Raw genomic sequence first — 110,536 nt, 5'->3', positions numbered from 1 at the left:
TCCGGCGGACAGCACCCCGATGTTGGTCCTGGCCCCGTCCGAGGCGCGCCGCACCTGGTAGAGCGGGCCGTTGTACGACCCGTACAGCGCCCGGACCAGGCTGTGCGCGGCGACGCAGGGGGTGCCCGCGGCGGCGTAGATGTCACAGGGCAGTGAACCGGCCGCGGCGGCCTGGGGTGCGCCGGTGCCGAGGAGCAGGGCGGCGAGGGTCGCGCAGACCGCGAGGACGGACAGGGCGGCGCTTCTCAGCCGCCGGGGGCCGGTGTGGGGGGATGTCATGAGTCGGTGCACCTCGGTTTCGTCGTAGGGCGGTGCGGGGCCGTGCGGAACAGGGCGTTCGATATTCCGGACAGCGTTCGACCGAAATACCGAACCATTCCGACTGTGGAATTAGCGTGGATTTCTGGAAATGCACGGGCGATTGTTTGGGTGCCGTCCGACGCCGTCAACCCCCGCTGCACCGGACCATGCCGATTCTTTAATCACCGGCGGCTGTCCGCGCCTTGGGCAACGACTGGAGGAACCCCGCCTCTTCAGACATCGAGGGCGGATCCGGCGGGCGGCCCGTCCCACGCCGACTCGATCGCCGTAATCTGGCGCCATGAACGAGATGCCCCGGGGCCATCGGTCCGCCAAGTCCATTCGGGTGCTGCTCGCCGAGGACCAGGGCATGATGCGGGGTGCGCTCGCTCTGCTGCTCGGCATGGAGGAGGACATCGAGGTGGTGTCCCAGCTGGGCTCGGGCGGCGGCATCGTCGACGCCGTGCTCACCCACCGGCCGGACGTGGCCCTGCTGGACATCGAACTGCCGGGCATCAGCGGGCTGGACGCGGCGGCCGAGCTGCGGAAGCAGGCACCCGACTGCCGGGTGCTGATCCTCACCACCTTCGGCCGGCCCGGCTATCTGCGCCGGGCCATGGAGGCCGGGGCGGCCGGGTTCCTCGTCAAGGACGGGCCGGTGGAGGAACTGGCCGCGGCGATCCGTCGCGTGCTCACCGGGGAGACCGTCGTCGATCCGGCGCTGGCCGCCGCCGCCCTCAGCGCCGGACCGAGTCCGCTGACGGCCCGCGAGTGCGATGTGCTGAAGGCGTCGGCGGACGGGGCGACGGTCGCCGACATCGCCGGCACGCTGCACCTGTCCGAGTCCACCGTCCGCAACTACCTGTCCTCGGCGATCGGCAAGACCGGCACCCGCAACCGGGCGGAGGCGGTACGGGAGGCCCGGCAGCAGGGGTGGCTGTGACCGGGCCGCCCGGTCCTCTCACCGGCTCCGGCCGTCATCGCGTCACCGCGGCCTCCTTGTACGCGGTGCCCTCCGGCGCGACGCACACGAACCACTTCACCTCCGGCGGCCGACCATGAAGCTCTGGAACTCCTCGTTCCGAGCGTTCTTCCCGTCCCCCATGGGCACCTCCCTTGATGTCAAAAGGAGTCCATGAGCCGCCCGGACCGTTGCCTCACCGGGAGGAAGGCGCGGAAATTTTTCGCGGCAGCCACAGCAGCATCAGCACCGCCCCGCCCAGCAGCACCGCCGTACTGGCCCGGAAGGCCAGCGCGTAGCCGTCCGTCAGCGCCTCGGGGCCCTGGCCGCTGCCCGTGCCCGCCGCGGCGACGGTCGACATCACGGCCAGCCCGAGCGAGCCGCCCATCGTGCGCGAGGTGTTGACCAGCCCCGACACCACCCCGGCCTCGCCCGGCGCCGCCCCCGACGTGGCGAGGGAGGCGAGCGGGGTCGCCGCCAGACCCGCGCCGAGCATCATCAGGATCCCCGGGATCATGATCGCGGTGACGTACGCCCCGTGCGCGGTCATCGTCGACTGCCAGCCGAAGCCCGTCGCGGCCACGAGCGTGCCCAGCGCCGCCACGGTCCGCGCGCCCGCCGCCCGCATCAGGCGCGGCGCCAGCTTGGAGCCGACGACCACGGCCAGCGAGCTGGGCACGAGGGCGACCCCGGCCGCGAGCGGCGAGTAGCCGAGGACGTTCTGGGCGTAGAGCGTCATGAAGTACCACATGCAGAACATGGCCGAGCCGGAGAAGAACATCGCCGCGTTCGCCGAGGCGACCGAGCGCAGCCGCAGCAGCCCGAGCGGCATCAGCGGGGCCGCCGTACGCGCCTCGACCAGCAGGAACAGGACGATCAGCAGCAGTCCGGCGAGCAGCGGCAGCAGCGTGGCGGCGGCCGTCCAGCCCTGCGCCTCGGTCTGCGAGATGCCGTAGGCCAGGGTCGCGAGGCCCGCCGTCACCAGAACTGCGCCCGGCAGGTCCAGGCGCCGCCCGTCGCCGGCCCGGCTCTCGGTGAGCCAGCGCACCGAGCCGGCCAGCACGAGCGCGCCCACCGGCACGTTGATCAGCAGCACCCAGCGCCAGGACAGCAGGTCCACGAGCACCCCGCCGACGACCCCGCCCGCGGCCCCGCCCCCGGCGCCGACCGCGGTCCAGGTGGCGATCGCGCGGGCCCGCGCCGCCCCCTCCGGCACCGCGGAGGTCAGCAGCGTCAGGGTCGAGGGGGCCAGCACCGCCGCGCCCAGCCCCTGCACGGCCCGCGCCAGCAGCAGCTGCCAGCCCTCCTGCGCGAGGCCGCCGCCCAGCGAGGCCAGCGTGAACAGGCCGAGGCCGACGAGGAACATGCGCTTGCGCCCGTACAGGTCACCGGCCCGGCCGCCGAGCAGCATGAACCCGGCGAAGGCGATGGCGTACGCGTTCACCACCCACTGCAGGCCCGACGGGGTCAGGCCGAGGTCGCTGCGCATGGACGGCAGGGCGACGTTCACCACCGACACGTCGAGGACGACCAGGAACTGTCCGGCACAGGCGAGCGCCACCACCAGCCAGGTGGGCGCGGTCGTACGGCGGGATATGAGGACTGTGGTGTCGGGGGCTTCCAGCATGGGTGTCATGCTCTCAACCCGGTTACGGTCCTTGCATCGGCATTTCGGACCACCACCACGCCCCCCGGTAGTAGGTCGTATGGACTAGACCGCGCGCAGGACCGTCACCACCGCCGCCCCGCCCAGTCCGATGTTGTGCGCGAGCGCCACCCGCGCGTCCGGCACCTGCCGCCCTCCCGCCTCGCCGCGCAGCTGCCACACCAGCTCGGCCGTCTGGGCCAGCCCGGTCGCGCCCAGCGGATGCCCCTTGGAGATCAGCCCGCCCGACGGGTTCACCACCCAGCGCCCGCCGTACGTCGTCGCGCCCGATTCGACCAGCTTCCCGGACTCCCCGGGGGCGCACATGCCGAGCGCCTCGTACGTCAGCAGTTCGTTGACCGAGAAGCAGTCGTGCAGTTCGATCACATCCACGTCCTCGATGCCGAGTCCGGCGCGCTCGTACGCCTGCCGGGCCGCGTCGCGGGACATGGGCTGCCCGACGACGTCGATGCAGGAGCCGGACGCGAAGGACTCCGCGGTGTCCGTGGTCATGGCCTGCCCGGCGATCTCCACGAGGCCGGTGAGCCCGCGCCGCGAGGCGAACCGCCCGGACACCACGACGGCCGCCGCCGCGCCGTCGGAGGTCGGCGAGCACTGGAGTCTGGTCAGCGGCCGGTGGACGGTGCGGGAGGCGAGGACGCCGGCGACGTCGTACACGTCCCGGAACTGGGCGTAGGGGTTGTGCGCGGAGTGCCGGTGGTTCTTGGCGGCGACCGCGGCGAGCTGTGCCTCGGTCGTGCCGTACCGCTCCATGTGCTCGCGGGCCGCGTCGCCGAAGATCTGCGCGGTGGGCGGGGTGGCCTCGAAGCCGTGCCGGGCGGCCATGACGCCGTAGTGCCGGGCGACGGGGGACGCGCTGAAGTCTCCGCCGCCGGCTCCCCCGCCCAGCGCGCCCTTCTTCATCTTCTCGAAGCCCAGCGCCAGTACGCAGTCGGCGGCGCCCCCTTCGACGAGCTGCCGGGCGAGCATCAGCGCGGTCGCGCCGGTCGCGCAGTTGTTGCTGACGTTGTAGACGGGGATGCCGGTCAGGCCGAGTTCGTAGGCGGCGCGCTGGCCGGCGGTGGAGGGCTGGAAGCAGTAGCCGACGGGAACCTGTTCCACGTCCTCGTACATGACTCCCGCATCCGCCAGTGCCGCGCCCCCGGCCTCGCGCACCATGTCCCAGTACTGCCACTGACGGGTCTCGGGCTTCTCGAACCTGGTCATCCCGACCCCGGCTACATAGGCCTTCATGGCGCGCAGAGTAGAACCTGTTCCACCAAGGCACCATGGGTGACGGCAGGTCAGATACCCATGAGCTGGTCAAGGATTCATTAGAGGCCCGAAGCAACGGAATAGTTGCCTCTGCATACGAGGTTTACCCGGCACTCATGTACACGGGAGGCCTCACTCAATGACCCACACGACGACCGACCAGCCGCCTCGGAGGGCCAGCGGCGCCGTGGTCCCGGTGCTCGCCTTCGCGGGCATCGTCGTCGCGGTGATGCAGACCCTGCTCGTGCCGGTCATCAAGGACCTGCCGCAGCTGCTGGACACCGCCCCCTCCAACGCCACCTGGGTGCTGACCTCGACCCTGCTGTCCGGCGCCGTCGCCACCCCGATCATGGGCCGGCTCGGCGACCTGTACGGCAAGCGGCGGATGCTGATACTCAGCCTCGCCGTGATGGTGGCCGGCGCCCTGGTCAGCGCGCTCACCAGCCAGCTGCTCACCATGATCGTCGGCCGTACCCTGCAGGGCTTCGCGATGGGCGCGATCCCGCTCGGCATCGGCCTGATGCGCGACATGCTGCCCCGCGAGAAGCTCGGCTCGGCCATGGCCCTGATGAGTTCCTCGATCGGTGTCGGCGGCGGCCTCGCGCTGCCCGCCGCCGCCCTGGTCGCGCAGCACGCGAACTGGCACGCCCTGTTCTACGGCGCCGCGGGCCTCGGCGCGCTGTCCATCGTCCTGACCCTCCTGGTCGTACCCGAGTCCCCGATGCGGGCGCAGGGCTCCTTCGACCTGCTCGGCGCGCTGGGCCTGTCGACCGGCCTGGTGCTGCTCCTGCTGCCCATCACCAAGGGCAGTGACTGGGGCTGGTCCTCGGGGACGACCCTCGGCCTGTTCGCCGCGTCGGTCGTGGTCCTCGTCCTGTGGGGCCTGTACGAGCTGCGCGTGACGGCGCCCCTGGTCGACCTGCGCACCACCGCGCGCCCGGCCGTCCTCTTCACCAACCTCGCGTCGATCATGGTCGGGGTGGCGTTCTACGTCGTCTCGCTGGTCCTGCCCCAGCTGCTCCAGCTGCCGAAGGCCACCGGCTACGGCCTCGGCCAGTCCATGGTCGTCGCCGGTCTGTGCGTCGCCCCGCTGGGCCTGACCATGATGTTCACGGCGCCGGTCTACGCCCGCCTGTCCGCCAGGTACGGCCCGAAGACCACCCTCATCATCGGCCTGCTGGTCATCGCGCTCGGCTACGGCGGCGGCCTCGGTCTGATGGACGCGGCCTGGCAGACGATCGTCACGTCCGTGGTCCTCGGCGCCGGCATCGGCCTCGCCTACTCCTCGCTGCCCGCGCTGATCGTCGGCGCGGTGCCGGCCTCGGAGACCGGCGCGGCGAACGGTCTCAACACGTTGATGCGGTCCATCGGTACGTCGGTGTCCAGTGCCGTCATCGGCATGGTGCTGGCCAACACGGCGGACACCGTGGGCGGTATCGCGATCCCGACCATGCACGGGTTCCGGGTCTCCTTCCTGATCGCCACCGCCGCGGTGGCGGTGGGGCTGCTGCTGGCGCTGTTCCTGCCGAAGGCCCCCCGGCCCGGTCAGCAGCACACCCAGCTGCGGGCCAGCAGTGAGGAGGACGCTTCGCTGGAGCGGGCCGAAGAGGCCCTGCGTGGGTTCCGGGGACGGGTTCTCGGTGCCGACGGTGTTCCGGTCGCCCGGGCCAAGGTCACGCTGATCGACCGCCGGGGGCGGCAGGCCGGGGCGACCGTCTCCGACGAGGACGGCGGCTATGTGCTCGCCGTGCCGGCGCAGGGGGCGTATGTGCTGGCCGCGAAGGCCTCCGGCCATGGGCCGCTTGCTTCCTCCGCGACGCATTCCGGGGAGGAGCGGGCTGTCGAGCTGGATCTTTCGTTGCCTGGTGAGGTGGTGAGCGCCTAAGAGCTCGGGGGTACTGCCGTCTGGCGGCCGACTCGCCGTCGTGGCCATTCGCGCCCACGCGGCGGAGCCGCATACACATACAGCCCCGCACCCCTGTGAAACGCACCCCCTGTCGAACAAGTGGCCGGGGGTGCGGCAGCATGGGCGGCCTGAACAGTCGTACGACCGAGAGGCGCCCCATGTCCGCCACCGTCCCCAAGCCCGAGATCCTGGCCGCGTTCGAAGGGGCCAAGGGGTTCATGCCCGTGGACGAGGGGCTGGCGTTGTACGCGGCCGCGGTGGAGGCCGGGGCGCTGGGGCTGCCGTTGCTGGAGGTGGGGACGTACTGCGGGCGGTCCACCGTGCTGCTCGCCGACGCGGCCCGCGCGGCCGGGGTCACGGCGCTGACCGTCGACCACCACCGGGGCAGCGAGGAGCAGCAGCCGGGCTGGGACTACCACGACCCGGAGACGGTCGACCCGGAGGTCGGGCTGATGGACACGCTGCCGGCCTTCCGCCGGACGCTGTTCAGGGCGGGGCTGGAGGACCACGTGGTCGCCGTCGTCGGGCGTTCCCCGCAGATCGCGGCGATCTGGAACTCCCCGCTCGGTCTCGTGTTCGTCGACGGCGGCCACACGGACGAGCACGCCACCGCCGACTACGAGGGCTGGGCACCCCATGTGGCCGAAGGGGGCTTCCTCGTCATCCACGACGTGTTCCCGCACCCCGAGGACGAGTTCACCGGGCAGGCGCCCTACCGGGTGTATCTGCGGGCCCTTGCGTCGGGGGCGTTCACGGAGGTCACGGTGGCCGGCTCCCTGCGCGTCCTGCGGCGAACGCGCGCGGGGATCTGAGGGCGCGGTTAGAGTCGCAGACGTGTCGTACCTAGGCCCGGAGTTCGATTCCCCGCAGCCCCGCCGGTCCCGGCGCGGGCCGTTGACCGTGGCGCTCGCCGTGCTGGTGCCCGGCGCGCTGCTCGGATGGGTGGTGTACCAGGCGGTGGGCGGCGGGGGCGGGGCCTCCGCCGCCCCGGGCTCCCGCGGCGGCTCCGCCGTGCCGTCCCCGGCCTCCTCCTCGCCGTCGGCCCGGTCCGCCTCTCCCTCGGACGGCGGCGGGCGTGCCTCGGGGGCGGCGCCCGCGGACGGTCCGTTGACGGGCAAGGTCGTCGTCGTCGACCCGGGGCACAACCAGGGCAACTTCCAGCACACCGACGAGATCAACCGCCAGGTGGACATCGGGACCAACTGGAAGGAGTGCGACACCACCGGGACGTCCACCAACGACGGTTACACCGAGGCCCGGTTCACCCTCGACGTCGCCCACCGGCTGCGCGCGCTGCTGGAGGAGCAGGGGGCCACGGTGAAACTGACCCGTGACGGCGACAGCCCGGCCTGGGGGCCCTGTGTGGACGAGCGGGCCCGGATCGGCAACAACGCGCACGCGGACGCGGCCGTCTCCATCCACGCCGACGGCTCCGCCGAAGGCGACCGCGGCTTCCACGTCATCCTGCCGGGGTCGGTGCACGCCGGTGCCGCCGACACCCGGCCGATCGTCGACTCCTCGCACGACCTCGGCACCCGCATCGCCGGCACGTTCCTGCGCGACACCGGTGAGCCGCCGTCCAACTACGTCGGCGAAGGTACCGGTCTCGTCACACGTACGGACCTGGGCGGTCTCAATCTGTCAACGGTTCCCAAGGTGTTCATCGAGTGCGGCAACATGCGCGATAGCAAGGACGCGGCACTGCTGACCAGCGGGGCCTGGCGGCAGAAGGCCGCGCAAGGGATCTCTGAGGGAATCGTGAGTTTCCTGCGCGCGTCCTGACCGGCAGGCGGAACCGGCCGGACAGGCGGATCTTGCGGACGGTAGTGTCTACCGACGACGAGACGACTTACGAAGGACCTTTGAAGTGAATATCCGCTCCCTCACTAGAGGCGACGGCGCGGTGATCGGAGCAGCGGTGGTGCTGTTCATCGCGTCGTTCCTCACCTTCCAGAGCTACTCCTTTCTCGGCGCCTCAGCCAGCGGGAACGCGTGGGACAACCTGGGCGTGGGCCTGGGCATCTACATGGGCGCGGTGATCGGTGCCGTCCTCATCGTCGTCAACCGCTGTCTGCCGCAGCAGCGCAAGGTGCTCGGCCTCGACCTCAACCAGGTCGGCGCCGCGTTCTCGGTCCTGGCGGCCTGGTCGCTGCTGTGGACGCTGATCGACACCCCGGACGGTTACGACGCCGGGGCGGGCCTCATCCTCGGTTTCATCGCCGCTCTGGTTCTCGCGGGCGCCGCCATCGCCACCCCCCTGGTCCCCGCCCTCCAGGCCGCCCTGCTCCCGGCCCCCCAGCCGGTCGCCCCGCAGCCCTACGGTGCGCAGCCGCCCGGTGGTTACGGCTACCCGGGTGCTCCGGCCCAGCCGTACGGCGGCCAGCCGCAGGCCGGGCAGCCGTTCGGGCAGCAGCCGCAGGGCGGTCCGGCGCCGGCGGCGCCGGCACAGTCGGCCCCCGCGGACTTCTCGCCGTTCTGGTTCGCCGTTCCGGTCGCCCGTCCGCTGTTCCCGGAGGACGGCTCGCCGACCCCGATCGCCGAACTGGCGCCGGGCACCTGGTACCTGGCCGTCGAGCAGCGCGGTGCCGCGCTGGTCGCGCAGACCCAGGACGGCCGCCGTGGTGTGCTCCAGGACACCTCCGGCATCCAGCGCGGCTGACCGCCCGCACCCCGCCGCAGCGACGGCCCCTCGCCCTTCCGGGTGAGGGGTCGTCGTCGTACAGTCGGCTCGCCATCGGTGAACTGACTGACCGTCAGGAGGCGGGCGTATGCGGCTGGGTCTCGCACTCGGGTACTGGGGACGCGGTCCGGACGCCGGTCATGTGCCGCTCGCCCGGGCGGCGGAACGGCTCGGCTACGACTCCGTGTGGACGGCGGAGTCCTGGGGGTCGGACGTCTTCACGCCGCTCACCTGGATCGCCGCGCGGACGTCGACGATCAGGCTGGGTACGGCGGTTGCCCAGATGGCCGCACGGTCGCCGGCCACCACCGCGATGCACGCGCTCACCCTGGACCACCTCTCCGGCGGGCGGATGATGCTCGGGCTCGGCCTGTCCGGACCGCAGGTGGTGGAGGGGTGGTACGGCCGCCCGTTCCCGAAGTCGCCGCTGACCGCGACCCGGGAGTACGTGGACGTCGTACGGCAGGTGCTGCGGCGCGAGGCGCCGGTGGAGGTGGACGGGCGGTTCCATCCGCTGCCCTACCGGGGTCCGGACGGCACGGGGCTCGGCAGGCCGCTGAAGCCGATCACGCATCCGCTGCGGCCCGACCTCCCCGTCCTCCTCGGCGCCGAGGGGCCGAGGAACGTGGCGCAGACGGTCCGGATCGCCGACGGCTGGCTGCCGCTGTACTGGTCGCCGAGCCGGCCCGAGGTGTACGGGGACGTGGTGCGGACGGTACCGGAGGGGTTCGCGGTGGCTCCGCTGGCCCGGGTGAAGGTGTGCGACGACGTGGCCGAGGGACTGCTGCCCGTCAAGGCCATGCTCGGGTTCTACATCGGCGGGATGGGGCACGCCTCCCGCAACTTCCACGCCGACCTCATGGCGCGCATGGGGTACGAGGAGGAGGCGCGGCGGATCCAGGAACTGTTCCTCGCGGGGCGGCGGGAGGAGGCGGTACTGGCCGTACCGGACGCCTTCGCCGACGAGGTCTCGCTGGTCGGCCCGCGGGAACGCATCGCCGAACGGCTGGAGTTGTGGCGCAGGGGTCCGGTGACGGACCTGCTGGCGCTGTCACCGGACCCGCACACCCTCAGGGTGCTCGCGGAGCTGAACTCCTAACTGCCCTGGGCGAGCTGATGGGCCGACGGCACCTGGTCCTTGACCGGGGCGCCGGCGCCCGCACCCGCGTGTTTGACGTCGCCGATGATGTCGTTGAAGGCGGCGGCCGCGTCGGTGTCCCCGTTGCGCAGCTTGGCCGGCAGTTCCTTCAAGGCGGCGATGCCGGCGACGAGCGGCGCGAGTGCCTTGGCGAGCGTCGGGTCGCCCTGCGCGTTCTTCTGGGCCGCCTTGAGCCGGTTGTAGGCGAAGGCACCGGCGAGACCGGCCTTCACCAAGGCGGTCTTGCGGCCCTTGGCGCCCTTCTTGAACGTGCCGGCCTTCCAGGGCTTCACGATCCACTGGTAGGTGGCGCCGGCCGCGAGACCGGCGTCGATCGCGAAGCGCGTCTTGGCGAACTTGCGCCGTTCCGCCGAGGTGGTCGGGGTGGGGGTGCCGGCGGCCGGGACGGCCTGGCCCGCCGTGGCGTCCTTCGTACTGGCCTTCTCGACGGTCCTTTCGCTGCTGCCACAGGCGGTGGAGCCGGCCAGCAGGGCACAGCACAGCGTGAGCGCGACGCAGAGGCGCCGTATCGGTACGGGCACGAAGTCCTCCGGACGTGTCCTCCCCGAGCGGTCTGCTTCCTCCGGCAGCCTCGCCCCTGAAGGCCCGTTCCGCCACTCGGCGGCGGCCGTCCGGGTTTCACCGGCCGTCGCCCGGCAATCCGGAAGGTATGTCCCCTCGATATCGCAACGGTGCGAATCAGGCCGGGACGGTCATCGCGGTCGTCGCCGACATCATGGCCCTGATCCTCGGCCTGTGGATCCTGATGTACCTGCTGGACGCGAACCGGGCCAACAGCCTGGTCCAGTTCGTCCACGACGCCGCCGCCTGGCTGGCGGGCTGGTCGCACGACCTGTTCACGTTCGACGAGGCCTGGGCCCGGGTGGTCGCCGGTTACGGCCTGGCGGCGGTCGTGTACCTGTTCGTGGGCCACGCCGTCGCCAACCGCATGCACCGGCACTGACACCGGGCCCCGGCCCGGCGCCGTCTAACGACAGCAGTCGGGGTCCAGGCCTGTCGGCAGGTGCTCGCCGCCGAAGACCGCGCACGTGGCCTCGTGGCCGCCCAGGGCGGCGACCGCCAGCAGCAGCGAACCGGCCGTCCAGGAGGTGAGCTCCTGGGGCCAGATCGCGTCGTCCTCGAAGACGTAGCCCGTCCAGTACAGGCCGCTCCCGGGGTCGCGCAGATGCTGGATGGACTGCAGGATCGCCAGGGCGCGGTCGGACTCCCCCACCGCCCACAGGGCCAGGGCGAGTTCGCTGGACTCGCCGCCGGTGACCCAGGGGTTGGGCACGACGCAGCGCACGCCGACGCCGGGCACGACGAACCGGTCCCAGGACTCCTCGATACGGGCCTTGGCCTCCTCGCCGGTCAGCGCGCCGCCGAGGACCGGGTAGTACCAGTCCATCGAGTAGCGGTCCTTGTCCAGGAAGCGCTCCGGGTGGCGGCGGATCGCGTGGCGCAGTCCTCCCACCGCCAGTTCCCAGTCCGGCTGCGGCTCCTCACGCTGCTCGGCGATGGCGAGCGCGCAGCGCAGCGCGTGGTGGATCGAGGAGCTGCCGGTGAGCAGGGCGTCCGCGGTGGGCGTGCCGTCGTCCTCGCGGCGCCAGCCGATCTGGCCGCCGGGCTGCTGCAGTGCGAGCACCCACTCCACGGCCGCGTAGACGGTCGGCCACATGCGGTCCAGGAAGATGTCGTCGCCGGTGGACAGGTAGTGGTGCCACACGCCTACGGCTATGTACGCGACGAAGTTGGACTCGCGGGCGCGGTCGGTGACGTCGTCGTGGGCGCCGTCGGCGTAGGCGGCGTACCAGGAGCCGTCCTCGTTCTGGTGCCGGGCCAGCCAGCCGTACGCCCGCTCGGCGGCCTCGTGTTCGCCGGCCGCGTCCAGGGCCATCGCGGCCTCGGTGTGGTCCCACGGGTCCAGGTGGTGCCCGCGGAACCACGGGATCGCGCCGTCCTCCCGCTGTACGGCGAGGATGCCGGCGACGGTCGCGGCGGCCTGCCCGGCGGTGAGGACCCCGGGCAGGACGAGGTGTTCTGTCCGGGGGGTGGTCACTTGGCGGCCACCTCGTCGGACAGCCGCGGCAGGTGCGGCTTGGTCGCGTAGACCACGAAGCTCTTGCCGATCAGCGGGTTCAGGGCCTGCTCGGCGACCCGGGTGGCGAGCGGTTTCTTCATGATGTCCCAGACCAGCAGCTTGTGGTACGCCCGCACCGGCAGCGCCTTGTCGTTGTCGACGCCGAAGGCGCACTTCAGCCACCAGTACGGCGAGTGCAGGGCGTGCGCGTGATGGCTGCCGTACGGCTTCAGGCCGGCCTCGCGGATCTTCGCGACCAGTTCGTCGGCCTTGTAGATGCGGATGTGACCGCCCTCGACCTCGTGGTAGGCGTCGGACAGCGCCCAGCAGACCTTCTCGGGGCCGTAGCGCGGCACGGTGACGGCGATACGGCCGCCCGGCCTGAGCACGCGGACCATCTCGGCGAGCACGCCCTTGTCGTCGGGGATGTGCTCCATCACCTCGGAGATGATGACGACGTCGAAGGACTCGTCCGGGAAGGGCAGGGCGAGGGCGTCGCCCTCCATGGCCGTGGCGGTGGCGCCCTCCGGTGCCTCCCCGGCCTCCTTCATCGCCGCGAACCACTTGGCGACCTCGCGGATCTCCTCGCCGTTCTGGTCGAGGGCCACGACCTGGGCGCCGCGCCGGTAGCACTCGAAGGCGTGCCGGCCGGCCCCGCAGCCGAGGTCCAGGACTCGGTCGCCGGGGGCGAGCGGGAACCGGGAGAAGTCGACGGTCAGCACGTGGCCCTGCTTTCGGGGTAGACACGGGTGTCACTCGTGGAGGCCGCGGACGCGACCTTCGTCGAGGGCGCGTAAGCAACACTCGGTGAGGCCGCGGAGCGGCCGGGTATCGGTGCCGCGGAACGGCCGGACATCGGTGCCGCGGAACGGCCGGGGCCGGCTGCGCGGGCGACGGCCTCGCGGTAGTGGGCCACGGTTCCCTCCGCGGCGCGGGCCCAGGTGAAGTGCCGCAACACCCGCGCCCGGCCCGCCGCACCGAGCCGCGCCCGCAGCTCACGGTCCCCCAGCAGCCGGCCGAGCCCGGCGGCCAGCGCGCCCGCGTCGCCGGGCGGTACGGCCAGGCAGGTCTCGCCGTCGCGGCCGGCGACCTCGGGGATCGCGCCGCCGGTCGTGGCGAGAAGCGGGGTGCCGGTGGCCATGGCCTCGGCGGCGGGCAGCGAGAAACCCTCGTACAGCGAGGGCACGCAGGCGACTTCGGCCGAGCGGATCAGGTCGACCAGTTCGGCGTCGGAGATGCCCTTGACGAACTCGACGGCGTCTTCGAGGCCGTAGCGCTCGACGGCCGCCGCGACCGGGCCCTCGGCCGGGCGCTTGCCGACGACGACGAGATGGGCCGCGGGGTGTTCGGTGCGCACCTTGGCCAGTGCCTCCACCAGGAACACCAGCCCCTTGAGGGGGACATCGGCGCTGGAGGTGGTGACGATCCGGCCCGGCACCTCGGGTACGGCCGGATTCGGCGCGAACAGATCGGTGTCGGCGCCGATGTGGACGACGTGGACGCGGTCGTCGCGGACGCCGAGGTGGTCCACGATCTCCTGCCGGGAGCTGCCGGAGACGGTGAGGACCGAGGGCAGCCGGCGCGAGACGCGCTTCTGCATCCGGGTGAAGGCGTACCAGCGCCGGACCGAGTACCGCCGCTGCCAGCCCTCCGCCGCGTCCAGCTCCAGCTGCCGGTCGACGGTGATGGGGTGGTGGATCGTGGTGACCAGGGGTGCGCCGATGTCGCCGAGCAGGCCGTAGCCGAGGGTCTGGTTGTCGTGGACGACGTCGAACGCGCCGCGCCGGGCGCGCAGATGGCGGCGGGCGCGCAGCGAGAAGGTCAGCGGCTCGGGGAAGCCGCCGGTCCACATCGTCGCGACTTCCAGGGCGTCGATCCAGTCCCGGTACTCGTCGCGCCCGGGGGTGCGGAAGGGGTCGGGCTGGCGGTAGAGGTCGAGGCTGGGCAGTTCGGTGAGGGTGAGCCGTCCGGCGTGGTCCCCGTCCTCGTCGAGGACGGGGTACGGCTGGGAGCCGATGACCTCGACGCGGTGGCCGAGCCGGGCCAGCTCGCGCGAGAGGTGGCGGACGTAGACGCCCTGGCCGCCGCAGAACGGGTTCCCTTTATAGGTGAGGAGCGCGATGTCGAGCGGTCGCTCGCCGTCGGCTGCGGGCTCCTCCTGGGCACCCGCATCCCGGGCCTCAGCGGTCACTCCGTGCCCCCTTCTGCCTGCACTGTCCCGCGAGACTACGACGGGACGCTAATCTAGAACAAGTTTCAGACTTGATCGTTCAAGAGGCTCTGAATCTACCGGCAGGTAGGGGTGCTGTGAGCAGTGGATCAGGTGATTCACGCCACGGCGCGTCGCCCTGCCATGCTGTCTGATCACGTGCCCCACAGACGCCTTCACCGACTGTCACGGAACGGGACCCATGCCTGCGGACATGCCTGCGGAATCCAAGGCGGGAGCCAGTACGGTCCGGCCCTCGCCGTCCCCGTCGTCTCCGCTCACCGAGCGCCAGGAGGCCCGCCGGCGCCGGATCCTGCACGCGAGCGCCCAGCTGGCCAGCCGGGGCGGTTTCGACGCCGTGCAGATGCGTGAGGTCGCCGAGTCCTCCCAGGTCGCCCTGGGCACCCTCTACCGCTACTTCCCCTCGAAGGTGCACCTTCTGGTCGCCACCATGCAGGACCAGCTGGAGCACATGCACGGCACGCTGCGCAAGAAGCCGCCGACGGGTGACACGGCCGCCGAGCGGGTGGCGGAGACCCTGATGCGCGCCTTCCGCGCGCTCCAGCGCGAGCCGCACCTGGCCGACGCGATGGTCCGCGCGCTGACCTTCGCCGACCGCAGCGTCTCGCCGGAGGTCGACCAGGTCTCCCGCCAGACCACCCTGATCATCCTGGACGCGATGGGCCTGGAGAACCCGACCCCGGAGCAGCTCTCGGCGGTCCGGGTCATCGAGCACACCTGGCACTCGGCCCTGATCACCTGGCTCTCCGGCCGCGCGTCCATCGCCCAGGTGAAGATCGACATCGAGACGGTGTGCCGCCTGATCGACCTGACGGAGCCGGAGGCCTCCCGCTGAGGTCCGCCGGCGGAACCGGGCAGCGGCCCGTGGCTCCGGCGCCCCCGAGGGGATGGCTTGATCCTTCCGGGAGCTGGAACCCGGACGGCCGGCACATCGTGTACCACCCGGTGAGAACCCTTGACCCGCGGGTTCGGAAACGGGGAACGAGCATTGCTGAACGAGATGGTGTTCCGGAGTGACGATGTGCCGGCGCCGGACCGGTTCGACTACTGGGTCGAGCTGTTGGGCCGTACCCACGCCCCCATGGAGCTGCTCAGCGACCACGCCGACGACTTCCGGGCCTCCCAGCGCGTGCTGGACCTCGGGGCCCTCACGGTGTGGTCCGCCGCGTTCCAGCCGCTGGTCTTCCGGCGCACGCCGAAGCTGATCCGCCAGTCCGACCCCGAGGCGTACCACCTGTCACTCGTCGTACGCGGTACCGGGGCGGGCGTCTGGAGGCACCGGGAAACCCGTTACGAGCCGCACGACCTGTTCATCAACTCCTCCTCCCTGCCGAACGACGTCCACAGCAGCGGAGATCCGGTCACGACGGTGGCGCTGGAGGTTCCCAAGGCCCTGCTGCCACTGCCGCGCGACATGGCCGGCCGGATCGTCGGGGCGCCGGCGTCGAGCCGGGAGGGGATGGGTGCCCTGCTGGCGGGGTTCCTCACCCAGCTGACCGCGGACACGGCCGCCTACCGGCCCGCCGACCGGCCCCGGCTGGGCAGGATCCTGGTCGACCTGGTCGCCGCGCTCTTCGCCCACCTGCTCGAGGCCGACGACAGCCTCCCCCCGGAGACCCACCGGCGCACCCTCACCCTGCGCATCCAGGCGTTCGTCCGGGAGCATCTGCACGACCCGCACCTCACCCCGGCCGCCGTCGCCGCGGCGCACCACATCTCCACCAGCTATCTGCACCGCCTCTTCCGGGACGAAGAGGCCACCGTCGCCGCGTGGATCCGCCGCCTGCGCCTGGAGGCGGCCCGCCGCGACCTCACCGACCCGGCGCTCCACGCCACCCCCATCCACGCCATCGCCGCCCGCTGGGGATTCCCCCGCGCGGCCGACTTCAGCCGCGCCTACCGCGCCGCCTACGGCACCACCCCCCGGGACCACCGGCACCAGGCCCGCCAAGGGCACGAGTGAACTCATCGCCAAGTCGGTCGTGCACCCGGCGCTCACGACGCGGCGACCGCGTCCCGGCATTCTGAAAGGGCGTCCACCGTTCGGCCCGAAGGCCGTCCCGGCCCCGCCGTTCGGCGTCTGTTCGCGCTCCCGCGACCACCTGATACGGGGGACGACCAGCCGTGATCTCCATCCTCACGCGTACCGCCGCCGCGGCGGGCGCCGCACTCGTGACCGCCGCGGTCCTCGCCGCACCCGCAGCCGCCGACTCCGACAGGCCGCTTGCCGCGAGGGCCGCGGCCGGGATTCCCGACGTCACCTTCGGATCCCGCTACGGCGGGTCCGGTGACGGCACCATCCGGGCCAAGGACCTTCCAGACGAAACCCGCTAGGCCCTGATCCAAACGAGAGGGCCTAGTCCTCGGGAGGGAACACCGGCTCCCCGCTCCCGGCGGCCAGCGTGATGACGATCGCCTCCACCGGGCAGCCCTCCGCCGCCTCCAGGATCGGCTCGGCGGCGTCGGTGTCCGCCTCCACCGGGTGGGACTGGCGGGCGGAGTCGAGACGGAAGGCGTGCGGGGCGTGGTGGAGGCACTGGGCCGAGCCGATGCACAGCGACCGGTCGACCTCGACGTGCCAGCGGTCGCCCATGCTCACGCCCCCGCCGGCAGGTGGATCATCTTGTGTTCGTGGTACGCGCCGAAGCCCTCGGGGCCGAACTCCCGGCCCAGCCCGGAGTTCTTGTAGCCGCCGAACGGGCCGAGCATGTCCAGGCTGAAGGTGTTGACCGAGTAGGTGCCGGTGCGGACCTGCCGGGCGATCTCGACGCCGTGCTCGACGTCGGCCGTCCACACGCTGCCGGACAGACCGTACTCGGAGTCGTTCGCGATCTTCACGGCCTCGTGTTCGTCGTCGTACGGCAGCAGGCAGACGACCGGGCCGAAGATCTCCTCGCGGGCGACGCGCATGGCGTTGTCGACGTCGCCGAAGAGGGTCGGTTCGACGTACCAGCCCCGCTCCAGACCCGCCGGCCGGCCGCCGCCGGTGAGGATCTTGGCGCCCTCCTCCTGGCCGATGCGGATGTAGTCGAGGTTCCGGCGCTGCTGCCGCTCGGCGACCAGGGGGCCGACCTGGGTCGCCGGGTCCAGCGGGTCGCCGACCTTCAGGGCGCTCGCGGCCTGGACGAAGGCGTCGGCGAACTCGTCGTAGCGGGCGCGCGGGAGGAGGACGCGGGTCTGGGCCACACAGGCCTGACCGTTGTTCATCCAGGCCGCCGGGACGATCCCCGACACCGCCGCCGCGACGTCCGCGTCCGGCAGGACGACCGCCGCCGACTTTCCGCCCAGTTCCAGCGTGACCCGGGTGAGGTTGCGGGCGGCGACCCCCATCACCCGCCTGCCGGCCGCGACCGAGCCGGTGAAGGAGACCTTGTCGATGCCGGGGTGCCCGACCAGGTACTCGCTGACCTCGCGGTCGGCGGGGAGGATGGAGAGCACCCCCTCGGGCAGACCGGCCTCGTGGGCGATCCCACCGAGCAGATAGGCGTCCAGCGGGGACTCCGGGGACGGCTTGAGCACGACCGTGCAGCCGGCCAGGAGCGCGGGGGCGAGCTTGGCGGCGGCGACGAACTGCGGGACGTTCCACGGGACCACGGCCGCGACCACCCCGACCGGCTCCCGCCGGACGAGGATCGGGCCGAGGGCACCGTCCCTGCGCTCCTCGTACGTGTAGTCCCGCGCGACCCTGATCGCCGCGTCCCACACCATCATCGCGCCGAGCGCCTGGGCGAGGACGCTCCAGGAGTACGGCGAGCCGTTCTGCGCGGAGATCACCCGGGCGATCTCCTCGTGCCGGGCGGCGACGGCGTCCTTGATCCGGGTGACGACCTCGATCCGCTCCTCGAGCGTCAGCCGCGGCCACGGCCCCTCGTCGAAGGCGCGGCGCGCGACGGCCACGGCCCGGTCCACGTCCTGCCGTGAGGCGTGCGGCACCCGGCCGATGACCTCCTCGGTGTGCGGCGAGACCACCTCGATGACGTCCTTGCCCAGCGGGTCGGTCAACTTCCCGCCGATGAACAGCTGTCCGTGTTCCACGAGCTCGGTCATGGCCTGCCGCCTCCCGCCGCACCGCACGTTTCTGACGCTGTTTCAGAACTGATATCAGTTCTAGTTACCATGGGCAATGGCCGTGGGCCGGAGGGGCGGAGGGCTGATGGTGCAGACGTTCGAGCACGGCGGGGGCGTACGGTCCGTGGCGGTTCCCATCCCGGACAACCCCCTCGGGCACACGCTGGTGTACGTCGTGGACACCGACGGCGGCCCGGTGCTGGTCGACACCGGGTGGGACGACCCGGGGTCCTGGGACACGCTGGCGGAGGGGCTGCGCGCCTGCGGCACCTCGGCCGGCGAGATCCACGGTGTGGTGATCACCCACCACCACCCCGACCACCACGGCCTGTCCGGCCGGGTGCGCGAGGCCTCGGGCGCGTGGGTGGCGATGCACGCCGCCGACACCGCGGTCGTACGGCGCACCCGGGAGGCCCGGCCCGAGCGCTGGTTCGCGTACATGAGCGACAAACTCGCGGCGGCCGGCGCCCCGGAGGACCACCTCGCGCCGCTGCGCGCCCCCAGGGTCCCCCGGACCCCGCCCGGCCTCTCCCCCGCCCTGCCGGACCGGGAGATCGTCCCCGGCGAACTCCTCGACCTGCCCGGCCGCAGGATGCGCGCGATCTGGACGCCGGGCCACACCCCCGGCCACGTCTGTCTGCACCTGGAGGAGCAGCACCCCTCCCGGCTACCGGGCAGCGGACGGCTGTTCAGCGGCGACCATCTGCTGCCCGGGATCACCCCGCACATCGGCCTGTACGAGGACCCCGACGACGCGACCGAGACCGATCCCCTCGGCGACTACCTGGACTCCCTGGAGCGGATCGGCCGGCTCGCCCCCGCCGAGGTCCTGCCCGCGCACCAGCACACCTTCACCGACGCGCCCGGCCGGGTACGGGAGTTGCTCGGCCACCACGAGGAGCGCCTGTCCGGCCTGCTCGCCCTGCTCGCCGAGCCGCTCACCCCGTGGCAGGTCGCCGAGCGCATGGAGTGGAACCGCCCCTGGGCCGAGATCCCCTACGGCTCCCGGAACATCGCCGTCTCCGAGGCCGAGTCCCATCTGCGCCGCCTGGTGAAGCAGGGTCGCGCGGAGCCGGTGGCGGGGAGCGAGCCGGTGGCCTACGTCGCGGTGCCGTCCGGTGACTGGCCTCGCGGGGTGACCCACCTCGCGGGGTGATCCGGTCGCGCCCCGTGGGGCGTCCCTGTTACACAGGCCTCCATGGACCCCTTGCGCACTCTCGTCGCACAGCACGCCTGCGAGCGCCTGGTCATCGACTTCGTGCACCGGCTCGACCTCGGCGAACCGTCCTCCGTGGCCGAGCTGTTCACCGAGGACGGCAGCTGGGAGTGGCCCCCGCCGGGGGACGGGCGCCGGATCGAGGGCCGGGAGGCGCTGCGGGCGTACTTCGGCTCCCGGCCCGCCGGCCGGCTCTCGCGCCGGCTGATGTCCAACGTCCTGGTCACGGTGACCGGCCGGACCACGGCCACCGCCGTGTCGTACTTCTCGACGTACCGCGTCGACGGATACGCGGGCGGCATGGTCCCCGCCGGACCGCCCGTCCAGGTGGGGCACTACGAGGACACCTTCCGCCGGGCCGACGGCAGGTGGCTGATCGCCTCCCGCACACTGCGCCTGCCCTTCGCCGGCGACACCCCGAAGGCCGGCTGAGGGCCCGGCCGAAGGGCGGCGGGGCTCAGCCGGTCCCGCGCTCCCCGGCGATGATCATCTCGGCGAGGTCGGCGAGCGTGGCGAGCTGCCGGGGGTTCATCTGCGGGGCGCGGGCGGCGAGCCGGACGAGACCGCTCTCGCGCAGCCGCACCAGCGGGTCCGCCTCGGCCTCCAGACCCTGCAGCACCGGCCGCAACGCCTCCTGCAGCGCCTCCGGTTCGTCGGCGGTGAAGAAGCCGGCGGGCAGGCCGAAGAAGCGGCGCAGCCGGTCGGTGTGCTGCAGGCCCGGCATCCCGCTCTTGCGCCATTCGCTCAGCCACTGCCGGCTGGTTCCGGCGATCCGCGCCAGCTCGTCCAGCGAGTACCGCTTGCCGTCGGGTCTGCGCCGGGTCTCGCGGATGAAGTCCAGCCGCTGGCGCACCCGCCCGGCCAGACAGGTCTCCGGTGCCCGTCCGCCGGCGAGCAGTTCGACGACGACCCCCACGGGGATGCCCGTGCGATGGGACAGGTCGGCCACGTCGAGGACCTCCGGCAGCCGGCCGGGCCGGCCGGTCAACTCGCCGAGCCGGTCCAGGACAGCGGCCAGCGAGGCGTAGGCGTCACTCACCGAGGTCCCCCCTGGGCGTGTCGTCCGTTCGGCGGCTGGGCTGACGGCGAGGCTACCCGGTCACTCGTTCGCCGACCAGACGCGACAAGGCTTCCTGCCGAAGATGGCAGGAATCGTTGACAGTTGAGGGCGCGACGGGTGAGGATCACGACACAGAGAGCAAGATGCGACCCGCCCGGGTGCCGTCCAGACCCGCCCCGGGTGCCGTCTATGGGGGAGCGGCATCCGGGGTGTTTCTCTGTCCCGCTCCTCCTGTGAAGGTGGTGCGCCGATGCTGCAGCCCGTCCTTCTGCTGGGGGCCGGCCGGGCCGCACACGGCGGGTACCCGCTGGCACGGATCGCCGCCGTACGCCCGGTGGTACTGGTCGACACCTCGGTGCCCGGCTGGGCGCGGCCGTACCTGTCCGGCCATCTCGCGGCCGACCCGGCACGGGAGGCGGAGACCGCCGAGACGGTGGCGCGGTACGCCGCCCGGCACCCGGTCGCCGGCCTGGTGACCTGGGACAGGGCGCACCTGACCGTGGCCGCGCGGACCACCGCTCGGCTCGGCCTGCCGGGCCTGCCGTACGAGACGGCCGCCGTCTGCGCCGATCCACCGGCGTTACGGGCTCTGCTCCTGCGCAACCGGGTGGTGCCGGCGGGTCCGGAGGACGCGGACGGGCCGCTGGTGTCCGCCGAGACCGTCGTCCTGGACGACGAGGTCCGCATCACCGCGCTGACCCGTACGACCTCACTGGGGCACTCCGTCCACGCCCATGACCCCCTGCTGCACAACCGGTTCGTACGGCGGACCGTGGAACGCACGGTGCGGGCACTCGGCCTCGGGCACGCCGTCGCGCACGTCGGCCTGCGGCTGCCCGAGCGCGGACCGAGGGTCACCGGTGTCTCGCCGCATCTTCCCGGCGACCTGATTCCCTGGCTCGTGGAACGGGCGACGGGGGTGGACCTGGTGGGGGCGGCACTGGCGCTCGCGTGCGGGGCGGTGCCCGATGTGACGCCCACGCGGCAGCGGGCGGCGGCGATCCGCTTCGCCGACGGCGCCTGCCGGCGGGCCTCGCGGGAGTACTGGGTCGTCGAGGGCGCGGACGCCCTGGAGTGCGAGCGGGCGCTGGACGCGGCGTAGCGGGGGTTCGGGGAGCTGCCGCACAGCCGCTCCTCAGGGCTCTCGGGGCTCCCGGTAAGGTGGCGGGGTCGTCATCACACCCGTACGGGGGGAAGCCGGTGCATTTCCGGCACTGACCGCAACCATCGGCTTTCCCAGGGATGGTGAGCCGGACTGCCCCGCACGGCACGTTGACCGGCTAGCGTGCGTCGGCCGTCCGCCGCGCACGGCACCGTCGAGGTTGACGGAGCCGAGCCGCCCGGGACCCACCCGCGCATGCCCGGCTCCCCGCAGGGAGAGGCAGTCGCCGACCATGAACGTCCGCCGCAGTGCCGCGGCTCTCGCCGCCGTAGGTGTGCTGGCCGCCGCCGCGCCCGCCACGGCCGCCGGCCCGTCCCCGTCCCCGAAGGTCGCGATCCCGTCCGGGCTCTACGGCACGTCCGACCCGACCTACGACGGCGTGTGGCGCCAGTCGCTGACGCTGATCGCCCAGCGGACCCTCGGCTACCGGCCGGCCGTGCGGGCCGTGGACTGGCTCGCGGGCCAGCAGTGCGCGAGCGGCGCCTTCGCCGCCTTCCGCGCCGCCCCCGCCAAGGCCTGCGACAGCAAGGTCACGGTGGACACCAACAGCACGGCCGCCGCCGTCCAGGCCCTGAAGGCGGCCGGCGGGCACGACGACGCCGTCGGCAAGGCGGTGACCTGGCTGAAGTCCGTGCAGAACAAGGACGGCGGCTGGAGCTACTACCCGGGCGCGGCCAGTGACACCAACTCCACCTCCGTCGTCGTCGGCGCGCTGACCGCGGTCGGCACGGACCCGACGGACGTGAAGAAGTCCGGCAAGTCCCCCTACGACCTGCTGGCCGCCATGTCCCTCCCCTGCGACCAGGACGGCGGCGGCGCCCTCGCCTTCCAACCGGACAAGAAGGGCGGGCTGGCCGCCAACGCCGACGCGACGGCGGCCGGGGTGCTCGGCGCGCTCGGCAAGGGGTTCGTCACGCGGGCCGGCAGGGCGCCCGCGCACGCAGCCTGTGCCCAGGCCGACCACCCCACGCCCGCGCAGGTGGCGGACAACGCCGGCGCCTATCTGGCGGCGGCCGTCGCCAAGACCGGCCACCTGCAGTCCGTGCTCCCCGGCGCCAAGGGCCAGCCGGACTTCGGCAACACGGCGGACACGGTCGTCGCACTCGCCGCGGACGGGCGCGCCGAGCAGGCGAAGGCGTCGTACGCCTGGCTGGAGAAGAACGCCTCCCAGTGGGCGGCGCAGAGCGGTCCGGCGGCCTACGCCCAGCTGATCCTCGCCGCGCACGCGGTCGGCGCACAGCCGGGTGACTTCGGCGGCACGAGCCTGGTCCGGTCCCTCAACGCCCTCGGTCCCGCCCCGCAGATGGCGACCGGGCAGGAGCAGAAGTCGAAGTCCGACGGCGGCTCGGGCCTCGGTGTCTGGTGGTTCGTCGGCGTCTGCCTCGTCGCGGGCATCGGCGTCGGCTTCCTGCTCAGCGGCCGGAAGAAGCAGCAGCTGTGACCGCGGTCCGCCGCGCCGCGAGCCTGCTGGGCGCCGCGCTCGTCCTGCTGGCCGGGACCGGGCAGGCGCACGCCGCCGGCTACCGCTACTGGTCCTTCTGGGAGCGGACGGGCGGACACTGGACGTACGCCACGCAGGGCCCGTCGACCGTCCGCCCCGACGACGGTGCCGTGGAGGGCTTCCGGTTCGCGGTGAGCGCGGACTCGGCGGACGCGAGCCGGCCCCGGGGCGCGGCGGACTTCGGCACGATCTGCGCGGGGACGCCCGCCGCGTCCGGTACGAAGCGGGTGGCCCTGGTCCTCGACTTCGGCACCGCCGCGGACGCGCCGTCCGGGGAGGCACCGCCGGCGCGTCGCACGGCGTGCGCGCGGGTGTCCACCGACGCGACGGCGGCGGACGCGCTGGCGGCCGTCGCGCCACCGCTGCGCTACGACACCAACGCCCTGCTGTGCGCGATCGCCGGGTATCCGGAGAAGGGGTGCGGGGAGCAGGTGGCCTCCGGCCAGAAGGCGGGGGTGAAGAGCGGCGGTTCGGAAAGCGGCCCCTCGCTGGGGCTGCCGATCGGCGCGGGTGTCGTCGCCCTGCTCGCAGGCGCGGCGGTGTGGCAGTCCCGACGGCGGCGGAATGCCTCCGGTTGACGGGGGGCCGTCCGTGGCCGGTCGGGCAGTTCCCCGCGCCCCCGGGGAGCCGCGGCACCGTCGGCGGCACGGCACTGTTCACCCCGGCGCCTGGTGGCTCTGGTCGTTGAGCCTCGGCACGGCCGCCACCCGCACCACCAACCCCCTCCTCCTCGCCCTCCTCATATCCGCCTCCGCCTACGTCGTGGCCACGCACCGCACCCCCACCCCCGTCTCCCACGCCTACACCGCCTTCGCCCGGCTCGGCCTCGCCGTCCTCCTCGTCCGCCTTCTGTTCGCGGTGGCGCTCGGCTCCCCGATCCCCGGCACCCACACCCTCCTCACCCTCCCCGAGGTCCCGCTCCCGCACTGGGCACAGGGGATCCGGCTGGGCGGAGAGGTCACCGCCGAGGCGCTCGTCTTCGCCGCCTACGACGGGCTGAAGCTGGCCACCCTCCTGATCTGCGTCGGCGCGGCGAACGCGCTCGCCAGTCCCACCCGGCTGCTGAAGTCCCTGCCCGGCGCGCTGTACGAGACCGGCGTCGCCGTGGTCGTCGCCCTCACCTTCGCCCCGCACCTCATCGCCGACGTCCGGCGCCTGCGGGCCGCCCGCCGCCTGCGCGGCCGCCCGGACCGGGGCCCGCGGGGTCTGCTGCAGGTCGGACTGCCGGTGCTGGAGGGTGCGTTGGAACGCTCGGTCGCGCTCGCCGCCGCGATGGAGGCCCGCGGCTACGGCCGCGCTGTCGAGGTCCCCGCCCGGGTCCGCCGTACGACGGCCGCGCTCACCCTCGGCGGCCTGCTCGGCGTGTGCGCCGGCACGTACGGGCTGCTCACCGCGGAGGGCGGCACGTACGGCGTCCCGCTGCTCCTCGCCGGTGTCGCCGCCGCGCTCGCGGGTCTGCGGCTCGGCGGCCGGCGTTCCCTGCGTACCCGGTACCGCCCGGACCCGTGGGACGCGCGGGCCTGGCTGGTCGCCGGCTCCGGCGTCGCCGTGGCCGCGCTGCTCACGCTCGCCTCGGCCCGCGACCCGGAGGCCCTGCACCCCGGTGTCGTCCCGCTGACCGCCCCCACCCTGCCCCTGTGGCCCGCCGCGGCGGTCCTCCTCGCCCTGCTCCCCGCCCTCGTACCCCAGACCCCCAAGGAGCCGTCGTGATCCGCTTCGAGGATGTCAGCGTGACGTACGACGGTGCGGCCGAACCCACCGTCCGGCGCGTCGGCTTCGAGGTGCCGGAAGGCGAACTGGTGCTGCTCGTGGGCCCGTCCGGGGTGGGCAAGTCGACCGTGCTCGGCGCGGTGAGCGGTCTGGTGCCGCACTTCACCGGCGGCACTCTGAGCGGCCGTGTCACGGTGGCCGGCCGGGACACCCGCACCCACAAACCGCGCGAACTCGCCGACGTGGTGGGCACGGTGGGGCAGGATCCGCTCGCCCACTTCGTGACCGACACCGTGGAGGACGAACTCGCCTACGGCATGGAGTCGTTGGGGCTCGCCCCGGAGGTGATGCGGCGCCGGGTGGAGGAGACCCTCGACCTGCTGGGCCTCGCCGGACTGCGCGACCGCCCCATCGCCACCCTCTCCGGCGGGCAGCGGCAGCGGGTCGCGATCGGCTCGGTCCTCACCCCGCACCCCCAGGTGCTGGTCCTGGACGAGCCGACCTCGGCACTGGACCCCGCCGCGGCGGAAGAGGTCCTGGCGGTGCTGCAGCGCCTGGTGCACGACCTGGGCACAACGGTCCTGATGGCCGAGCACCGTCTGGAACGCGTGATCCAGTACGCCGACCGCGTCGTCCTGCTGCCCGGCCCCGGCGAAGCGCCGGTCGTCGGCACCCCGGCCGAGGTGATGACCGTGTCCCCCGTGTTCCCGCCGGTGGTGGACCTCGGCCGCCTGGCCGGCTGGTCCCCCCTCCCCCTGACGGTACGGGACGCCCGCCGCAGGGCGGGCGGCCTGAGGGAACGCCTGGCCGCCTCCGCAGCGGGGAATTCCGGTGCGCCGGCGACCGCGGGAGCGTCGGGGCCGGCCGCGCCCCGCCAAGGCGCCGCCCCCACGGGACGCCGCCCCCTGTTCCGCCGCCGTCCCGCCCCCACCGCACCGTCCCCGCGGACACCCATCGCCGAAGTCCACTCCCTGTCCGTCCGCCGCGACCGCACGGACGCCCTCCGGCGCGTCGGCCTCACCGTGGCCCCCGGCGAGACCATCGCCCTGATGGGCCGCAACGGCGCCGGGAAGTCCACCCTGCTCGGTTCCCTCGTCGGACTCGTGACCCCCACCACGGGAACCGTCACCGTCGGCGGGGTCACCCCCCACCGCACCGGCCCCCGCGACCTCCTCCGCCGCGTCGGCCTCGTCCCCCAGGAACCGCGGGACCTCCTCTACGCGGACGCGGTCGCCGACGAGTGCGCGGCGGCCGACCGGGACGCCGGGGCCGAGCCCGGCACCTGTCGAAGCCTGGTCTCCGAGCTGCTGCCGGGGATCACGGACGGCACACACCCCCGCGACCTGTCCGAGGGCCAGTGCCTCACCCTCGCCCTCGCCGTCGTACTGACCGCCCGGCCGCCCCTGCTGCTGCTCGACGAGCCGACGCGCGGCCTGGACTACGCGGCCAAGGCCCGCCTGGTGGGCGTGCTGCGCGCCCTCGCCGCCGAGGGGCACGCGATCGTGCTGGCCACGCATGACGTGGAGCTGGCGGCCGAGATCGCGCACCGGGTGGTGCTGCTGGCCGAGGGCGAGGTGATCGCCGACGGGCCGACGGCGCAGATCGTCGTCTCCTCGCCGTCCTTCGCGCCGCAGGTGACGAAGATCCTGGCACCGCAGCAGTGGCTCACCGTGGCCCAGGTACGGCAGGCCCTCGGATGAGCGCCGCACGGCAGGGTGCCGCACGGCTGCACGCCGTCCGGCTCGGCCCCCGCTCGCTCGTCGCGCTGGCGCTGGTCAGCGCGGTCGGCGTGGTCGCCTTCTGCTGGCCCTTCCTCGCTCCGCCCACCTCGCGGCTGAGCGCCCACGCCCAGGACGCGCCCTGGCTCTTCGCGGGCCTGCTGGTGCTCCTGGTCGCGGTCGTGGCGGCGACGATCTCCGAGTCGGACCTCGGGCCGAAGGCCGTGGCCATGCTGGGCGTGCTGGCCGCGACCGGGGCCGCGCTGCGCCCGATCGGCGCGGGGACGGCCGGGATCGAGCCGATGTTCTTCCTGATGGTGCTCAGCGGGCGGGTCCTGGGCCCCGGCTTCGGCTTCACGCTGGGCTCGGTGACGATGTTCGCGTCCGCCCTGCTCACGGGCGGGGTCGGGCCGTGGCTGCCGTTCCAGATGCTGTCGATGGGCTGGTTCACGATGGGCGCCGGGCTGCTGCCGGGTCCGGTCCGGCTGCGCGGCCGTACGGAACTCGCGCTCCTGTCCTGCTACGGCTTCCTCGCCGCCTTCGCCTACGGCACGGTCATGGATCTGATGGGCTGGCCGTTCATGGGCGCCTCCGCCTCGAACATCTCCTTCGACGCGCACGCCTCCGTCGCCGCCAACCTGGCCCGTTTCGTCGCCTACTGCCTGGCCACCTCGCTCGGCTGGGATCTGGGCCGGGCCGTCTGCACGGTGGCGCTGACCCTCGCCGCCGGGCCGGCCGTGCTGCGCGCGCTGCGCCGGGCCACCCGTCGGGCCGCCTTCGAGACCGCGGTCACATTCGACGAGCACGCTGGGTGAGCCGTCGCATCCGCGTGGTGAGCGGGACGGTGAAGCACCCCACATGACGCAGGTCACCTACGAGGCACGGCCGTAGTCCCGAATGTCCGATACGTCCCTTCGTGCACCCCTTCTGACCTGCGTATTGAGAGCCACGCCACAGAGCGGACGATTCCTGTCGATCCGGCCACAACTAGTAAAAGGGGTCATTGCGGACCGGCTTCGGGCCTGCTTGTCTGGACGACGTCGCCAGGCGCCACGAGCCCTCAGGGCCGCGGCGCCGACGCATGCGGCCACAGTGCGTGGTCCATCCCATGCGGGCGATCCCCTGTCCCCGACGCAAGAGGTTCTCCGTGTCCGTCTCCTTCATCCGCCGCATCGCTTCCCCGAAGAAGGCCCTCACCGTCGCCGCCGTGGCCGCCGCCACCGCCGGTATGGCGCTGTCCGCGGCACCCGCCCAGGCCGCGCCCGCCTCGGCCTCCTCCGCTCAGGCGATCGCGCACAAGATGATCCCGGACGCCGCGCAGTTCAACGCGTTCAGCAAGATCGTCGAGCGGGAGAGCGGTTGGAACCCGACCGCCACCAACAGCTCCTCCGGCGCGTACGGCCTGGTCCAGGCCCTGCCGGCTTCGAAGATGTCCTCGGCCGGCGCCGACTGGAAGACCAACCCGGCCACCCAGATCAAGTGGGGCCTGGACTACATGAACTCGCGCTACGGCAGCCCGGCCAAGGCCTGGAGCTTCTGGCAGGCCAACGGCTGGTACTGAGCCGACACCCAAAGCCCCTGAAGGCGGCGGCCCGATCCCGGGCCGCCGCCTTCGGCGTTCCCCCACCTCCACATGGTCAACTGGAGCGGTGAGCGCAGCGGAGGAGGCGTCGGCGGCCCAGAGGTGCGATCCCGAGGCGCGCGGGGTGCGGCTGGTGATCGTGCTGCTGGTCCTGACCGTGGTCAGCGGCCTGATCGACGCCGTCAGCTATCTGGGCCTGGGCCGGGTCTTCACGGCCAACATGACCGGCAACGTGGTCGTCCTGGGCTTCGCGGCGGCCGGCGCTCCCGGCTTCTCCGTCCCGCACACGGCCACCTCCCTGGCCTGCTTCCTGCTCGGCGCGGTGGCGGGCGGCCGGTTGGCGGCGCACGCCGCAGCCGGCTCCCGGCGCCGGTGGACCCGCCTGACACTGGCCGCGGAAGCGGTCCTGGTCGGCACCTCGGCGGCGGTGGCCTTCGCCTGGCCGGGCGCCACCGGCACCCGTTACGCCCTGATCGCCGTGACGGCGTTCGCGATGGGCCTGCGCAACGCGACCGTCCGCAAACTGGGCGTCGCCGACCTGACCACCACCACCGTCCTGACCATGACCCTGACCGGACTGGCCGCCGATTCCCGCCTCGGCGACGCCACCGCGCACCGCTCGCCGCGCCGCACGGCCGCGGTGGTCGCGATGCTCGCCGGCGCCTGCCTGGGCGCATGGCTGGTCCTCCGTCACGGCCTGGGCATCCCGCTGCTGATCGCGGCCGTGGCGTCGGGCGTGCTGGCGGTGGCGGCGTCCGGCCGGGAGTGAGCCGTACGGAGCGACCGGGAGCCGTACACGGTGGTGGACCTCGGGGGAGGCAGGAACAGGGCGTCGGGACAGGAGTGCTCCTGCCTCCCTCGGGATGGGCCGACCGCCTTGGTCAGCCGGTGGTGACCTGGAGCTCCTTGACGCCGTTGATCCAGGCCGAGCGCAGCCGGCGCGGGGCGTCGGCGAGCCGCAGGCCCGGCATCGCGTCGGCGATGGCGTTGAAGATCAGGTCGATCTCCAGGATCGCGAGGGACTTGCCGAGGCAGTAGTGCGGGCCGCCACCGCCGAAGCCCAGGTGCGGATTGGGGTCGCGGGTGATGTCGAAGGCGTCGGGATCGGCGAAGACCTCGGGGTCGTGGTTGGCGGAGGCGTAGAAGAGCCCGACGCGATCGCCCTCCCTGATCCGGACCCCGCCCAGTTCCGTGTCCTGGGTGGCCGTCCGCTGGAAGGCGTTGACCGGGGTCGCCCAGCGCACGATCTCCTCGGCCGTGGTGGCCGGGCGGTCGCGCTTGAACAGGTCCCACTGGGCAGGGTGGGTGAGGAAGCCGTGCATCCCGTGCGTGATGGCGTTGCGGGTCGTCTCGTTGCCGGCCACCGCCAGCATCAGCACGAAGAAGCCGAACTCGTCGGAGTTCAGGTTGCCCTCGTCCTCCGCCGCGACGAGGGTCGTGACGATGTCCTGGGCCGGGCACCGCTTCCGCTCGGCGGCCATGTTCATCGCGTAGGCGATGATCTCGGCGGCCGACTGCGCGCCGACCTCCTCGGTGATGGCGTACTCGGGGTCGTCGTAGGCGATCATCCTGTTGGACCAGTCGAAGATCTTCGACCGGTCCTCCTGGGGGACGCCGATCAGTTCGGCGATGGCCTGCAGGGGCAGTTCGCAGGCGACCTCGGTGACGAAGTCGAAGGACCCGGAGCGGGCGCGGGCGGCCGAGACGATGGCCTGCGCACGCGCGCGGAGCCGCTGCTCCAGGGCGCGGATGGAACGTGGCGTGAAGCCGCGCTGCACGATCTGCCGCACGCGCGTATGTTCCGGAGGATCCATGTTGAGCAGGATCAGCCGCTGGGCGTCGATCGCGTCGCGCCGGATGCGCTCGTTGAAGCGGATGATCGCGGTGTTGACGGTGGAGGAGAAGAGTTCCGGGTGCGTGGAGACGTATCTGACGTCGGCATGCCGGGTGACGGCCCAGTAGCCGGTGTCGGCGAAGCCTGCGAGGCCGTGCGGCTGCGGGATCCAGCGGACCGGCTCGGTGCGGCGCAGCTCGGCGAACTCGGGCAGGGGCACGCGGTGGTGCAGCAGGTCGGGATCGGTGAAGTCGAACCCGTCGGGCAGCGCGGGGCAGTGCATCGGCGGCTCCCGTCGATCAGTTCTGACGGCCCATCAGCGAACTGCCGTGAACGTAGTAACGGGTTCTACAAGTAGCAAGGGGTGCGGCGTCCTCAATCCACTGCAAGACCCTTGCGGTGACGGACATCACGTCAGCAGACTGCTGAACGGAACTAGAACGCGTACTAGTTCTGGAGGAGAGCCCTCTCGGAGAGGACCCGCACCCATGGCCGCCGAACCCGTGATCGTCGAAGCCGTACGCACCCCCATCGGCAAGCGCGGCGGCGCGCTAGCCAACCTGCACCCCGCCTATCTCCTGGGCGAGACCTACCGGGAACTCATCGGCCGCACCGGCATCCCCGCCGACGCGGTCGAGCAGATCGTCGGCGGCACGGTCACCCACGCCGGCGAACAGTCCATGAACCCCGCGCGCACGGCCTGGCTGACCATGGGGCTCCCGTACGAGACGGCGGCGACGACGGTCGACTGCCAGTGCGGCTCCTCCCAGCAGGCCTCGCACATGGTGGCCAACATGGTCGCGGCCGGCGTGATCGACGTCGGGATCAGCTGCGGGGTCGAGGCGATGAGCCGGGTCCCGCTGGGGTCGGGCTCGAAGCACGGTCCGGGCAAGCCGTTTCCCGACGAGTGGAACGTCGACCTGCCCAACCAGTTCGAGGCGGCCGAACGGATCGCCCGGCACCGGGGCCTGACCCGGGAGAACGTCGACGCGCTGGGCCTGCTCTCGCAGGAGCGGGCGGCGCTGGCCTGGGCGGAGGAACGTTTCAAGCGGGAGACGTTCGCGGTCCAGGTGCCGACGACCGAGGAGGAGCAGTACGCCGGTCAGGGCATGTGGCGGCTGGTCGACAAGGACGAGGGTCTGCGGGACACGTCGTTGGAGGCGCTGGCCGGCCTGAAGCCGGTGATGCCGACGGCGGTCCACACGGCGGGCAACTCGTCGCAGATCTCGGACGGGGCGGCGGCCATCATGTGGGCGTCGAAGCGGATGGCGCGGGCACTGAAGCTGAAGCCGAGGGCACGGATCGTCGCCCAGGCGCTGGTCGGCGCCGACCCGCACTTCCACCTGGACGGCCCGATCGACGCGACGCGCGCGGTGCTGGGCAAGGCGGGGATGTCGTTGAAGGACATCGACCTGGTCGAGATCAACGAGGCGTTCGCGTCGGTTGTGTTGAGCTGGGCCCAGGTCTTCGAACAGGACCTGGACAAGGTCAACGTCAACGGCGGTGCGATCGCCCTGGGTCACCCGGTGGGGGCGACCGGGGCCCGCCTGATCACCACCGCTCTGCACGAACTGGAGCGCGCGGACACGGAGTTCGCGCTGATCACGATGTGCGCGGGCGGTGGGCTGGCCACGGGGACGATCATTCAGCGGTTGTAGAGGCCCAGTTCACGAAGGTGGTGAAGCTGGCGGGATCGAGGGTGAGGACCGGTCCCGCCGGGGTCTTTGAGTCGCGGATGGCGAGGGTGGCGCAGGGGGTGTCGGCGATCTCTACACAATCGCCGCCCTGGTCTCCGCTGTACGACGACTTGCGCCAGGCCAGCGGGCCGAGCGGCGCGCACTCGACGCATTGGCCGCCCTGGTCTCCGCTGTAGCTGGACTTACGCCACTTGCTCCCCATAGCGGTCCTCCATCACCCGTCGGATCAGCCCCGCCGAGTCCTTGATCGAGAGCGCGGCGGCTCGAAGATGATCGTAACGGAGCGAGCAGTCCTTGACGGTGTCCGGATTGGCGGTCGTGTGCCCGCTGCCGTAGGCCTCCGGGTAGACGATGGCCGGGTCGCTGGCGAAGCGGTAGACGTTGAACGAGCCTTGCAGCCCCGCGTGCGCCCCGGCCGAAAACGGCAGTACCTGGATGTTGATCCGGGGGTTGTTCTCGAAGGTCAACAGGTGGGCCAGTTGCCCGCGCATGATCTCCGGCCCACCGATCTCCTGCTTCAGTGCGGCCTCGCTGAGTACCACCCAGAAGACCGGCGGCTCCTCCTTCTCGAAGATGCGCTGGCGGGCCAGCCGCACGGCGGAGCGGTCGTCGAGGTCGCTGTCGTCCAACGCGCCGAGCACCGCACGCACGTACTCCGGGGTCTGCAACAGCCCGTGAATCATGCCCATTTGGAAGGTGCAGATCTCCGCCGCCCGCACCTCCAGCTCAGCCACCTGCTGAAACCAGGCCGGAAGTTGACTTCGCATCACCAGCGGATGCAGCCGCGACAGTAACCCGCCCGTCCCCAGCGCCGCGTCCGACCGCTCGCTGAAGTCCAGCGTCGGCAGCTTCCGTGCCGTCTCCACCTGGCCGACCAGCGACCCCGTGAAGTTGATGATGTCCCCGAGCTGCCGCTGTGTGAGCCCCGCCCCCTCCCGGAACCGGCGCAGCTCGAAGCCGTAGTAGTCGAGCGGTGAGGCGCTCGGGTCGAGGGTGTTGATGTTCACCACGGCAAGTCCCCTCCCGGACCCGTTGTGTTCAACCTGTAGCCCACCGTAGTGATCCGAGGTCAGCCTCGTCCTGTGAACCTCGACATTCCCCACACCCCCCAGTACCGCATGCACCTCACCGTCGGCGAGCACTCGGTCCGCCACATCCGCCGTATCGTCCGCTCGCTGCTCCACGAGTGGGAGCTGACGGACCTGGCGTTCGCCGTGGAGCTGGGCGTCAGCGAGCTGGTCACCAACGTCGTGCGGCACGTACCGGACCGCCGCTGCACCGTACTGCTCGCGCGGCAGACGGCGGGTGTGCGGGCCGAGGTGACCGACGGATTCCCCCGGCTCCCCCGGCCGTCGAGCGAAGTCGGCCATGACTCCGAGTGCGGCCGGGGCCTGGCCCTGCTCGATGCCGTGGTGGACAAGTGGGGCGTGTCAGCGGCCGGGGCCGGAAAGACGGTGTGGTTCGAGTGCGGGGCCGGTTGCCCGTCCGGGGCGCGAGAAGGATCACAGTGAGGGCCCGGAATGCCCCGCCACGAGCGGGCAGATGTACCTGCGTATGCGCCATTTAGCTGCAGCATGCAGCTACTCGCGTACGCGGCGTAAGGTACCGAACGCCGCCTATGGTCACTTTTCGGCCCGTTCTCCGGCAGTGTCGCCGTACGGACCACGCCCCTGTCCCCGTCGAAAGGTAGGCGAGCCCCGTTTTGGCGACCGCCACAGCCGTCTCCCCGTCCCCGTCCGTGAAGACCCGGCGGGCCACCAAGGCCCACGACGTCACCGTCACCGATCCCGCGCTCGTCAGGCGCGCCGTGAAGGCCGCCGCGCTCGGCAACGCCATGGAATGGTTCGACTTCGGTGTCTACAGCTACATCGCGGTCACGCTGGGCAAGGTCTTCTTCCCCTCCGGCAACCCGACCGCGCAGCTGCTGTCGACGTTCGGCGCCTTCGCGGCGGCCTTCCTGGTCCGGCCGCTCGGTGGCATGGTCTTCGGCCCGCTGGGTGACCGCGTGGGCCGCCAGAAGGTCCTCGCCCTCACGATGATCATGATGGCGGTGGGTACGTTCGCGATCGGCCTGATCCCGTCGTACGCGTCGATCGGCGTCGGCGCCCCGCTGCTGCTCCTGGCCGCCCGGCTGGTACAGGGCTTCTCCACGGGCGGTGAGTACGCGGGCGCGTCGACGTTCATCGCCGAGTACGCCCCGGACAAGAAGCGCGGCTTCTTCGGCAGCTGGCTGGAGTTCGGCACGCTCGCCGGTTACATCGGCGGCGCGGGCCTGGTCACCGTGATGACCGCCCTGCTGTCCTCCGAGGACCTGCTGTCCTGGGGCTGGCGGATCCCGTTCCTGATCGCCGGTCCGATGGGCATCGTCGGCCTGTACCTGCGGATGCGGCTGGAGGAGACCCCCGCGTTCGCCGCCGAGGTCGAGAAGGCGGAGGCCGCCCGGCCGAAGGTGCCGCTGCGCGAGATGGTGGCGGGCCAGTGGAAGGCGCTGCTGCTGTGCATGGGCCTGGTGCTGGTCTTCAACGTCACCGACTACATGCTGCTGTCGTACATGCCGAGCTACCTCACGAGTGAGCTGAAGTACGACGAGACGCACGGGCTGCTGGTCGTGCTGGGCGTGATGGCCCTGATGATGATCGTCCAGCCGTTCGCGGGCGCGCTGACCGACCGGGTCGGCCGCCGCCCGGTGATCGCCGCGGGCTGTGCGGGCTTCCTGTTCCTGTCCGTCCCGGCCGTGCTGCTGATCCGCCAGGGCAGCCTCCTCGCCGTCGGACTGGGCATGGGCGCGCTGGGGCTGCTGCTGGTCTGCTTCACGGCGGCCATGCCGGCCGCGCTGCCCGCTCTCTTCCCGACGCGGGTGCGGTACGGGTCCCTGTCCATCGGGTTCAACGTGTCCGTGTCCCTGTTCGGCGGGACGACCCCGCTGGTCGTGACCGCGCTGATCGGGGCGACGGGGAACCTGATGATGCCCGCCTACTACATGATGGCCGCGGCTGTCGTGGGTGGTTTCGCGGTGTGGCGGATGTCCGAGTGCGCGGGGCGGCCGTTGCCCGGTTCGGCGCCGTCGGTGGAGCAGCGGTAGGCGCCGCAGGGGTGCGGGTGGGCTTCCGGGTACGGCCCCGCGCCCCTTCAGGACGCCGCCCGGTGCCGGAACCGTTGACACCCCGGTGCCGTCTGTTGCCCTGTGAAACAAGCCCGCGCCCGTATGGTCACCCTGGTTCTCGCGCTCCTCGGCATTCAGTTGAGCTGGCTCATCGCTCCGGCCTACGCCTGCGGGTGCGGAGCGATGGTGCCGGACCCGTCGGCCCGGATATCCGTCGCCGACGAGCAGTCCGTACTGCGCTGGGACGGCCGCCAGGAGCAGATCGTGATGCGGCTGACGGTGAACGGCGACGCGCGGCACGCCGCCTGGATCATGCCCGTCCCGCACCGCGCCGGCGTCCGCCTCGGCGACCCCGCCCTCTTCGACCAGCTGGCCGAGGCCATCCAGCCGGTCCACCGCACGCGGTACCACTTCTGGCCGCAGAACGGCGACTGGCCCTTCGACGGTCGCGGCCTCAACGGCGACGGCGCGGCCAAGCCCGGCGGCGCCGTCGGCGTGGTCGACCGGCAGCGGCTCGGCCCCTTCGACGTGGCACGGCTGACCGCCACCGACCCGGCCGCCCTCGGCGACTGGCTGCACACCCACGGCTTCTCGCTGCCCGCCCGCCTGAAGCGGGCCCTGCAGCCGTACGTCGACCGGCACTGGGAGTACGTGGCCGTCCGGCTCGCCCCGGACACGGCCGGCACCGCACTGCACGGCGCACTCGACCCGATCCACCTCACCTTCGCCGCCGACGCCCCGGTCTACCCGATGCGGCTGTCCCGCCTGGCGAACCGCCCGCAGTCCCTCGGTCTGTACGTCCTCGCCGCGCACCGCATGCGGACACGCTCGGCGATCGGCGGGCTCCAGCCCAGCGTGGTCTTCGCGGGACGCCTGCGCCCGCACGGCGGCAGCAGCCTGGGCCGGCTGGCCGCCGGGACGCCGTATCTGACGGCGCTCACCCAGTGGTTCCCCGAGCCCGACCGCATCTTCGCCGACCACGAGCTGCGCCGGGCCGCCGCCGACACCCCGGTCCAGCAGGTGGTCTACGACGACCGGCTGCGCGAGGTCGCCGGGATCCCGGCCTGGCTGCTCACGGTCGGCGGCGTTCTGCTGCTGGCCGGCTCCGCCGTCGCCCTGGTCGTCGTACGGCGCTCACGGCGGCCGGTGATTCCGCCGCCGCCCGTACAGCCTCCGCCGCCGCTCACCCCGTAGGCGCCCGTCGGCTGAGACGATGCGGGGGGGAAGGGCAGACACTCGGGAAAGGCAGCAGGAGCATGAGCGACTCCCAGCTCTGGGACGACGTCGACGCGTACTTCACCGGTCACCTGGCACCCGACGACGAGGCGCTCCAGGCGGCCCTGCGGGAGAACGACGCCGCCGGACTGCCGCACATCGCCGTGACGGCGGCACAGGGCAAGTTCCTCCAGCTGCTCGCCCAGGTGCAGGGCGCGCGGCACATCCTGGAGATCGGCACCCTCGGCGGCTACAGCACCATCTGGCTGGCCCGCGCGCTGCCCGAGGACGGCAGACTCATCTCGCTGGAGTACAACGCCAAGCACGCCGAGGTGGCCGCCCGGAACATCGCCCGGGCCGGCCTGGACCGGATCGCGGAGGTGCGGGTGGGCCCGGCCCTGGAGTCGCTGCCCAAGCTCGCCGACGAGAACCCGGCCCCGTTCGACCTGGTGTTCATCGACGCCGACAAGGCCAACAACGCGCACTACGTGGAGTGGGCGCTGCGGCTGACCCGCACCGGCAGCCTGATCGTCGTGGACAACGTGGTGCGTGGCGGCCGGGTCGTCCAAGCGGGCAGCACCGAGCCGGACGTCCTGGGCACGCGGGCCGCGATCGAGCTGATCGCCTCCCATCCCAGGCTGAGCGGTACGGCGATCCAGACGGTCGGCAGCAAGGGCTACGACGGCTTCGCGCTGGCCCGGGTCCTGGAGTGAGCAGTCCCCGGGTCCCGGCTCACACCTCGTGGTAGAAGCCGACGTTGACGCTGCGCGGCGCGGTGCGGTCCTGGACGACGATCTCACCGGACCCGCCGCGCGGCAGCCGCACGGTCGAGCCGTAGCCGACGGTCTGCGCGTACTCACCGACCACCAGCCGCACTTCGGCGGAGGGGTCGGCCTGGGAACCGCGCAGCCAGCTCACCTGCCAGCCGCCCTCCGGGCCGCACAGGAACTCCAGGTGCACCCGGGAGACGAACAGCCAGTCCTCGGGGGTGACCAGCCGGCACACGGACGCGTCCCGGCCGACCCGGAGCACGGCGCCCGGTTCGCTGGGCGCGTCGGCCATCGTCATGCCGGCCGTGGCGCCGGCGTCCTCCCCCGAGACGGTGGCCATGGTGAGTTCGAGCACGCGCGTTCCCCCTGTGACGTCCTTGCGCGGCGGCCGGATTGGCTTCCCGCCGCCGCATGATAGAACGCCCAGCCTGGCCGCGTCCGGCACAATGGGGTCATGACCGAGCGAAAGCCACCGGGTGTGCCGTTCGAGTCCTGGGTCGACAAGGAGATCCGCGACGCGCAGGACCGCGGTGAGTTCGAGCGGCTGCCCGGCACGGGGGAACCGCTGCCCGCCGGACTCGACTCCGCCTACGACGAACTGTGGTGGATCAAGCGGAAGATGGCGCGCGAGGGACTGTCCGTGCTGCCGCCCTCCCTCGCCCTGCGCAAGGAGGCCGAGGACACCCTCGCGGCGGCCTACGCGGCGCCCTCGGAGCGGATCGCCCGGAAGCTGATCGAGGACGTCAACGTCAAGATCAAGGACATGATGTTCAAGCCGCCGCCCGGTCCTCCGCTGGGGAAGAAGCCGTACGACGTCGAGGAGGTCGTACGGGAGTGGCGGCGGCTCAGGGCCGCCGCCGAAGGCGGGGTGCCGGGGCCGTCACAGGTGTAGCAGGCGCCCGGCCAGCTCCCGGTAGTCACGCAGGGCCAGCCTGAGCTGCTCGGTGTCGGTCTCGGAGCCCGGGCCGCGGTCCTCGGAGGCCTCCCAGGAGCGGCGCAGCGTGCGCCGCCGCCGGTCCACGGCCTCGTCGAAGCGTGCCACGATCTCCGCCAACGCCCGATCGGCCTCCTCGACCGCACTCCGCGGCTCGTCCACGAACCCGGCGGTCAGCTGCCGCATCCGCTGCTCCCAGCGATCGGTCTCCTCGTGCGCCAGCAGGGGAGCCCCGGCCCCGGAGGGCGCGGGAGCCGTCCCACCGCCGGGTGCCGCGGGCCAGGTGTCCGACGCCGGCGACTCGGTCGAGCGCGCCTCACGTGCACCCACCCGGCCGGAGAACGGAGCCCCCAGCCCGTCGTCCGGCATGGATCCCTCGCCCGGCGTCCCCGGCTCACCGGGCATCGCGCCGCGCGTCGCCGGCCCGGTGTCGCCCGCGCCGGACGCCAGGTCCTCCGTGCCGGGCCGCAGGCCCTCGGTCCCGGACTCGAACCCGGACCCCGCCTCGCTCCGGGTGGCCGGCGACGGTTCCCCGTCAGGGGTCCGGGCGGCCGGGGTGCCGGTGCCCGCCGGGCCCGGGGGGTGCAGGGGGGTGTCCTCGGGGGTGCGGTCGTCGGCCGTCAGGCCCTCCCTGCCGGGGCCGGCCGAACCGGGCGGCTCGCCGGGCAGCCGTTCCTCCGGCAGGGGCTCCCGCGGTGTGCGGCGGCTGCGTGCCGTGTCGTCCTCCGGTGTCCAGTCCTCGTCCGGTGGCTGGGTGAAGCGGCCGGTGGGGCGCTCGCCGCCGGGGTCCCTCGTCCTGTCCGACATGACGGTCAACTCTCCTTCGGCCGGCCCTTGTCCAGGGCCCACGGGGTGGGGGAGCGGGTACCGGCGTGGGTCGCGCGGTGGCGGCCCGCTTCCTGGGTGGGGTGGGTCAGGTCGTCGAAGAGGGCGCGGGCGCCGACGAGTGCCGAGCGCATCTCCTCCGTCCCGGAGCCCGTCTCGGTCACCGCGCTGCTCGCCCCGGAGCGGGCCACCCGGTGCACCTGCCGGTAGCCGTCGACGTGGTCGGCGTGGTGCACGGACAGGGCGGCGAGCTGCTCCTCGTAGTGCCCGCCGTCCGGGTAGCCGCGCGCGACGGCGAGTTCCGCGAGCAGCCGGTCGGCCTCGGCCACCGCCTGCCGCGGCGAGTCGACGAAGTGTTCCTGTACGGCCGTCCAGCGGGCCGCGTACTGCGCGCGGCCGGCCGGGTCCAGTGGCCGTTCCCGCAGGTCGCCGTGGCGTTCGAGGCGCTCGGTCAGTTCCCGTTCGGCGGCCTGGGCGTCGCCGTCGTGCAGGGCCACGGCGCGCTCGTACTCGGGCCCGAAGCGCCGCTTGAGGGCGGGACCGCCGCGCCGGCCCCGGCCGCGCAGGAACGGGAGGGCGGCCGCGCCGACGACCACGACCGCCACGATCACGATCAACACGATCATGCCAGTGGACATGGTTGCCTTCCGATCGGACCGGCCCCACTGGCCGGCTCCCCTCTCCGGGTCACCCGGAAGGGGAGCCACAAACGGCGGTCAGTCGGCGAAGCGGCGCAGCCCGGTCACCGACCAGACCGCCGCGATCCGCCCGTCCACCACCTCCAGCAGGTCGATCCCGCTCTTCTGGACGCCGTCCGGCAGGGTCACGTACCAGCAGGAGGCGACCCGGCCCAGACCAGTGTCCACCAGCGGGGTCCCGTCGACGGCGTACCGCAGTCCGGGACGGCGCGCACGGAAGTCCCGGACGTACGCGGCCATCCCGGCCGGGCCCCGCACCTCGTCGGTGGCGGCGTTGGCGGGGTCGTTGCCGAAGCGGATGCGGAAGCCGGGGGCGAGGAAGGCCTCCGGGTCGCTGAAGTCGCCGTTCCACAGGGCGGTCCAGCGGTCGAAGAGGGCGATACCGGTCGCGGGGGTCGGCATGCGGTGGCTGGTGTCGGAAGTCGTTGTCATGGGGACCAGCCTCCCGCCCGCCCGCGACAGCCCCCTGTCGGTGATTGCCGTCACATCACGGTCGCCGCGTCGAGCGGTACGACGTCGGAGCCGAGCGTGTCGAGGGCGGCGAGGTCGACGGCGCGGTGCGGGGTCCGCTCGTCCAGGGCCGTCGCCGCACGCACCCGGTCCAGGCGGAAGCCGCGCGGCGCGCCCCGCAGCCGGCACCAGCCGGCCAGATACCAGTGCTCCGCTCCCCCCAGGAAGCCCAGCGGTTCCACGTCCCGGGCGGTGACCCGGCCCGCGGCGTCGGCGTACTCCAGGCGCAGCACCCGGCCCGCCGTCAGCGCCTCCCGCAGCGCGGCGGGCACGACCGGTCCGGCGGGCGGCGCCGGTCGGGCCGCCGGGACGAGCAGCCGCACCCGCCCGGTCAGCTCGGCCGCCGCCCGCCGCTCCCGCTCCGGCAGCACGGCCAGCACCTTGTGCAGCGCGCTGCGCGCGTCCGCCGCGAACGGCGTGCCGGCGAGGGCGTGCAGCCCGACGGCGAGGGCGGTCGCCTCGGCCGGGGTGATGGTCAGCGGCGGCAGGGTGCGGTCGCGGTCCAGGACGTAGCCGCCGCTGCGGCCCGGCTCGGCGTGGATGGGCAGCCCGGACTGCTGCAGCGCGGCCAGGTCGCGCTCGATCGTGCGGATGCTGACCTCGAAGCGCCGGGCGAGCGCGCGGGCGCTGCGGGGACGGGGAGCGGCGGCGCGCAGCTCCTCGACGAGGGCGTAGAGGCGGTCGGTGCGGTTCACAGCGGACAGTCTGCGGAAATCCGCTCGGCGGCGCGGCCCCGGTCGCCGACAATGTCCGGCATGACGTGGACGATCACTCCGGAACCGCACGACTCGCCGGTCGCGGCCGGGCTGTGGCGGGCGTACTACACGGAGGTCAGCGACCGCTGGTACCTGCTGCACGAGGGCCGCCGCACCGACCCGGACGAGCTGGAACGGGGGATCGCCGCCACGAGCGGGGCCGAACTCGCGCCGCCCACCGGGCAGTTGCTCGTCGGGCGGTACGACGGCGAGCCCGCCGGTTCGGCGGGGGTACGGCTGCTGGAGCCGGACACGGCGGAACTGACCCGGGTGTTCGTGTGCGAGCACCTGCGGGGCAGGGGCGGGGCCCCGCTGCTGGTGGCCGCCGCCGAGCAGGCCGCCCGCGCCCTCGGCGCCCGCCGGCTGGTCCTCGACACCCGCGGCGACCTGGTCGAGGCCCGCGCCCTGTACGCCCGGCTCGGCTACACGGAGACCGGCCCGCACAACGACGACGTCTACGCCGAGCACTGGTTCCGCAAGGAGCTCCCGGTCAGCTGACCCTCGCACCGGCCGCCTTGTGCGGGCGTTCGCGGTCGGTGCCGCACAGTTCGCCGGTGAGTTCCCTGACGAGCCGCGTCAGGTCGGTCGAGCGGCCGGGCTCCCACCAGTCGCCGAGGAGTTCGGCGAGGGACTCCTCGCGGGCCTTGGCGAGGTGCTCGGCGACCTCGCGGCCGGACGCGGTCAGATACAGGTCCAGGCCCCGGCGTTCCGCGAGACGCCGTTCCTCGACCTGACGGGCGGCGGCGAGGACGGCCTCGATCGGGACCGGGCTGCGCTCGGCGAGCACGCCCGGCTCCACCGAGCCGTACTTGCGGATGCGCAGCAGCATCCAGCTGGCGGCGGGCAGCAGGTCGTACCCGGCGCGTTCGGTGATCTTCTCGTAGACCTCGCGGCGGCCCTCGCGGGTGCCGAGCAGGGACAGGGCCCGGCAGCACTCGTCGTAGGAGGACCGCTCGACCGGGTTGGGCGGGATGGTCTCGGAGACGTCCGGCGCGGTGACCGAGCCGCGCAGCCGGTCCTCCTTCAGGAACCAGGCCAGCACGAAGCCGACGGCGGCGACGGGGGCGGCGTAGAGGAAGACGTCGGTGATGGCGGACGCGTACGCGTGCAGGGCCGCCGGGCGCAGCGCGGGCGGCAGGGCGGCGATGCCCCGCGGGTCGGACTTGAGGGTGTTCACGGAGACGCCGGGCGGCAGGCCCACGCCCCGGATCGCAGCGGCGAGCTTGTCGCCGAGGCGGCCGGCGAAGACCGTGCCGAAGATGGCCACGCCGAAGGAGGCGCCGATGGAGCGGAAGAAGGTCGCGCCGGAGGTGGCGACGCCGAGGTCCTCGTACGACACGGCGTTCTGCACGATGAGGACGAGCACCTGCATGACCAGGCCGAGGCCCAGCCCGAAGACGAAGAAGCAGACGCTCATCCGGGCGGTGGAGCTGTGCTCGTCCAGCCGGTGCAGCAGGAGCAGGCCGAGGGTGGTGACGGCGGTGCCGGCGAGCGGGAAGACCTTCCAGCGGCCGGTGCGGCTGACGATCTGCCCGGAGATCGTGGAGGACAGCAGCAGGCCGGCCACCATGGGCAGCATGTGCACACCGGACAGGGTCGGCGAGATGCCGTGCACGACCTGCAGGAAGGTCGGCAGATAGGTCATCGCGCCGAACATGGCGAAGCCGACGATGAAGCTGATGACGGCGGCGAGGGTGAAGGTGCGGATGCCGAACAGCTTCAGCGGCAGGACCGGTTCGGCGGCCCGCCGCTCGGCGACGACGAACGCCACGGCCAGCAGCAGGCCCAACCCGGCGAGCCCGATGATCTGCGCCGACCCCCAGGCCCAGGTCGTACCGCCGAGGGAGGCGACCAGGACGAGGCAGGTGGCGACGGCGGCGATGAGGACCGTGCCCAGGTAGTCGATGACGTGGTGGGCGGTGCGGCGCGGGATCTGCAGGGCGGTGGCGATCACGGCGAGCGCGACCACACCGACGGGCAGGTTGACGTAGAAGACCCAGCGCCAGCTCAGATGCTCGGTGAACAGCCCGCCGAGCAGCGGCCCGAGGACACTGGCCGCCCCGAACACGGCCCCGAACAGCCCCTGGTACCGGCCGCGTTCCCGCGGCGGAACGATGTCGCCGACGATCGCCATGGACAGCACCATCAGCCCGCCGCCGCCCAGTCCCTGCAGCGCGCGGAAGCCGATCAGCTGGGGCATGTCCTGCGCCGTGCCGCACAGCGCCGAGCCGGCGAGGAAGATGACGACGGCGGTCTGGAACAGCCGTTTCCGGCCGTACTGGTCACCGAGCTTGCCCCACAGCGGGGTCGCGGCGGTCGAGGCCAGCAGATAGGCGGTGACCACCCAGGAGAGGTGCTCGAGACCGCCGAGGTCGCTGACGATGGTGGGCAGGGCCGTCGACACGATCGTCTGGTCGAGCGCGGCGAGGAGCAGCCCGAGGAGCAGGGCGCCGATCGAGACGAACACATTGCCGGAGACGTGCTCGGCGGCCTGCGCCTCCTTCTCCGCGCCGTGCGTGTCCAGGGCCATGGAGACCTCCCGGGCTCGGGTGCACCTTCCATCGTGGTCGGTGTCACCGTTTATGGCCTGTTGAGTCCCGCGTTTCCGACGAGGGATGTGGAGAAGGTGCGCATAGTCTCGGAAGTTCGTGAGGGGAGGGACGAACACATGACTGATTCCGAAGGTCCCGGGGGCCCTGGCTGCCCGGAGTGCGGGGCGCCGAGGGAACCGGACCACAGCCCGTCCTGCGACTGCACCGAGCGCGCCGCCGAGACCCTGCGCGAGACACGCTCGGCCGAGGCGGCAGCGGCGGAGGACTTCGACCCGCTGCGGATCCGACCGTACGTGGAGGTGGAGGAACCCCACTCGGCACCGGCCGCACCCACCGCGCCACCCGACGCGCAGACGCACCCCGTACCGGCCACCGAGGCCACCGTGCCCCTGCCGAGCATGGCCGATCTCCGCATGTTCGAGGACGCTGGGGCAAGCGGGGCCGACCGGACCGGCCGGGACGCGGACGGCACGGGGCGTGTGGGGCCTGGGGGACCTGGCAGGTCTGGGGGGACCGGTGGGACCGGTGGGCCTGGCGGCGCTGGTGGAGGTGACCGGCCCGGTGCGGCGGAGCCAGGGGCCGCCGGTACGGAACGGCGGCGGTCGCGTCGTACCGTCCTGGCGTCCGTCGCGGGGGCGAGCGTGGCCGTCGTGGCGGTGGCCGGGTTCGCGAGCGGGCTGTTCTCGTACCACACCCCGTCCCGGGACCAAGCCGCCCAGGAGGTCAGGGAGAGCGTCCCCGACGTGAGCACGCCGGGCCCGTCGTCACCGACGGCACCCTCCTCCCCCGCCGTCCCCAGCCCGCCCCCGCCCCCGCCGTCGCCCTCCGCGCCGGCGAGCCGTCCGGCCCCGTCGGCGACACCGACCCCCTCGCCGACACCGTCCGCCTCCGCCGAAACGTCCCACCCGGCCTCGCCCACCGCACCCATGACGGCCTCCGCCACCCCACGGGCCACGCCGGCGGTCACCCCGGTGCTGCAACGCGGCGACCGCGGCCCGGAGGTGACCGAACTCCAGCAGCGGCTGAGGCGGTTGGACCTCTACGCCGACCGGATCACCGGGATCTTCACCCGCTCGGTGGAGGACGCCGTACGCACCTATCAACTGGCCCGCGGCATCCAGGGCGACACCCTCGGCACGTACGGCCCGGCGACCCGCAAGAGCCTGGAGGCGGAGACGCCGAGCCCGTCCGACTCGGTCAGCCCGGCAGACGGGTGAGGACAGACCGCCCGGGCCCCAACGGGGGGCCGGGCCGACGGCGGGTCCGGGTCGAGCGGGGGCCGGGTCAGCCGATGCGCAGCCGGAGGACCCCGCCTCCCGCCACCTCCACGCGCACCCGCGTGAGGTCCGGCACGGTGACGTCCGGGGCATGGGCACCGGCCCGGGGCCCGACCCCGACCACCGTCATACCCGCGGAGCGCCCCGCCGCGATACCCGCACCGGAGTCCTCGAAGACCACACAGTCGGCCGGATCCACGCCCAGCTCGGCCGCGCCCTTCAGGAAGCCCTCGGGGTCGGGCTTGCTCGCTCCGACCGACTCGGCGGTGACCCGGACCTCCGGCAGCGGCAGCCCGGCCGCCCGCATACGGGCGCTGGACAGCGGAACGTCGGCGGAGGTCACCAGGGCGTGCGGAAGACCGCGGAGGGAGGCGAGGAAGGCGCCGGCGCCGGGGATCTCGACCACGCCGTCGGTGTCGGCGGTCTCCTCCGCGAGCATGCGGGCGTTGTCGGCGAGGTTCTCCTCCACGGACCGCTCGGGCAGCAGTACCGCCATGGAGGCGTGTCCCTGCCGCCCGTGGACGACCTTCATCACCTCGTCGCCGTCCAGCCCGTGCCGCTCGGCCCAGCGCCGCCAGATGCGCTCGACGACGGCGTCCGAGTTGACGAGGGTGCCGTCCATGTCGAGCAGGAGGGCGCGGGCGGTGAGCACGGTGGACGTGGCGGTGGCCGTCATCGGCAGCTCCAGGAGGCTCCGGAGGGGAGAGGACCCCGTGGGGAAGGGCCCCCGGGGACAGGGACAAGGCGGCCCCGCCCGCCGGTCAGGGTAAACGGGCGGGAGCCACTTTGTTCCTCCACGGTACAAAACCCGGAGCGGGTCCGCCACCACCCCCGGCCGATCGCACTCAGCCCGCCACCGCCTCGTACAGGCTCCACGCGCCGAGCGCGAGCATCAGCAGCGCCGCGATCTGCGTGATCAGCCGCAGCGGCACCCGCTTCATCAGGGCCTTTCCGCCGACGATGCCCAGCCCGGCGACGGCCCACAGACCGAGCACCGCGCCGAGACCGACGGAGACCGGGTCGTCGTAGCGGGCGGCGAGGTTGGCGGTCATGATCTGGGTGAGATCACCGAACTCGGCGACCAGGATGAGCGTGAAGCCCGTGCCCGCCACCCTCCAGAAGGACTGGTCGGCGGGCTTCTTGATCTCCTCCTCGCCCCCGTCCTTCTTCAGCAGCAGCATCGCGGCACCGCCGAGGAAGAGAACGCCGGTGAGAGCGTGCACGAGCCGCTGCGGCAGCAGGGTCAGGACGCTGCCGGCCGCGACGGCCAGCACGACGTGCAGCAGGAATGCGGCGGCGACGCCGGCGAAGACGTAGCTCGCGCGGTAGCGGGTGCCGAGGACGAGGCCGGCGAGCGCGGTCTTGTCCGGCAGTTCGGCGAGGAAGATGACGCCGAAGACGAGCGCCGTCACGGTGATGCTGATCAAGATTCCTCAATCGGTCGGGGCTGCCCCACCGAGAGTGCGGTACGTCACGCGATGACACCTCGGCACGGCAGCGCACTCGGCGTCCGCGTCGCGGGGACACGGACGTGCACTGCTTGCCGAAGGTCTCGCCGGCGGTCCTCGAAAGACCCGATGGTCCGCCCCCGGGCGCCGGCCCAGCCTGGCTGAGCAGTATGTCGACGGTCCGGCGAAGAGCTACTCCCCTTCTGCGCTCCCCATCGTACGGGATGTGAAGGTTCGCCCCCGAACCGCGCGCGAACCTTGCCGTGTCATGTACACGTCATTAGCTTCTTACCGAGCGCTCACCCCGTGGCAACACGGGCTCGCGAGCATTCCCTCGCTCGCGCCCAACACCCCTACCCCACAAGGGAGTTCCCGCATGTCCAGGTTCTACGCGCGTCGACGGCTGAGCATACTCGCCGCTCTCACCGGCCTCATGGCCTCCGCCGCCCTGCTCGACTCGCCGAGCGCCTCCGCCGCCCTTCCCACGCCGGTCAGCGGCGCGACCGCCCGCGGCTACCTCTCCCACCTCACGGTCGCCACCGAGAACCGCACCGGTTACAGCCGCGACAAGTTCCCGACCTGGATCACCGTCTCCGGCACCTGCAACACCCGCGAGTGGATCCTCAAGCGGGACGGCACGAACGTCGTCACCGACTCCGACTGCAAGGCCACCAGCGGCAGCTGGTACTCCCCGTACGACGGCGCGACCTGGACCTCCCCGTCCGACGTCGACATCGACCACCTCGTGCCGCTCGCCGAGGCCTGGGACTCCGGGGCGAGCAAGTGGACCACCGCCCAGCGGCAGGCCTTCGCCAACGACGTCACCCGCCCCCAGCTCCTCGCCGTCACCGACAACGTGAACCAGGCCAAGGGCGACCAGGACCCCTCGACCTGGATCCCGTCCCGGTCCGCCTACGTCTGCACCTACGTCCGCGCGTGGGTCCAGGTGAAGTACTACTACGACCTCTCGGTCGACTCCGCCGAGAAGGCGGCCCTGACGAAGGACCTGGCGAACTGCTGACCCCGCCGGGCGGCGCCTCAGGAAACGGGGCGGCGGCGCATGAGGTATCCCGCCGCCGCGCCCGCGGCGAAGAGGGCCGCGAAGGAGACACCCGTGGCGAGCCAGGTCGCACCGAGCCACTGGGCGCCGTAGTAGCCGAGGGCGACGCTGTACGCGGCCCAGGAGAGTCCGGCCAGGGCGGACCAGGGGACGAAGTCGCGGGCGCGGCGGTGCGCGGCGCCCGCACAGAAGGAGACGACCGAGCGGCCGGCGGGGGCGAAGCGGGCGAGCACGACCAGCGCACCGCCACCCCGGGCCAGGGCATCGCCGAGACGTTCCTGCGCGGTGGTCAGCCGCCGGGACCGGGCGATCGCCCGGTCCAGTCGCTCACCGCCCCGCCAGGCCAGGCGGTAGGCCACCAGGTCGCCGAGGACCGAGGCGGTGGCGGCGGAGAGGATCAGGGCCAGCAGGTCTGGCACGTCGTGCGGGACCCGGCCGGCCGCCGCGCCCGAGCCCGCCGCCGCCGCGGTACCCGCCGTGATGACGAGCACGCCGCTCGGCAGCACCGGCACGAACACGTCGAGCAGCACGGACACGACCACCGCGGCATAGATCCATGGTCCGGTGGCCAGCGCCCCCACACTCTCGAACACGACTACTCCCGTTGCTCCCCCGTTGACAGCCATACAGCGTACGCCGGGGGTGTGACAGGAGGGGCCCGGGGGGTGAAAAGGGGATCACGCGCAGAAAGCCGTGGCCGGACCCGGCCGGACCCGGGACGGCGCCCTTCCCCCTCGCGGGGAAGGGCGCCGTGCGCGGCCCTCGTGGCGGTCGGGGGGCGCGCGGGTCAGGCCGCTATCGGGGTCTGCTCCGCGGCGGACCTGTCGGCCCCGGCCGTGCGGCGGCCGACGAGCCGGTCCAGACCGAAGGCGCCGGAGCCGGTGAAGACCAGCATGAGGAACGCCCAGCAGAACAGGACCGACAGCTCGCCGCCGTTCTGGATGGGCCACAGCGCGGCCTGCTGGTGGACGTCGAAGTAGGCGTAGGCCATCGAGCCGGAGGCGATCAGCGCGGCGCCGCGGGTGCCGAGACCGAGGAGCACCAGGCCGCCGGCGACCAGCTGGATCACGGCCGCGTACCAGCCGGGCCAGGTGCCGGACGGGATCGTGCCGCCGTGGGTGCCCATGGCGCCGCCGAGGACGCCGAAGAGCGAGGCGGCGCCGTGCACGGCGAAGAGCAGGCCCACGACGATGCGGAAGAGCCCGAGGACATAGGGCTGAGCGGAGTTGAGGCGTGCGGTCATTGAGGGGGTTCTCCTCTTCGGTGTCGGTCGGGCCGGCCGGGGACGTGTGGGTGGCCGGTCATGGGGGCGGCGGTACCGAATGGAGCTCCAGGTTAGGGGAACCTAATCAATGCTTGCAAGTTCAACATTTGGCCATGGGATTCAGCCCAGTTCGCGGCACCCTTCCGCGAGTAGCACACGGGTCCGACCGCCTTGGGGAGACGGCTTCTTGACGGGCTGTCAGGTCATGGGCACGGGACGGACCGGTGGACCGGACGCGCTCCGCACATGACCGGCCGCCCGCGGTCGCGGCCCCCCGGTGGGCAACTCCCCGTCCGCGCACCGCGGATCGGGCGCCGCAGTGGCACCTCCGCGTGGGCGCACCCCTATGAGAGACCTCACACGGCCCCGCGTCACCCCGCGCTCCTGACCGCCCGCCCCCGCACCTCGAGCCCGCCGAGCAGCTCGGCCGTGGCCTCGGCCACGGCGGCCACCGCGCGGTCGAAGGCCTCGCGGTTGTGCGCGGCGGGGGCGCGGAAGCCCGAGACCTTCCGCACGTACTGCAGCGCGGCGGCGTGGATGTCCTCGTCCGTGGCCTCGTCGGGCAGGACGGGCGGACGCAGCGTCTTGATACTCCGGCACATGCCCCCAGTCTCACGCACGCAGCACGCCCCTGCGATGATCGCGCACAAGGCGGCCACCGAACCCCGGGGCCGACCCTCGAAAGGAACAGCCTCATGGCGACCGACAACACCGTGGCCGTGCTCGGCCCCGGCGGCATCGGCGGCCTCCTCGCCGCCCTGCTCTCCCGCTCCGGCCACCGCGTCATCTGCCTGGCCCAGGACCGTACGGCCGACACCCTGCGGCGTACCGGAATCACCGTCCGCAGCTCCCAGTTCGGTGACTTCACCGCCCGCGTCGAGGCGGACACCGAGCTGCGCGAACCGGTGGACGCCTGCCTGATCGCCGTCAAGCACACCGCGCTCGACGCCGCGCTCGTCCGGGTGCCGCCCGGCACCCTCGGCGACGCCCTCGTCGTACCGCTCCTGAACGGCGTCGAACACCCCGCGCGGCTGCGCGCCCGCTACCGCCCCGACCGGGTCGCCCCGGCGGTGATCCGTGTGGAGTCCACCCGTGCCGCCCCGGGGGTGATCGAGCACGGCAGCCCGTTCACGGAGATCGACCTCGCCGGGGACGGTGTGCCCCGCGCCCGTCTGGACGCCCTCGCCGCCGATCTCACCGCGGCCGGTACGACCGCGCGCGTGGCCGGGGACGAGACGGCGGCCCTGTGGGCCAAGATGGCGTTCCTCGCCCCCTTCGCGCTCCTCACCACCCGGTACGGCCTCCCGCTCGGCGAGGCCCGCACCCGGCACCGCGCGGAACTGGAGTCCCTGGTCGCCGAGACCACCTCGGTCAGCCGCGCCTGCGGCGCCCCCGCCGATCCGGCCCAGGCCCTGGCGCGGTACGACGCCTTCCCGCCCGGCGCCAAGTCGTCCATGCAGCGCGACGCCGAGGCGGGCCACCCCCTCGAACTCGACGCCATCGGCGGGGCCCTGCTGCGGGCGGCCGGCCGGCACGGCGTACCGACTCCGGTGACGGCCCGCCTGGTGAGCGAGCTGCGCGCGGCCGGCCACTCGTTCGGCTGAACCTCCCCTGAACCTCAGGAAGGAGCTCGCCTCCCAAAATCGAACAGGCGTAGCATTGTCGCGTGGCTGCGACCTATGAATTCCCCAGTGACCTCCTCGCCGGTCAGGAGGAGCTGCATCAGGTCAGGGCCGAGCTGTCGGCCCTGCTCAAGCGCCTGCCGTGGTCGGTGGAGCCGATGGACGGCTTCAGTGACGACCACGGCTGGCGCAAGATGGAGCGGCCCGCCTCTCCCGGCTGGACGGCGGACGAGCAGGCCGAGGTGGAGAAGCTGCGCCGGCGCGAGCACGAACTCGCGGTGTTCGTCAGCACGCACCGCTTCTGGGCCGAGGTCGCGGCGGCGGACCGCGTGGACGCCCGCACCCAGCTGAAGCACGCCCGCGAGCGGCCGGGCGGGGAGGAATGACAGCGCCTTCCGGCGCCGGCGCCTTCGGGAACGCCAAAGCCCCCGGCCACACGGCCGGGGGCTTTGCTGCTGGTGGGCGCGGACGGTTTCGAACCGCCGACATCCTGCTTGTAAGGCAGGCGCTCTACCCCTGAGCTACGCACCCGGACACCCGGGCTGTGCACCCAGGACGAGTCGACAGCCTACCTTGCCCGGACCGGTGCACGGCAAACCCGTAACGCCGGGTCACAGCGGGGCCGGTACGGGGGTTAACCCCACCCCCGGTCGGGGAGCTGGCAGGATCACGGTCCTCGCCCAGATCATTTACGGTCGTCGCAGACCGCCTAGGGGGAGAACTCGTCATGGCCCGTTCCGTTTCCGTCCGCGCTGCCGTCATAGCCCTGGGCACCGGTGTACTCGTCGCCGGGCTCAGTGCCTGTGGTGCCTCGGCGGACGACGACAAGCACCCGGACCACCGCTCCTTCGCGCTGCACGGGCGCACGCTCACCGTCGACTCCGACAACGCGGCGATCGAGCTGGTCGCCGCGCGGGGGAACAAGACGGGCGCGGTCGAGGTCACCCGGTGGTTCCAGGGGTCGGTGGCCATCGGCAGCGGGCCGGAGCTCACCTGGTCGCTCGACGGCGACCGGCTGGTGCTGCGGGAGCACTGCTCCGGGCTGTTCGCCGACTGCTCGGCCCGCTACCGCGTCGAGGTGCCGTCCGAACTCGGGGTGAAGGTCGTCGACGGGAGCGGGAGCGTGCGGGCGAGCGGGTTCACGGCCGCGCTCGGCATCCGTACGAGCAACGGTGACGTGCACGTCACCGACTCGTCGGGGCCACTGGACCTGCGGTCCGACAACGGCGCGGTCCGGGCGTCGGTCACCTCGCGCCGGGTGCGGGCCGAGGACAGCAACGGCGCGGTGGACCTCGAACTCGGTGCCGTCCCGGACATGGTGAACGCCCACAGCGACAACGGAGAGGTGACGGTGACCCTGCCCCGCTCCGAGTACCACGTAAAGGCCGAGTCGGACAACGGGGCGGTGTCGGTGGGGGTGTCGCAGCGCGACCGGAGCCCGCACCGCGTGACCGCCGAGTCCTCGAACGGGAAGGTCACGGTGCGGAACCCGAACTGACCGGCCCGTGTCTTCGTCTGTGACGGGTGCGAGAATGACAGCACCCACGGCGAACCACGGCACGGGAGAGGGATGTGACGGCGACACCGGGCACGCCAGCGACGCGGTCGTACCCGCCGTCGGCCGTTCGGACCCGGGCCGGGTCCACGGCTCTGCGCGACACCCTCACCCTGATGAGCCTGCCGGTGCTGGCCGCGCTCGCCCTGCCCGCCGCGTTCGCCGGCGGCGGCACCCGGCGCTGGTTCGGCGGCCGGGCGGAGAGCCAGCGAGCCGAGGCGCAGGCCGCGAAGGACGCCGCTGCGACCGCGTTCTACGAACTGGACACCGCCCAGCGGGACCTGAGGATCTCCATCGAGACGATCACGGCGGTGGACGACTCCCCCGCCGCCCGGCGTGCCGCCACCGACTTCGCGGCGCTCGGGCAGCGGATCGACGAGGTCAGCCAGCGGTACATCCAGGCCGTCGACGCCCATGACCTCGACCGGGACGACCTGGAGGCCTCGGCGGCCTCCCGGGCGCGTACGGAGCTGACCTCCGCCAGGGACGAACTGGTCCGGGTCAAACAGGAGCTGGACCGTTTCGGCACATCGCTCGGGCCGCTGCTCGGCACGGCCGAGACCCAGCTGGCCCGGCTGGCTCCCGCCGTGGAGCGGGCCCGGCAGGCGCTGCTGGGCGCGAGCAACGCCCTGGACGCCGTACGGGAGCAGGGGCTGCGCGCCGATGACCTGGCCGGGCGGCTCGCCGCCCTCTCCCCCGAGCTGACCAGGCTGAACCAGGGCGCCGGACAGCACGGGGTGCAGCAGACCCTGGAGCGGGCCGAGCGGGTGCAGCGGGAGGCCGGGGCGATCCGGGCCGAGGCCGAGCGGCTGCCGGAGAAGGCGGCCGAGATCGATCACCGGCTGGTCAGCCTGCGCACCCGGGCCCAGGCGCTGACCACCCGGGCCGGGCAGGTGGACCCGGTGCTGAGCGAGCTGCGGCGCCGGTTCGCGGCGGCCTGCTGGCAGGACCTGCAGCAGGTCCCCGAGCAGGCCGCGCACAACGTACGGCAGGCCGAGCTGAAGCTCCGCGAGGCGCAGGAGGCGCGGGACGCCCAGCACTGGCCGGACGCCACCTCGCTGCTGTCGACGGTGCGGGCCCTGCTGAACGCCACCGACGAGGCCGTGTCGGCCGCGGGTGAGCGGCTGCGGCGCCTGAACGAGACGCAGAAGGATCCCCAGGCCGAGATCGAGCGGACCCGGTTCGCGATCCGGGACGCCCAGCGGCTGGCGATGACCGGCCGTGCCACCCCGGACCCGCGGCATGCGGGGCCGCTGGACGAGGCGGTGGGGCGGCTGGAGCGGGCGATCGGTTCCCTGCAGGGGCGGCACCCCGATTACTGGCACTTCCTGACCGAGACGGACGCGGTGCGGCAGACCGCCGCTCGGGTGGTGGCGCAGATCCGGGAGGAGAGGGGTGCGACCCCCTAGGGGGACGGATAGGGGGACGGACCCGTATCCGCACAGGGCCAGGTGCCGCACGGACGTGTTGCCGGGTGAGCGGGACCGGGCGGATATTGGATGGACGGACGGCCTCCGCTAGCGCCCGAGGGAGGCGGACATGGCCACACACACGGTGCACACGCAGCGACGGCGGATCCGGTTCGACGAGCATCTGCCCGTCGACCACAGGCTCAACACGGTCTACCGGATCGGCGCGGGCCTGATCGGCGCTTTCCTCGTCGCGTTCGGCATCCTGGGTCTGATCAACCACATCGGTTTCTTCGGCACCGGCGGTAACAGCGTCGCCGGGCTGAACAGCAACGGCACACTGAGTGTGCTGTCGATCGTCGTCGGGGCGATCCTGCTCGCGGGCATGGTGATCGGCGGGAACGTGGCGTCCACGCTGAACATGGTGTTCGGGGTGCTGTTCCTGCTGGCCGGCTTCCTGACCCTCGGCCTGCTGGACAGCAACTACAACTTCCTGGCGTTCAAGATCCAGAACGTGTTCTTCAGCTTCATCGTGGGCCTGCTGCTGATGACCTTCGGCATGTACGGCCGGGTCGGCTCGACCCTGCCGCACGACAACCCGTACTACCGGGCCCGCCACCCCGACGAGCGCGGGACGGAGTGAGCCGTCCCGCGCCGGTACCGACCGGACCGGATCAGGTGCGGTAGGCGTAGTAGTACGCGTTCGGGTACGACGCGACCAGGCTGGCCACCGACCTGTTGTAGGTGTTCGTGGAGTGGTACGTCACGTACGGCACGCCGTAGCGGTCGCGGTAGGTGACGATCATCGTGTGGTCCTTGGATCCGTCCCGGTTGAAGTCCATCTGGATCACGTCACCGAGGTTCGCCTGGTAGACGTTGGCGAGCGGGGTGACGCGCTTGGAGGACAGGGCGAACCAGGAGAACTCGTTGACGCCGACGAACGAGTCCGACTGGATGTCGGCGTTGCCGAACCACTTGTGGAAGTCGTTCGTGTAGCCGGGGACGTGCTTCCAGCCGCCCGCCTTCAGGGACTGGCTGACGAAGTTGGTGCAGTCACCGCCGTCGGCCTCCCCGTTGTAGTTCGGGTAGTCCGGGTTGTAGTGGGACCAGTACTTCGTCGCGTACGCCACCATGGCCTTGTAGTCGTAGGCGCCGCCGGTGAGGTTCTTCGGATTGGCCGCGGCGGGCCAGCTGGTGGCCGCGCGGGGCGCGTCGGGCGGGCCGTCGTCGGCGGTCGTCCTCACCTTGGCGACCGACGGCGTGGCGACCTGGTTCACGGCGAGGTAGCCGTCGTCCGTGTCGCGGATGCCGGTCAGCTGCCAGTCCCCGTCGCGGTCGGCCTTGAAGGTCAGCTCGTGGTGGGCCTGGAACCCCGTGGTCTTCGGGCTGCCCGCCGCGGGCTTCTTGTAGCTCAGCGTGGTGGTCTCGGTGACGGCGACCTTGGCGCGCCGGCCGTTGACCTGGGTGGCGTCGAGCGTGACCTTCGTGCTGCCCGCGCTGTACTTCTCGCCGAGCTTGGCGAGGCGGGTCCTGCGGGCGCGCAGCTCGCCGAGGGCGGAGCTCTGCTCGCGGTTCTGCCCGCCGGACAGGCGGACGGACCCGGAGAAGCCGGACGCGTGCCGCGTCCTGGCGCCGCCGGCCCCGTCCACCAGGGCCTGGGTGCGGTCGGTGAAGACCGCGTCGGCCAGCCGTTGGAAGGTCGCCTTGGTGGCCGCGTCCACCGTCGGGTCGTTGGTGACCGCGGCGCCCGCGCTCCAGTTCGGCACCAGAGCCACGCCTGCGACCACCGAGGCAGCCGCAGCCGTGACTATGGTCGCGCGGCGCCCCTTGCGGCTCAGTCTTCTAGATTTCAATGGTGTTCCCCTTTTCGCCGGTACACCTACCGGGATGGAGCATCTTTGCATGCCTGATGTGGTGGATGTGAAGGGAGTTGCACAAGTGGAATCGGCTTGGTGCGCCGGTCACTTGACGACCTGCGACCAGTCCGGCGACTGGGCGGGGTCGAGGCTGCGCAGCGCGGCGAGGGTCTGCGGCTTTTGTGCGTCGAGCCAGTCGGACAGCTCCTTGAAGGACACGCACTTGACGCCCTTTTTGGTGCAGATCTTCGGGATGACCTGGTCGATGGCCTTCATGTAGATGCCGCCGTTCCAGTCCTCGAAGTGGTTGCCGACGAACAGCGGGGCCCGGCTGCCGTAGTAGACACGGTTGAAGCCGGCCATGTAGGAGTCGACGGTCATCTGCTGCCACTGGGCGTACTTCGACGGATCGCCGTGCGTCTCGCCGCCCGACTGGTTGTAGAGGAAGTTGAAGTCCATCGACAGGCCCTGGAACTTGCCGTTCTCGTACGGGAGCATCTCCAGCGGGAAGTCCCAGATGCCGTTCTTCTTCGTGGGCCATATCTGGAAGTCGCCCGGGGAGCTCGCGTCGTAGCGCCAGCCGTAGTCCTTGATGGCCTTCAGCAGGTTCGGCTGGCCCTCCAGGCAGGGAGCGCGCCCGCCGGTGACCTCCTTCTTGAAGTCGAAGGGCAGCGCGGGAACGTCCTTGTAGCCGGTGTTGGTCTTCCAGTTCTCCACGAAGCGGTAGAACTGGTCGATCTCGCTCTTCCACTGGGCGACGGACCAGTCGCCGCCGCCCTTCTTGCCGCAGAAGTGGCCGTTGAAGTGGGTGCCTATCTCGTTGCCCTGCTGGTAGGCCAGGCGGAGCTGCTCCAGGGTGGTGCGGATGTGCTCGTCGGTGGCGTAGTCGATGGCGGCGTCGCCGGGTGAGTGCATCGGGCCTTGGTAGAGGGACTTCTTGCTCTTGGGCAGCAGGTAGATACCGGTGAGGAAGAAGGTCATGTGGGCGTCGTACTGCTTGGCCATCTCCTGGTAGTGCGAGAAGAGGTGGTCGTCGCCCTCGAGGGCGCCGTCCCAGGAGAAGACGACGAACTGGGGCGGCTTCTCACCGGGCTTGAGCGGCACCGGCTTCAACTGCCCGGGTTGCGGGCCGGTGTAGGAGGTCGAGCCGTCACCGAGGAGATGGGTCCTGCCGTCCCAGGTGGGTGTCGGGCTGGGCTTGGGGGCGGCGGGCTTGGCCTTCTTGCCGGCCGAGGCGGTCGGCTCGGTGTCGTCCGGCCGGGTCAGCGCCAGGAAGCCGGCCACCAGGGAGGCCACGACGAGGAGGAGGGCGAGCGTCAGGACCTGCGGGCGGGTGGCGGCGGGGGCCAGGCGACGGCCGGGGGCGCGACGCCGGCCCGTCGGTGACTTCTTGCGAGACATGCGCGGCTCAATCTCAGAGAGGGGCGAGGGGGGTCTGTCGGGTCCGGGGTCAGCCGAGACCCGTGGCGGCCGACCAGAGGGCGTACGGGACGTCGTCCGCCGGTGTGCCCGCCAGCCCCTTGAGGGGCAGCGGCTGCAGGGACTTCGCCAGGTCCATGCGGTAGACGACGACCGCTGTCGACACGGAGTCGGCCGTGCCGGCGTACCAGGCGGCGGTGCCCTTGTCGTCGGTACCGGCCTTCCCGGCCGCCCCCGGGCTGGTGGCGGCCACGGCCGGATGGGCGGTGCGGAAGGAGTCGGCGAGCGCCTCGTCGACCTCCTGGGCCACCTGGGCGCCGACCGCACGCCGGGAGCGCGGGGCGTCGAGGGCGACCGGGGCGCCGTTCTGGGTGATCCGGCGCACCGAGGACGGCTCCGTGTGCGTGCCGCCGGCCGCGAACGTGGCGTATCCGCTCGCCATGCGGATGGCACTGGGCGTGGAGTTGCCGAGCGACAGGGCGGGTACCTGGGGGCCCATGCTGGAGGACAGCAGTCCGGACGCCTCGGCGGTCTGGCGGACGTTGTCCAGGCCGGTGTCCATGCCGAGCTGCATGAAGGGCGTGTTGACCGACCGGGCGAGGGCCTGGCGCAGGGTGATCCGGCCGTAGGACTTCCCGCCGTCGTTGTGCGCGGCGACCTTCTTGCCGCCGCGGTCCCAGTAGGGGCCCTCGGGGGTGGTCACGGGAATGCCGTCGTCGCCGTCGTAGAGCGTGTCGGGGCCGACGGGGGTGGCGGGTCCGCCGCGCGTCCTGTGGACGCCGTGTTCGAGCCCGGCGGCGTAGACGAACGGCAGGAACGCGGTGCCGGCGGGGACGGTGGCCGCGTTGGACTCGTTGTAGCCCTGCGTACGGTGGTCCGGGCCGCCGTAGACCGCGAGGATCCGGCCGTCGGCGGCGACCGACGCGGCGCCGTAGTGCCCGGTCTTCGCCGCGCCCGGGTGGTCCTTCTCCGCCTGCTTGCGGGCCTTGGTGACGGCGTCGGTGAGTGCCTGCTCCCGCCTGCGGTCGAAGGTCGTGTAGATCTGGTAGCCGCCGAGGTCGAACTGCTGGTCGGTCAGGTGCCCGGCCTTCTTGGCGTACTGCGACGCCAGCTCCACCAGGTAGTCGCTCTGCGCACCGGTGTTGTACAGCGGGTTGCTCTTCAGCGGCTCGGGGAAGGTCCGGTACGTGGCGCGTTCCTGCGGCGACAGCCGGTGGATCTTGACCATGCGGTCCAGGATCCACTTCCAGCGCTCCACGGCCCGCTTGTGGTTGGCCTTGCCGAGCGTGGGGTCGTACAGGCCCGCGCCCTTGAGGAGTCCGGCGAGCATGGCCGCCTCGGAGGCGTTGAGCTTGCTGACGTCCTTGCCGTAGTAGGCCTGGGCGGCGCGCTGGATGCCGTAGCTGCCACGGCCGAACCAGCTGGTGTTGAGGTAGCCCTCCAGGATCTGGTCCTTGCTCATCTTGTTGTCGAGCTTGAGGGCGATCATCGCCTCGGTGAACTTGCGGCTGATGGTCTGGTTCTGGCTGAGGTAGACGTTTTTGACGTACTGCTGGGTGATGGTGGATCCGCCCTCGGTGTCCCCCTGTCCCACCGTGCGGTACAGCGCCCGCGTGAGGCCTTTGACGGATATGCCCGGGTCCGAGTAGAAGCTCTCGTTCTCCGCCGCCAGCACCGCCCAGCGGACGTCCTGGGGTATGTCCTTCAGCGGCATCGCCTGCCGCTGCACCCAGCCGGTGCGGGCCATCGGGGTGCCGTCGGACCAGAAGTAGACGTTGTCCTGCTGCGTGGCGTAGGTGTTCAGGTCGGTCGGTATGTCGGTCATCGCGTACGCGGTGACGAGGAAGAGGCTGAGCAGGCCGAAGGACGTCACCGTGGCGCCGAGCCACTGGCGCCAGGACGGTATCCAGCGGCGCCAGCCGGTCCGGCCGGGGCGGGGGTACAGGGGCTTCAGGCGGCGCGCACAGCGGCCGAGCCTGCGGGCGTACGGGGCCAGCCTGCGGGCGTACGGGGTGAGCGGCCCGAGCACGCGCCGGGTCGCGGCCACGACGTGCTCCCGCACGGTGGGACGGGCGCTGCGCCGGCGCTCGGCCCGGCCGCCGACGGTGAGCGGCTCCGGCGGCTCCGGGACACGCAGCTGCATGGTCTCGTCCGCCCTGAGAGCCTCCACCCTCAGATGCAGGGTCATGTCTGCGCCGGCGGGCGGCTCCTCGCCACGGCCCCCCGCCTCGGGAACGCCGTCCCCCTGCGACGCATCGGTCACGTGCGTCTCCCCTCCGCACTCGTTCTTGCTCGCGCGGTGAGCTGAGCACCCTCGCAACGGCTTCACAAGTTACCAACGAAGTTTTCGAATCCCTCGTTCAAGGGGCGGGGTTTCTCGCAACACTCATACAACATTGAGAAACGACGCCCGGAATCCCGGCCGCTACCCTGGGCCCATGCCTCGCTATGAGTACCGGTGCCGTACCTGCGGTGACACGTTCGAACTGAGCCGTCCGATGGCGGAGTCCGCCGCCCCCACACCCTGCCCCGCCGGGCACGACGACACGGTGAAGCTGCTGTCGACCGTCGCCGTGGGAGGCACGGCCACGCAGGCCCCCGCGGGGGGCGGGGGCGGCTGCTGCGGGGGCGGCTGCTGCGGCTAGGCCCTCTCGGAAGGCACCCCACCTCACAGCCGGCCTGATCCAAACGACAGGGCCTAGGCGGACACGGGCGTTGCCGGCCGGGGGCTCAGTGGCTTTCGCGCAGCTCCCCGCGCCCCTGCCGGGGTGCCGCTGTGCGGGTCGCCTTCAGGAACTCCCGCAGGATCCGCTCCCCCGCCAGCACCCCCCGCTCCGGCAGTGCGCCGATCTCCGGTGCCGTCCAGTCCGTGTCGGCCAGTTCGCCGTGGCCGGGGCGCCAGCCCCGGTCTGCGGCCAGGAGCAGGTCGGCGTCGAGGAGGGAGTCCCCGGCGGCCAGGGTGAGGTCCGCGCCGGTGCGCCGGGCGACCTCCCGTACCGCCGCGCTCTTGGTGAGCGGCCGGGGGACGGCGTAGATCTTCCGGCCCTGGAGCGAGACGGTCCAGCCGCGCGTCTCGGCCCACACCGCCAGCTCCTTCACCCATTCCTCGGGGAGCAGCTCGCGCTCGACGACGAGATAGGCGAACAGGTCCTCGGCGACCCGGTGCTTGCGCACCCATACGGGGTCGGCCGCCCTCAGCAGGTGCTCGCGGACCTCGTCCAGCGGTGCGCACTCGTCGGCGAGACGGGCCTGCACGCCCGCGTGCCAGCCGGTGTCCGTCACCCCGTCGACCAGCAGATGGCCGCCGTTGGCACAGATCGCGTACTTGGGGGGCGGCCCGGGAAGGTTGATCCGCTGGTACTGCTTGCGGGTCCGGGTCGTGGTCGGCACGAAGACGGCCGTGTCGCCGAGGTCGGCCAGCAGCTGGGCCGCCGTCTCGGTCAGGTACGACAGCGGCCTGCTCTCGTGGACCTCCACACACAGCAGCCGCGGCGCCCGCGCGTCCGGCATGGTCAGCGCGAGGGCAGCCGAGGAGTAGATCAGCGTACGGTCGAGGTCGCTCGCCACCAGCACCGGCATCAGGCGTTCACCGCCTTGCCGTCGGCGCCCGTGGCCCCGCGCGTGTACCGGGGGTGGATCAGACCGACGCAGGTGTACGGCAGGTCACCGACCTCCTCGACGGGTACGCCTCTCTGCTCGGCGAGCAGGCGGACATGGTCGAGGTCGGCCCCGGCCCCGGCGCGGGCGAGGATCTTCCACGGCACCCGGCGCAGCAGGACCCGGGTGGTCTCGCCGACCCCGGGCTTGACGAGGTTCACGTCGTGGATGCCGTACTCCTCGCTGATCCGCTCGACGGCCCGCCAGCCGGCCCAGGTCGGGGTGCGGTCCTCGGCCATCAGCTCCTTGACCGCGGTGTCGACGGGGTCGGCGACCTCGGGGAAGCGGGCGCTGACCGCGTCGAGGAAGGCCACCGAGACATCGGCGCCGGCGAGTTCGCGGTAGAACTTCGCGCCGTGGAAGTCGTCCGGGCCGACCAGGTCGGCGCGCAGGACCGTACGCGAGATCAGGCCGGAGACGGTGGAGTTGAGGCAGGCCGAGGGGATGAGGAAGTCCTCGCGGGTGCCGTAGGTGCGCACGCAGGAGCCCGGGTCGGCGAGTACGGCGATCTCCGGGTCGAAGCCGGTGACGCCCTCCCTCCCTTCGAACTCCTCGACCGCCTGGGCGAGTTCACGGGTGATGGCGCCCTTGCCGGTCCAGCCGTCGACGAACACGACGTCACGGGGGTCGTGACGGTCGGCCAGCCAGCGCAGCGCGTTGGCGTCGATGCCCCGGCCGCGCACGATCGACACGGCGTAGTGCGGGAGGTCGAGGCCGTGCCGGAACCGGGCCCAGCGGCGCATGAGGATGCCGACCGGGGTGCCCGCGCGGGCGAGGGAGACCAGCACCGGGCGGGGCGACCGCTCGGCGATGACGGCCTCGGTCACCACGCCGACCGCCTGGGCGAGCCGGGCGGCGGAGGCGTCGAGGGCGGAGTGGAACAGCTCCTGGTACTGCTCGCTGGGCTGGTACTCCACGGGCAGTGACTCGGCGTAGTGCGCGCCGCCGCTCTGGATGGCCTCCTCGCGTTCCTCGGTCGGCGCCTCCAGCGTGACGTCGGAGAGGTCCTGCAGCAGCCAGCCGACCTCGTCGGGGGCGTACGAGGAGAATGCGGGGCCGCGGAGGGGCTCGGGCAGCATGGCCGGCCTTTCGGGAGCGTGCGGTACGTACGACGGGACGACCGCGAGCAGGACGTGCGGGGTATGGGCGGCGAGCCGCGCCGGCAGGCCGTCGGGCGCGTGCAGGGCGGGGGTGTCGGCGACGGAGTCGACCACGGCGACGACGGCGTCGAAGCCGCCGCCGGCGACGTTGTAGGCGTAGCGCTCGCCGGGCCCGTCGGCGGGGTCGTCGTGGGCGGGGAAGACCAGCCGGGTGCGGATCGCGTAGCCGGGGTCGTCCACCGCGAGGACGGGCGAGCGGGTGGTGGTGGAGAAGCGCACCTCGGCCGCCGTGCCCCGCTCCAGCTCGCGGGCGAGACGCAGCGGGGCGTACATCAGCTCCTCGCAGCCGAGGACCAGGATCCGGTGGGCGTCGGGGGGCAGGGCGTCGCGTATGCGGGCCGCCATGGCGGGCAGCGCTGCCTCCAGGCGGGCGCGGTGGGCGGGGGTGAAGCCGTGGCGCCCGCCGTCGGGAAGTCCAGCGGGCCAGTGCAGGTCGAGGCGACGTGCGTAAGGGGCGCGGGGCTCTGTTCGGTGTGCGGCCACCGCCGCGCGGGCGCGGGCAACCACGTCGGACCCGGCCCCCGCGGACTCATGGCGGGCCACCAGCTCCTGCCCCTTGTCCAGCACACCCGCCGGCAGCCGCACGGTCCCCGACGCGGCGGCGACCAGATCCACCCGCGCCCCGATCTCACTGGCGAACCGTTCCATCCGCTCGGCGTCCTCAGCCGACCGCATGTCGACCAGCGCAACCACCACATACCGCCCGCGCGGATACCGTTCGTGCAGGTCACGAATGGTGTTCAGCACGGTGTTGCCGGTCGAGAACTCATCGTCGACCAGGACCAGCGGACCGTCCCCGGCCAGCAGCGAAGGATCCTCCGGCAGCAGCAGGTGCGACGTGGCATGGGAATGCGACTCCTCGAAGCCGCCCGCACGGGCGACCCCGGGAACCGGCCGCCGCGTGGAGTGCAGATACGGCGCCGTACCGAGACCGTCGGCCACCGCGTGACCCAGCCCGGTCGCGGTCTCCGCGTACCCCAGGACCACGGCCCTGCCCGCCTCGGCCGGGGAAAGCAGCGCGGCGACCCGCCGGCCCAGGCGGTGGCCGTACTCGTAGACCACGGACGGCGACTGCGGGACGTGCTTGCCGAGCACGTTGGAGACCAGCAGGTGGGCCCGCTTGGGATTACGGCGCAGGGCGAGCCCCAGCAGGTCCTGCAGACCGTCGTCCCCCACGAGTTCGACCCCGAGCCGCTCCGCGACCCAGCTGCCGGACCAGATGGCGTCGTTCACTGCGTGATTCATGCATTCCTTGGACGTGATGGAAGGTTCAGCCGGGTATCCCGGCGGCGAGCAGCTCCACGAAGCCGACGTCCTCGTGCGCCACGCCGAAGACCTCGGCGCGCAGCAGGGTCCGCTCGGCCCAGGCGCGGTGCGGCTTCACCTCGTTCATCTTGTTCGTGTAGGCCGACCGAAGTACACCCCCGCCGCCGCGTTCCGGCCGCAGGATGTCCTGGGCGTCGCTGTACTCCTCGTGGCTGACCACGGACAGCGCGTGGACGGGCAGCACGTGGGAGGGGTGGATGCAGGTCTTGCCCAGCAGGCCGTTGGCCTGGTCGAGGGAGATCTCCCGCAGCAGTCCGTCCATGGCGTGCTCGATCAGCTTCTCGCGCAGCTCGACGGCCTGCACCTCCAGGAAGGGGCTCTGCCTCAGCTGCGGCTTGAACATGCGCTCGGAGACCCGGAAGTACTCCCACACGGGCCCGGTCACGGTGAACCCGGTGCCGTCGGCCCGGGCCAGCATGTTCACGACGTCGGCGATCACGGAGGCGACGATCTGGACGTCGTAGGCGGTCATGTCCGGGGCGCGGCGCAGACCGTAGGAGGAGCAGAAGTCGGTCACGCCGAGGCGCAGCGCCAGCACCCGGTCGCGGAACTTGTCGACCGCGCGGAAGATGCCCTCCAGGGTGTCCACGCGGGACTCGCGGTAGAGCAGCTCCGGGGACTCCAGGACGGGCATGGCGAACAGCCGGCGCCCGGTCCCGGCCTCCGCGGCCGTCAGGGCCTCCAGGAAGGGGAGGCCGCGCTCCTCGGTGAACTTGGGCAGCACGAATCCGGACAGCAGCCGCACGGACGGGCCGAGGCGCCGGGCGAGATCGGGGATCTGCTCGGGGGCGCGCACCCGGATGAAGAGCAGCGGCGGCTCGGTTCCGGGCCGGGCGGCCAGGTCGGCGAACTGCCGGACGAGGTTCTCCTCGCCGGCCACGACGTCCGCGTCGTCGATCGAGTCCTCCAGGCACAGCACCATCGAGACCACGCCGTTCTCGGCCTGCTTGACGATGTCGTCGGCGAGCCGCGGCCGGGTGGCCGGGCTGTACAGGGTGGCGCCGAGGGCGGCGGCGAGCAGCCGGGCCGGCGAGTCGGCGCTGAACGCGCACGGCTCCCGGTGGAAGAGGCGCTGCCGCACCTCGGGGGCGATGTGCCCGAAATGACGCATATGACTCCCCTCAGGGGCGCGAGCCGAGTCTGAGTGTTCGGTAAAGGGTGGCCGGTAATAGTACGTAGGGATCCATGTCGGGGGTTCCCTGCGGGCATGAATTTCCGGTAACTCGCCCATGTCGGCGGCGCTCCGGGGACCACCCCCCGCATTGTCGTGGCCAGGACCCAGAAGGCAGGATGACCGCATGACGCACGCGATGCTGAAGGGGTCGAACGTCCCGCTGGAAGCCGACACGGTCCGCGCCGTGCTGCGCTGGACGCCCGGGCAGGAGGTCCCGGATGTGGACGCCTCGGCACTGCTGCTGGGCCCCGACGGCCGGGTGCGCTCGGACGAGGACTTCGTCTTCTACAACCAGCCCCGGCACCCCTCCGGGAAGGTGTGGCGGCTGGGCAAGAAGCGGATCACCGAGGGACTGACCGACACGATCCAGACGGATCTGCCCGGCGTCGAGCCGGACGTCGGCCGGATCCTGCTGGTCGCGTCGGCGGACGGGGTCACCTTCGACCGGGTGCCGGCGCTGTGCATCCTGCTGTACGACGCCACGGTCGCCGGCGGGGAGCCGCTGGCCCGGTTCGACATCAAGCCGGAGACGGGGGCGGAGACGGCGCTGATCTGCGGGGAGCTGTACCGGCGCGGGGAGGGCTGGAAGTTCCGCGCGCTGGGAGAGGGCTACTCGAACGGGCTGAAGGGGCTGGCCACGGACTTCGGTATCTCCGTGGACGAGTCGGAGCCCCCGGCGGTTCCGCAGGAGCCCCCGGCCTACGGGTATCCGCAGCCGACGTCGGGGCAGCCCGCGTACGGGTATCCCCAGCCCCAGCCGGTGCCGGTTCCGGTGGGGCCGATGGATCCGAACTTCCGGTTGCCTCCGCAGGGGCCGCAGTTCATCGGGCGGTGAGTCCGCCCGGCGGCTCGCGGCGCCTCAGCGGTCGGCCTTCGTCTTGTAGCCCCTGCCCCACTGCAGTCCCCACCCGTACAGCCGGTCCAGCTCCCCCTGGAACCCGTACACGAACTTCACCTCGCGGCGGACGACCAGCTCCCCCTTGACGTTCTCGATCATGACGACCGCGCACGAGCGGGCCTGGGGATGGCGTTCGTCGAGGCCTATCTCGATGCGGGGGCCGTTGCTGGGGTACAGCGTGACGATGGCGTGCGTACGGTCGAAGGCCGGCGTCTGGTCGTAGATGTAGACGAACACCAGCAGGCGTTTGATGGCGTCGCGGTGGTCGAGGTTGACGTACATCGTCTCGCCGGACGCCGAGCCGAACCGGTCGTCCCCGCTGAGCTTGATGTACGGCGGTGCGTTGACGTCGCCGAGGTAGCCGCCCAGCGGCTGGACGACACCCTTCGTACCGTCGGTCAGTTCGTAGAGGCAGCCCAGGTCGAGGTCGACGTTGACCATGCTCTGGCCGTGGCCGAGGACCTCGGGGGGCCTGAGGGCCTTGAAGGGGTGCCTGAGGAGGCCGGTGCGCTGGAGCCCGTCGAAGTCGGAGGTCCGCATCCGCCAGGTGAGGTTGACGCGCAGATGGCCGGTGGCCGCGCCCTGCTTGGTGAGGGACACCGCCTGGTGCCGCCTGGTGAGTTCGATGGCGTTGGTCGAGGCACTGCCCGAGTCGAAGTCGGCAGCGCTGGCGCCCCGCAGCCCGTCGAAGAAACCCATTCCCGCCCCCAGGTCATTCTTGTGAACGCCGTCGGGGCGGCCGACCGCGTCGGCCGCCCCGCTCAGAGCGTTCCTCACCGGCCGGGGTGTCACACCCCGGAGGAGACTTCCGCCTTCTCGCCGGTGCCCTCCCCGGCATCCGCCAGCGCGCGGTTGCGGCGGACGGAGGACCAGAAGGACAGGGCGATCAGGATGACACCGACCAGGCCGGTGATCACCTCGTTGATCTCGTACTGGATGGTGACCATGAGGATCACGGCCAGGGCGCCGATGGCGTAGTGGGCGCCGTGCTCCAGGTAGACGTAGTCGTCGAGGGTGCCCTGGCGGACCAGGTAGACCGTGAGGGAGCGGACGTACATCGCGCCGATGCCGAGGCCGAGGGCCATCATCACGATGTCGTTGGTGATGGCGAAGGCGCCGATCACGCCGTCGAAGGAGAAGGACGCGTCCAGGACCTCCAGGTAGAGGAACATGAAGAACGCGGCCTGGCCGGCCAGCAGCACCGCCGACTTCGGCTTGCCGGTGCGGGCGGCCTCTTCCTCCTCCTCGTGCTCGCGCTCCTCCTCTTCCTCCAGCCGGTCCTCGAAGTAGCCGGACAGGCCGCCGACGATCATGTAGGTGATCAGGCCGGCGATACCGGCGATCAGGACCGTCTGGGCCTTGTCGATGTGGGCGCCGCCGTGCTGGTGGGCGTGGGTGGCGAAGGTGAAGGAAGTGATCAGCAGGGCGATCAGGGCGATGCAGACCGCCAGCATGTCGACCTTGCCGAGCTTGGCCAGGGGCCGCTCGATCCAGCGCAGCCACTGGATGTCCCGGTCCTCGAAGATGAAGTCGAGGAAGATCATCAGCAGGAACATGCCACCGAAGGCGGCGATCGCCGGGTGGGCGTCGGTGACCAGCTGCTGGTAGCGGTCCTTGTCGGTGAGGGCCAGGTGGACCGCGTCGTACGGGTTGAGTTTGGCGGTGATGGCGACGATGACGACCGGGAAGACCAGCCGCATGCCGAAGACCGCGATGAGAACGCCGACCGTGAGGAAGATCTTCTGCCAGAAGGCGCTCATCTTCTTCAGGATGCCGGCGTTGACCACCGCGTTGTCGAACGACAGTGAGATCTCGAGGACGGCGAGGATGGCGACGACGCCGAAGGCCTCCCACCCCCCGTAGAAGGCCGCGGCGACCAGGCCGAGCGCGGTGACCGCGAACGACCAGCCGAAGGTTTTCAGAAGCACTGGCTACCCAATCCTGTCTGGGGGTCCCTCCCGGACGAAGTCCGGGGGAGGGGCTCACCCGCGCCGTACTCGGCTTTGCTAAACGTTGACTCCCGAGTGTAGAGGGGCACCCTACCGGCGGTACTGTGCGGGGCAGGCCGTACTACGAAACGTTCACCCCGAAGTCGAGGGCGATGCCGCGCAGGCCCGAGGCGTAGCCCTGGCCCACGGCCCGGAACTTCCACTCGCCCTGGTAGCGGTAGAGCTCGCCGAAGATCATGGCGGTCTCGGTGGAGGCGTCCTCACTGAGGTCGTAGCGCGCCAGCTCCTGGCCGTCGGCCTGGTTCACGACCCGGATGAAGGCGTTGGAGACCTGGCCGAAGGTCTGGCCGCGCTCGTCCGCCATGTGGATGGAGACCGGGAAGACGATCTTCTCGCAGTGCGCGGGAACCCTGGCGAGGTCCACCAGGACCGACTCGTCGTCGCCCTCGCCCTCACCGGTGAGGTTGTCACCGGTGTGCTCGACCGAGCCGTCCGGGCTCTTGAGCTGGTTGTAGAAGACGAACCACTCGTCGCCCAGCACGCGGTTCCCGGCGCCGCACAGCAGTGCGCTGGCGTCGAGGTCGAAGGGGGCACCGGTGGTGGAACGCGCGTCCCAGCCGAGCCCGATCATGACGTTGGTGAGGTTCGGTGCGGCCTTGGAGAGGGAGACATTGCCTCCCTTGGCGAGCGTGACGCCCATGATGCTGGTCCTCCCCTAGTGGTGCTTCCCTGGTTGTCTGCGCGTCCGGCGCCGCACGTAAACGGTGCGGCGCCGGTGTCAGGCCGTTACGCGTCAGACGTTGACGCCGAAGTCCTGGGCGATGCCGCGCAGACCGGAGGCGTAGCCCTGGCCGATGGCGCGGAACTTCCACTCCGCGCCGTGCCGGTACAGCTCGCCGAAGACCATGGCGGTCTCGGTGGAGGCGTCCTCGCTCAGGTCGTAGCGGGCGATCTCCTGCTCGCCCGCCTGGTTCACGACGCGGATGAAGGCGTTGCGGACCTGGCCGAAGGACTGCTGGCGGTTCTCGGCGTCGTAGATCGACACCGGGAAGACGATCTTCTCGATGTCGGCCGGGACGCCGGCCAGATTGATCTTGATCTGTTCGTCGTCGCCCTCGCCCTCACCGGTGATGTTGTCGCCGGTGTGCTCGACCGAGCCGTCGGGGCTCTTGAGGTTGTTGAAGAAGACGAAGTGCTGGTCGCTCGCGACCTTGCCGGAGCTGTTCAGCAGCAGCGCGCTCGCGTCGAGGTCGAAGTCGGTGCCGGTCGTGGTGCGCACGTCCCAGCCCAGCCCGACGATGACGGCGGTCAGGCCCGGGGCCTCCTTCGTCAGCGATACGTTGCCGCCCTTGCTGAGGCTGACTCCCACGGGTCCTCCATGTGGTGTCCAGGGGCGGGGCGCCCCGTCGTGCTTCGGATATGGGATCAACGTGCCGATCCTAGTGACGGGTTCCCGCACCCCGCAGACCCTGGACCCGGAGGATCACAGGTGTCGGCCACGGTCGGCCTACAGGGTGTCGAGTGCCTTCACATAGGCGTTCAGGTCGCGCGCGTCCGGCAGGCCGTTGACCACGGTCCACCGCACGACGCCCTCCTTGTCGATGATGAAGGTGCCGCGGACGGCGCATCCCTTGTCCTCGTCGAAGACGCCATAGGCGCGCGAGACGTTGCCGTGCGGCCAGAAGTCGCTGAGCAGCGGGTACTCCAGGCCCTCCTGCTCGGCGAAGACGCGCAGGGTGTGGATGGAGTCGTTGGAGACGGCGAGCACCTGCGTCTCGCGGTCCGAGAACTTCGGCAGGTTGTCGCGCAGCTCGCACAGCTCACCGGTGCACACACCGGTGAAGGCGAAGGGGTAGAAGAGCAGGACCACGTTCTTCTCGCCGCGGAAGTCCGAGAGCTTCACGGTGCGGCCGTGGTTGTCCTTGAGCTCGAAGTCGGGCGCCTTGTCGCCGACCTGGATCGCCATCGTCGTGCATCCCTTCGGTGGGCTGTTCGGGTGAGCGCACGCAAACGCTCGGCTCCACCCTACGCAGCGATCACCGGGGCCTTCCGGACGGGCTGGGGCGAAAACCAGCCCGTCCGGTGGACGGAGGAGATCACCTCTTGGACTTGGCCGCCTTCGGCGTCGCCAGCCGCGAGCCGCTCCAGTCCTTGCCCACGCTGACGCTCTTCGACGCCGTCAGGCCGGCCGTCGTGACGGCGTCCTGGATGTCGCTCGGCTCCACGTACCCCGAACGGCCGGTCTTCGGCGTCAGGAGCAGGATCGCGCCGCCCTCTTCGATGTACGTGGTGGCATCCACCAGCGCATCCGTCAGGTCGCCGTCGTCGTCACGGAACCACAGCACAACGGCGTCGGCCACATCGTCGTAGTCCTCGTCCATGAGGTCGCCCTCGACGGCTTCCTCGATGGCCTCGCGGAGCTCCTGATCGACGTCGTCGTCGTAGCCGATCTCCTGGACCACCTGCCCGGGCTGGAACCCCAGCCTGGCGGCAGGGTTCGTCCGCTCCTCCGCGTGGTCCGCGGTCGCGCTCACGGGTTGCCTCCTGATCATGTCTTGGTGAGTATCTCAGCCACGCGCGTGCGCGAAGCATTGGCCGTAGTCCACACGGGCGGGACGGATCGCGCAAGTACCCGGCCGTCCGGACCGCCGAAACGGTGACGATCCCGGCCGTGTCGTCGCAACTCCTGGCACCGTATCCCGATTCCACGTGACCCACATCACACCGATGTGCCCGGTTTGTGCCATTCGGAATCATTCTGCGATACGACCCTCGAACAGCTTTGCCAAGGGTGTCACACCCCGGGCGTATCGTTGCGTTTTGACCGAGGAAGAGACCGGTGGGCACCGAGGAGATGACGTACGCCGTCCCGAGGTACACGATGGGGAACGGTGTAGGCAGCTGTAGAAAACTGGCCCTCTGACAGGTAAGGAACAGCGTGGCTTCCGGATCCGATCGCAATCCGATCATCATTGGCGGCCTTCCGAGTCAGGTTCCTGACTTCGATCCCGAAGAGACCCGGGAGTGGCTCGACTCGCTCGACGCCGCCGTGGACGAGCGCGGCCGGGAGAGGGCCCGCTACCTCATGCTCCGGCTGATCGAACGGGCCCGCGAGCGGCGCGTGGCCGTGCCCGAGATGCGCAGCACGGACTACGTCAACACGATCCCGACCAAGGCGGAGCCGTTCTTCCCGGGCAACGAGGAGATCGAGCGCAGGATCCTCAACGCGACCCGCTGGAACGCGGCCGTGATGGTCTCGCGCGCCCAGCGCCCCGGCATCGGCGTCGGCGGCCACATCGCCACCTTCGCCTCCTCGGCCTCGCTGTACGACGTCGGCTTCAACCACTTCTTCCGCGGCAAGGACGAGGGCGACGGCGGCGACCAGGTCTTCTTCCAGGGCCACGCCTCCCCGGGCATCTACGCCCGCGCGTTCCTGCTGGACCGGCTCACCCGGGACCAGCTGGACGGCTTCCGCCAGGAGAAGTCGAAGTACCCGAACGGCCTGTCCAGCTACCCGCACCCGCGCTCGATGCCGGACTTCTGGGAGTTCCCGACGGTCTCCATGGGCCTCGGCCCGCTCGGCGCGATCTACCAGGCCCGGATGAACCGCTACATGCAGGCGCGGGGCATCGCCGACACCTCCAGGTCGCACGTGTGGGCGTTCCTCGGCGACGGCGAGATGGACGAGCCGGAGTCGCTCGGCCAGCTGTCCATCGCGGCCCGGGAGGGCCTGGACAACCTGACCTTCGTCGTCAACTGCAACCTGCAGCGGCTGGACGGCCCGGTGCGCGGAAACGGCAAGATCATCCAGGAGCTGGAGTCGATCTTCCGGGGCGCCGGCTGGAACGTGATCAAGCTGATCTGGGACCGCTCCTGGGACCCGCTGCTCGCCCAGGACCGCGACGGCGTCCTGGTCAACAAGATGAACACGACCCCGGACGGTCAGTTCCAGACCTACGCCACCGAGTCCGGCGCGTACATCCGCGATCACTTCTTCGGCGACGACGTCCGGCTGCGCGCGATGGTCGAGAACATGACCGACCACCAGATCCTGATGCTGGGCCGCGGCGGTCACGACCACCGGAAGATCTACGCGGCGTACAAGGCGGCCCTGGAGCACAAGGGCCAGCCGACGGTCATCCTGGCCAAGACGGTCAAGGGCTGGACCCTGGGACCGAACTTCGAGGGCCGCAACGCCACGCACCAGATGAAGAAGCTGACGGTCGACGACCTCAAGCGCTTCCGGGACCGGCTGCACCTGCCGATCTCCGACAAGGAGCTGGAGTCCGGCCTGCCGCCGTACTACCACCCGGGCCGCAACACCGAAGAGATCCAGTACATGCACGACATGCGCAAGGCGTGCGGCGGGTACGTCCCGACGCGCGTCGTGCGCTCCGAGCCGCTCGCACTGCCGGACGACAAGGCGTACGCGACGGTGAAGAAGGGCACCGGCCAGCAGTCCATCGCCACCACGATGGCGTTCGTCCGGCTCCTGAAGGACCTCATGCGGGACAAGGAGATCGGCAAGCGGTTCGTGCTGATCGCGCCGGACGAGTACCGCACCTTCGGTATGGACTCCTTCTTCCCGAGTGCGAAGATCTACAACCCGCTCGGCCAGCAGTACGAGGCGGTCGACCGGGACCTGCTGCTCGCCTACAAGGAGTCGCCGACCGGCCAGATGCTGCACGACGGCATCTCCGAGGCGGGCTGTACGGCCTCCCTGGTCGCGGCGGGCTCGGCCTACGCCACGCACGGCCAACCGCTGATCCCGGTGTACGTCTTCTACTCGATGTTCGGTTTCCAGCGCACGGGTGACCAGTTCTGGCAGATGGCCGACCAGCTGGCACGTGGATTCGTGCTGGGTGCGACCGCCGGCCGTACGACGCTGACCGGTGAGGGCCTGCAGCACGCGGACGGCCACTCACAGCTGCTCGCCTCGACCAACCCGGCGTGCGTGGCCTACGACCCGGCGTACGCCTACGAGATCGCGCACATCGTCCAGGACGGCCTGCGCCGCATGTACGGCGCCGACGCCGAGCACCCGCACGGCGAGGACGTCTTCTACTACCTGACCGTGTACAACGAGCCCATCCAGCACCCGGCCGAGCCGGCGGACGTGGACGTCGAGGGCATCCTCAAGGGCGTCCACAAGATCAGCGAGGGCACGGGCGGCTCGATCCCGGCGCAGATCATGGCGTCCGGCGTGGCGGTCCCGTGGGCGCTGGAGGCGCAGCGGATCCTCGCCGAGGACTGGAACGTCAAGGCGGACGTGTGGTCCGCGACCTCCTGGAACGAGCTGCGCCGCGAGGCGGTGGCGTGCGAGGAGCACAACCTGCTGCATCCGGAGGAGGAGCAGCGGGTGCCGTACGTGACGCGGAAGCTCAGCGGCGCCGAGGGGCCGTTCGTGGCCGTGTCCGACTGGATGCGGTCGGTTCCGGACCAGATCGCGCGGTGGGTGCCGGGCACGTACCAGTCGCTCGGCGCGGACGGCTTCGGCTTCGCCGACACCCGGGGTGCGGCCCGCCGGTTCTTCCACATCGACGCCCAGTCGATCGTCGTCGCGGTGCTGACCGAGCTGGCCCGCGAGGGCAAGATCGACCGCTCGGCGCTGAAACAGGCCATCGACCGGTACCAGCTGCTGGATGTGTCGGCGGCGGATCCGGGGGCCGCGGGCGGCGACGCGTAACGCTTTTGCGGATCTGATCGAGGGCGGTGCCGTTGGCGCCGCCCTCGTTGCTTCTTCTTTACCATTGCGGGCATGAACGATCAGTCGGCGCAGGCGCGTTGGGAACGGCTCACCCAGAGGCCGTTGCTGGCGCTGGCGGTGGCGTTCGCCGTCGCCTATGCCGTACCGATCGTGGACAATCCCGCGAGCCGGTCCCTGACGGTCGCCTGTACCGCCACGGAGTGGGTGGTGTGGGCCGCGTTCGCGGCGGACTACCTGATACGGCTGTTGATCACCCCTCAGCGCAGGCAGTTCGTCCGGACGCACTGGATAGACCTGTGCGCGGTGGTGCTGCCGCTGCTGCAGCCGCTGCGGCTGCTGCGGATGGTGTCGACACTGCTGCTGGTGGGGCGGCGGGCGCGGATGGCCTCGCAGATCCGGCTCACGACGTACGTCGCCGGGGCGGTGGTCGGGCTGCTGATGTTCGGGTCGCTGGCGGTGCTGTCCGTCGAGCGGGACTCGCCGAACGGGAACATCCGGACGCTGGGTGACGCGGTGTGGTGGTCGTTCACGACGATGACGACCGTGGGGTACGGGGATCACGCGCCGACGACCGGGCTGGGGCGGATGATCGCCGTCGGGCTGATGCTGTCCGGGATCGCGCTGCTCGGTGTCGTCACCGCGAACATCGCGGCGTGGTTCATCGCGCGGTTCGAGAAGGACGATGTGGAGGAGCGGCGGCAGACGGAGGCGATCGCCTCTCTGGCCGAGGAGGTCCGCTTGCTGCGGGCGGAGGTGGCTCGGTTGGGCGAAGAGCGGGAGCGGCAGCGGAGTTGACCGGCGCCCGGTGCCGCGGCCGGGGCGGGGTCGCCTGCCGGCGCGTACGGGGTGCCCCCGGGGGGTGGGCCCCGGGGGGTGGGCCCCGCGCCCACCCGGGCGGAGGCACGACTGCCCGCGGCGGCGCCACGGGAGCGGACGGTACCGCCGCTCCCCCGGGGCGCGGGGAACTGCGCGACCGGCCACGGCGGGCCCCCGCCCGGCAACGGCGGGGCGGCCCCCGGCGAGGAGCCGCCGGCTAAAGGAGCCCGTGGCCCCACGCGGCCGCGCCCGCCAGGGCGAAGACGGCCAGCAGAGTGTCGATCGCCCCCAGGATCAGGGCCACCAGGGCCGGGATGTCACGGTCGTTCGACCACCTGCGGCCCATCGCCTGCCAGCCGCAGAACATCGCCACCGGTCCCAGGACGATGCCCAGCGCGAAGAAACCGGCCACGGCACAGATCGTGCCGATGATCCCGAGAGTCGCACGGTCCGGCCCGGTCCGTTGCCACGTCCGGCCGCGTGACCGGGGGTACCCGCGCGTTCCGAAGCCCGCCATCATCAACTCCCTGAGGTTCATGGACAGTTCGGCTTCGGTGTGCGGGTACCCCGGTTCCGCGTGGGCAGACCTGCGCGCGCCGCCCCCTCCGCGGCGCGCGCCGCAGCCCGGTGGTCCTCCTAGGCACTGCGGAGGGCTTGACCCACTGTGACCTGCGGCGCGTGCCCGGTGCGAGGAATCTTTAGCGGAGTCACCCTGATAGGGGAAATTCCGCCCCGGCCTCAGATGTGGCCCACGCCCGCGCCCGCCTCGGCGTTCGCGCCCCGCTTGGTGAGCAGCGCGACGAGGACGGCGATCGCCGCCACGCCCGCCGCGACCAGGGAGGCGAGGCCCATGCCGGAGATGAAGGTGTGGTGCGCGACCTCGGTGATCTTCGCGGCGACCGGTGCCGGAACGCCCTTCGGTACCGGGGCGACGCCGACCTGGACCGCTTCGGAGGCCTTGTCCAGCTGGTCCGGGGTCAGCCGCGGCAGCCCGGCCCCCGTCCAGTTGCCCGGCAGATCACTGTCGACCTTGGAGGCCATCACAGCGCCCAGCACGGCCGTACCGAGGCTGCCGCCGATCTGCATGGCCGCCTGCTGGAGGCCGCCCGCGACGCCGGACAGCTCCATGGGGGCGTTGCCGACGATGACCTCGGTGGCGCCGACCATCACCGGAGCGAGGCCGAGGCCGAGCAGCGCGAACCAGACGGACATCACCCCGCTGCCGGTGCCGGCCCCGAGGGTCGACATGCCGTACATGGCGACGGCGGTCGCGGCCATGCCGCCGGCCAGCGGGACGCGCGGGCCGAGCTTGCTGATCGCGGCGCCGGCCAGCGGGGAGCCGACGATCATCATGCCGGTGAGCGGCAGCAGGTGCAGGCCGGCGTTGATCGGGCTCATCCCGTGCACGTTCTGCAAGTAGAAGGTGACGAAGAAGAGCCCGCCCATGAACGCGACGGCCATGAGGACCATCAGGACGACACCGGCCGACAGCGGTATGGAGCGGAACAGGCCCAGCGGGACGAGGGGTTCCGCGACCCTCGTCTCCCAGACGGAGAAGGCGGCGAACAGCGCCACGGACGCGATGACGAACACCCACGTCCTGCCGTCGCCCCAGCCCCATGTCGGGGCCTTGATGAGCGCCCAGACCAGGCAGAACATCGCGCCGGAGAGCAGGGCGATGCCGAGGATGTCGAAGGAGCGCGGGGCGTTGCGCGCACGGTGGTCCAGCAGGATCAGCAGGCCCAGGAGAAGGGCGAGCGCGCCGACCGGGACGTTGATGAAGAACACCGACTGCCAGTTGACGTGCTCGACGAGGACACCGCCGAGGATCGGGCCGCCCGCGGTGGACGCACCGATCACCATGCCCCAGATGCCGATGGCCATGTTGAGCTGCCCGGCCGGGAAGGTGGCCCGCAGCAGGCCGAGCGCGGCCGGCATCAGCAGCGCGCCGAACAGGCCCTGGAAGACACGGAAGGTGACGACCGCGGCGATGCTGTGGGACAGGCCGATGGCGCCGGAGGCGGCGGCGAAGCCGGTCACGCCGATGAGGAAGGTCTGCCGGTGGCCGAAGCGGTCACCGAGCTTGCCCGCGGTGATCAGGCAGACCGCGAGGGCGAGGAAGTAGCCGTTGGTGATCCACTGCACGTCGGCGAAGGTCGCGTGCAGGTCGTCCTGGATCGACGGGTTGGCGATCGCCACGATGGTGCCGTCGAGGGCCACCATCATGACGCCCACGGCGACGGTGATGAGGGTGAGCCAGGGATGGCCGCGCAGCCCCGCGGCCGGAGCCGGCTCGAGCGGGGCTGCCGGGTCTGCGTCCCCCGGCCCCGGCGCGCCCATGGTGGTCTGACTAGTCATGCGTTCGAGGCTAGTGACAGCCTCTGACAATTGACAAACCTTTTCATGAGTCAGTAACTGACACCCATGGAAACACTGCGCGAACGCAAGAAGCAGCGCACCCGGGAGGCACTGCTGCGGGCCGCTCTGGAGCTGTTCACCACCCAGGGGTACGAGCAGACGACCGTCGACGAGATCACCGAGGCCGTCGACGTCTCCCAGCGCACCTTCTTCCGTTACTTCGCCGGCAAGGAGGACGTGGCCTTCGCGGTGCAGGGGATGACCGAGGAGCACTTCGTGGCGGCCGTACGGGCGCGGCCCGCGCACGAGGCGCCGATGGAGGCCCTGCGGCAGGCGGTCCTGGAGGGCTGGGACGCGATCCGCGAGACCGTCGAGTCGGCCGTGCCGGTCGAGCTGTACCTGCGCATGTACCGGACGATCGAGTCGACGCCCGCGCTGCTCGCCGCCCATCTGCGCCGCTCGGCGGCGACGGAGGAGACCATCGCGCGTCTGCTCGCCGAGCGCGAGGGTGTGGATGTGGACGCCGACCCCCGACCGCGGCTGGCCGTGGCCGTGTTCGGCGCAGTGATAAGGGTCACGGAACGGCACTGGTGCACGGGCGACGACTTCAGCCTGGCGGCGGTGCGTCAACTCACCGCGTCCCACCTCGATCAGGTGGGTTCGGCACTCACCGGAAACTGGCGTGCCACAACAGATCGTTGACAGGGCGTTCGATGATCCACGAAACGTGATCCCAGTCACTCGGTTACCCCGAGACCCGCTCGTTCTCCTAGTGTGTCCTCCCAGTGACTTCCTTCGACACCTCCCCGCCACTGAACGTCTGGCGCGCCTTGCTGGCGCTGGCCGTGGTGTTCGTGATGCTCGCGACCACCGGCTGGACGGCCCTGCGCAGTCACCGGGAGTCGACCGCACTGCAGGCCTCGCTCGCCAAGTGGGAGCACGGCAGCCTCCACGGCCTCCACCTGCCGGACCCCCAGGCCGCACCGGCCCGGCTCAGCCGTTTCTTCGCCTCCCTCTCCCCCGGGGACCAGGACCGTCTCGCCCACCACTACCCGCTCGCGGTCGGCAACATGAACGGCGCCCCCGTCGCCCTGCGCTACCGCGCCAACCGCATCGCCCTGGAGCAGCAGCACAAGGTCGAGCGGAAACGCATGCACGACAGCCGGCTCAGCACGGCCGGACAGCAGGACGCGGGCCGTCGTATGCACCGCTACGAGTCCCTGCTGAGCCCCGGCCGGCAGATCCTGGCCTTCGACCCGGAGGGCTCGGGCCGCGTCGCCGAGGTGTTCGGGAACCTGGACGAGGCGCAGCGGGTCTCGGTCGTCGTCCCCGGTGTCGACACCGATCTGCTCACCTTCGAGAAGACCTACAGCCCGTACACGGCCCCGGTCGGCATGGCCAAGGCCCTGTACGGGGCGGAGCGCGCGCAGCGCCCCACGACGCGTACGGCCGTGATCGCCTGGGCCGACTACACCGCCCCCGACGGGCTCGGCATGGACGCGGCCACCGGGCTGCGCGCCGCGGAGGGCGCCGTACGGCTGGACGCCCTGGTGGGCGGCCTGCCCGGCCACGCCCCGGTGGCGATGATCTGCCACAGCTACGGCTCGGTGGTCTGCGGGGTCGCCGCGCACTCCCTGCCCCGCCGGGTGACCGACATAGCGGTGGCCGCGAGCCCCGGCATGCGGGTCCCCAGCGCCTCCCACCTGGACACCCGGGCCCGGGTGTGGGCCATGCGGGACGCCACCGACTGGATCCAGGACGTGCCGTATCTGGAGCTCGGCGGGCTCGGGCACGGCGCCGATCCGGTCTCCTCGGCGTTCGGCGCGCGTGTGCTGTCCGCCCGGGACGCCCAGGGCCACGCCGGTTATTTCCAGCCGGGCACGGACAGCCTGCGCAACCTCGCCGACGTGGGCGTCGGGGCGTACGCCGCGGTGACGTGCGCACGCGAGAACGACCTGTGCCAGGCCGGTGCGCCCGGCACTACCACGGCCGGACGCGCGTAGAAACAGCAGGAAGTGCGGTCTGCGCAGGTGGCGACGGAGGAGCACGTGCCGCATACGATGAGCCGCATGGGTGACGTACTGGCGGGTTTTCATGCCGTCTGGGAGTTCGAGTCCGACTCCGTGCTCATCCGTTACGAACGGGGGATCCGGACACCGAAGCTGTTGCAGGCGCTCGGGGAGCGGCGCGTCCCGCTGTCCGCGGTCGAGGGCGTGACCCTCACGCCGGGCAAGCGCGGCACCGTCGTCCTGCGGCTGGTGCCCCGGCCCGGCGCCGATCCGCTGCTGGAGGCGGCGGACGGGCAGCTGAAGGAGGGCTCCGATCCGTACCGGCTGGTGCTGTCGGCCGAGCGGGAGGCACTCGCCGAGTACTACGCCGACGAACTGAAAGGGCTGTTGACCGAGTCCGGGCCCGCCGACCGCCATCTGGTGGCCGCGCCCGAGGCACCGCTGCAGTTCAAGGCGTACGACGGCAAGGCGTCCTTCGACGGGACGTCCGTGCAGTTCCGCTGGTCGTGGACGGGGGCCTCGTCGGCGAAGTGGAAGGCCGGCGACCAGAGCTTCGCGGTCGCCGATCTGAGCGGGGTGCAGTGGCGGTCGCCGGAGGTGTTCGAGGGGCATCTGCGGCTGGTCCCGCGTGACGGCTCGGACCCGTCCGCGCAGCCCGACCAGGACCCGGCGGCGGTGGTGTTCGGCCTCGGGTACGGGCCGGTGCACGAGTCGTTGCCGTTCGCCGCGGCGGTTCTGGCGGCCGTACGCACCCGGGGGCCGGTGCCGGTGGTGCCGGCCCCGTCCCGGCGCGACCCCGCGGACATCGCCGAACGGATCCGGCATCTCGGGGAGTTGCACCAGGCGGGGCTGGTCACCGATGAGGAGTTCTCCTCCAAGAAGGCGGAGTTGCTCGCCGAGCTCTAGGCCCTGTCGTCAGACTCCCGTCGTCGCCCGGAGGGCGGCCCTGCGGCGAGAGTGCGTGCATGGCGTCGCGGGGCAGACGGGAGTCTGACGACAGGGCCTAGCGCCTGCCGGGTCGCGGTGCGTCGCCGGGGCGGGTCATCGCGCGGTCCCCTCCCTCGCGTAGAAGCTGATCTTGTGGTCGAGCACGGCGAGCGTGTCCCGCAGTTCGGCGATCCTGTCCAGGACGTCACGGCGGGTCGACTCCAGCAGTTCCTGCCGTTCCCGGTAGGTGCTCTCGCCCTCCCGGACCAGCTCCGCGTACTGGACCATGTCCGCCACCGGCATGCCGGTCAGCCGCAGCTTCGTCACGAAGTCCAGCCAGTCCAGGTCCCGGTTGCTGTAGCGCCGCTGACCGGTGTGCGAGCGGTCGACGTGCGGCATCAGGCCGATCCGCTCGTACCAGCGCAGGGTGTGCGCGGTCAGGCCGGTGAACGCGACGACCTCGCTGATCGTGTAGCGGTCCTGGCCGTCGGGGCGTGGATGGCGTCTGGGCGGGGCGGAGCAGATGTCGGCGGGGGCCGTGCGTGCGGTGTCCGCTGGCGTGGTCTGCATCACCGTCATGACCCCCACGCTATGGCCTTGGAGTGCACTCCAAGCAAGCGGGTCCGGTAAGAAATCCGCAGGACGCGGGCCGGGGCACCTGGCTAGCGTGCGGTTCATGAGTCTCGCACGCCGGGCCCTGCCCGAGGATGCCACCGAAGTGCTGCGCCTGCGCCAGGTCATGATCGACTCGCTGTGGAGCGGGGGCGGTTCCGGGCCGACGCAGTGGCACGCCGAGTCGCTGCCGACGCTGCGGGCGCGGCTCGCCGAGGCCGACGGGGACTTCGCGGCCTTCGTCGTGGACCATCCGGACCGGCCGGGGGCGCTGGCCGCGCTGGCGGTCGGGACGCTGGAGTACCGCATCGGGAAGGCCGGCAATCCGCACGGGCGGGTCGGCCACGTCTTCAGCGTCGCCACCGACCCGGACGCCCGGCGGCGCGGGTACGCGCGCGTGTGCATGGAGGAGCTGCTGGGCTGGTTCCGGGAGCGGGGCGCGGGCCATGTGCTGCTGAACGCCTCCCCGCAAGCCGAGCCGCTGTACGCCTCGCTCGGCTTCACACGGGATCCGGACCCGTCGATGCGGCTGCTGCTGTGAGCCGCATAGGCTCGGCACCATGTCGTTGAACAGCTTGGCGTCGATCGAGAACTGGCCCGTCCCCACCGCCGCGGCGGGCGTCGTACGAGCCGACGGGACCGTCCTCGGGACGCACGGCCCCGTCGGGCACCGCTTTCCGCTCGCCTCGGTCACCAAGCCGCTGGCGGCCTACGCGGCGCTCGTCGCCTACGAGGAGGGCGCGATCGAACTGGACGAGCCCGCCGGGCCGCCCGGGGCGACCGTCCGGCATCTGCTCGCCCACACGTCCGGGCTGGCCTTCGACGAGCACCGGGTGACGGCGCCTCCCGGTGAGCGCCGCCTCTACTCCAACGCCGGGTTCGAGCAGCTCGGCGACCACATCGCCAAGGCGACGGACATCCCGTTCGCGGAGTACCTGCGGCAGGCGGTGCTGGAGCCCCTGGGCATGACGTCGACCTCGCTGGAGGGCTCCCCGGCGAAGGACGGGGTGTCGACGGTCGAGGACCTGCTGCGCTTCGCGGCTGAGGTCCAGGCGCCGCGCCTGCTGGACGTGCGCACGGTCGCGGAGGCGATGAGCGTGCAGTACCCGGGCACGAAGGGGGTGCTGCCGGGGTACGGGCACCAGAACCCGAACGACTGGGGGCTGGGCTTCGAGATCCGCGACGGCAAGTCGCCGCACTGGACGGGGAGTTCCTCGTCGCCGCGGACCTTCGGGCACTTCGGGCAGGCCGGCACGTTCCTGTGGATCGACCCGGACGCGGGACTGGCGTGCGCCGCGCTGACGGACCGGGCGTTCGGGCCCTGGGCGATCGAGGTGTGGCCGGCACTCACGGACGCGGTACTGAGGGAGGCCCGCGGCGGCAGTTGATCACTGTCCGGTAGCCTCGCCGTGCATCACGACAGCACAGTGACGGTCATCGGGGGAGAGCGATGGACGGGATCCGAGGCGACGACCAGTTCCGGCCGTTGGAGAGCGACGACCCTCGGACGGTGGCGGGCTACCGGCTGGCGGCGCGGCTCGGCTCGGGCGGCATGGGCACGGTGTACCTGTCGTACACGCCCGGCGGCCATCCGATCGCCCTCAAGACCGTCCGGCCGGAGCTGAGCGAGGATCCCGAGTTCCGCCGCAGGTTTCGGCAGGAGGTCCAGGCCGCACAGCGCGTGCAGGGCCTGTACACGGCGCCGGTCATCGACTACGACACCGAAGGCGCCCGGCCCTGGCTGGCCACCACCTACGTCCCCGGGCCCTCGCTGGCGGCGGCCGTCGCCGAGCACGGGCCGCTCCCGGTGTCCACACTTCTGCTGCTGCTCGCGGGCGTGGCGGAGGCGCTGACGGTCATCCACGGCGCGGGCATCGTGCACCGCGACCTCAAGCCGTCCAACGTGCTGCTGGCCGGCGACGGGCCGCGGGTCATCGACTTCGGCATCGCGCGCGCCACCGACGCCACGGCCCTCACCGGCACCGGCGTCTCCGTCGGCACTCCGGCGTTCATGTCGCCGGAGCAGGCCACCGGTCGCGAGATCACGCCCGCCTCGGACGTCTTCGCGCTCGGCCAGGTCGCCGCGTTCGCGGCCCGCGGCTCCGGGGCGTACGGCGACGGGCCCTCGCACGCCGTGCTGTACCGGATCGTCCACGAGGAGCCCGATCTCGCCGGCCTGCCGGACACTCTGGGGTTCGTCACCCGCTGCCTGGCGAAGGACCCGGCGGACCGTCCCTCCCCCGCGGAGGTCATCGCACTGTGCCAGGAGGCGTCACCGGGCGGGCTGCGACAGTCCGGCGAGTGGCTGCCCGTGGCGATCGGCACCCAGATCACCCGGCGTGTCTCGGCGTCCGCCGCACTGGCGGCGGACGCGCCGGCCCAGACCGTGCCCCCCGCGCCGCCCGCCATGCCCGACGTGCCACCCCAGGCACCCCCGGCGACCGCGCCCGGAACCCAGGTCACGGCGCCGGGGGCCCAGGCCACCGCCTCCATACCGGCGCCGCCGCCGACCGCTCCCGTGACCCGGCTCGACCAGCCGGCGCCGCACGCCGTGCACACCATGACCGCGCCGCACACCCCACCGCCCGCACCGCCGTCACCGTACGCACCACCGGCGGCTCACCCGGCAGCTGCCCGGCCCGTGGCCCAGCCGCGGCCGGCCCGCCGGAACCGGGCCGGCGTGATCACCTCGGTCGTCGCGGCGGCGCTGGTCGTCGGCGTGGCCGGCGCGGTGTACCTGGCCAGGCCCGACGGGGGCGGCCCGAGCACCTCCGCGAAGGGCTCCGGCGCGCACGCCGCCCCGGGCTCGCACTCCGGCTCCAGCGCCCCCGCGACCGTGCCCGACCCCAGGCCGGTCACCTACAAGGGCATCACCCTCCCCCACGACTACTACCTGTTGTTCTCCGACTCGCCGCCAAAGCCGCACACCAAGGACGGGGTCTCCGCCGCCAACGTGGAGGGCACCGACTTCTACTACGGAGAGGACCAGTACTACTCCGAGGACAAGACACCCGTCGTCGGCAGCAGCAGCCAGAAAGTGGTCCTCCTCAACAACGCCGAGCACGGATCGCTGGCGACCTGCCGGAGCGTGGCCCGCTACGCCCGGGACATCCACCTCTCCCGGCTCAGCGCGGGCTCGCAGATCTGCGTGCACACCGTGTCCGGGCACATCGCGCTGGTCACCTACCGGGGCACCTCCGCCGCGCAGGATCCCAGCGACTACATCACGGTCGACATCACGCTCTGGCGCAACGCGGAGCAGCCCGGCGCCGACTGAGCCCTCACCCGGACATCTCCCAGACCAGCAGTTCCGCCGCCGTCAGGGATCGTGCTTCCAGACCCTCCGCGTCGGTGATCCGGGCCGAGTCGCCGGCGCCCAGGGTCTCCCCCGCCAAGGTGACCTCACCGCGCACCAGGTGGACGAGGACGTACGGCGCGTCCGGGATCGCCGTCCGGTCCCCCGCCGTCAGCCGCCGTACGTGGAGCAGGGCACCGGCCTCGGGAACGGCGTACGGGGTGGAGTCGGCGATGCCGGGGACGATCTCGTACGACGGCTCGCCGCCCGGCTCCAGCGGGGCCAGCCACATCTGGACGAAGGTCAGGGGCGCCGTTCCGTCGTTGCGCTCGACGTGCCGGACACCCGCCGCCGAGCTGAGCCGCTGGACGTCACCGGGGCGGACCTTCGTCTCGTGACCGGTGGAGTCCCGGTGGGTCAGCTCGCCCTCGACGACCCACGTGACGATCTCGGTGTGGCTGTGCGGGTGCTCATCGAAACCGGCGCCGGGTGCGAGGCGCTCCTCGTTGCAGGCGATCAGCGCACCGAAGCGCAGGTTGTCGGGGTCGTAGTGCGGTCCGAAGGAGAAGGCGTGCCACGACTCGACGCCGGCCGCCGCCTCCCCACCGCGGTAGCGCTCACCGGCGCGCCGTACGTCCATCACGCGCACCACGGTAGACCCGCCCGGAACCGCGCACGTCTCTCACCCCTGACCCGGCGGAACACGTCCGCGTCCGGATAAGGCAGTCTTGTCCCGTGCCCGAACCCGAATCCCACCGCAGCGATCACCACGTACGCGACATCCACCCGCACGCCGCCACCCTCAAGCGGCTGGAGAAGTCCTCCGGGTCCCTCGCCGCGCAGGCCATCGCGCGGATGGACGAGACCCTGCCGTGGTACCGGGCCATGCCCCCGGAGAACCGTTCCTGGATCGGGCTGGTCGCCCAGGCGGGCATCGCGGCCTTCACCGAGTGGTTCCGGCACCCGGACGCCCCGCAGGCGATCTCCACCGATGTCTTCGGCACCGCCCCGCGCGAGCTGACCCGGGCCATCACACTGCGCCAGACCGTGGAGATGGTGCGGACCACCATCGAGGTCATGGAGAGCGCCATCGACGAGGTGGCGGCTCCGGGGGACGAGAGCGTGCTGCGCGAGGCCCTGCTCGTCTATGCGCGGGAGATCGCCTTCGCCACCGCGCAGGTCTACGCCCAGGCCGCCGAGGCACGCGGTGCCTGGGACGCGCGGCTGGAGTCGCTGGTCGTCAACGCGGTGCTGAGCGGGGAGGCGGACGAGGGCGCCGTCAGCCGGGCCGCCGCGCTCGGGTGGAACTCGCCGGAGCATGTGTGCGTCGTGCTCGGGACCGCGCCCGACGGGGACAGCGAGCTGACCGTCGAGGCCATCCGGCGGGCCGCCCGGCACGCCAAGCTCCAGGTGCTCACCGGGGTCCTCGGGGATCGCCTCGTCGTCATCGCCGGGGGGAGCAACAACCCGCTCGCCGTGGCCAAGTCACTGATCGGTCCGTTCGCCGCCGGACCGGTGGTCGCGGGGCCCGTCGTACCCGATCTGCTGGCCGGCACGCGGTCCGCGCAGGCCGCCGCCGCGGGCCTGAAGGCCTGTTCCGCCTGGCAGGACGCGCCGCGGCCGGTGCTGGCGGACGATCTGCTGCCGGAGCGCGCGATCGCGGGTGATCCGAGCGCCCGCGAGCAGCTGGTGGAGGAGATCTACAGACCACTGGAGGAAGCGGGCTCGGCACTGCTGGAAACACTGAGTGTCTATCTGGAGCAGGCGAGCAGCCTCGAAGGCGCGGCCCGGATGCTTTTCGTTCACCCGAACACCGTGCGCTACCGGCTCCGACGTGTGACAGACGTCACCGGTTGGTCGCCTTCGGATGTACGATCCGCCTTCACACTGCGGATCGCGCTGATCCTCGGGCGTCTGGCCGACGGCGAGACCCAGTCATAGGGTTTTGTCGGGGGCCCACAAAAGCCCTTCGTGTTCTTCGTCCCTGTCCCCACGGGCGGCCGTGGCCGTCCCCAAGAGAGAGTGTGAGAGTGCTCGTACTCGTCGCTCCCGGCCAGGGCGCCCAGACGCCCGGCTTCCTGACCCCCTGGCTCGACCTCCCCGGCGCCGCGGACCGTGTCGCCGCGTGGTCGGACGCCATCGGACTGGACCTGGTCCACTACGGCACCCAGGCCGACGCCGACGCCATCCGTGACACCGCGGTGGCCCAGCCGCTGCTGGTCGCCGCCGGGATCCTGTCCGCCGCGGCACTCGGTGCCTACTCACTTGCCGCTGACGCGGCGGGCACCGAGATCGCCCCGGACGCCGTCGCCGGTCACAGCGTCGGTGAGATCACCGCCGCCGCCTTCGCGGGCGTGCTGGACGACACCGCGGCACTCGGCCTGGTCCGCAAGCGGGGTCTGGCGATGGCCGACGCCGCCGCGATCACCGAGACCGGCATGTCGGCGCTGCTCGGCGGTGACCCCGAGACGTCCGTGGCCCACCTGGAGAAGCTGGGCCTGACCCCGGCGAACATCAACGGCGCCGGCCAGATCGTCGCCGCGGGCACCCTGGAGCAGCTGGCCGCACTGAACGAGGACAAGCCCGAGGGGGTCCGCAAGGTCGTCGCGCTGAAGGTCGCCGGCGCCTTCCACACCCGCCACATGGCCCCCGCCGTCGAGACGCTGGCCAAGGCCGCCGCGGAGCTGAAGCCCGCCGACCCCAAGGTGCCCTACGTCTCCAACAAGGACGGACGGACCGTCGCCACCGGCGCCGAGGTGCTGGACCGGCTGGTCGGCCAGGTCGCCAACCCCGTGCGCTGGGACCTGTGCATGGAGACCTTCAAGGAGCTGGGTGTCACCGCGCTCATCGAGGTGTGCCCGGGCGGCACCCTGACCGGCCTGGCCAAGCGGGCGCTGCCCGGCGTCACCACGCTGGCCCTGAAGACCCCCGACGATCTCGACGCCGCCCGCGCGCTCGTCTCCGAGCACGCCGGCGCCTAAGGAGCCCGTACATGGCGAAGATCAAGCCCAGCAAGGGCGCCCCGTATGCGCGCATCCTCGGTGTCGGCGGCTACCGGCCGACCCGGGTGGTGCCCAACGAGGTGATCCTCGAGAAGATCGACTCGTCCGACGAGTGGATCCGCTCGCGCTCCGGCATCGAGACCCGGCACTGGGCCGGTCCCGAGGAGACCGTGGCCGCGATGGCGATCGAGGCCTCCGGCAAGGCGATCGCGGACGCCGGCATCGACGCGGAGCAGATCGGTGCCGTGGTCGTCTCCACCGTCTCGCACTTCAGCCAGACGCCGGCCGTCGCCACCGAGATCGCCGACAAGCTGGGCACCGACAAGGCCGCCGCCTTCGACATCTCGGCCGGCTGCGCGGGCTTCGGCTACGGCCTGACCCTCGCCAAGGGCATGGTGGTGGAAGGTTCCGCCGACCACGTGCTCGTCATCGGCGTGGAGCGGCTCAGCGACCTGACCGACCTGGAGGACCGCGCGACGGCCTTCCTGTTCGGCGACGGTGCCGGCGCGGTCGTCGTCGGTCCCTCGCAGGAGCCGGCGATCGGCCCCACCGTGTGGGGCTCCGAGGGCGACAAGGCCGAGACCATCAAGCAGACCGTCCCCTGGGACCGGTTCGCCATCGGTGACGTCTCCGCGCTGCCCCTCGACACCAAGGGCAACATCAAGTTCCCCGCCATCACGCAGGAGGGCCAGGCGGTGTTCCGCTGGGCCGTGTACGAGATGGCGAAGGTCGCCCAGCAGGCGCTGGACGCGGCCGGGATCAGCCCGGAAGAGCTGGACGTCTTCATCCCGCACCAGGCCAACGTGCGGATCATCGACTCGATGGTGAAGACCCTCAAACTGCCGGAGCATGTCACGGTCGCCCGGGACATCCGCACCACCGGCAACACCTCGGCCGCCTCGATTCCGCTCGCGATGGAGCGGCTTCTGGCGACCGGGGAGGCGAAGAGCGGCGACACCGCGCTCGTCATCGGATTCGGGGCGGGTCTCGTCTACGCCGCCACGGTCGTTACCCTCCCCTAGGCACTCCGTGCCGGATCGTGCGTCCGGCAGGGGGACAACTGCCACAAACCGTCTGGAACATCGAAGAAGGAGCGCCTGACATGGCCGCCACTCAGGAAGAGATCGTCAAGGGTCTCGCCGACATCGTGAACGAGATCGCTGGCATCCCGGTTGAGGACGTCCAGTTGGACAAGTCCTTCACCGACGACCTGGACGTCGACTCGCTGTCCATGGTCGAGGTCGTCGTCGCCGCCGAGGAGCGCTTCGACGTGAAGATCCCGGACGAGGACGTCAAGAACCTCAAGACCGTCGGCGACGCGACCGACTACATCCTCAAGCACCAGGCCTGAGCCACCCCTCGGTCCTGAAGGCTGCAAGGCCCCGCCACCCGGCGGTGGCGCCGTAGAATCCCGCATCTGTTGGAGAAAGAATTCCCGTGAGCCCGACCAATCGCACCGTGGTCGTCACCGGTATCGGCGCAACCACACCGCTGGGTGGCGACGCAGCCTCGACCTGGGAGGGTCTGGTCGCCGGCAAGTCCGGCATCAAGCCCCTGGAGCAGGACTGGGCGGCCGAGCAGGCCGTCAAGATCGCGGCTCCGGTCGCCGTGGAGCCCACCGAGGTCATCCCGCGGCCGCAGGCCCGCAAGCTGGACCGCTCGGCGCAGTTCGCGCTGATCGCGGCTCAGGAGGCCTGGAAGGACGCCGGCTTCACCGGCAAGGCCGGCGAGGACGGCACCATCGACCCCGACCGGCTGGGCGCGGTCATCGCCTCCGGCATCGGCGGCGTGACCACGCTGCTCGACCAGTACGACGTGCTCAAGGAGAAGGGCGTCCGCCGCGTCTCCCCGCACACCGTCCCCATGCTGATGCCGAACAGCCCCTCGGCCAACGTGGGCCTGCTCGTGGGCGCCCGTGCGGGCGTGCACACGCCGGTCTCCGCGTGCGCCTCGGGCGCCGAGGCCATCGGCTACGCCATCGAGATGATCCGCACCGGCCGCGCCGACGTCGTCGTCGCCGGCGGTACGGAGGCGGCCATCCACCCGCTGCCGATCGCCGCGTTCGGCAACATGATGGCGATGTCCAAGAACAACGAGGACCCGCAGGGTGCCTCGCGTCCCTACGACGTCGACCGCGACGGCTTCGTCCTCGGCGAGGGCGCCGGCGTGATCGTCCTGGAGTCCGCCGAGCACGCCGCGAAGCGCGGGGCGCGTGTCTACGCGGAGGCCGTCGGGCAGGGCATCTCCGCCGACAGCCACGACATCGTGCAGCCGGAGCCCGAGGGCCGCGGCATCTCGCACGCACTGCAGAACCTGCTGGACAACACCGACCTGGACCCGGCCGAGATCGTGCACGTCAACGCGCACGCCACCTCGACGCCGGCCGGTGACATCGCCGAGCTGAAGGCGCTGCGGAAGGTGTTCGGTGACGACACCGACCACTTCGCGGTGTCCGCGACCAAGTCGATGACCGGTCATCTGCTCGGTGGCGCGGGAGGCGTGGAGTCGGTCGCGACCGTGCTCGCGCTGTACCACCGGGTGGCGCCGCCGACGATCAACGTCGAGAACATCGACCCCGAGGCGGAGGCCAACGCGGACGTCGTCCGCGGGGAGGCCCGCAAGCTTCCGGTCGAGGGCCGTATCGCCGCGCTGAACGACTCGTTCGGCTTCGGCGGCCACAACGTGGTCCTGGCGTTCAGGACCGTCTGAGAACGTGAGAAAGGGCCCCTGCCGCTCGGCAGGGGCCCTTTCTCATGCGCGGGTGAAGGACCTCACACCACCTGGTGCAGCCAGCGGACCGGGGCGCCTTCGCCGGCGTACCTGAAGGGCTCCAGTTCGTCGTCCCAGGGCTTTCCGAGGAGCTTGGCGATCTCCGCCTCCAGGTCCGTCTCTCCGCGCTGGGACCGCGTCAGCGCCGCGCGCAGGCGGTCCTCGGGGATGAGGATGTCACCGTGGATGCCGGTGACGGCGTGGAAGATGCCGAGGTCGGGAGTGCAGCTGTAGCGCTCGCCCTCGGCGGTCGGACAGGGCTCCGCGGTGACCTCGAAGCGGAGCAGGTGCCAGCCGCGCAGTGCCGAGGCCAGCTTGGAGGCCGTGCCCGCCTCGCCCTGCCAGGAGAACTCCGAGCGCCAGGTGCCGGGGGCCGCGGGCTGCCGGATCCAGTCGAGGTTGACGCGCGTGCCGAGCACCCCGGCGATGGCCCACTCGACGTGCGGGCACAGCGCGCGCGGCGCGGAGTGCACGTACAGAACTCCACGTGTCGTCACCGGAACCTCCGGGCAGAGCGGGACATCTTGCGGACTGGCTGGCGGCAGTGGCACGACGGCCGCGTTGATGGCGAGGCTACCCTGCGGCGGTGCAAGGAGTGTGACGTACCGTCGGTCCCGGTGCCAGGAAACCTCCGCCATTCACCCAGGGGGACGCTTGTACGGGGGTGGTCCGTTCCAAGGTGCCAGGTCGGGAACCCTCACACGTTGTTATGGAAAGAAGCACCGGAAGCACCGGATTCGACGACGAGGGGATCACCAGGGGATGCGGAAGCGAAGCAGCCGTGGGCGGGCCGCTGCCGCGGTCGTGGCGGCGGCCGTGCTGGGCGCCGCCGGATGCGACGCCGGGGGCGGCAGTTCGCCCGCGCCCGAGGGCACCAAGGCGCGCGCCGCCAGGCCCGCGCCGGTGTGGAACCGCAGCCCGGACTCGATCGCCGCGGTCGGCGACTCCATCACGCGCGGCTTCGACGCGTGCACGGTGCTGTCGGACTGCCCCGAGGTGTCGTGGGCGACCGGCAGCGACGCGAAGGTCGACAGCCTCGCGGTGCGCCTGCTCGGGGTCACGGGCGCGGCGGAGCGCAGCTGGAACTACGCCCAGACCGGCGCCCGTATGGCGGACCTGCCGGAACAGATGGCCCAGGCGGCGGCCCGCGGCCCGGAGCTGGTGACGGTGATGGTGGGCGCGAACGACGCGTGCCGGTCCTCGGCGCGGGCGATGACCTCGGTGGCCGACTTCCGCGCGGACTTCGAGGAGGCGCTGCACACCCTGCGGGCCGCCCGGCCGAAGACGCAGGTCTACGTGGCGAGCGTGCCGAACCTGAAGCGGCTGTGGTCCGAGGGCCGGGCCGATCCGCTGGGCAAGCAGGTGTGGAAGCTCGGTATCTGCCCGTCGATGCTGTCCGACGCGGACGACCTGACCAGCGCGGCCACACTGCGCCGGGACCAGGTGCAGCGGCGGGTGGTGGAGTACAACAAGGTGCTGAGGGAGGTCTGCGCCAAGGACCGCCGCTGCCGTTTCGACAACAACGCGGTCTACGACTACCGCTTCGGCACCGACCAGCTCAGTCACTGGGACTGGTTCCACCCCAGCAGGGCCGGCCAGGCCCGGCTCGCGGCGATCGCGTACCGGACGATCAAGTCGGTGCGTCCGGTCGACTAGGAACCCGATCACCTAGGGTTTCCACATGAGCGAACTTTTCGGCACACTTTCCGACGGCACGGAGGTCCACCGCTGGGCGCTGGAGCGCGCCGGGACACGGGTGGAGGTCCTGACGTACGGCGGGATCGTGCGGTCGGTGCGGGTGCCGGACCGGCAGGGCCGGACGGCGGACGTGGTGCTGGGGTTCGCCGGCCTGGACGGCTATCTCGCGCACCCGGAGCCGTACCTCGGCGCTCTGGTCGGCCGGTACGCCAACCGGATCGCGCACGCCCGCTTCACCCTGGACGGCGCCGTGCACACCCTGGAGCCGAACGACGGCCCGAACTCCCTGCACGGCGGCACGCGCGGCTTCGACAAGCGCGTGTGGGACGCCGAACCCGTCGGCGACCCGGCGCACGGGGTGCGGCTGCACCGGGTGAGCCCGCACGGGGAGGAGGGCTTCCCGGGCCGGGTCGAGGTGTCGGCGACGTACTCGCTGGACGCCTCCGGCGCGCTCCGGATCGCCTACGAGGCGGTCACCGACGCCCCGACCGTCCTCAACCTCACCAACCACAGCTACTTCAACCTGGCGGGCTCGGGCCACGCGGGCGGACACGAACTGCGGCTCGCCGCCTCCCGTTTCACCCCCGTCGACGCGGACCTGATCCCCACGGGCGCCCTGGCGGACGTGACGGGCTCCCGCTTCGACTTCCGCGGCGCCCGCGAGGTCGGCTCGGGCTACGACCACAACTTCGCCCTGGACAAGGGGGTGACCGGCACCCCGGAGGAGGTCGCCGAACTGTACGCCCCCGCCTCCGGCCGCACCCTGACCGTCGCCACGACCGAACCGGGCCTCCAGCTCTACACCGCCGACCACCTGGCCGAGCCCTTCGCACCGGGCGCGGGAATCGCTCTGGAGACCCAGCACTTCCCGGACTCCCCGAACCGGCCCGGATTTCCGAGCACGGTGCTGCGGCCGGGCGAGGTCTTCCGCTCCGAGACGGTGTACGGGTTCGGGGTCCGCTAGGGGGTCTCGCCCCGCATCCGCCTGGCCGCCTTGCCCAGCATGGACATCGCGCCGCCGCAGATCAGCAGCGCGGAGCCGCCGATGGCGATCCCGCGGACGTCCAGGCCCTTGATCCCCTCCCCCGTCACCGTCGTGGCCAGCACGAAGAGGATCGAGTACAGGCTCCGCCCCACCTTCGCCCCGGCCGGGATCACCTGGAGCAGCTGCGGGATGGTGGTCGCGGCGGACAGCGCCATGCCCAGCGGCAGGGCCGCGCCGAGCGACAGCGCGCCGAAGCCGAGGGAGTTGCCGTACGCGCCCCAGCTCATGCCCTTGTAGAGGAGCCAGCCGGTCGCGGCGAGGGACAGCAGGACCAGCAGGCCGTTGAGATAGGCGGCCTGTGTGGCGGCCTTGCGGGCACCGGGCAGATGCGCGGCCGGGGAGCGCCAGGCGTCCGCCGAGATGAGCCGCAGCTGCCGCTTGAGGGCCCGCATCCGCAGCAGCGAGAAGACACCGAAGGCCAGCAGGCCCAGTCCGGCGAGCGCCGCGACGAAGCCGAGGGGCTGCTGCGTGATGCCGTAGTGGACCCCGCCGAAGGTGAGCGGGATGCCGAGGACCATGCCGTACGCCATCGGCTTGGACGTGTCCTGGATCTTCAGTGCCAGATCACGCTGGGCGGGCGTGAGGTTCGGGTCCAGCCGCATCCGGCCCTCGCCGACGTGCTGGGCGGGCGGTTGGGGGGACTGCTGCGGCGGGTACGGCTGTTGAGGCGGGTACGGCTGCTGTGGGTACCCCTGGGGCGGATACGGCTGCTGCTGCGGGTACCCCTGGGGCGGATACGGCTGCTGGGGTGCGTAGGGCTGCTGCGGATACGGCTGTTGGTACTGCGGCTGCTGCCCGTACGGGCCCGTCGGCTGCTGCTGGCCGTACGGCCCCGGCTGCTGGCCTGGATACACGATGTCTCTCCCCCGTGCCCGGTGTCTTCCGGTGTTCGCGGGCCGGGAGTCTATCCGTACCCGGAGGCGACGAGCCCCGGTCCAGGGGTCAGGTCCCGGACCGGGGCTGTTCGTGGGGGACTTGTCCCGGATCAGACGTTAATCGGTGCGGCGAGCCTGCGGTCCGCGATCGAGCGTCCGACGGCGATCTCGTACAACCCCTTCACAACCGCCCACGCCTTCGCCTCCTCGTCCCAGACCTCGAAGGCGCGGCGCGGCACGGTGACGGTCACCTCGACGCTCTCGCCGGGACCTGCCTCGGCACAGGCGAAGCCGGCCAGTCGCCGGGCCGGGCGCTCGGGGCCGGGCCCGGCCGGGGAGACGTAGAGCTGGACGACCTCCCGGCCGGGGCGCTCCCCCGTGTTGCGCAGCACGATGCGCGCGGTGGTGCCGTCGACGTGCAGGGACTCGTAGGTCCAGTCGGTGTAGCCGAGGCCGTGGCCGAACGGGTAGGCCGGGGTGCGGCCGGACTTCTCCCAGGCGCGGTAGCCGATGAAGACCCCCTCGGCGTAGGGGAGTTCGCCGTCCGTGGGGACGACCCGGGTGACCGGGGCGTCGGCGAGGGAGCCCCAGGTGGTGGGGAGCCGGCCGCCGGGCTCGTGGGTGCCGGTGAGGACGTCGGCGAGGGCGGCGCCGCCCTCCTGGCCGGGGAACCAGCTGAGCAGGACGGCGGCGGCCTCGTCGCGCCAGGGCAGTTCGACCGGGGAGCCGGAGTTGACGACGACGACCGTGTTCGGGTTGGCGGCGGCGACCGCGCGGACCAGGTCGTCCTGGTGGCCGGGGAGCCTCAGGTCCGTGCGGTCGAAGCCCTCGGACTCGACCTGGTCGGTGGTGGCGACCATGACGACGGCCGTGTCGGCGTTCCGGGCCGCCTCGACGGCCTCGGTGATCAGTTCGCCGGGGTCGCGCCGGGGCTCGGAGTGGGCGAGCGCGAAGGCGACGCCCTTCACGGGGAGGTCCTCGGGGAACCGGACGACGTGGGTGAGGCAGACGTCGACCGGCTCTCCCGCGGTGAGTTCGACGCGGGCGCGGGGCACGGGGGCGCCGAAGAAGGCCTCGAAGGGGTCGTCCTTGTCGGGGCGTTGGACGTCGTCGTAGTACGTCGTCCCGTCGACGGTGAGCGTGAAGGGGCCCGTGCCCTTGATGCCGAAGGTGTGCGGGCCGGTCACGCGCGGGGTGAAGGTGCCGGTCAGCTCGACGGTGTGCAGGGTGCCGTGGGTGACGCCGTCGGGGAGGTCGGACCCCATCCACTGGATCTGGCCGTTCGGGGCGGAGCGGGTGCCGATGACCCGGCCGTCGAGGTCGCGGCAGCCGGCGCCGAGGCGGAACCCCTGGTCGGCGACGGCGAGTTCGGTGGCCGGGTCGGCGCCGACGGCGTAGGTGAGGGTGCCCTCGGGGAGTGCGGCGGTGAGGCCGTCGAGCGGGGAGACGATCCGGGCCGGGAAGACGGTGGCCGAACCGCCGCCGAGGACGCGGGCGTCGCGGGCGGCGGCACCGATCAGGGCCACCGTGCCGTTCGGTTTCAGGGGCAGGGCGGCGTTCTCGTTGCGGACGAGGACGAAGGAGCGGCGGGCGATCTCACGGGCGAGGGCCTCGCCGTCGACGGGCGCGGGCGGTTCGGTCACGACGGGTTCGGCACCGTCGAGGATCCCGACGCGGGCGGCGAGCCGCAGGACGCGGCGTACGGCCGCGTCGACGGTGGCCTCGGCGACCCTCCCGTCCCGGACGGCTCGGGCGAGGGCTTCGCCGTAGACGGTCCGCGGTCCGGGCATGGCCACGTCCAAGCCGCCCTCGATGGCGCCGACGGTGTCCCGTGCGGCCATCCAGTCGGACACGTTGAAGCCGTCGAAGCCCCATTCACCGCGCAGGACCTCGTCGACCAGGTGACGGTGCTCGGTCATCGTCGTGCCGTTGACCGAGTTGTAGGCGGTCATGACGCCCCACGGACGGGCGTTCTCGACGATGGCCTCGAACGGGGCGAGGTACAGCTCGCGCAGGGCGCGTTCGGGGACGACGTTGTTCACGGTGAAGCGGTCGGTCTCGGCGTCGTTGGCGACGAAGTGCTTGACGGTGGTGCCGACTCCGCCGGACTGGACGCCGGTGACATAGCCGCTGCCGATCACGCCGGTGAGATACGGGTCCTCGCTGTAGCACTCGAAGTGCCGGCCGCCGAGCGGGGAGCGGTGCAGGTTGACGGTGGGCGCGAGCAGGACGTGGACGCCCTTGCGGCGGGCCTCCTGGGCGAGCAGCACCCCTGCGCGGCGGGCGAGTTCGCGGTCCCAGGTGGCGGCGAGCGCGGTCGGGGAGGGCAGGGCGACGGAGGGGTCGTCGGCGGTCCAGCGCACGCCGCGCACACCGATCGGGCCGTCGGACATCACCAGGGACTCCAGTCCGATCTCCGGCAGCGCGGGCAGGGTCCACATGTCCTGGCCGGCCAGCAGCCGTGCCTTGGCGTCGAGTCCGAGCTTGCCGAGCGCGGCCTCGACGACCGCCTCGCGGGCCGTGTCGGCCGGGGTGGGCTGGGATCCCGCCATCGCGGTGCCTCCTCGTTGACGTCCGTGCAGGGCCTCCATCGTGCATCCGCCGCCTGTAGTGAGGTAGGTTTCGTTACCGTGCCGTCACATTGTGCGGAGGGGGATGCCGTACGGTGAGCGTCATGAAGGCGAGGGTCAGGGGCGAGGAGCGGCGCGCCGAGATCGTGGGGGCGGCGTTGGAGGTGATCGCCGAGCGCGGCTACCGGGGCGCGAGCCTGGCCGCGGTCGCCGAGCGCGTCGGTCTCACCCAGCAGGGGCTCCTGCACTACTTCCCGACCAAGGACGCCCTGCTGGTGGCCGTGCTGCAGGAGCGGGACCGGTGGGACGCGGTGCCGGACACCCAGTGGCGGGTGGATCTGCTGGCCTCGCTGGTGGAGTACAACGCGATGCGGCCGGCGATCATCCAGACCTTCTCGGCGCTGCTCGGCGAGAGCGTCACGGAGGACCATCCGGCGCGGGGGTATTTCACCGAGCGGTACGCGCGGGTGCGGGAGTCCATGGCGGCGGTGTTGCGGGCCGAGTACGGCGACAGCCTGCCGAACGGTCTCACGCCGGAACGGACAGCTCCGCTGCTGGTGGCCGTGATGGACGGGCTGCAGTACCAGTGGCTCCTGGACCCCGAGTCGGTGGACATGCCGGGCGCGTTCCGTGACTTCCTGCGACTGCTGGGCGAGCCGGTGGCCTGAGGGCGTCCGCGGCGCTCCCGAAGGGGTACGGGGAGCCGCGCGACCGGCCCACCACCGCACCCGCACCCGCACAACCGTCAGTTGCCGCCCCGGACCGCTGCCACCACCTCGATCTCCACCCGCGCCTCAGGGCGGAAAAGTCGCGGCACCTCGAAGGTCATGCTCGTCGGCGGGGGTCCCGTGAGGAACTCGCGTCGTACGGCGCCGTATGCGTCGAGCTCGGTGATGTCGGTCAGGTACGTGCGGATGTTGATGACGTCCGCGAGTGTCGCGCCGTGCGCCTTGAGCAGCGCGGCGATCGTCTCGAAGACACCGCGTGTCTGCTCCGCCAGCGTGGCGCCCTCGGCGATCTGGCCCGAGAGGAACAACAGGGCGCCTCCGTCGGTGTGTTCGACGCGGGCGACCTGGGAGTAGTAGGCGTTGGCGGGCCCGGGGGCGCCGGCAGGGCTGTCCAGGGTGACCTGCACGGGGGACTCCTTCAGACGGTGCGGGTGAGGTGGGTGGCGGTGCGGGAGAGGTCGGCGCGGGAGAGGGCCGGATCGTCCTCGGCGGCCCGGCTCAGGCGCTCCAGCACCGCTGCGGTGACCGGCAGTTCGGTGGCGCGGGTGGCGATCCGGAGGTCCTTGACGGCCAGGTCGGTGGTGAACAGCACCCCGTCGGCGAAGGCCCGCTCCACCGCACCGCCGAGGGGGCCCGCCCTCAGGGCGTCGCGGGCGGTGTCCCCGTCCAGGCCCAGCGCGGCGGCGAGCCGCAGCGCCTCGGCGACGAGGCCGACGCCGCCGATCACCGCCGTGTTGACGACGAGTTTGAGCGCCGCGCCCGAGCCGGGCGGGCCGGTGCGGGTGACCGTGCCGAGGTGTGCGAGGACGTGCTCGACGGCGGTGGTGTCGCCGCCCGCCAGGATGCCGAGGGTGCCCTCGGCGGCCCGGTCCGTGCTGCCCGCGACCGGTGCGTCGACCAGGTTCACGCCGTCCTTCAGGCGTGCGGCGAGCTCCCGTACGGCGTCCGGTCCGACCGTGGACATCTCGATCCAGGTCGTGCCCGGCCGCAGCTCCGGTGCGACGGCGTCCGCGACGGCGGTGAGCGCGTCCGGTCCGGCGAGCATGGTGATCACGACATCGGCGTCCCGCACGGCCTCGGCCGGCGACCCGGCGAGCGCGGCCCCGTCGGCGAGGAGCCGCGCCGCCCGCGCCGGGCTGCGGTTCCAGACAGTGAGCGGGTGACCGGCCGTGAGCAGCCGACGGGCCATCGGCGCACCCATGTGGCCGAGACCCAGAAAGGCGATCTTCTCCGGCCGCTCCGGCTTCTCCGGCTTCCTCGTCTGCTCTCTCTTCTCCATGCCGTTGACGCTAGGACCGGCCACACCATGCGACAAGCGAATGTCTAGCATCGCTGCCATGCCGACTTCGCATGCCGAGCCCGAGCCCCCCGAGCTGTCCACCGTCTGGCTGCGGGTGTTCCTGGAGGTCGCCCGGCACGGTTCGTTCACCGTGGCCGCGCGGACGCTGGGCTGGACCCAGTCCGCGGTGTCGCGGCAGATCTCCTCCCTGGAGTCCGCCCTCGGCGGCGGTCCGCTCTTCGACCGGCTGCCGCGGGGGGTGCGGCTCACCGAGGCCGGCCGGACCCTGGTCCCGTACGCCGAAGCCGTGTCCGAGTCGCTGCGGGGAGCGGCGCGCGAGCTGGCCGCGTTGCGTACGGCAGCGGGCGGGCGGCTGCGGTTCGGCGCGTTCGCCACCGCCGACGCGGCGCTCGTCCCGCACGCGCTGGCCGCCTTCCGGGCCCGGCACCCCCGGGTGCGCGTCACCCGCGAGGAGGGTCTCTCCCCCGCCCTGCTGGAGCGTCTGACGGCGGGCCGGCTCGACGTCGCGGTGGTCTCGACGACGGGCCGCACCCCGCTGGAGGCGTACGCGCTGCACCACCTCCTCGACGAGACCCTGTACGTCGCCGTCCCCGCCGGCCATCCCCTCGCCACGGCCGACGAGCCGGTGCGGCTGGCCCGGCTCGCCGACGCCGACTGGATCGCCGGCAGCGCCCGGCCCGAGGGCACCCTCCTCGACGCGGCCGTACGGCAGGGTTTCCGGCCGCGCGTCGCCCACGTCGTCGCCGAGTGGACCGCCAAACAGGGCTACGTCGCCGCGGGGCTGGGCGTGACGCTGGTCCCGGCGCTGGCCGCCGCGTCCGTGCGCCCGGACGTCGCCCTGCTGCCGGTGCACGCCGAGGACGCCCCGCCGCGGGCCGTGTACGCGGCGACGGTGCGGGGGCGGTCCCTGACGGCGGCGGCACGGGCGTTCGTGGCGGCGCTCCGGGAGGCGGCGCGGCGGATCCCGCGCTGAGCCCGGGGCGTGCCGCTCAGTGCGACGGCGCGAGCGCGAGGCTGATGCCGAGTCCGGCCAGGACCGAGCCGATGACCTTGTTGAGGATCTTCTGGCCGCGCAGCATCAGCGCCCGCATCCGGGCCTGCGAGAAGAACGCGGCGACCACGCCGAACCACAGCAGGTGGGCGAGCGACATGAACAGGCCGTAACCCGCCTGCTGGTACAGCGGGGTCTCCGGGCTGACGACCTGGGCGAAGGTGGAGACGACGAAGAGGGTCGTCTTCGGGTTGAGCACGTTGGTGAGGAAGCCGGTGCGCAGCGCCGCGAACGGGGTCAGCTCGCGCCGGTCGTCCAGGTCGATCTTCAGCTCACCGCGGGTGCGGTAGGTGCGGATGCCGACGTAGATCAGGTAGGCCGCGCCGATCAGCTTGATCACCGTGAACAGGGCGGTGGAGGAGGCGATCAGCAGGCCGACGCCGAGCAGGGTGTAGGTGACGTGGACCAGGACGCCGGCGGCGACGCCGGCGGCGGCGAGCAGGCCGGTGCGGCGGCCGTACAGATAGCTGTTGCGGACGATCATCGCGAAGTCGGCGCCGGGTGCGATGACGGCGAGGACCGTGATGACGGCGACGGCGAGTATCTGGGTCATGGGGTGACGTCCTCCATGTCGGGCTCCCCGTCGGGAGCGGAGCCGTCGTCGGCGTTCTCCTCGCCCAGCAGGTCACGGGCGAGCAGGGTGGCCCCCGCGACCGCGCCCGGCATCAGGAACACCGCGACGAACGGGACCAGGAAGGCCAGGCCGAGGGGCGTGCCGAAGCCCCAGACCAGGGTCTTGCGGGAGCGGAGCAGGGCGAGCCGGGCGCGCAGTTCGACGCCCCGGCGCTGGAGGGCCACGGCGGCCAGTTCCTCGGTGAGGAAGAAACCGGTGACGAGGAAGCCCAGCACGGGGACGACGGTCTGCCCGACGAACGGCAGGAAGCCGAGGGCGAAGAGCAGCACCCCCCACAGTGCGGCCCGCACCAGGACCCGCAGGCTGTCGCGGGCGGAGATCCACAGTTCGCGCCAGAGCGGCAGGTCCGACCGCGGGGCGGTGCCGTCGGGCGAGACGTCGGCGTCGACCCGCTCCGACAGGTTCTCGTAGAAGGGCTGGCCGACCAGCAGGGTGACCGCGGTGAACGTCAGCACGGCCAGGAGCAGGCCGAGGGCGAACAGGACGGCCGTCACAAAGCCGCGGAACAGGCCCTGCCAGGGGCTGGACCAGTCGTCCGCGAACGGGGTCGCCCAGATCACCGCGTCCTCGCCCCACACGGCGAGGGCGACCAGCGCGACCGCGTAGAGGACCAGGGTGATCACTCCGGGCAACAGCCCGAAGCCGTACTGGCGGCCGTGCCGGGCCATCCAGCGCTGCCCCTTCAGCAGATATCCGAATCCCGCCCCAAGATCGCGCATGGCGGGAACTCTACCGACTCTCAGCCGGCCAGCATGCGGCGCAGCAGATCGCGCAGGGAGCGGCGTTCGTCCGCGGAGAGGCCGGCGAGGGGCTCACGGGCGAAATGGAGGCCTTCTCGCAGGTCACGGGCGACGCGCAGACCGTCCTCGGTGGCGACGGCCACTTTCACCCGGCGGTCGGCCGGGTCGGGGCGGCGCTCCACCAGGCCGCGGGACTCCAGGCGGTCCACTATGCCCGTGACGTTCGACGGCTCGCACTTCAGCTTCTGCGCCAGCTTCCGCATCGGCAGCGGCTCCACCGACAGCAGACTGAGGAGCCGGGCCTGCGGTCCGGTCAGTGCGTGCTCGCCCGCCGCTTCCTCGTAGTCCGCGTAGAAGCGGGCCACGACGTCCCCGATGAGTTCGACGACCTCCATCGTCAGGGCGTCGGGGCGGTGGGTCTTCGGTGGTGTGGCCATACCCCCCAGAATACCCGCTTACTTGACATCCTGAAATATTGAAGCGCATGGTTGTTTCAGGTACTGAAGTAATCAGGAAAGGCGCTGTCATGATCAACCGCGAGTGGCACCTGCTCAGCCGTCCCGTCGGCTGGCCGAAGCCGGAGGACTTCGCGCTCGTCGAGACCCCGGTCCCGACCCCGGGCGAGGGCCAGGTACTGGTACGGAACAAGTTCCTCTCCGTGGACCCGTACATGCGCGGCCGGATGTCGGCGGCCGAGTCGTACGTCGCCCCCTTCGAGCTGGGCAAGGTCATGCAGGGCGGTGCGGTCGGCGAGGTGGTCACCTCCCACGCCGAGGGCATCGAGGCCGGCGACCACGTCCTGCACTTCTTCGGCTGGCGCGAGTACGCGGTCGTGGACGCGAAGAACGCGGTCAAGGTCGGCCCGACGGCCGTTCCGGCCGTCCGGGTCGACGCCGACGCCCACGCCGTGCCGCTGTCGGCCTACCTCGGTGTGCTCGGCATGACCGGCCTCACCGCCTACGCCGGCCTGGTCCGCACCGCCTCCTTCAAGGAGGGCGACGTCGTCTTCGTCTCCGGCGCGGCCGGCGCCGTCGGCAGCCAGGTCGGGCAGCTCGCCAAGCTCATGGGCGCCTCGCGGGTCATCGGCTCGGCCGGATCGGACGAGAAGGTCAAGCTGCTGGTCGAGGAGTACGGCTTCGACGCGGCGTTCAACTACAAGAGCGGCCCGGTCGCCGACCAGCTGCGCGAGGCCGCGCCCGACGGCGTCGACGTGTACTTCGACAACGTCGGCGGCGACCACCTGGAGGCGGCGATCGGGTCGCTGAACCAGGGCGGCCGGATCGCGGTCTGCGGCATGATCTCCGTGTACAACAACACCGAGCCCGCACCGGGGCCGAGGAACCTCGCCCGCCTCATCCAGACCCGGGGCCGTATCGAGGGCTTTCTGGTCAGCGACCACTACGACCTGCAGCAGCAGTTCGTTCGCGAGGTCGGGCCGTGGGTCGCCTCGGGGCAGCTCAAGTACCGCGAGACGGTCGTCGAGGGCATCGAGAACAACCTCGAGGCGTTCCTGGGCGTCCTGCGCGGCGACAACATCGGGAAGATGATCGTCAAGCTCTGAGGCCTGGCCCCATCTTTCCGGCATGCGGTAACTTCATTCCGAAATCCGTCGTCGATCGTGGGCGCGAGTCGCGGCGGAACGACGAGGAGGACAACCGCATGCCCATCACGCAGTCCGACGTCCTGTACACCGCCGTCGCCACCGCGGAGAACGGCCGAGACGGCCGGGTCGCCACGGACGACGGCCGGCTCGACGTCGTCGTCAACCCGCCGAAGGAGATGGGCGGCAGCGGGTCCGGGACCAACCCGGAACAGCTGTTCGCCGCCGGTTACAGCGCGTGCTTCCAGGGGGCCCTGGGAGTCGTCGCCCGGCAGGAGGGAGCCGACGTCTCCGGGTCGACCGTCACCGCGAAGGTCGGGATCGGCAAGAACGACGACGGGTTCGGGATCATCGTGGAGATCTCGGCGAGCATTCCCCACGTTTCCGCCGAGGTGGCGCGGGACCTGGTCGAGAAGGCTCACCAGGTGTGCCCCTACTCGAAGGCGACGCGGGGGAACATCACCGTGACGCTGGTCTGACGATCGTCGTTGCGTACTGCGGAGACCGCACCCCTGGACGTGGGGTGCGGTCTCTTCTTCGGCGGGGAGCGGCTGCCGGTCAGACGCTCTTCAACGCCGCCCGGTGTACCGCGCGGACCAACCCGTCGTTCTCCGGCGCCGCTCCCCCCGGAAAGGCCATCCGCCGGCGCGTGTAGCCGTACGCCAGGCCGCTGCGCGGGTCCGCGAACGCCTGACTGCCGCCCGCGCCGCCGTGGCCGAAGGCGCCGGCACCCAGGACGGGGTGCCAGGTGTCGGCGGTCGCCTGGAAGCCGAGGCCGTACGACCTGTGGGCGCGGACCACCAGGTCGTAGCCGGCGGAGTGGATCTGGCCGATCTCGGCGACCGTGTCGGGCTTGAGCAGCGGTGGCCGGTCGTCCACTTCGCTGATCGCCGCCGCGTACGTCTTCGCGAGGCCCCGCGCGGAGGCGACGCCGCCCGCCGACGCGGGGCCCTTGGCCCGTACGAGGCGGGAGTTGGCGTGGTCCGCCAGGGTGCCCGGCTCCGGGACGTGGCCGTTGAAGGCGATCGAGGTCAGGGTGTGCGGGCCGGTCGGCCGGGCGTCCAGCAGGGCCTGCTGCGCGGGGGTCGGCAGCATCGGCTGGACCGAGCGGAAGCGGGGCTCCTCGGACTCGGGCAGCCCCAGGAAGAAGTCCGTGCCGTACGGGGCGCGCACCCGCTCCTCGTACACCTCCTGGAGGGTGCGGCCCGTGGCACGGCGGACCACCTCTCCGGTGAGCGCGCCGAGCACCAGCGCGTGGTAGCCGAAGGCCGTCCCCGGGCGCCAGAACGGCTTCTGGTCGGCGAGCCGTTCGGCCATCGCCCGGTCGTCGGCCAGTTCCTCGGCGGAGAACCCGGCGTCGATGCCGACCAGGCCCGCCCGGTGCGCCAGCAGGTCCCGGAGGGTCACCGCGCCCTTGCCCTCGGCGCCGAACTCCGGCCAGTAGTAGGTCACTTTGCGGTCGAGCTCCAGCGTGCCGTCCTGCACCAGCAGCGCGACCACGAGGTGCGCCGCGCCCTTGGTGGACGAGAACACGCCGTACAGCGAGTCCGCCTCCGCACCCGCCCACAGGTCGACGACCCGCCGCCCGTGCGCGTACGCGCACAACTGGCCCTCGTAGTCGCCCCGTTCGCCCGCGACGAAGGCGGCGAACTCCTCACGCACCGCCTCGAAACCCTCGGCGACCGTGCCCTGGACGGTGATCTGCTGCGTCATCGCTCTCCTCAACTGAGCCGCTGCTCGCTGCTCCCTCTCAGCACAACGCCCGTTCGCGTTCGGGACGTTCCCGAGACCGGTACGTCGCGATGCACCTGTTCGACTCAACCGTCGTGAGCGGCCGGGGGTGTCACCGATGCCCCGGATGGCGGATGGCGCGGGGTGGTGCGCACTCGTGCGCCCGGGCTCAGGTGCACCACCACAGGAAGCGGGTGCAGGTCCTGGTGGGCGCGGGCGTCGGGGACGGAGCGGAGGTCGTCGGGGCGCTGGACGGAGCGGGGGCCGGTCCGGACGCTGCCGGGGTCGGCGGGGCCTTGGGGGTCGCGCCGGAGCCCGTCGCGGCGGTCGGCCGCGCCGGGCCGGTGTTCCTGACGTCGGGCGACGTGGAGTCCTTGTCCTTCGGGGACTTGGCGGCGGACGCGGAGGCCGAGGCGTCCGGGGAGGCGGAGCCGGCGGCGCCGGGCCGTGCGCCGGAGGTGGGGGTGGCCGGGTCGGTGGTGGCGCCGGGCGAGGCGGAGGACGTGCCGCCGTCGGCCGCGGTGTCCGAGGCCGGGCCCGGCCGGCCGCTGGTGAAGGGCGAGAAGGGCGCGTCGGTGCCGAGTTCGGCGAGGCTGAGGCCGCCCGCGGCCAGCACGAATCCGGCCGTGACCAGCAGGGCGCGGCGGCGTCGGCGGCGGTGGGCCGCGGCCTTGCGGTCGCGGCGGCTGGCGTCGGCGTCGGCGTCGGCGGGGCTCACGGTGGCGGTGCCCCGCGCCCTGCGCCGGGCGGCCCGGCCACCGTCCTCGGAGTCGGCCGGGGAATCGGCCGCGCGGTCCGGGTCGTCGTGCGGCTCCGGCTCCTCCGTGTCCGCCGGCTCGTACCGCTGGGGGTTGTCGTACCCGTGAGCCTCGTGGCCCTGGCTCTCGTGCCCCTGCCCCTCGTGGTCCTGAGCCTCGTAGCCATGGGAGCCGTAGCCCTGGGACCCGTAGGTGTGAGCCGCGTAGCCCTGGGGCTCGTACTCCAGGGGGGCGTGCCTCTGGGAGGGGATGCGTGCGTCGTGTCCCTCGGGGGAGGGGTACGCGCCCTGGGCGGGGACGTGACCGCCGTAACCCGGTGCCTCACCCGTGCCCGCGTGGGCGTACGCGACCGTCGCTTCCGCGGCGGGGCGTGCCGGTGCTCCGCACCCGGGGCAGGCCAGGGCGCCGTTGAGGTGCCGTTGGCACGGGTGACAGTAGTCCATGACGCCGGAAGACTAGATTCCCCATGGGTCACGTTCCTAGGCACCTCTGTGAAGGTTTCGTAGAAAGCGAAATAATTCTCGAAAGGCTTGCCGAAACCGTTACCCGTTCCACCCATTGACACCCCGACCGCCCCGTCCTTACTGTCACGCCAGCATTTCGAACGCGTGACGAAATATCGAACAGCTGAGGGGCAACTGCCGTGCGCATCACCGGAATCAGCACGCACGTGGTCGGCACGCCGTGGCGCAACCTGACCTACGTCCAGGTGCACACCGACGAGGGGATCACGGGAGTCGGCGAGACCCGGATGCTCGGTCACACCGACGCGCTGATCGGCTACTTGCGGGAGGCCGAGGCCAATCACATTCTCGGCTCGGACCCGTTCGCCGTCGAGGATCTCGTACGCCGGATGAAGTACGGCGACTACGGCCGTGCGGGTGAGATCGTGATGTCCGGCATCGCGGTCGTCGAGATGGCCTGCTGGGACATCAAGGGCAAGGCGCTGGGCGTGCCGGTGTGGCAGCTGCTCGGCGGCAAGGTGACCGACAAGGTCAAGGCGTACGCCAACGGGTGGTACACGACCGAGCGAACGCCGGAGGCGTATCACAAGGCCGCCCAGGGGGTGAGGGAGCGCGGATACCGGGCGCTGAAGATCGATCCGTTCGGCACCGGGCACTTCGAGCTGGACCACGAGCAGACCCTGTACGCGGTCTCGCTCATCGAGGCGGTACGGGACGCGATCGGCCCGGACGCCGAGCTGATGCTGGAGATGCACGGCCGCTTCTCCCCCTCGACCGCCGTCCGGCTGGCCAAGGAGATGGCCCCCTTCAAGCCGGCCTGGCTGGAGGAGCCGGTCCCGCCGGAGAACCTGAAGGCACTGGAGAAGGTCGCGGCCAAGGTCGACGTCCCGATCGCCACCGGTGAGCGGATCCACGACCGGATCGAGTTCCGCGAGCTGTTCGACAGCCAGGCCGCGGACATCCTGCAGCCCGACGTCGGCCACATCGGCGGCATCTGGGAGACCCGCAAGCTCGCGGCGACCGCCGAGACGCACTACATGCTGGTCGCCCCGCACAACGTGGGCGGGTCCGTCCTCACCGCGGCGAGCCTCCAGGTCGGCTTCACCTCGCCGAACTTCAAGATCCTCGAACACTTCAACGACTTCGCGGACGCGGAGATCAAGAAGGTCGTCAAGGGGGCGCCGCAGGTCGTGGACGGGTACTTCCACCTGTCCGACGCGCCGGGTCTCGGCGTCGAGCTGGACGTCGACGCCGCCGCCGAGTTCCCGCAGCAGCAGGCCCGGTTCGACCTGTGGGCCGAGGGCTGGGAGCAGCGCAAGCCGAAGGGTACGAAGTGAGTTCCCGGGGTTCCCAGGTCGTCGTCGAGGCGCCGGGCGCCCACCGGGTCGAGGACCACACCCCCCGCGATCCCGGCCCCGGGGAGGTGCTCGTGGCCGTGCACGCGGTGGGCATCTGCGGCAGTGACCGCGAGGTGTACCAGGGCAACCGGCCCGAGGGGTACGTGCGGTATCCGCTCACCCCCGGGCACGAGTGGTCGGGGACGGTCTCGGCGGTGGGGCCGGGCGTCCCCGCGTCCCTCGTCGGCCGCAAGGTCGTCGGGGAGGGCTTCCGCAACTGCCAGGTGTGCGACCGCTGTCACGCGGGCGAGACCACCCTGTGCACCGCCGGGTACGAGGAGACCGGGTTCACCCAGCCGGGCGCCATGGCCGGCACGCTCACCCTCCCGGCCCGGCTGCTGCACGTCCTGCCGGACCACGCCGACCTCACCGCCGCCGCCCTGCTGGAGCCGGCGGCCTGTGTCGCGGCCGCCGCGCTGAAGGCCCACGCCCGGCCGGGCGAGCGGGTCGCGGTGGTCGGCACCGGCACGCTCGGGATGTTCGCCGTGCAGTTCCTGAAGGCGGTCTCCCCGGCCGAGCTGCTGGTGGTGGGCACGCGCGACGACCGGGAGACGCTGTCCCGGCGGTTCGGGGCCACCGGCTTCCGGCTGAAGGACCAGGAGCTGCCCGACGACTTCGACGTGGTGATCGAGACCGCCGGGTCCGCGTCCGCCGCGCGTACCGCCGCCTCGCTGCTGAGGCGCGGCGGACGGCTGGTGCTGACCGGGATCCCGGCGCCGGGCGCGGACGGGCTCGACCCGACCGACCTCGTCGTACGGCAACTGGAGGTGCACACCGTCTTCGGGGCGCCGCCGGACGCCTGGGCGCACGCCGTGCGGGTGTTCGGCGCCGGGCTGCTGGACCCGCTGCCGCTGGTCACGCACGAGCTGCCGCTGAACGAGTTCCCGCGGGCCATCGAGCTGGTCGGGGCCGGTGATCCGAAGGTGGGCAAGGTGCTGCTCCGCCCGTAGAGACGCACGCCGGTCAGGGCGTGACCTGACGGCGCCCCGGCCGGCGTGCCACCAGCTTTTTTTCGCGGAGCCGCCCGGGCCGCTCCCCACCCGCAGCCGCGAACCTCGTCCGACATTTCGAACACACAGGACACTGGACCCTAAGGACAGCTTGTGACCGACGCTTCCGCTCCGGCAGCCCGCAGGCCCGGCGAGCAGGTGCTCGCCGCCCTCGGCCTGGACGCACCCGCCCTCGACCCCGCCGACGCCTCCGCCCACAGCTTCCCGGGCGGCGGTCGCTGGCGCACCGAGATCCCCTCGTGCGAGGGTCCCGAAGCACTGGCGGTCGTCCTCAAGGAGGCCTCGCGCCTCGATGTGCCGATCCACCGGATCAGCCAGGGCAGCGGCGTGTGGATGCTCACCGACGCCGAGATCACCGAGATGGTCGAGGCCACCGCCGCACGTGACATCGAACTCTGCCTGTTCACCGGCCCGCGCGGCACCTGGGACATCGGCGGCTCCGTACGGTCCGACTCGCGGGGGGCCGGACCGCGCGCGCGGGGCCACGACGCCGTCGCCGGATGCGTCGAGGACGCCGTACGGGCCACGGAGCTGGGCGTCGGGTGCCTGCTGGTCGCCGACGAGGGCGTGCTGTGGACCCTGCACCGGGCGCGGGAGAACGGCATCATCCCGGCCGACACCACCCTGAAGGTCTCGGCGCTCATCGGCCCCGTCAACCCGGCCTCGTACGCCGTGTACGAGCGGCTCGGAGCCGACTCCGTCAACGTGCCCAGTGACCTGACGCTGGACCACCTCACCGAGATCCGGCGGGTGTCCCGCGCCCCGATGGACATGTACATCGAGGCCCCCGACGACCTCGGCGGCTATGTGCGCATGTACGAGGTCGCCGAGCTGATCCGGCGCGGCGCCCCGCTCTACCTGAAGTTCGGTCTGTCCAAGGCGCCCGGCATCTACCCGTGGGGCACCCACCTGCGGAACGTGACCCTGCACACCGCCCGGGAGCGGGTGCGGCGCGGCCGGCTCGCCCTGGACCTGCTCGCCCGGCACGGCGCGGACGGCGACATGGCGCCGCTCGGCTCCCGGCTGCCCGGGACGCTCCACCGCTTCCCCACCACCGCGTGACCCCTCTCAACGACGAGAAGACCAAGGACGGATCACCATGCGCAACCGCAGAGCCGCACTCGCCGCGACAGCCGCAGCCGCCTCGCTCGCCCTGACCCTGACCGCCTGCGGCCAGAGCGGCGAGGGCGGCAGCAAGGAGAAGACGGGCGACGTCAAGGGCGCCACCATCGGCATCGCCATGCCGACCAAGTCCTCCGAGCGCTGGATCTCCGACGGCAAGAACGTCGTCAAGGACCTTCAGGCCAAGGGCTACAAGACGAAGCTCGTCTACGGCGAGGACGACCCGGCCACCCAGGTCTCGCAGATCGAGAACCTCATCACGCAGGGCGTGAAGGGCCTGATCATCGCGGCGATCGACAACAAGTCGCTGAACTCCGTGCTCCAGGAGGCCGCCGACGCGCACATCCCGGTCATCTCCTACGACCGGCTGATCCTCGGCACCAAGAACGTCGACTACTACGCCTCGTTCGACAACGAGAAGGTCGGCAGGCTGCAGGGCCAGTACATCGTGGACCAGCTCGGGCTGGGCAAGGGCAAGAAGGGCCCGTTCAACATCGAGCTGTTCGCCGGCTCCAACGACGACAACAACACCAAGTACTTCTTCGGCGGCGCGATGAGCGTGCTGCAGCCGTACATCGACAAGAAGCAGCTGGTGGTCAAGTCCGGGCAGACCGCGCTGAACCAGGTCGTCACCCTGCGCTGGGACGGCGCCACCGCGCAGAAGCGCATGGAGGACATCCTCACCGGCTCCTACAAGAGCGGCCGGGTCGACGCGGTGCTCTCGCCCTACGACGGCATCTCCATCGGTGTCCTGTCCGCGCTGAAGTCGGACGGCTACGGCTCGGGCAGCAAGCCGCTGCCGGTCATCACCGGCCAGGACGCCGAGATCGCCTCGGTGAAGTCGATCATCGCCGGTGAGCAGAGGCAGACCGTCTACAAGGACCTGCGCAAGCTCGCCGAGGTCGCCGCGACGATGGTCGACGACTCCCTGAAGGGCAAGAAGCCGCAGGTCAACAACACCAAGACCTACGACAACGGGACCAAGGTCGTCCCGGCCTACCTGCTCCAGCCGGTGAGCGTCGACAAGTCCAACTACCGGCAGGTCCTGGTCGACGGCGGCTACTACACCGAGTCCGAGCTGAAGTAACCCGCCCTGATTCCCTACGGATTGGAAGGCACGACCATGGCGGGACCCGTCCTGGAAATGCGCTCGATCGTCAAGACCTTTCCCGGTGTCAAGGCGCTGTCGGACGTCACCCTGACCGTCCGGCGGGGCGAGGTCCACGCCATCTGCGGGGAGAACGGCGCCGGCAAGTCCACCCTGATGAAGGTGCTCTCCGGCGTCCACCCCCACGGCAGTTACGAGGGCGACATCCTCTTCGAGGGGGAGGTCTGCGCCTTCAGGGACATCCGGGCGAGCGAGCAGCGCGGCATCGTCATCATCCACCAGGAACTGGCGCTGGTGCCGCATCTGTCCATCGCGGAGAACCTCTTCCTCGGCAACGAACACGCCCAGGGCGGCCTGATCAACTGGCGCGAGACCCTGCGCCACGCCACCGAACTGCTGCGCCGGGTCGGTCTGCACGAGCACCCGGAGACCCGCGTCGCCGACATCGGCGTGGGCAAGCAGCAGCTGGTGGAGATCGCCAAGGCGCTGTCGAAGGAGGTGAGGCTGCTGATCCTCGACGAGCCGACGGCGGCCCTGAACGACGAGGACAGCGGCAAACTCCTCGATCTCATCCTGGAGCTGAAGAACCAGGGCATCACCTCGATCATCATCTCCCACAAGCTCAACGAGATCCGCAAGGTCGCCGACTCGGTGACGATCATCCGGGACGGCCGGTCCATCGAGACCCTCGATGTGAAGGCGCCGGAGACCACCGAGGAGCGGATCATCGCCGGCATGGTCGGCCGCGACCTCGACCACCGCTTCCCCGAGCGCACCCCGCACCGGCCCGAGGAGGGCGCGGCACCGGCGTTGGAGATCCGCGGCTGGACCGTGTTCCACCCGATCGACCAGCAGCGCAAGGTCGTCGACGACGTGTCGGTCAGCGTGCGGCGCGGGGAGATCGTCGGGATCGCGGGCCTGATGGGCGCCGGCCGCACCGAACTGGCGATGAGCGTCTTCGGGCGGACGTACGGCCGGTACGCGGGCGGCACGGTACTCAAGGACGGCACGGAGATCCGCACCAGGACCGTCGCGGAGGCGGTGCGGCACGGCATCGCGTACGTCACCGAGGACCGCAAGCACTACGGGCTGAACCTCATCGACACCATCAACCGCAACATCTCGCTGACCGCGCTGCACAAGGTCGCCAGGCGGGGAGTGGTGGACGAGCACGAGGAGCGGCAGGTCGCCGAGGGCTTCCGCACGTCCATGAACATCAAGGCGCCGACCGTGTTCGCGCCGGTGGGCAAGCTGTCCGGCGGCAACCAGCAGAAGGTGGTCCTCAGCAAGTGGATCTTCGCGGGTCCGGACGTGCTGATCCTGGACGAGCCCACGCGCGGCATCGACGTGGGCGCCAAGTACGAGATCTACACGGTCATCGACCAGCTGGCCGCCCAGGGCAAGGCGGTCGTCTTCATCTCCTCCGAACTGCCCGAGCTGCTCGGCATGTGCGACCGCATCTACACCATGGCCGCCGGGCGGCTGACGGGTGAGGTGCCGCGGGCCGAGGCCACGCAGGAAGTGCTGATGCGCCATATGACGAAGGACAAAGAGGTAACGCGATGAGCACGGACGTCACCGACAAGGTCCCGGCGGCGGCACCGCCGGGCAAGGGCGGACCGGGCGACGGCGCCGGCCTGGTGCGGCTGGTGCTCGGCGGTCTGCGCCGCAACATGCGCCAGTACGGCATGCTGATCGCGCTGGGCCTGATCGTCGTCCTCTTCCAGATCTGGACCGGCGGCGATCTGCTGCTGCCGCGCAACGTCTCCAACCTGGTGCTGCAGAACAGCTACATCCTGATCCTCGCGATCGGCATGATGCTGGTGATCATCGCCGGGCACATCGACCTGTCGGTCGGCTCGCTGACGGCGTTCGTGGGCGCCTTCGCGGCCGTCCTGACCGTGCAGCACGGCGTTTCCTGGCCGGTCGCGCTGGTGCTGTGCCTGCTGGTGGGCGCGGCGGCCGGCTCGATCCAGGGCTTCCTGATCGCCTACCTCGGCATACCGTCGTTCATCGTCACCCTCGCCGGCATGCTGCTCTTCCGCGGCCTGACGGAGATCCTCCTGAAGGGCCAGACCCTCGGCCCCTTCCCCGACGGCCTGCAGAAGATCGGCAACGGCTTCCTGCCCGAGGCCGGCCCGAACACCAACTACCACAACCTCACCCTGCTGCTCGGGCTCGTCCTGATCGCGGCCGTGGTCCGGCAGGAGTTCCGCGACCGCCGCCGCCAGCAGGAGTTCTCCCTGGACGTGGTCCCCGTCCGCCTCTTCCTGCTCAAGCTGACGGCCCTGGTGGCGGCGATCCTCGTCCTCACCCTGCTGCTCGCCAGCTACAAGGGCGCCCCGATCGTGCTGATCATCCTCGGCGCGCTGGTCGTCGGCTACGGCTACGTCATGCGCAACGCGGTCTTCGGCCGGCACATCTACGCGATCGGCGGCAACCTGCCGGCGGCCAAACTGTCCGGCGTGAAGGACAAGAAGGTCACCTTCTACGTCTTCCTGAACATGGGCGTGCTCGCGGCCCTGGCCGGTCTGGTGGTCGCCGCCCGGCTGAACGCGGCCTCGCCGAAGGCGGGCGTCAACTTCGAACTCGAGGCGATCGCCTCGTCGTTCATCGGCGGCGCGTCCATGAGCGGCGGTGTCGGCACCGTCCTCGGCGCCATCATCGGCGGTCTCGTCCTCGGCGTGCTGAACAACGGCATGAACCTCCTCAGCGTCGGCACCGACTGGCAGCAGGTCATCAAGGGCCTGGCCCTGCTGGTGGCGGTCGGGTTCGACGTGTGGAACAAGCGCAAGTCCGGTTCGTAAGCACCCAGAAGGGAGCCGCACCCATGGAACTGAACAGACGCACGGTCATCGCCGGCGCCGCCGCGGGCCTCGCCGCCACCACCCTCGGTGGTACCGCGCAAGCCTCCTCGGGAAGCAAGCCCGTGAAGGAGCTCTTCGGTACGCTCGCCGACGGCACCAAGGTCCACCGCTGGTCGCTGGAGAACGGCGGCACCCGCCTGAAGG

111 protein-coding genes, 1 tRNA gene and 1 pseudogene (2 of these 113 running past the window's edge) are annotated in these 110,536 nt (G+C 71.8%); 62 read left to right on the top strand and 51 right to left on the bottom strand.

Going from position 1 to position 110,536, the window contains the following annotated elements; all coding sequences use genetic code 11:
* A protein-coding gene (locus ACWC94_RS14590; RefSeq protein WP_450796877.1) for an alpha-L-arabinofuranosidase B crosses the window boundary here: on the bottom strand, positions 1–279 show its 5' end (the start). Its footprint begins 1,284 nt before the window's first position; the window shows 279 of its 1,563 coding nt (coding positions 1–279); it begins with the start codon at positions 277–279; its stop codon lies beyond the left edge, outside the window.
* A gap of 331 nt (positions 280–610) precedes the next feature.
* Between ACWC94_RS14590 and ACWC94_RS14585 the strand changes: the two genes are divergently transcribed.
* Positions 611–1,243, top strand: a complete 633-nt coding sequence (locus tag ACWC94_RS14585; RefSeq protein WP_450796900.1) for a response regulator — start codon at positions 611–613, stop codon at positions 1,241–1,243.
* Positions 1,244–1,457: 214 nt separating this feature from the next.
* Here the strand turns inward: ACWC94_RS14585 and ACWC94_RS14580 are convergent, their stop codons facing one another.
* Entirely contained in the window at positions 1,458–2,897 is a 1,440-nt protein-coding gene (locus ACWC94_RS14580) for an MFS transporter (RefSeq protein WP_450796876.1), read from the bottom strand.
* Positions 2,898–2,972: 75 nt separating this feature from the next.
* Positions 2,973–4,160 (bottom strand): thiolase C-terminal domain-containing protein, encoded by a 1,188-nt coding sequence (locus ACWC94_RS14575; RefSeq protein WP_450796875.1) that lies wholly within the window; start codon positions 4,158–4,160, stop codon positions 2,973–2,975.
* Between the two features lie 160 nt (positions 4,161–4,320).
* Here ACWC94_RS14575 and ACWC94_RS14570 point away from each other — a divergent pair, with 160 nt between their 5' ends.
* The 5 genes from ACWC94_RS14570 (at position 4,321) to ACWC94_RS14550 (ending at position 9,866) form a co-directional block, all read left to right on the top strand.
* The gene (locus ACWC94_RS14570) at positions 4,321–6,066 is read left to right on the top strand and encodes an MFS transporter (RefSeq protein WP_450796874.1); all 1,746 of its coding nucleotides are present in this window, start codon (positions 4,321–4,323) and stop codon (positions 6,064–6,066) included.
* 179 nt (positions 6,067–6,245) lie between these two features.
* Entirely contained in the window at positions 6,246–6,899 is a 654-nt protein-coding gene (locus ACWC94_RS14565; RefSeq protein WP_450796873.1) for a class I SAM-dependent methyltransferase, read from the top strand.
* Positions 6,900–6,921: 22 nt separating this feature from the next.
* A complete protein-coding gene (locus tag ACWC94_RS14560; protein WP_450796872.1) occupies positions 6,922–7,869 on the top strand; it encodes an N-acetylmuramoyl-L-alanine amidase in 948 nt (315 codons plus the stop codon).
* A gap of 85 nt (positions 7,870–7,954) precedes the next feature.
* Positions 7,955–8,746, top strand: coding sequence for a DUF5336 domain-containing protein (locus tag ACWC94_RS14555; protein ID WP_450796871.1), 792 nt, complete (start codon positions 7,955–7,957; stop codon positions 8,744–8,746).
* Positions 8,747–8,855: 109 nt separating this feature from the next.
* On the top strand, positions 8,856–9,866 hold the full coding sequence (locus ACWC94_RS14550; protein ID WP_450796870.1) for an LLM class F420-dependent oxidoreductase: 1,011 nt from the start codon (positions 8,856–8,858) through the stop codon (positions 9,864–9,866).
* Here the strand turns inward: ACWC94_RS14550 and ACWC94_RS14545 are convergent.
* A complete protein-coding gene (locus ACWC94_RS14545) occupies positions 9,863–10,447 on the bottom strand; it encodes a hypothetical protein (protein WP_450796869.1) in 585 nt (194 codons plus the stop codon). The two genes, ACWC94_RS14550 and ACWC94_RS14545, sit on opposite strands and share 4 nt — an antisense overlap.
* Positions 10,448–10,575: 128 nt before the next feature.
* Here ACWC94_RS14545 and ACWC94_RS14540 point away from each other — a divergent pair, with 128 nt between their 5' ends.
* A complete protein-coding gene (locus ACWC94_RS14540; RefSeq protein WP_450796868.1) occupies positions 10,576–10,869 on the top strand; it encodes a hypothetical protein in 294 nt (97 codons plus the stop codon).
* 24 nt (positions 10,870–10,893) lie between these two features.
* Here ACWC94_RS14540 and ACWC94_RS14535 read toward each other — a convergent pair whose 3' ends face one another.
* The 3 genes from ACWC94_RS14535 to ACWC94_RS14525 are packed head-to-tail and all read right to left on the bottom strand — an operon-like array spanning position 10,894 to position 14,176.
* Entirely contained in the window at positions 10,894–11,964 is a 1,071-nt protein-coding gene (locus tag ACWC94_RS14535) for a prenyltransferase/squalene oxidase repeat-containing protein (protein ID WP_450796867.1), read from the bottom strand.
* Entirely contained in the window at positions 11,961–12,707 is a 747-nt protein-coding gene (locus ACWC94_RS14530) for a class I SAM-dependent methyltransferase (protein ID WP_450796866.1), read from the bottom strand. The genes ACWC94_RS14535 and ACWC94_RS14530 overlap by 4 nt, the downstream gene beginning before the upstream one ends.
* Positions 12,701–14,176, bottom strand: a complete 1,476-nt coding sequence (locus ACWC94_RS14525; protein ID WP_450796865.1) for a glycosyltransferase family 4 protein — start codon at positions 14,174–14,176, stop codon at positions 12,701–12,703. The genes ACWC94_RS14530 and ACWC94_RS14525 overlap by 7 nt, the downstream gene beginning before the upstream one ends.
* A gap of 232 nt (positions 14,177–14,408) precedes the next feature.
* On the opposite strand from ACWC94_RS14525, the gene ACWC94_RS14520 reads away from it, so the two are divergent.
* From ACWC94_RS14520 to ACWC94_RS14510, 3 genes are all read left to right on the top strand, one after another.
* Positions 14,409–15,050 carry a TetR family transcriptional regulator gene (locus tag ACWC94_RS14520; RefSeq protein WP_450796864.1) on the top strand — a complete coding sequence of 214 codons (642 nt, stop codon included), beginning with the start codon at positions 14,409–14,411 and terminating at the stop codon, positions 15,048–15,050.
* Positions 15,051–15,203: 153 nt separating this feature from the next.
* Positions 15,204–16,178 (top strand): AraC-like ligand-binding domain-containing protein, encoded by a 975-nt coding sequence (locus ACWC94_RS14515; protein WP_450796863.1) that lies wholly within the window; start codon positions 15,204–15,206, stop codon positions 16,176–16,178.
* Positions 16,179–16,339: 161 nt separating this feature from the next.
* Positions 16,340–16,549 carry a hypothetical protein gene (locus tag ACWC94_RS14510; RefSeq protein WP_450796862.1) on the top strand — a complete coding sequence of 70 codons (210 nt, stop codon included), beginning with the start codon at positions 16,340–16,342 and terminating at the stop codon, positions 16,547–16,549.
* Positions 16,550–16,571: 22 nt separating this feature from the next.
* Here ACWC94_RS14510 and ACWC94_RS14505 read toward each other — a convergent pair whose 3' ends face one another.
* Together ACWC94_RS14505 and ACWC94_RS14500 are read right to left on the bottom strand one after the other, a co-directional pair.
* Positions 16,572–16,808, bottom strand: a complete 237-nt coding sequence (locus ACWC94_RS14505; protein ID WP_450796899.1) for a ferredoxin — start codon at positions 16,806–16,808, stop codon at positions 16,572–16,574.
* Between the two features lie 2 nt (positions 16,809–16,810).
* Entirely contained in the window at positions 16,811–18,262 is a 1,452-nt protein-coding gene (locus tag ACWC94_RS14500; RefSeq protein WP_450796861.1) for an aldehyde dehydrogenase, read from the bottom strand.
* Between the two features lie 106 nt (positions 18,263–18,368).
* Between ACWC94_RS14500 and ACWC94_RS14495 the strand changes: the two genes are divergently transcribed.
* Together ACWC94_RS14495 and ACWC94_RS14490 are read left to right on the top strand one after the other, a co-directional pair.
* Positions 18,369–19,439 carry an MBL fold metallo-hydrolase gene (locus ACWC94_RS14495; protein ID WP_450796860.1) on the top strand — a complete coding sequence of 357 codons (1,071 nt, stop codon included), beginning with the start codon at positions 18,369–18,371 and terminating at the stop codon, positions 19,437–19,439.
* 42 nt (positions 19,440–19,481) lie between these two features.
* Positions 19,482–19,931, top strand: a complete 450-nt coding sequence (locus ACWC94_RS14490; RefSeq protein WP_450796859.1) for a nuclear transport factor 2 family protein — start codon at positions 19,482–19,484, stop codon at positions 19,929–19,931.
* 25 nt (positions 19,932–19,956) lie between these two features.
* On the opposite strand, the gene ACWC94_RS14485 is transcribed toward ACWC94_RS14490, so the two are convergent.
* The gene (locus tag ACWC94_RS14485) at positions 19,957–20,538 is read right to left on the bottom strand and encodes an XRE family transcriptional regulator (RefSeq protein ID WP_450796858.1); all 582 of its coding nucleotides are present in this window, start codon (positions 20,536–20,538) and stop codon (positions 19,957–19,959) included.
* Between the two features lie 271 nt (positions 20,539–20,809).
* Here ACWC94_RS14485 and ACWC94_RS14480 point away from each other — a divergent pair, with 271 nt between their 5' ends.
* The 8 genes from ACWC94_RS14480 to ACWC94_RS14445 all read left to right on the top strand — a co-directional run bounded on the left by ACWC94_RS14480 (position 20,810) and on the right by ACWC94_RS14445 (position 29,001).
* Positions 20,810–21,661 (top strand): hypothetical protein, encoded by an 852-nt coding sequence (locus ACWC94_RS14480; protein WP_450796857.1) that lies wholly within the window; start codon positions 20,810–20,812, stop codon positions 21,659–21,661.
* A 292-nt stretch (positions 21,662–21,953) separates the two neighbouring features.
* A complete protein-coding gene (locus tag ACWC94_RS14475) occupies positions 21,954–23,162 on the top strand; it encodes a prenyltransferase/squalene oxidase repeat-containing protein (protein ID WP_450796856.1) in 1,209 nt (402 codons plus the stop codon).
* Positions 23,159–23,800 carry an SCO2322 family protein gene (locus ACWC94_RS14470; protein WP_450796855.1) on the top strand — a complete coding sequence of 214 codons (642 nt, stop codon included), beginning with the start codon at positions 23,159–23,161 and terminating at the stop codon, positions 23,798–23,800. The genes ACWC94_RS14475 and ACWC94_RS14470 overlap by 4 nt, the downstream gene beginning before the upstream one ends.
* Positions 23,787–24,932: a CbiQ family ECF transporter T component gene (locus tag ACWC94_RS14465; RefSeq protein WP_450796854.1), complete on the top strand. Its 1,146-nt coding sequence runs from the start codon at positions 23,787–23,789 to the stop codon at positions 24,930–24,932. Before ACWC94_RS14470 ends, ACWC94_RS14465 begins: the two co-directional genes overlap by 14 nt.
* Entirely contained in the window at positions 24,929–26,632 is a 1,704-nt protein-coding gene (locus ACWC94_RS14460) for an ABC transporter ATP-binding protein (RefSeq protein ID WP_450796853.1), read from the top strand. The genes ACWC94_RS14465 and ACWC94_RS14460 overlap by 4 nt, the downstream gene beginning before the upstream one ends.
* Positions 26,629–27,465 (top strand): ECF transporter S component, encoded by an 837-nt coding sequence (locus ACWC94_RS14455; RefSeq protein WP_450796852.1) that lies wholly within the window; start codon positions 26,629–26,631, stop codon positions 27,463–27,465. The genes ACWC94_RS14460 and ACWC94_RS14455 overlap by 4 nt, the downstream gene beginning before the upstream one ends.
* Before the next feature lie 332 nt (positions 27,466–27,797).
* A complete protein-coding gene (locus ACWC94_RS14450) occupies positions 27,798–28,211 on the top strand; it encodes an aggregation-promoting factor C-terminal-like domain-containing protein (RefSeq protein ID WP_450796851.1) in 414 nt (137 codons plus the stop codon).
* Positions 28,212–28,299: 88 nt separating this feature from the next.
* Positions 28,300–29,001: a YoaK family protein gene (locus ACWC94_RS14445; protein ID WP_450796850.1), complete on the top strand. Its 702-nt coding sequence runs from the start codon at positions 28,300–28,302 to the stop codon at positions 28,999–29,001.
* Positions 29,002–29,113: 112 nt separating this feature from the next.
* On the opposite strand, the gene ACWC94_RS14440 is transcribed toward ACWC94_RS14445, so the two are convergent.
* The gene (locus tag ACWC94_RS14440; RefSeq protein ID WP_450796849.1) at positions 29,114–30,349 is read right to left on the bottom strand and encodes a cytochrome P450; all 1,236 of its coding nucleotides are present in this window, start codon (positions 30,347–30,349) and stop codon (positions 29,114–29,116) included.
* 205 nt (positions 30,350–30,554) lie between these two features.
* Here ACWC94_RS14440 and ACWC94_RS14435 point away from each other — a divergent pair, with 205 nt between their 5' ends.
* Positions 30,555–31,724, top strand: coding sequence for a steroid 3-ketoacyl-CoA thiolase (locus tag ACWC94_RS14435; RefSeq protein ID WP_450796848.1), 1,170 nt, complete (start codon positions 30,555–30,557; stop codon positions 31,722–31,724).
* On the opposite strand, the gene ACWC94_RS14430 is transcribed toward ACWC94_RS14435, so the two are convergent.
* Both ACWC94_RS14430 and ACWC94_RS14425 read right to left on the bottom strand, forming a co-directional pair.
* Positions 31,708–31,965: a DUF397 domain-containing protein gene (locus ACWC94_RS14430; protein ID WP_450796847.1), complete on the bottom strand. Its 258-nt coding sequence runs from the start codon at positions 31,963–31,965 to the stop codon at positions 31,708–31,710. The two genes, ACWC94_RS14435 and ACWC94_RS14430, sit on opposite strands and share 17 nt — an antisense overlap.
* Entirely contained in the window at positions 31,946–32,773 is an 828-nt protein-coding gene (locus ACWC94_RS14425) for a helix-turn-helix domain-containing protein (protein WP_450796846.1), read from the bottom strand. Before ACWC94_RS14425 ends, ACWC94_RS14430 begins: the two co-directional genes overlap by 20 nt.
* Before the next feature lie 108 nt (positions 32,774–32,881).
* On the opposite strand from ACWC94_RS14425, the gene ACWC94_RS14420 reads away from it, so the two are divergent.
* The 4 genes from ACWC94_RS14420 to ACWC94_RS14405 all read left to right on the top strand — a co-directional run bounded on the left by ACWC94_RS14420 (position 32,882) and on the right by ACWC94_RS14405 (position 36,794).
* The gene (locus tag ACWC94_RS14420; protein WP_450796898.1) at positions 32,882–33,274 is read left to right on the top strand and encodes an ATP-binding protein; all 393 of its coding nucleotides are present in this window, start codon (positions 32,882–32,884) and stop codon (positions 33,272–33,274) included.
* A 191-nt stretch (positions 33,275–33,465) separates the two neighbouring features.
* A complete protein-coding gene (gene proP, locus ACWC94_RS14415; protein WP_450796845.1) occupies positions 33,466–34,845 on the top strand; it encodes a glycine betaine/L-proline transporter ProP in 1,380 nt (459 codons plus the stop codon).
* A 123-nt stretch (positions 34,846–34,968) separates the two neighbouring features.
* Positions 34,969–36,060 carry a DUF2330 domain-containing protein gene (locus ACWC94_RS14410; protein WP_450796844.1) on the top strand — a complete coding sequence of 364 codons (1,092 nt, stop codon included), beginning with the start codon at positions 34,969–34,971 and terminating at the stop codon, positions 36,058–36,060.
* Positions 36,061–36,122: 62 nt separating this feature from the next.
* Complete coding sequence (locus tag ACWC94_RS14405) at positions 36,123–36,794, top strand: O-methyltransferase (RefSeq protein WP_450796843.1); 672 nt, start codon at positions 36,123–36,125, stop codon at positions 36,792–36,794.
* Between the two features lie 19 nt (positions 36,795–36,813).
* Here ACWC94_RS14405 and ACWC94_RS14400 read toward each other — a convergent pair whose 3' ends face one another.
* Positions 36,814–37,206: a hypothetical protein gene (locus ACWC94_RS14400; protein WP_450796842.1), complete on the bottom strand. Its 393-nt coding sequence runs from the start codon at positions 37,204–37,206 to the stop codon at positions 36,814–36,816.
* 99 nt (positions 37,207–37,305) lie between these two features.
* On the opposite strand from ACWC94_RS14400, the gene ACWC94_RS14395 reads away from it, so the two are divergent.
* Positions 37,306–37,743: a DnaJ family domain-containing protein gene (locus tag ACWC94_RS14395; protein WP_450796841.1), complete on the top strand. Its 438-nt coding sequence runs from the start codon at positions 37,306–37,308 to the stop codon at positions 37,741–37,743.
* Here ACWC94_RS14395 and ACWC94_RS14390 read toward each other — a convergent pair.
* From ACWC94_RS14390 to ACWC94_RS14375, 4 genes are all read right to left on the bottom strand, one after another.
* Complete coding sequence (locus tag ACWC94_RS14390; protein WP_450796840.1) at positions 37,732–38,592, bottom strand: hypothetical protein; 861 nt, start codon at positions 38,590–38,592, stop codon at positions 37,732–37,734. The genes ACWC94_RS14395 and ACWC94_RS14390 overlap by 12 nt on opposite strands.
* A gap of 5 nt (positions 38,593–38,597) precedes the next feature.
* Entirely contained in the window at positions 38,598–39,248 is a 651-nt protein-coding gene (locus tag ACWC94_RS14385) for a hypothetical protein (protein WP_450796839.1), read from the bottom strand.
* A gap of 78 nt (positions 39,249–39,326) precedes the next feature.
* A complete protein-coding gene (locus ACWC94_RS14380) occupies positions 39,327–39,740 on the bottom strand; it encodes a nuclear transport factor 2 family protein (protein ID WP_450796838.1) in 414 nt (137 codons plus the stop codon).
* A 50-nt stretch (positions 39,741–39,790) separates the two neighbouring features.
* The gene (locus tag ACWC94_RS14375; RefSeq protein WP_450796837.1) at positions 39,791–40,513 is read right to left on the bottom strand and encodes a helix-turn-helix transcriptional regulator; all 723 of its coding nucleotides are present in this window, start codon (positions 40,511–40,513) and stop codon (positions 39,791–39,793) included.
* A gap of 51 nt (positions 40,514–40,564) precedes the next feature.
* On the opposite strand from ACWC94_RS14375, the gene ACWC94_RS14370 reads away from it, so the two are divergent.
* Positions 40,565–41,071, top strand: a complete 507-nt coding sequence (locus tag ACWC94_RS14370) for a GNAT family N-acetyltransferase (protein WP_450796836.1) — start codon at positions 40,565–40,567, stop codon at positions 41,069–41,071.
* On the opposite strand, the gene ACWC94_RS14365 is transcribed toward ACWC94_RS14370, so the two are convergent.
* Positions 41,064–43,103: a DHA2 family efflux MFS transporter permease subunit gene (locus tag ACWC94_RS14365; RefSeq protein ID WP_450796835.1), complete on the bottom strand. Its 2,040-nt coding sequence runs from the start codon at positions 43,101–43,103 to the stop codon at positions 41,064–41,066. The genes ACWC94_RS14370 and ACWC94_RS14365 overlap by 8 nt on opposite strands.
* Before the next feature lie 138 nt (positions 43,104–43,241).
* On the opposite strand from ACWC94_RS14365, the gene ACWC94_RS14360 reads away from it, so the two are divergent.
* Positions 43,242–44,342, top strand: a complete 1,101-nt coding sequence (locus tag ACWC94_RS14360; RefSeq protein ID WP_450796834.1) for a peptidoglycan-binding domain-containing protein — start codon at positions 43,242–43,244, stop codon at positions 44,340–44,342.
* A gap of 67 nt (positions 44,343–44,409) precedes the next feature.
* Here the strand turns inward: ACWC94_RS14360 and ACWC94_RS14355 are convergent, their stop codons facing one another.
* Together ACWC94_RS14355 and ACWC94_RS14350 are read right to left on the bottom strand one after the other, a co-directional pair.
* Positions 44,410–45,078, bottom strand: coding sequence for an HAD family hydrolase (locus tag ACWC94_RS14355; protein WP_450796833.1), 669 nt, complete (start codon positions 45,076–45,078; stop codon positions 44,410–44,412).
* A gap of 169 nt (positions 45,079–45,247) precedes the next feature.
* The gene (locus tag ACWC94_RS14350; protein ID WP_450796832.1) at positions 45,248–45,829 is read right to left on the bottom strand and encodes a TMEM165/GDT1 family protein; all 582 of its coding nucleotides are present in this window, start codon (positions 45,827–45,829) and stop codon (positions 45,248–45,250) included.
* A 397-nt stretch (positions 45,830–46,226) separates the two neighbouring features.
* Between ACWC94_RS14350 and ACWC94_RS14345 the strand changes: the two genes are divergently transcribed.
* On the top strand, positions 46,227–46,871 hold the full coding sequence (locus tag ACWC94_RS14345) for an HNH endonuclease family protein (RefSeq protein WP_450796831.1): 645 nt from the start codon (positions 46,227–46,229) through the stop codon (positions 46,869–46,871).
* 17 nt (positions 46,872–46,888) lie between these two features.
* Here ACWC94_RS14345 and ACWC94_RS14340 read toward each other — a convergent pair whose 3' ends face one another.
* The 3 genes from ACWC94_RS14340 to ACWC94_RS14330 form a co-directional block, all read right to left on the bottom strand.
* Entirely contained in the window at positions 46,889–47,536 is a 648-nt protein-coding gene (locus tag ACWC94_RS14340) for a DedA family protein (protein ID WP_450796830.1), read from the bottom strand.
* Between the two features lie 161 nt (positions 47,537–47,697).
* Complete coding sequence (locus ACWC94_RS14335) at positions 47,698–48,153, bottom strand: DoxX family protein (protein ID WP_450796829.1); 456 nt, start codon at positions 48,151–48,153, stop codon at positions 47,698–47,700.
* Positions 48,154–48,545: 392 nt separating this feature from the next.
* The gene (locus ACWC94_RS14330; protein ID WP_450796828.1) at positions 48,546–48,776 is read right to left on the bottom strand and encodes a DUF2277 domain-containing protein; all 231 of its coding nucleotides are present in this window, start codon (positions 48,774–48,776) and stop codon (positions 48,546–48,548) included.
* Between the two features lie 93 nt (positions 48,777–48,869).
* Here ACWC94_RS14330 and ACWC94_RS14325 point away from each other — a divergent pair, with 93 nt between their 5' ends.
* Both ACWC94_RS14325 and ACWC94_RS14320 read left to right on the top strand, forming a co-directional pair.
* A complete protein-coding gene (locus ACWC94_RS14325) occupies positions 48,870–49,778 on the top strand; it encodes a ketopantoate reductase family protein (protein ID WP_450796827.1) in 909 nt (302 codons plus the stop codon).
* 62 nt (positions 49,779–49,840) lie between these two features.
* Positions 49,841–50,182 (top strand): hypothetical protein, encoded by a 342-nt coding sequence (locus ACWC94_RS14320; RefSeq protein ID WP_450796826.1) that lies wholly within the window; start codon positions 49,841–49,843, stop codon positions 50,180–50,182.
* Between the two features lie 70 nt (positions 50,183–50,252).
* Here ACWC94_RS14320 and ACWC94_RS14315 read toward each other — a convergent pair.
* Positions 50,253–50,327, bottom strand: a tRNA-Val gene (locus ACWC94_RS14315).
* Between the two features lie 196 nt (positions 50,328–50,523).
* Between ACWC94_RS14315 and ACWC94_RS14310 the strand changes: the two genes are divergently transcribed.
* The 3 genes from ACWC94_RS14310 to ACWC94_RS14300 all read left to right on the top strand — a co-directional run bounded on the left by ACWC94_RS14310 (position 50,524) and on the right by ACWC94_RS14300 (position 53,403).
* Complete coding sequence (locus ACWC94_RS14310; RefSeq protein ID WP_450796825.1) at positions 50,524–51,294, top strand: DUF4097 family beta strand repeat-containing protein; 771 nt, start codon at positions 50,524–50,526, stop codon at positions 51,292–51,294.
* Between the two features lie 74 nt (positions 51,295–51,368).
* Positions 51,369–52,760 (top strand): hypothetical protein, encoded by a 1,392-nt coding sequence (locus ACWC94_RS14305; protein WP_450796824.1) that lies wholly within the window; start codon positions 51,369–51,371, stop codon positions 52,758–52,760.
* A gap of 130 nt (positions 52,761–52,890) precedes the next feature.
* On the top strand, positions 52,891–53,403 hold the full coding sequence (locus tag ACWC94_RS14300) for a DUF4383 domain-containing protein (RefSeq protein WP_450796823.1): 513 nt from the start codon (positions 52,891–52,893) through the stop codon (positions 53,401–53,403).
* Between the two features lie 31 nt (positions 53,404–53,434).
* Here ACWC94_RS14300 and ACWC94_RS14295 read toward each other — a convergent pair whose 3' ends face one another.
* The 3 genes from ACWC94_RS14295 to ACWC94_RS14285 all read right to left on the bottom strand — a co-directional run bounded on the left by ACWC94_RS14295 (position 53,435) and on the right by ACWC94_RS14285 (position 58,223).
* Positions 53,435–54,535, bottom strand: coding sequence for an amidase domain-containing protein (locus ACWC94_RS14295; RefSeq protein WP_450796822.1), 1,101 nt, complete (start codon positions 54,533–54,535; stop codon positions 53,435–53,437).
* Positions 54,536–54,721: 186 nt separating this feature from the next.
* Positions 54,722–56,017: a hypothetical protein gene (locus tag ACWC94_RS14290; protein ID WP_450796821.1), complete on the bottom strand. Its 1,296-nt coding sequence runs from the start codon at positions 56,015–56,017 to the stop codon at positions 54,722–54,724.
* Positions 56,018–56,066: 49 nt separating this feature from the next.
* Positions 56,067–58,223: a transglycosylase domain-containing protein gene (locus tag ACWC94_RS14285; protein WP_450796897.1), complete on the bottom strand. Its 2,157-nt coding sequence runs from the start codon at positions 58,221–58,223 to the stop codon at positions 56,067–56,069.
* A 250-nt stretch (positions 58,224–58,473) separates the two neighbouring features.
* Here ACWC94_RS14285 and ACWC94_RS14280 point away from each other — a divergent pair, with 250 nt between their 5' ends.
* Entirely contained in the window at positions 58,474–58,680 is a 207-nt protein-coding gene (locus tag ACWC94_RS14280) for an FmdB family zinc ribbon protein (RefSeq protein WP_450796820.1), read from the top strand.
* A gap of 85 nt (positions 58,681–58,765) precedes the next feature.
* Here ACWC94_RS14280 and ACWC94_RS14275 read toward each other — a convergent pair whose 3' ends face one another.
* Genes ACWC94_RS14275 through ACWC94_RS14265 form a run of 3 tightly spaced genes read right to left on the bottom strand, consistent with a single transcriptional unit; the run spans position 58,766 to position 63,289 of the window.
* Entirely contained in the window at positions 58,766–59,614 is an 849-nt protein-coding gene (locus ACWC94_RS14275) for an HAD family hydrolase (protein ID WP_450796819.1), read from the bottom strand.
* Positions 59,614–62,097 carry a phosphoribosyltransferase gene (locus tag ACWC94_RS14270; RefSeq protein ID WP_450796818.1) on the bottom strand — a complete coding sequence of 828 codons (2,484 nt, stop codon included), beginning with the start codon at positions 62,095–62,097 and terminating at the stop codon, positions 59,614–59,616. Before ACWC94_RS14270 ends, ACWC94_RS14275 begins: the two co-directional genes overlap by 1 nt.
* Before the next feature lie 25 nt (positions 62,098–62,122).
* Positions 62,123–63,289 carry an HpcH/HpaI aldolase/citrate lyase family protein gene (locus ACWC94_RS14265; RefSeq protein WP_450796817.1) on the bottom strand — a complete coding sequence of 389 codons (1,167 nt, stop codon included), beginning with the start codon at positions 63,287–63,289 and terminating at the stop codon, positions 62,123–62,125.
* Positions 63,290–63,476: 187 nt separating this feature from the next.
* Here ACWC94_RS14265 and ACWC94_RS14260 point away from each other — a divergent pair, with 187 nt between their 5' ends.
* Entirely contained in the window at positions 63,477–64,187 is a 711-nt protein-coding gene (locus tag ACWC94_RS14260) for a TerD family protein (RefSeq protein WP_450796816.1), read from the top strand.
* Between the two features lie 24 nt (positions 64,188–64,211).
* On the opposite strand, the gene ACWC94_RS14255 is transcribed toward ACWC94_RS14260, so the two are convergent.
* The 6 genes from ACWC94_RS14255 to ACWC94_RS14230 all read right to left on the bottom strand — a co-directional run bounded on the left by ACWC94_RS14255 (position 64,212) and on the right by ACWC94_RS14230 (position 68,733).
* Positions 64,212–64,949 (bottom strand): TerD family protein, encoded by a 738-nt coding sequence (locus tag ACWC94_RS14255; RefSeq protein WP_450796896.1) that lies wholly within the window; start codon positions 64,947–64,949, stop codon positions 64,212–64,214.
* Positions 64,950–65,038: 89 nt separating this feature from the next.
* The gene (locus ACWC94_RS14250; RefSeq protein ID WP_450796815.1) at positions 65,039–66,178 is read right to left on the bottom strand and encodes a DUF475 domain-containing protein; all 1,140 of its coding nucleotides are present in this window, start codon (positions 66,176–66,178) and stop codon (positions 65,039–65,041) included.
* A gap of 142 nt (positions 66,179–66,320) precedes the next feature.
* Entirely contained in the window at positions 66,321–66,899 is a 579-nt protein-coding gene (locus ACWC94_RS14245; protein WP_450796814.1) for a TerD family protein, read from the bottom strand.
* 93 nt (positions 66,900–66,992) lie between these two features.
* Positions 66,993–67,568 carry a calcium homeostasis/redox stress adaptation protein gene (locus ACWC94_RS14240; protein ID WP_366015830.1) on the bottom strand — a complete coding sequence of 192 codons (576 nt, stop codon included), beginning with the start codon at positions 67,566–67,568 and terminating at the stop codon, positions 66,993–66,995.
* Positions 67,569–67,706: 138 nt separating this feature from the next.
* The gene (locus tag ACWC94_RS14235; RefSeq protein WP_360090617.1) at positions 67,707–68,165 is read right to left on the bottom strand and encodes a peroxiredoxin; all 459 of its coding nucleotides are present in this window, start codon (positions 68,163–68,165) and stop codon (positions 67,707–67,709) included.
* 130 nt (positions 68,166–68,295) lie between these two features.
* Entirely contained in the window at positions 68,296–68,733 is a 438-nt protein-coding gene (locus ACWC94_RS14230) for a DUF3052 domain-containing protein (RefSeq protein WP_450796813.1), read from the bottom strand.
* 404 nt (positions 68,734–69,137) lie between these two features.
* Here ACWC94_RS14230 and aceE point away from each other — a divergent pair, with 404 nt between their 5' ends.
* Both aceE and ACWC94_RS14220 read left to right on the top strand, forming a co-directional pair.
* Entirely contained in the window at positions 69,138–71,885 is a 2,748-nt protein-coding gene (gene aceE / locus ACWC94_RS14225; protein ID WP_450796812.1) for a pyruvate dehydrogenase (acetyl-transferring), homodimeric type, read from the top strand.
* A gap of 72 nt (positions 71,886–71,957) precedes the next feature.
* On the top strand, positions 71,958–72,701 hold the full coding sequence (locus tag ACWC94_RS14220) for a potassium channel family protein (protein WP_450796811.1): 744 nt from the start codon (positions 71,958–71,960) through the stop codon (positions 72,699–72,701).
* 238 nt (positions 72,702–72,939) lie between these two features.
* On the opposite strand, the gene ACWC94_RS14215 is transcribed toward ACWC94_RS14220, so the two are convergent.
* Positions 72,940–73,239, bottom strand: a complete 300-nt coding sequence (locus ACWC94_RS14215; RefSeq protein WP_450796810.1) for a small hydrophobic protein — start codon at positions 73,237–73,239, stop codon at positions 72,940–72,942.
* 221 nt (positions 73,240–73,460) lie between these two features.
* Positions 73,461–75,080, bottom strand: a complete 1,620-nt coding sequence (locus tag ACWC94_RS14210; protein WP_450796809.1) for an MFS transporter — start codon at positions 75,078–75,080, stop codon at positions 73,461–73,463.
* A 66-nt stretch (positions 75,081–75,146) separates the two neighbouring features.
* Here ACWC94_RS14210 and ACWC94_RS14205 point away from each other — a divergent pair, with 66 nt between their 5' ends.
* The 3 genes from ACWC94_RS14205 to ACWC94_RS14195 all read left to right on the top strand — a co-directional run bounded on the left by ACWC94_RS14205 (position 75,147) and on the right by ACWC94_RS14195 (position 77,995).
* Positions 75,147–75,782: a TetR family transcriptional regulator gene (locus ACWC94_RS14205; RefSeq protein WP_450796808.1), complete on the top strand. Its 636-nt coding sequence runs from the start codon at positions 75,147–75,149 to the stop codon at positions 75,780–75,782.
* 83 nt (positions 75,783–75,865) lie between these two features.
* Positions 75,866–77,083 (top strand): alpha/beta hydrolase, encoded by a 1,218-nt coding sequence (locus ACWC94_RS14200; protein WP_450796807.1) that lies wholly within the window; start codon positions 75,866–75,868, stop codon positions 77,081–77,083.
* A 66-nt stretch (positions 77,084–77,149) separates the two neighbouring features.
* Positions 77,150–77,995, top strand: a complete 846-nt coding sequence (locus tag ACWC94_RS14195; protein ID WP_450796806.1) for a DUF4429 domain-containing protein — start codon at positions 77,150–77,152, stop codon at positions 77,993–77,995.
* Between the two features lie 135 nt (positions 77,996–78,130).
* Here the strand turns inward: ACWC94_RS14195 and ACWC94_RS14190 are convergent, their stop codons facing one another.
* A complete protein-coding gene (locus ACWC94_RS14190; protein WP_450796805.1) occupies positions 78,131–78,595 on the bottom strand; it encodes a MerR family transcriptional regulator in 465 nt (154 codons plus the stop codon).
* Between the two features lie 97 nt (positions 78,596–78,692).
* Between ACWC94_RS14190 and ACWC94_RS14185 the strand changes: the two genes are divergently transcribed.
* The 3 genes from ACWC94_RS14185 (at position 78,693) to ACWC94_RS14175 (ending at position 81,905) form a co-directional block, all read left to right on the top strand.
* A complete protein-coding gene (locus ACWC94_RS14185; protein ID WP_450796804.1) occupies positions 78,693–79,169 on the top strand; it encodes a GNAT family N-acetyltransferase in 477 nt (158 codons plus the stop codon).
* Positions 79,170–79,188: 19 nt separating this feature from the next.
* A complete protein-coding gene (locus tag ACWC94_RS14180) occupies positions 79,189–80,016 on the top strand; it encodes a serine hydrolase domain-containing protein (protein WP_450796803.1) in 828 nt (275 codons plus the stop codon).
* A gap of 62 nt (positions 80,017–80,078) precedes the next feature.
* The gene (locus ACWC94_RS14175) at positions 80,079–81,905 is read left to right on the top strand and encodes a serine/threonine-protein kinase (protein ID WP_450796802.1); all 1,827 of its coding nucleotides are present in this window, start codon (positions 80,079–80,081) and stop codon (positions 81,903–81,905) included.
* 4 nt (positions 81,906–81,909) lie between these two features.
* Here ACWC94_RS14175 and ACWC94_RS14170 read toward each other — a convergent pair whose 3' ends face one another.
* Positions 81,910–82,563, bottom strand: a complete 654-nt coding sequence (locus tag ACWC94_RS14170) for a pirin family protein (RefSeq protein WP_450796895.1) — start codon at positions 82,561–82,563, stop codon at positions 81,910–81,912.
* Positions 82,564–82,658: 95 nt separating this feature from the next.
* On the opposite strand from ACWC94_RS14170, the gene fasR reads away from it, so the two are divergent.
* The 5 genes from fasR to fabF all read left to right on the top strand — a co-directional run bounded on the left by fasR (position 82,659) and on the right by fabF (position 87,634).
* The gene (gene fasR / locus ACWC94_RS14165; RefSeq protein WP_450796801.1) at positions 82,659–83,864 is read left to right on the top strand and encodes a fatty acid biosynthesis transcriptional regulator FasR; all 1,206 of its coding nucleotides are present in this window, start codon (positions 82,659–82,661) and stop codon (positions 83,862–83,864) included.
* 89 nt (positions 83,865–83,953) lie between these two features.
* Positions 83,954–84,904: an ACP S-malonyltransferase gene (locus ACWC94_RS14160; protein ID WP_450796800.1), complete on the top strand. Its 951-nt coding sequence runs from the start codon at positions 83,954–83,956 to the stop codon at positions 84,902–84,904.
* A gap of 11 nt (positions 84,905–84,915) precedes the next feature.
* Complete coding sequence (locus ACWC94_RS14155; RefSeq protein ID WP_450796799.1) at positions 84,916–85,947, top strand: beta-ketoacyl-ACP synthase 3; 1,032 nt, start codon at positions 84,916–84,918, stop codon at positions 85,945–85,947.
* Between the two features lie 80 nt (positions 85,948–86,027).
* On the top strand, positions 86,028–86,276 hold the full coding sequence (locus ACWC94_RS14150) for an acyl carrier protein (RefSeq protein ID WP_361244522.1): 249 nt from the start codon (positions 86,028–86,030) through the stop codon (positions 86,274–86,276).
* An 86-nt stretch (positions 86,277–86,362) separates the two neighbouring features.
* Complete coding sequence (gene fabF / locus ACWC94_RS14145) at positions 86,363–87,634, top strand: beta-ketoacyl-ACP synthase II (RefSeq protein ID WP_450796798.1); 1,272 nt, start codon at positions 86,363–86,365, stop codon at positions 87,632–87,634.
* Positions 87,635–87,696: 62 nt separating this feature from the next.
* Here the strand turns inward: fabF and ACWC94_RS14140 are convergent, their stop codons facing one another.
* Positions 87,697–88,191: a DUF3145 domain-containing protein gene (locus tag ACWC94_RS14140; protein ID WP_450796797.1), complete on the bottom strand. Its 495-nt coding sequence runs from the start codon at positions 88,189–88,191 to the stop codon at positions 87,697–87,699.
* 265 nt (positions 88,192–88,456) lie between these two features.
* On the opposite strand from ACWC94_RS14140, the gene ACWC94_RS14135 reads away from it, so the two are divergent.
* Both ACWC94_RS14135 and ACWC94_RS14130 read left to right on the top strand, forming a co-directional pair.
* Positions 88,457–89,350: an SGNH/GDSL hydrolase family protein gene (locus ACWC94_RS14135; RefSeq protein ID WP_450796796.1), complete on the top strand. Its 894-nt coding sequence runs from the start codon at positions 88,457–88,459 to the stop codon at positions 89,348–89,350.
* 25 nt (positions 89,351–89,375) lie between these two features.
* Entirely contained in the window at positions 89,376–90,356 is a 981-nt protein-coding gene (locus ACWC94_RS14130) for an aldose epimerase family protein (RefSeq protein ID WP_450796795.1), read from the top strand.
* Here ACWC94_RS14130 and ACWC94_RS14125 read toward each other — a convergent pair.
* Both ACWC94_RS14125 and ACWC94_RS14120 read right to left on the bottom strand, forming a co-directional pair.
* Positions 90,353–91,291 carry a hypothetical protein gene (locus ACWC94_RS14125; RefSeq protein WP_450796794.1) on the bottom strand — a complete coding sequence of 313 codons (939 nt, stop codon included), beginning with the start codon at positions 91,289–91,291 and terminating at the stop codon, positions 90,353–90,355. The two genes, ACWC94_RS14130 and ACWC94_RS14125, sit on opposite strands and share 4 nt — an antisense overlap.
* Before the next feature lie 131 nt (positions 91,292–91,422).
* Positions 91,423–93,864: a glycoside hydrolase family 3 protein gene (locus tag ACWC94_RS14120; RefSeq protein ID WP_450796793.1), complete on the bottom strand. Its 2,442-nt coding sequence runs from the start codon at positions 93,862–93,864 to the stop codon at positions 91,423–91,425.
* A gap of 103 nt (positions 93,865–93,967) precedes the next feature.
* Here ACWC94_RS14120 and ACWC94_RS14115 point away from each other — a divergent pair.
* Positions 93,968–94,550 (top strand): annotated as a pseudogene (locus ACWC94_RS14115) (TetR/AcrR family transcriptional regulator).
* A gap of 77 nt (positions 94,551–94,627) precedes the next feature.
* Here ACWC94_RS14115 and ACWC94_RS14110 read toward each other — a convergent pair.
* Together ACWC94_RS14110 and ACWC94_RS14105 are read right to left on the bottom strand one after the other, a co-directional pair.
* Positions 94,628–95,017, bottom strand: a complete 390-nt coding sequence (locus ACWC94_RS14110) for a RidA family protein (RefSeq protein WP_450796792.1) — start codon at positions 95,015–95,017, stop codon at positions 94,628–94,630.
* A gap of 11 nt (positions 95,018–95,028) precedes the next feature.
* Positions 95,029–95,889 (bottom strand): NAD(P)-dependent oxidoreductase, encoded by an 861-nt coding sequence (locus ACWC94_RS14105; protein ID WP_450796791.1) that lies wholly within the window; start codon positions 95,887–95,889, stop codon positions 95,029–95,031.
* Between the two features lie 58 nt (positions 95,890–95,947).
* Between ACWC94_RS14105 and ACWC94_RS14100 the strand changes: the two genes are divergently transcribed.
* Positions 95,948–96,883, top strand: a complete 936-nt coding sequence (locus tag ACWC94_RS14100; RefSeq protein ID WP_450796790.1) for a LysR family transcriptional regulator — start codon at positions 95,948–95,950, stop codon at positions 96,881–96,883.
* 16 nt (positions 96,884–96,899) lie between these two features.
* Here ACWC94_RS14100 and ACWC94_RS14095 read toward each other — a convergent pair whose 3' ends face one another.
* From ACWC94_RS14095 to ACWC94_RS14085, 3 genes are read right to left on the bottom strand one after another with little or no spacing between them, the layout of a single operon-like run.
* Complete coding sequence (locus tag ACWC94_RS14095; RefSeq protein ID WP_450796789.1) at positions 96,900–97,514, bottom strand: LysE family translocator; 615 nt, start codon at positions 97,512–97,514, stop codon at positions 96,900–96,902.
* The gene (locus ACWC94_RS14090; protein ID WP_450796788.1) at positions 97,511–98,314 is read right to left on the bottom strand and encodes an EI24 domain-containing protein; all 804 of its coding nucleotides are present in this window, start codon (positions 98,312–98,314) and stop codon (positions 97,511–97,513) included. Before ACWC94_RS14090 ends, ACWC94_RS14095 begins: the two co-directional genes overlap by 4 nt.
* A 20-nt stretch (positions 98,315–98,334) precedes the next feature.
* Entirely contained in the window at positions 98,335–98,772 is a 438-nt protein-coding gene (locus ACWC94_RS14085) for a MarR family winged helix-turn-helix transcriptional regulator (protein ID WP_450796787.1), read from the bottom strand.
* Between the two features lie 89 nt (positions 98,773–98,861).
* On the opposite strand from ACWC94_RS14085, the gene ACWC94_RS14080 reads away from it, so the two are divergent.
* Positions 98,862–99,896: an NADP-dependent oxidoreductase gene (locus ACWC94_RS14080; protein WP_450796786.1), complete on the top strand. Its 1,035-nt coding sequence runs from the start codon at positions 98,862–98,864 to the stop codon at positions 99,894–99,896.
* Positions 99,897–99,994: 98 nt separating this feature from the next.
* Entirely contained in the window at positions 99,995–100,414 is a 420-nt protein-coding gene (locus ACWC94_RS14075) for an organic hydroperoxide resistance protein (RefSeq protein WP_450796785.1), read from the top strand.
* A 79-nt stretch (positions 100,415–100,493) separates the two neighbouring features.
* Here the strand turns inward: ACWC94_RS14075 and ACWC94_RS14070 are convergent, their stop codons facing one another.
* Entirely contained in the window at positions 100,494–101,648 is a 1,155-nt protein-coding gene (locus ACWC94_RS14070; protein ID WP_450796784.1) for a serine hydrolase domain-containing protein, read from the bottom strand.
* 187 nt (positions 101,649–101,835) lie between these two features.
* Complete coding sequence (locus ACWC94_RS14065) at positions 101,836–102,867, bottom strand: SCO2400 family protein (RefSeq protein ID WP_450796783.1); 1,032 nt, start codon at positions 102,865–102,867, stop codon at positions 101,836–101,838.
* Positions 102,868–103,067: 200 nt separating this feature from the next.
* Between ACWC94_RS14065 and ACWC94_RS14060 the strand changes: the two genes are divergently transcribed.
* The 7 genes from ACWC94_RS14060 to ACWC94_RS14030 all read left to right on the top strand — a co-directional run.
* Complete coding sequence (locus ACWC94_RS14060) at positions 103,068–104,225, top strand: mandelate racemase/muconate lactonizing enzyme family protein (protein ID WP_450796782.1); 1,158 nt, start codon at positions 103,068–103,070, stop codon at positions 104,223–104,225.
* Positions 104,222–105,235 carry a zinc-dependent alcohol dehydrogenase gene (locus ACWC94_RS14055; protein WP_450796781.1) on the top strand — a complete coding sequence of 338 codons (1,014 nt, stop codon included), beginning with the start codon at positions 104,222–104,224 and terminating at the stop codon, positions 105,233–105,235. The genes ACWC94_RS14060 and ACWC94_RS14055 overlap by 4 nt, the downstream gene beginning before the upstream one ends.
* 153 nt (positions 105,236–105,388) lie before the next feature.
* Positions 105,389–106,357, top strand: coding sequence for a hypothetical protein (locus ACWC94_RS14050; RefSeq protein WP_450796780.1), 969 nt, complete (start codon positions 105,389–105,391; stop codon positions 106,355–106,357).
* Between the two features lie 37 nt (positions 106,358–106,394).
* On the top strand, positions 106,395–107,504 hold the full coding sequence (gene chvE, locus ACWC94_RS14045) for a multiple monosaccharide ABC transporter substrate-binding protein (protein ID WP_450796779.1): 1,110 nt from the start codon (positions 106,395–106,397) through the stop codon (positions 107,502–107,504).
* A 36-nt stretch (positions 107,505–107,540) separates the two neighbouring features.
* A complete protein-coding gene (mmsA, locus tag ACWC94_RS14040; RefSeq protein ID WP_450796778.1) occupies positions 107,541–109,091 on the top strand; it encodes a multiple monosaccharide ABC transporter ATP-binding protein in 1,551 nt (516 codons plus the stop codon).
* On the top strand, positions 109,088–110,332 hold the full coding sequence (gene mmsB / locus ACWC94_RS14035) for a multiple monosaccharide ABC transporter permease (protein ID WP_450796777.1): 1,245 nt from the start codon (positions 109,088–109,090) through the stop codon (positions 110,330–110,332). Before mmsA ends, mmsB begins: the two co-directional genes overlap by 4 nt.
* Positions 110,333–110,355: 23 nt before the next feature.
* Positions 110,356–110,536 carry the start of an aldose epimerase family protein gene (locus ACWC94_RS14030; protein WP_450796776.1) on the top strand. 965 nt of this gene lie beyond the right edge of the window, so 181 of the gene's 1,146 nt are visible here — the first part of the coding sequence; its start codon is at positions 110,356–110,358; the stop codon falls past the right edge of the window.

It is taken from the genome of Streptomyces sp. NPDC001135 (genome assembly GCF_053598395.1).
Note: the sequence above shows the minus strand (reverse complement) of the source record. Positions and strands in the feature narration are given on the sequence as shown.

Coding starts and splice junctions, on each gene's coding strand:
- ACWC94_RS14585 (WP_450796900.1), top strand. CDS start 611: ATGCCCCGGGGCCATCGGTCCGCCAAGTCCATTCGGGTGCTGCTCGCC.
- ACWC94_RS14580 (WP_450796876.1), bottom strand. CDS start 2,897: ATGACACCCATGCTGGAAGCCCCCGACACCACAGTCCTCATATCCCGC.
- ACWC94_RS14575 (WP_450796875.1), bottom strand. CDS start 4,160: ATGAAGGCCTATGTAGCCGGGGTCGGGATGACCAGGTTCGAGAAGCCC.
- ACWC94_RS14570 (WP_450796874.1), top strand. CDS start 4,321: ATGACCCACACGACGACCGACCAGCCGCCTCGGAGGGCCAGCGGCGCC.
- ACWC94_RS14565 (WP_450796873.1), top strand. CDS start 6,246: ATGTCCGCCACCGTCCCCAAGCCCGAGATCCTGGCCGCGTTCGAAGGG.
- ACWC94_RS14550 (WP_450796870.1), top strand. CDS start 8,856: ATGCGGCTGGGTCTCGCACTCGGGTACTGGGGACGCGGTCCGGACGCC.
- ACWC94_RS14540 (WP_450796868.1), top strand. CDS start 10,576: ATGTCCCCTCGATATCGCAACGGTGCGAATCAGGCCGGGACGGTCATC.
- ACWC94_RS14520 (WP_450796864.1), top strand. CDS start 14,409: ATGCCTGCGGAATCCAAGGCGGGAGCCAGTACGGTCCGGCCCTCGCCG.
- ACWC94_RS14505 (WP_450796899.1), bottom strand. CDS start 16,808: ATGGGCGACCGCTGGCACGTCGAGGTCGACCGGTCGCTGTGCATCGGC.
- ACWC94_RS14500 (WP_450796861.1), bottom strand. CDS start 18,262: ATGACCGAGCTCGTGGAACACGGACAGCTGTTCATCGGCGGGAAGTTG.
- ACWC94_RS14495 (WP_450796860.1), top strand. CDS start 18,369: ATGGTGCAGACGTTCGAGCACGGCGGGGGCGTACGGTCCGTGGCGGTT.
- ACWC94_RS14490 (WP_450796859.1), top strand. CDS start 19,482: ATGGACCCCTTGCGCACTCTCGTCGCACAGCACGCCTGCGAGCGCCTG.
- ACWC94_RS14480 (WP_450796857.1), top strand. CDS start 20,810: ATGCTGCAGCCCGTCCTTCTGCTGGGGGCCGGCCGGGCCGCACACGGC.
- ACWC94_RS14475 (WP_450796856.1), top strand. CDS start 21,954: ATGAACGTCCGCCGCAGTGCCGCGGCTCTCGCCGCCGTAGGTGTGCTG.
- ACWC94_RS14465 (WP_450796854.1), top strand. CDS start 23,787: ATGCCTCCGGTTGACGGGGGGCCGTCCGTGGCCGGTCGGGCAGTTCCC.
- ACWC94_RS14455 (WP_450796852.1), top strand. CDS start 26,629: ATGAGCGCCGCACGGCAGGGTGCCGCACGGCTGCACGCCGTCCGGCTC.
- ACWC94_RS14440 (WP_450796849.1), bottom strand. CDS start 30,349: ATGCACTGCCCCGCGCTGCCCGACGGGTTCGACTTCACCGATCCCGAC.
- ACWC94_RS14435 (WP_450796848.1), top strand. CDS start 30,555: ATGGCCGCCGAACCCGTGATCGTCGAAGCCGTACGCACCCCCATCGGC.
- ACWC94_RS14430 (WP_450796847.1), bottom strand. CDS start 31,965: ATGGGGAGCAAGTGGCGTAAGTCCAGCTACAGCGGAGACCAGGGCGGC.
- ACWC94_RS14420 (WP_450796898.1), top strand. CDS start 32,882: ATGCACCTCACCGTCGGCGAGCACTCGGTCCGCCACATCCGCCGTATC.
- ACWC94_RS14410 (WP_450796844.1), top strand. CDS start 34,969: ATGGTCACCCTGGTTCTCGCGCTCCTCGGCATTCAGTTGAGCTGGCTC.
- ACWC94_RS14405 (WP_450796843.1), top strand. CDS start 36,123: ATGAGCGACTCCCAGCTCTGGGACGACGTCGACGCGTACTTCACCGGT.
- ACWC94_RS14395 (WP_450796841.1), top strand. CDS start 37,306: ATGACCGAGCGAAAGCCACCGGGTGTGCCGTTCGAGTCCTGGGTCGAC.
- ACWC94_RS14390 (WP_450796840.1), bottom strand. CDS start 38,592: ATGTCGGACAGGACGAGGGACCCCGGCGGCGAGCGCCCCACCGGCCGC.
- ACWC94_RS14385 (WP_450796839.1), bottom strand. CDS start 39,248: ATGTCCACTGGCATGATCGTGTTGATCGTGATCGTGGCGGTCGTGGTC.
- ACWC94_RS14380 (WP_450796838.1), bottom strand. CDS start 39,740: ATGACAACGACTTCCGACACCAGCCACCGCATGCCGACCCCCGCGACC.
- ACWC94_RS14370 (WP_450796836.1), top strand. CDS start 40,565: ATGTCCGGCATGACGTGGACGATCACTCCGGAACCGCACGACTCGCCG.
- ACWC94_RS14365 (WP_450796835.1), bottom strand. CDS start 43,103: ATGGCCCTGGACACGCACGGCGCGGAGAAGGAGGCGCAGGCCGCCGAG.
- ACWC94_RS14360 (WP_450796834.1), top strand. CDS start 43,242: ATGACTGATTCCGAAGGTCCCGGGGGCCCTGGCTGCCCGGAGTGCGGG.
- ACWC94_RS14355 (WP_450796833.1), bottom strand. CDS start 45,078: ATGACGGCCACCGCCACGTCCACCGTGCTCACCGCCCGCGCCCTCCTG.
- ACWC94_RS14345 (WP_450796831.1), top strand. CDS start 46,227: ATGTCCAGGTTCTACGCGCGTCGACGGCTGAGCATACTCGCCGCTCTC.
- ACWC94_RS14340 (WP_450796830.1), bottom strand. CDS start 47,536: ATGGCTGTCAACGGGGGAGCAACGGGAGTAGTCGTGTTCGAGAGTGTG.
- ACWC94_RS14335 (WP_450796829.1), bottom strand. CDS start 48,153: ATGACCGCACGCCTCAACTCCGCTCAGCCCTATGTCCTCGGGCTCTTC.
- ACWC94_RS14330 (WP_450796828.1), bottom strand. CDS start 48,776: ATGTGCCGGAGTATCAAGACGCTGCGTCCGCCCGTCCTGCCCGACGAG.
- ACWC94_RS14325 (WP_450796827.1), top strand. CDS start 48,870: ATGGCGACCGACAACACCGTGGCCGTGCTCGGCCCCGGCGGCATCGGC.
- ACWC94_RS14310 (WP_450796825.1), top strand. CDS start 50,524: ATGGCCCGTTCCGTTTCCGTCCGCGCTGCCGTCATAGCCCTGGGCACC.
- ACWC94_RS14300 (WP_450796823.1), top strand. CDS start 52,891: ATGGCCACACACACGGTGCACACGCAGCGACGGCGGATCCGGTTCGAC.
- ACWC94_RS14290 (WP_450796821.1), bottom strand. CDS start 56,017: ATGTCTCGCAAGAAGTCACCGACGGGCCGGCGTCGCGCCCCCGGCCGT.
- ACWC94_RS14285 (WP_450796897.1), bottom strand. CDS start 58,223: ATGACCCTGCATCTGAGGGTGGAGGCTCTCAGGGCGGACGAGACCATG.
- ACWC94_RS14280 (WP_450796820.1), top strand. CDS start 58,474: ATGCCTCGCTATGAGTACCGGTGCCGTACCTGCGGTGACACGTTCGAA.
- ACWC94_RS14275 (WP_450796819.1), bottom strand. CDS start 59,614: ATGCCGGTGCTGGTGGCGAGCGACCTCGACCGTACGCTGATCTACTCC.
- ACWC94_RS14270 (WP_450796818.1), bottom strand. CDS start 62,097: ATGAATCACGCAGTGAACGACGCCATCTGGTCCGGCAGCTGGGTCGCG.
- ACWC94_RS14265 (WP_450796817.1), bottom strand. CDS start 63,289: ATGCGTCATTTCGGGCACATCGCCCCCGAGGTGCGGCAGCGCCTCTTC.
- ACWC94_RS14260 (WP_450796816.1), top strand. CDS start 63,477: ATGACGCACGCGATGCTGAAGGGGTCGAACGTCCCGCTGGAAGCCGAC.
- ACWC94_RS14255 (WP_450796896.1), bottom strand. CDS start 64,949: ATGGGTTTCTTCGACGGGCTGCGGGGCGCCAGCGCTGCCGACTTCGAC.
- ACWC94_RS14245 (WP_450796814.1), bottom strand. CDS start 66,899: ATGGGCGTCACGCTCGCCAAGGGAGGCAATGTCTCCCTCTCCAAGGCC.
- ACWC94_RS14235 (WP_360090617.1), bottom strand. CDS start 68,165: ATGGCGATCCAGGTCGGCGACAAGGCGCCCGACTTCGAGCTCAAGGAC.
- ACWC94_RS14220 (WP_450796811.1), top strand. CDS start 71,958: ATGAACGATCAGTCGGCGCAGGCGCGTTGGGAACGGCTCACCCAGAGG.
- ACWC94_RS14215 (WP_450796810.1), bottom strand. CDS start 73,239: ATGGCGGGCTTCGGAACGCGCGGGTACCCCCGGTCACGCGGCCGGACG.
- ACWC94_RS14210 (WP_450796809.1), bottom strand. CDS start 75,080: ATGACTAGTCAGACCACCATGGGCGCGCCGGGGCCGGGGGACGCAGAC.
- ACWC94_RS14205 (WP_450796808.1), top strand. CDS start 75,147: ATGGAAACACTGCGCGAACGCAAGAAGCAGCGCACCCGGGAGGCACTG.
- ACWC94_RS14195 (WP_450796806.1), top strand. CDS start 77,150: ATGGGTGACGTACTGGCGGGTTTTCATGCCGTCTGGGAGTTCGAGTCC.
- ACWC94_RS14190 (WP_450796805.1), bottom strand. CDS start 78,595: ATGACGGTGATGCAGACCACGCCAGCGGACACCGCACGCACGGCCCCC.
- ACWC94_RS14185 (WP_450796804.1), top strand. CDS start 78,693: ATGAGTCTCGCACGCCGGGCCCTGCCCGAGGATGCCACCGAAGTGCTG.
- ACWC94_RS14180 (WP_450796803.1), top strand. CDS start 79,189: ATGTCGTTGAACAGCTTGGCGTCGATCGAGAACTGGCCCGTCCCCACC.
- ACWC94_RS14175 (WP_450796802.1), top strand. CDS start 80,079: ATGGACGGGATCCGAGGCGACGACCAGTTCCGGCCGTTGGAGAGCGAC.
- ACWC94_RS14170 (WP_450796895.1), bottom strand. CDS start 82,563: ATGGACGTACGGCGCGCCGGTGAGCGCTACCGCGGTGGGGAGGCGGCG.
- ACWC94_RS14155 (WP_450796799.1), top strand. CDS start 84,916: ATGGCGAAGATCAAGCCCAGCAAGGGCGCCCCGTATGCGCGCATCCTC.
- ACWC94_RS14150 (WP_361244522.1), top strand. CDS start 86,028: ATGGCCGCCACTCAGGAAGAGATCGTCAAGGGTCTCGCCGACATCGTG.
- ACWC94_RS14135 (WP_450796796.1), top strand. CDS start 88,457: ATGCGGAAGCGAAGCAGCCGTGGGCGGGCCGCTGCCGCGGTCGTGGCG.
- ACWC94_RS14130 (WP_450796795.1), top strand. CDS start 89,376: ATGAGCGAACTTTTCGGCACACTTTCCGACGGCACGGAGGTCCACCGC.
- ACWC94_RS14120 (WP_450796793.1), bottom strand. CDS start 93,864: ATGGCGGGATCCCAGCCCACCCCGGCCGACACGGCCCGCGAGGCGGTC.
- ACWC94_RS14105 (WP_450796791.1), bottom strand. CDS start 95,889: ATGGAGAAGAGAGAGCAGACGAGGAAGCCGGAGAAGCCGGAGCGGCCG.
- ACWC94_RS14100 (WP_450796790.1), top strand. CDS start 95,948: ATGCCGACTTCGCATGCCGAGCCCGAGCCCCCCGAGCTGTCCACCGTC.
- ACWC94_RS14095 (WP_450796789.1), bottom strand. CDS start 97,514: ATGACCCAGATACTCGCCGTCGCCGTCATCACGGTCCTCGCCGTCATC.
- ACWC94_RS14090 (WP_450796788.1), bottom strand. CDS start 98,314: ATGCGCGATCTTGGGGCGGGATTCGGATATCTGCTGAAGGGGCAGCGC.
- ACWC94_RS14085 (WP_450796787.1), bottom strand. CDS start 98,772: ATGGCCACACCACCGAAGACCCACCGCCCCGACGCCCTGACGATGGAG.
- ACWC94_RS14080 (WP_450796786.1), top strand. CDS start 98,862: ATGATCAACCGCGAGTGGCACCTGCTCAGCCGTCCCGTCGGCTGGCCG.
- ACWC94_RS14075 (WP_450796785.1), top strand. CDS start 99,995: ATGCCCATCACGCAGTCCGACGTCCTGTACACCGCCGTCGCCACCGCG.
- ACWC94_RS14070 (WP_450796784.1), bottom strand. CDS start 101,648: ATGACGCAGCAGATCACCGTCCAGGGCACGGTCGCCGAGGGTTTCGAG.
- ACWC94_RS14065 (WP_450796783.1), bottom strand. CDS start 102,867: ATGGACTACTGTCACCCGTGCCAACGGCACCTCAACGGCGCCCTGGCC.
- chvE (WP_450796779.1), top strand. CDS start 106,395: ATGCGCAACCGCAGAGCCGCACTCGCCGCGACAGCCGCAGCCGCCTCG.
- mmsA (WP_450796778.1), top strand. CDS start 107,541: ATGGCGGGACCCGTCCTGGAAATGCGCTCGATCGTCAAGACCTTTCCC.
- mmsB (WP_450796777.1), top strand. CDS start 109,088: ATGAGCACGGACGTCACCGACAAGGTCCCGGCGGCGGCACCGCCGGGC.